Raw genomic sequence first — 85,797 nt, forward strand, 5'->3', positions numbered from 1 at the left:
GCAGCTGGTCGATGCGGTTGTCCTGGCTCTCCAGCTCGCGCTTGAGGCTGGAGACATCGCTGGACGACGAACTGCCACGCTTGGCGTCCTCCAGGCTGCGCTGGAGCTGATCGATCCGCCCCTTCTGGCTGTCCAGGTCGCGCTGGACGTTGGACAGGTCCGACGAGCCGGTGGTGCGCTTCACCTCCTCCAGCTGGCGGTTCAGGGTGCTGATGGTGCTGGCCTGGTCGCTGACCTGCCGGGTCAGCTTCTCCAGGCTTTCCTGGGTTCTCTTCAACTGCTCCTGCATCTTCTCAAGGGTGTCGATGCTGATACGGGATTCCTTCAGCGTTGTGCCACTGACCGGGTTGCGATCGACCGTAACCAGGTTGCTGTAGCTGCTGGACGAACTGCCGACCTCGATGCCCGCCTGAGCCGCCCCGGCAAGACCCGCCAGGACCAGGGCGGCCAGGGAAGCGGTGAAGGGGCGGACAGAACGCTTGGGCAAGCTGGACATGAACAGGTGCTCCTGAGTGGGTGCCGATATGGCACATCGCTATGACTGGAGCGCCGGGGTGCCGTTCCGTTTGTCGGGAAGGATCAGTTGTATCCAATCATGACGGCCGCTGACGACACGACGGCAGTGGAACGCCGAGCCGGTTTCCCGGTGTCGTGAAAACGTCACTTTATGGTGCTGGAAGCGCTCGAAAAAAGTGCAAAAACGCAAGAATCCAGTGGCAAGGGTATCTGCCGGAACAGAGCGTTCGGAGCGTAGGTTTATGGCGTGTGGCGGTGGGGATTTACAGCAAATGCACCAAAAAGTTTCATCAATGCGTCATTTTGCCCTGTTTATGTGCCGGATCGCTTGCTAGAGTCTCGCGCTACCGATTGTCCACAAAAGAAAAATACTGGTGAGCATCATGACTCCTTCCCTGGACCTGTTCCTGCAACGGCTCAAGCAACGCGACCCCCACCAGCCCGAATTCCACCAGGCGGTGGAAGAGGTCCTGCGCAGCCTCTGGCCCTTCCTCGAAGCCAACCCTCGTTACCTGCGCGACGGCCTGCTGGAGCGCCTGGTCGAGCCCGAGCGCGCCATCCTGTTCCGCGTACCCTGGGTCGACGACAAAGGCCAGGCCCAGGTCAACCGTGGCTTCCGCGTGCAGATGAGCAGCGCCATCGGCCCCTACAAGGGCGGCCTGCGCTTCCACCCGTCGGTCAACCTCGGCGTGTTGAAGTTCCTGGCCTTCGAGCAGGTGTTCAAGAACTCCCTCACCTCCCTGCCCATGGGCGGCGGCAAGGGCGGTTCGGACTTCAATCCCAAGGGCAAGAGCGACGCCGAAGTGATGCGCTTCTGCCAATCGTTCATGAGCGAGCTGTACCGCCACATCGGTGCGGACCTGGACGTGCCGGCCGGCGACATCGGCGTCGGCGCCCGCGAGATCGGCTACCTGTTCGGCCAGTACAAGCGCCTCTCCAACGAGTTCACCTCGGTGTTCACCGGCAAGGGCCTGGCCTACGGCGGCAGCCTGGTGCGCCCCGAAGCCACCGGCTACGGCTGCGTCTACTTCGCCCAGGAAATGCTCAAGGGCCAGGGCCGTGGCTTCGACGGTGCGCGTGTGGCCATCTCCGGCTCCGGCAATGTGGCGCAGTACGCCGCACAGAAGGTCATGGAACTGGGCGGCAAGGTGATTTCCCTGTCCGACTCCGGCGGCACCCTGTTCATCGAAGACGGCCTGACCCCCGAGCAGTGGGATGAGCTGATGGAGCTGAAGAACGAGCGCCGTGGGCGCCTGGAGTCCCTTCAGGGCGCCGGTTTGCGCTTCCTGCCCGGCGAGCGGCCGTGGAAGCTGGCCTGCGACATCGCGCTGCCCTGCGCCACCCAGAACGAACTGGACGCCGAAGACGCCCGCACCCTGCTCGCCAACGGCTGCATCTGCGTGGCCGAGGGTGCCAACATGCCCTCCACCCTCGAAGCGGTGGATGCCTTCCTTGAGGCCGGCATCCTCTTCGCCCCGGGCAAGGCCTCCAACGCCGGCGGCGTCGCCACCAGCGGCCTGGAGATGAGCCAGAACGCCATGCGCCTGCACTGGACCGCCGGCGAAGTGGATCAGCGCCTGCACGGCATCATGCAGAACATCCACCACGCCTGCGTCCACTACGGCGAGGAAAACGGCCGGATCAACTACGTGAAGGGCGCCAACATCGCCGGCTTCGTCAAAGTGGCCGACGCCATGCTGGCGCAGGGGCTGGTCTGACACGACCCACCCGCACCCAGACGAACAGGGGCAGCCAATCGGCTGCCCTTTTCATGTCGCCCTGACTGCAAGGGCTGTTTGCTGAAACGGACCGTCCAACCCGCACATGGGGCTCGCACTCAATCGCTGTGCCCACCCAGAGCGCGTGCGGCTGCGCGGTCCTTGTCCCGCTTCCACTCGTCGTCGCGGTCTCGCGTCACCTGCTCGCGGAACTCCCGCAACTCCTGGCTGCGCATCTGCTCCTTGCACTGCTCGAAACCGTCGCCCCAGCCCTCGGCGTAGGTGCGGTCGCGCAGGTAGCGGGGCACGTCCTTGCGGAACTCGCCGGTGATCGCCCCGGCGGCCTGGCGGCCGCTGCTGCAGCCGTCCTGGTAACCGTCGGCGAACGCCGGTGGATAACCCTGGGCAACCAGGTAGTCATGGGTGGTCTCGCAGCCGGCGAGAAGCAGGGCCGCGCAGAGCAGGACAGGCAGGGTGGCGCGCATGCACGCCATGGTGAGCTCCCATGCGCCGATAGGGCGGGCGCATTCGCCGGATGGTCGGGGCGCGGACCGGGTCCGCGCGCCCATTTTCGGCAGCGGGATGTCGTCTTTTCGTCAAGACGCCGTGAGCGTGACGTTGTGGAAGTCCTCCCGCTCGCTCTGGATCAGACAACGCACGGGCAGGAATTGTTGGATCACCTCGATGTTGCTGGTCAGGTGGTCGCTCAGCACGCAGGTGCTGAACTGCCCGCCGCCGGCCAGGGCCATCGGCAGCAGCAGCTGGTCGGCCAGGTACTCCGAGGTGGCCGCCCCGCTGGTGAGCCAGGCCTGCAGCGGCCGGATCGCCAGGTCCGCCACCCGTTCGGCCGACAGGCGCGTCTGGCCCAGGGCGCAGAACAGCTCGGTCACCGCCTCGCAGCCCACCTTCAGCAGCAAGGCATTACCCGGTCCCATGTCGGGTGCGAGGTAGGCGCGTTTCAGCGCCTCCTCCGGCCAGTCCAGGCGCATCGCCACCTGGCGCAGCTCGCGCTCACCGACGTGGTGCGGGATGTTGGCCAGCACGGCCGTGGCTTCCTGCTCGCGTACCTCGCCGCGTGCCGGCAGCGCCAGCGGGCGCAGCTCGCCCGGCTGCACCTGCAGCGTCACCTCGCCACCGCCGGCGGGCATGAAGCCGTGGCGCAACAGCTTCATCTCCACCTGGGCGCCCATGCGGCGCAGCAAGGGCAGCCAGGCATGCTCGATGAAGTCCGCCGGCGGGGCCAGCGGGTTGTGGGTGCCACCGCTTATCCACAGGCGAGCCGGGCTGTCGGCGAACAGCAGGGCCGGCAACAAGGTCTGCAGCACCAGGGTGCAGCTGCCCGCACTGCCGATGGCGAAGCGGTAGTCGCCCCCGCGAATCTTGCCGGGAATGAAGGTCAGCTCCATCGAGCCCAATTCGGCCCCCTGGGTGCGTGCGCCACAAATCTGTGCAGAGGCCTGGACCGCCGTCAGGTGCTGGCGCAACAGGCCCGGACGACCGCGCTGCTTGCGAATGTTGCGGATGCGCATCGGGCGGCCGGTGATCATCGACAGGCTCAGCGCGCTGCGCAGGATCTGGCCACCGCCGATGGCGCCGTCGAGTTCGAGAAAATCCGTGTTCATGGTTCGGTGTTCCAATCAGTTGTTCGTGCCCGGCGCTCTGGCCAGGCCAATGGTGCAATGGGTTGCGAGTTGTACGTCGTTTGCCTGCTCACAGCGCCCTTATCAGCGCCGAGAGCTCTTCCTCCGGCATCAGCTGCTGGCCACGCAGGCTCTCCAGCCGTGCCTTGAGGTGGGTCGTGCTGGTCCAGTTGACCAGTCTTTTCTGCCTGTGGCGCCACGCGCGGAGCGCCTGCAACCAGGGTTCGCGTGATGCTTGCGGCGCCTCGCAGAGCCCGTCCAGCAGTGCCTCCAGCTGGGCGTGGGTGGGGAGTATCCGGCTGAGGCGAAGGCTGCCCGCCATGTCGGTTGCGGCAAGGCGTGTCATCGCGGCCCGGAGTGCGGGTTCGAACGCTGGATGGCACAGGCGCTCCAGGCCCTGCAGCGCTTCGACGACCACACCCGGCGCGTTGTCAGCCAGCAAGGCGAGGCAGGCATCGCCGGCCTGCTCCGGAACCTGCTCCACCAGCACCTGCAAGCCCTTGCGGCGGACCGAGGGCAAGGGCGAGGCGAGCGCCTGGCGGGCCAGGGGCACGGCCTCCTCCAGGCGCAGCTCGGCGGCCTGGCCGAGCACGCCGTGCCAGCGCGCCCTGTCCACCGGGACCAGCACCAGCGCCCGGCGTACCACGGCCGCCGCATCGACACCGTGGCGCGGCGCGGCCCAGCGGGCCAGGTCGCGGACCGATGGCGAGACGTCCAGCAGGGCTGTTTCCAGCCAGCCGTGCAGTTCCGGTGCATTGGGCTCGGCCTTTATCAGCGCGTACAGCGCCCTGGCGCGCAGGCGGCCGTTGCGGTCCGAGAGGGCCAGCCGCCAGAGCGGTGCGGCGGACTCCGCCGGCAGGCGACCCAGCCTGTCCATGACCCGGGCACGCAGTGCCGGATCGGGGTGCTTCAGGGCCTTGTCGATCAGCTCGGTATCCGGCTGTTCTTCGTTTGCCAGGGCGTCGAAGACGAAGCGGGCTTCCTGGCCGCGCAGGCCTGGCAATGCCGCCCGCACGCTGCCTCGCAGGGCGGGCTCGCGCAGGCGCGCGCGGATGCGCTCCAGGGCCACGCTGTGGTCGGCGCGCTGCTTGCGCTGCAGGTCCAGCAGCAGGTCGAGGTTGTCCAGCAGGCTTTCGGCCGTGGCGTTGGGTTGCCGGTGCTCCAGTTCGGCCCTGGCCAGTTCGCGCAGGCTCGCCACTGGGTCGTTCAGGCAGACGAGGCAGTAGGCGAGGGCGGTTTCATCCTCGCGCTCCAGCTGGCGACGCAGCACGCCCTCGCGGATGAAGCCGTTGCGTTGCAGCGGCAATTCGCGGGCCGTGATGACGGTCCCATTGGCCAGTACGGTTTCGGCCTCGTCCAGCCGGTAGCGCAGCCAGTCGGTGTACTCGCCTGCGGCCTGTCTTACGCGTAGCTGGTCCCGCCAATGGGCGAGCCATTGCGTGGTGTTCATTGGATGCTCCTTGGACGGGGATGGTCCATCCGTCTCCCGCCGGCTTACTGCGTCGGTGCGGGCGTGGTCGATAGCTGTGCCAGCGGCACGGTCTCCGGGCGCAGGGTCGCTGCGCACGCGTGCAGGCGGGTGGTTTCCGCCTGGGCTTCGGCGTCGCTTTCCGCCACCTGTGCCAGGGCGTAGCGGGCCGCTGCCGGCGCGCCGGTATCGATGACCGCATAGGGTGCCAGGCAGCCTTCCTGCTGGTCCCGGGCGGCCATGGCGCTGGGGTGGCGCTCGGCGACCACGGCGCGCAGGGCCGGCGAGGGCGCTGCCATCGCCTCGGTGAAGGCCGTGCGGTCCGGGTGCCAGATCAGGCTGCGCGTCTCCAGGCGGTCCGCTGCGTTCAGCGCGGCGGCATGCTCGTGCACCAGCAGTACCGGGCTGTCGCCCGTGGGGGCCAGCACCCAGCTCTGGTTCGGCCCCGGGGCTTCGTCGTGGGACCAGGCCAGGTGCGGGCCCTGGGGCGTGGCGAGGTACAGGGCGTGATGGCGCTTGGGGTGCTCGAAGCCGCCCATCTGGCTGACCAGCAACGCGGGTGTGCCATCCGCCAGCCGCAGCAGGCGAGCGGCCGCGCTGACCTGCCCCTCTTCCTCGCCGGTTATCCACACCCTGGGCGCCGCGCCAGCCCCCAGGGGCGTGCCGGCGCCGTACAGGGGATCGGGCGCTGCCTGGCTGGCTGGAGCCGCTGTCGCTGCCCAGTGCAGAGCCACCGTGGTGCCGTGTGGGCGGCCGTCTTTCAACAGGCGCAGCTCGAACGGGCAGGGCGCGGTGGTGCAGGCGGGCAGTGACAGCTCGTAGGCCGTCGTGGCGTCCAGGGGGAGGGCGTCCAGCACCTGGCGCTCCTGGGCGGCGAGGCCGCTGGCCAGGCCCAGGAGCAGCAGGCCGGTGAGGGGTTTGAAGTCCATTTCAGCTGTTCTCCATTGATGCGATGGCCTCAGGTGGCGTGGGTGTGCACGCAGTGACGCATGAATTCATCCAGCAGGGCGTCGTCCCCCTGGCCGCGCGGCAGTTGCGGAGCTTCGCCGGCGCGGGCCAGTTGGGCCTCGATGAAGGCGTGCAGCACCTCGCGGCGCGGGCCGTGGGTGGCTTCGGTGGCGGCACGCTTGAGCTGCAGCAGCTCGTCGATCTCCGCCAGCAGCGCCGGGTCGTCCAGGGTCACCAGCAGGTCCTCGAAGGGCATCGGCGGGCGGCCACGGCCTTGGTCGAGCCAGCGTACCGCCAACAGCGGGCGCAGGACGTAGAGGTACTTCTTGAAACGCACCTCTTCGCCTTGCAGGTAGCCGCGGAAGTTCTTCTTGGCCATGGACAGGTAGTGATGGCGCACGGCCCGGGGCGACCAGAAGGCTTCGGCCAGTTCGCGCAGGCGCGCGGTGGCGGCGTCGTCCTGGCGGTAGACCAGGGGCGAGTCGAGCCACTCCAGCAGCGTGGGGTTGGAGTTGCGCAGCAGGCGCAGGGCCTTGCGCAGTTCCCAGCCGCTCACATCCAGCTCGTCGTCCAGCGGGCGCTCGATCACGTCGCGCGGCTCGCGTACCTGCAGGTACCAGTCGGGCTGCTCGACGTAGACGAAGCGCACATCGTAGTCGCTGTCGCTGGAGGCGAAGCCCCAGGCGCGGCTTCCGGATTCGCAGGCGTAGAGCACGGTGACGTTGCGCTCGCGCTCGACCCGTTGCAGTTCCTCCAGCACCCGCTCGCGCATGGCGGCGGGGAGGGGATGGCGGTGGTCGCTGGTCATTGCGTTTATTCCCTTACTGCTTCAGTCGGTGGTGCTGGCGGCCAGCGCGCTGAGTGTTCGTCGTCTTGGGTTGTACAGGGTGAGGCACCAGATGCCCCACCATTCCTTGCCGTCATCGAAGTAGCGGCTCCAGGTGCTGCGCTGGGGCTCGTGGTCGGCATTGCCGACCCAGTCCAGCACCTGCATCCCCTCATCGGCGTGCAGGCGCAGGGCCTCACGCCATTCGCGGAAGTCCGCCACCTGCAGCGTGCTGCCATGGGGCGGGTCGATCAGGGCCCGGTACAGCGGCCCGTCGTCACGGGCCAGTTCCTCTATACGAGCGATGTCCAGGGCTTGTGGGCGGGCCTGCGTCAGGTCGGGGCGTATGTCCAAAGGCTGGTAGGCGGCGTACTGCGGGTGCTGTTCCACCAGCTTGCAGTGCCATTCCTGAGCGCGTGCATGAATGTCTTCGAACAGCACCCGCAGCGCATCGCGGTGCTCAGCCTCGCCGGGGCGGGCGGTGGCATCCAGGCTCAGTACAACGAAATCGAAGACGCTGCCGGCTTCGTCGAGTCGGGCCCGCAATTCGGTGACCCGGCGGTTTTCCAGTTTCTGCAGCATCAGCCGCTCTCCCTCAGGGTCGAAAGGCGTTGGCGGGGCAACGCCGATCGTTTTTCATCCTTTTACGCACACGACCTGACGCAGGGTATGCACCACTTCCACCAGCTCGCGCTGGGCGTGCATCACGGCGTCGATATCCTTGTAGGCCATGGGGATCTCGTCGATCACGTCCTCGTCCTTGCGGCATTCCACATGGGCGGTGGCGCGAATCTGGTCGTCCACGGTGAACAGTTTCTTCGCCTTGGTACGGCTCATGGTGCGGCCGGCGCCGTGGCTGCAGGAGCAGAACGCCTCCTCGTTACCCAGGCCGCGCACGATGAAGCTGCGCGCGCCCATGGAGCCCGGGATGATGCCCAGCTGGCCCTTCTGCGCCGATACCGCGCCCTTGCGGGTCACCAGGACTTCCTGGCCGAAGTGCTGTTCCTTCTGCACGTAGTTGTGGTGGCAGTTCACCGCTTCCAGGTTGGCCTCGAAGGGTTTCTTGATCACCGTACGCGCCGCCGCGATCACGGCGTGCATCATCATCGCGCGGTTCTGCTTGGCGAAGTCCTGGGCCCAGCCCACGGCCTCCACGTAGTCGTCGAAGTGCTGGCTGCCTTCTTCGAAGTAGGCCAGGTCGCGGTCCGGCAGGTTGGCGATGTGCTGGCGCATATCGGCCTGGGCCAGTTCGATGAACAGGCTGCCGATGGCGTTACCCACACCGCGCGATCCGCTGTGGAGCATGAACCAGACGCGCTGGGCCTCGTCCAGGCAGACCTCGATGAAGTGGTTGCCGGTTCCCAGGGTTCCCAGGTGCTTGCGGTTGTTGGTCTTCTCCAGGCGCGGGTACTTGTCGGTGATCACCTTGAAGCGCCCGGCCAGGGCCGACCAGGCGTGGTCCGCCAGCTCCGGCACGTCTTCCCAGGCGCCCTTGTCTCGACCACCGCGGGACACGCTGCGCCCATGGGGCACGGCCTTCTCGATGGCGCTACGCAGGCCGGCCAGGTTGTCCGGCAGGTCGGAGGCGGTCAGCGAGGTGCGCGCGGCGATCATTCCGCAACCGATGTCCACACCCACGGCGGCCGGGATGATGGCGCCGACGGTGGGGATCACGCTGCCGATGGTCGACCCCTTGCCCAGGTGCACGTCCGGCATCACGGCCAGGTGCTTGAAGATGAAGGGCATCTTCGCGGTGTTGATCAGTTGCTTGCGCGCGTCGTCCTCCACCGGTACGCCCTGGGTCCAGAGCTTGATCGGCTTGCCGTTGGCGACTTCCAGCAGGTTGTAGTGCTTTTCCATGGTTCCTTCTTTCCTTTCAAAACGGCGACAAGTCGGGTGAAACGGCATCGCGCTCTATCCGATTGAGCTACGGCCCCGGAGAGCCGGCGGGAGTCGAACCCGCAACCACGACGTCCTGTAGTTCCACCGGCATTCGCCGGGCAAATTCGGTTGGCCGCCTGGACGGCCGGGGTGCAGCGACAAGGGATGTGGACATGAATTGCTCTACCCGCTGAGCTACCCGTTGCCGGGGCGGGGCTCGAACCCGCGACACATGTAATGCCCGTTGCATTCGCTGCCGACCCTTGCGGGCCGTGGTGAAACAGGTGCGACGACAAAAGGTGGTGAAACGTTTTCGTGTTCTACCGTTGAACTACGGCCCCGCAGTATTGGAGCCGACGGGATTCGAACCCGCATCTCGACCGTTGGAGGGTGTAGTTCCACCGGCATTCGTCGCAAAACTCAAGGTGGCACGACAAGGGAAGGTGACTGTTCCGCGTTGCCGCGGGCCGGAATCGAACCGGCTCAACCGATGTACAGCCACCTGTATTCGTGCCGCGCGCTACGGTGACAAGGGTGTGCAGGGACATCGGTGATGGAGTCCCGGCAGCATTCGCCGTCTCGCGCTTCAACGCATTGCGGGCCCCACCCCATTGCGGGGCCCTTGATTACTCCGTATCGCTACAGCTCGGTCGCCTCGATCAGCTCGACCCAGTGCCGCGCGCCGTATTCGCCACTGGCGAACTGGGCGATCACATCGAATACCGCATCGCCGAAACCGCCGACGTTGAGGATGTCCTGCTGCTCCTGCGCCTGGGTGGTGCCGTAGGGCTGGATGTCGATGCAGACCATCTTCGCCTTCGGGTTCAGCCGCTTCAGCTGCTGCCACTGGAGCATGGTTTCGGTGGCGCCGCGCCGCTTGGCGTCGATCCAGGATTCGTTGTCCGAAACCAGGATCAGCGTGTCCACCTTGGCCTTCTCCTTCACCAACTGCGCCAGCGGTGCCGAGCAGTTGGTGCCACCGCCGCCGATCGAGGCCAGCTTCTGCGCGTTGCTCATCACGCTGTCACGCGGGTTGAGGCGCACGTCCACCACCTGGTTCTCGAACGGCATCACCCGCGCCGCCGGCTGCTTGCGCAGCACCGCCGCCGCCATCAGGGCCGCCACGTCGATGCAGCGCACCGTGCTGGTGGCGCCCTGGCGGTAGCCGGTGGCCGGGCTCTGCATGGAGCCGGATACGTCCGGGCACACCACCACGTTGCCGCTCAGCGCCGGCACGTTGGCCAGCGACAGTTCCAGGGCGTCCTGCAGCGCCTCGCGCACCGGTCCCGGTACGTCGTTGCCGGCCATCGTGTAGGCGGTCAGCAACTGGTACGGGTAGACCCGTGACTTGGCCACCGCTTCCCGGTCCGCCAGCCGCGCGGCAACCGTATAGGCCGCGCCGGGCAACTGGAACACACCGTGGCGCGCCAGGGTGTTGAGGTTCATCCGCAGGGCCTGCCAGCCCATGCGCTGTGCCTGTTCCAGCCATTGCGCGGCGCTCAGCTGACGGTCACCCAGCAACTGGAAGGGCACGTCCGGCAGCTCGTCGCTGGCGCCGCTGCGGAAGGCCAGCAGGGCGCGGGTCAGCGGCGGCAGCGCGTCGGCATCCGCCGGCTTGCCGAGTACCCAGGCGAAGAAGGCTTCACGCCAGGCTTCGCTCGGTTTCGGGTGGACCATCTTCAGCACGTCCGCCAGGGACGGCTGGTTGCCGATCGCGGCCTGCAGCAGCTGGCGCTCGCTGGCGGTGTTCAGCCACGCCTGCACCAGGCGCTTGGGCTGCGTACCGAGCGATTTGCGACCGGTCACGCCGCTGCGCAGGATCTGCACCACGTTGCGCAGCATCTTGCCGTTGTCCACCACCTGGCCGAAAACCGCCGGCAGCAGGGAGGAACGTTGCGCCGCCAGGGCGGCTACCAGCAGGGCCGGCATGTCCTTCATGTGGCCGGCACGGCGGGCATACACGGCGGTCTTGGCCACGAAGGCCGCGTCCAGCTGGGCCACCAGGGCCAGCACCTCGGCCAGTTGCTCGGGGGCGTCGGCGTAGAAGGTCTGGTTCAGGCAACCGGTCATCGCCAGCTGGGCCAGCTTGTGCTTCGGTTGCAGGGCGTAGGCACCGGCCTTGCTGCGGTTGTACGTATCCACCTGCGGCAGGCTGGCTGCCTGGGTGTTGAAGAGGGCGGTGTTGGCCATCGTGGCGTCTCGCTCTGTTGTCCTTTCGTTGACAGGGATATAGCGAGGCGCGTGCCAACTTCGTTTTCGTGCCGAAAATATTTTTCAACTGATTGATATTTAAGGGTTTTATTTTTATTCGAGATTTTCGGGTGCAGAATCTCAAGTCGACTGCTGCATGGTTTTCCTATTCATGGATATACGGAATTATCTTTTTAGATAAACTGCCGCTCTTTCAATCGTCTTCGAGTCGCCAGCGGCAAGTGCCGTGGCGGAGGAATGAACATGAGCCGCAAGACCGTTGCCATCGGCTTCGTTGGCGCGACCCTGGACCGCATGGGCAAGGGCGCCGACCGCTGGAACAAATGGCGCCCCACTGTGGGCCTGTGCCAGCAGCCGGACCTGCTGGTGGACCGGCTGGAGCTGATCCACGGCAGCGATGCCCGCGACCTGGGCCTGTCCCAGCGCATCAAGGGCGACGTAGAGCAGGTGTCGCCGCAGACCGAGGTGCGCCTGCACGAGATGCCGCTGCGCAACCCCTGGGACTTCGAGGAGGTGTATGGCGCGCTGCATGACTTCGTCAGCGCCTACCGCTTCGACACCGAGCACGAGGACTACCTGGTGCACATCACCACCGGCACCCACGTGGCGCAGATCTGCTGGTTCCTGCTTACCGAGGCGCGCTACCTGCCAGCGCGGCTGGTGCAGACCTCGCCGGGCCGGCGCCGAGACGAGGATCGCCACAACATCGGCACCCATTCGCTGATCGACCTCGACCTGTCCCGTTATGACCGCATCGCCTCGCGCTTCCAGCGCGAACAGCTGGAAGGGCTGGAGCTGCTGAAGTCGGGCATCGCCACGCGCAACCCGGCGTTCAACCGCAGCATCGAGCAGATCGAGCGGGTGGCGGTGCGTTCGCGGGCGCCGATGCTGCTGATCGGTCCCACCGGTGCGGGCAAGTCCTTCCTGGCGCGGCGGGTGTACGAACTCAAGCGGGCCAGGCACCAGGTGGCGGGGCGCTTCGTCGAGGTGAACTGCGCCACCCTGCGCGGCGACGGTGCCATGTCGGCGCTGTTCGGCCACCTCAAGGGCGCCTTCACCGGCGCGCAGAGCGCCCGTGACGGCCTGCTGCGGGCGGCGGACGGCGGCATGCTGTTCCTCGACGAGATCGGTGAGCTGGGCCTGGACGAGCAGGCCATGCTGCTCAAGGCCATCGAGGAGAAGCGCTTCTTCCCCATGGGCGCCGACCGCGAGGTGGAGAGCGACTTCCTGCTGATCGCCGGCACCCACCGCGACCTGCGCACGCGGGTGGCCGAAGGGCTGTTCCGCGAGGACCTGTTCGCCCGCATCAACCTCTGGACCTTCGAGCTGCCGGGCCTGGCGGGGCGCCGCGAGGACATCGAGCCGAACATCGACTTCGAGCTGGAACGCCACGCCCGCGACCAGGGGCGCCTGGTGCGCTTCAACCTGGAGGCGCGGCGTCGCTACCTGGCGTTCGCCTGTTCCGCCGAAGCGCGCTGGAGCGGCAACTTCCGCGAGCTGTCGGCGTCCATCACGCGCATGGCGACCCTGGCCGACAGCGGCCGCATCGACGAGGCGCTGGTGCAGGAGGAGATCGACCGGCTGCGCCGCGCCTGGGGCCATGAGTCCGGTCCGGACGATGGCCTGGCGGCGCTGCTGGGGGAGCGCCTGGCCGAGCTGGACCGCTTCGACCGCTTGCAACTGGCAGCGGTGGTGGCGGTGTGCCGCGAGGCGAGCAGCCTGTCCGAGGCCGGGCGGCTGCTCTACGACGTTTCGCGCCAGGCCAAGGCGCAACCCAATGACGCGGACCGGTTGCGCAAGTACCTGGGCAGGTTCGGCCTGGAGTGGAAGGACCTGGCGCGGTAGGGCGTGAAGGCGCGGGCTCACGGTGAGCGTGCCGATCCGGGCACAGCCGGTACCGGCGTGCTCGGCTATCCTGTCGGCCTTTTTCACCCGCCATGCAAGGATCGCCCATGAGCCTTCCCCTGTCCGTCGAGCAGTTGCGCGAGCGCTGCGCCGCCGGAGACGCCTTCGATTACCTGTACTTCTGGGGCCACACCTCGGCACCGGGCGCGCCGCTGGGCAAGGCCTGCTTCAGCCAGTGGTTCAAGTCGCCCTTCGTGCTGGAGGGCGTCCGCTATGCCACGTCGGAGCACTGGATGATGGCCGGCAAGGCACGCCTGTTCGGCGATGAGCCTGCACTGAAGGCCGTGCTCGCGGCGCGTACGCCGGCCGATGCCAAGGCCGTCGGGCGGGAGGTGCGCGGGTTCGATGAGGCCCGTTGGCTGGCCGCCCGCTTCGACCTGGTGGTGGCAGGCAACCAGGCCAAGTTCGAGCAGAACGCCGAGCTGCGCCGGGTGCTGCTGGCCACGGCCGGTCGGGTGCTGGTGGAAGCCAGCCCGGTGGACCCGGTGTGGGGCATCGGCCTGGCCGAGGCGGATGCGGCGGCCCGTACCCCGGCCACCTGGCGCGGGCTCAACCTGCTGGGCTTTGCGTTGATGGCGGTGCGCGAGCGCCTGGCGGTGGCGCAGCCGATGCAGGAGGTGTGCGAATGAACGCCTTCAGCGCGGAAGACCTCCAGCGCCTGGCTCGGCATGGCCTGGTGCTGTTCGGCGGGCGGCTGATCCACCAGGCGCAGCCGCCCGTCACCGACGAGCAACTGGCCGAGGTGGAGCGCCGCGTCGGCCGCCCGCTGCCGCCGGCCCTGGTGCGGCTGTGGCGCGTCGCCTATGGCGGCGTGCTGGATTACGACCTGCGGGTGGATTACCAGGGCCACATCCATCCCTATTCGCTGCGGGAGCTGTTCTACCCCGGCAGCGATGGCTACAACGACCTCTGGGGCTGGCTGGAGCACGAGCAGGAGTGGGCCCGGCAGATCGCCGAGGAGGAGGGCCGCGAGTGGGACGGGCGGCTGGACTTCCTGCCTATCGGCGGCTTCGAGTACCTGGAGCGGCTGTATGTCTGCGTCGAGCCCGGGGACTACTTCGGCCGCGTCTACGCCTGGAGCCAGGGCCTGCCGCCGGCCTGGGCGATGCGCCTGCACGAGGATGCCTTCGCCCGGGTGGCCGATGACCTGGAGGGGCTGTTCGCCCAGTTGGCCTACGAGCGCGACCCGCTGGCGGAGGATGCCGACGGTTCCGGCCTGGAGCTGCTGGAGGCGCTGATCCCGCTGGAGGAAGGCGATGCCGCCGACCAGGCCCTGGCCGAACGGGTGAAGGCCTGCCTGGGCGACCTGGTGCTGGATTGGCAGGCGGCGCTGGACGCTGGCTCCATCGCTGCACGACCCGACCTGCAGCGCCTGGCCCTGGAGCATGCGGTGGAGGCCGACGACACGGCCCTGCTGGAGCGGCTGGAGGCGTCAGGTGTTGAGCTTGGCCAACTGATCCGCGGCGGGGTCAACGGGCCGGTGTTCGCCCGCCTGCTCAAGCAGGACGCGGCCCAGGCCTGGTTCGCCGCGCGCGGCATCGCGGAGCGCCAGCGCGAGGACGCTCAGTAGTGGTACCAGCGCAGTTGCAGCATCACCTGGTTGTCGTCCCCGGCGAGGTGGCTGAACGAGCGCTCCGCCGACAGTCGCAGGCCCAGTTGTTGGCTCAGTTCCCACTGCTGGGCCAGTGACAGCCGGCGGCGCACCTCGCCGTTGTGGAAGTAGTCCCCGGCGGCTTCCAGGCTGAGGGTGCCGAGGCGGTTGTGCCAGAGCAGGCCGGTGTCGAAGCCGCCCGCGCCGGCGACGAAGGCGGCGAAGTCCGGGTTGTGTTCCACGCGGGCCGTGGCCAGTGCGTAGTAGAGCGCGTCGTCCCCCAGTTGCCAGGTGGCCCCGGCGCCGCCGTTGAGGTGGCTCGCCAGGGTTTCGTCGCCGTCCTTCCCGGGCACCCGCTCCAGGCCGCCGGCGACCTGCCAGGACCAGGGCTGCAGCAGGGCGGTGCGGGGTGTCAGCGAGCGGATGGTGGCGAAGTCCAGCTGCTGCAGTTGCCAGTGGTTTTCCTCGTACTGGCGCAGCTTGAGCTGGAGGATTTCGATCTGGGCCCCGAGGGGGAAGCCCGCCAGGTTGTCCTGCAGGTCGTGGTAGGCCATGCGCAGGCCGTACTCGGCGTAGGCGCGGTCTTCGCGGCTGCCCAGGCCCAGTTGCCAGGTGCGCGAGTCGTGGCCGTCCTCGGGCAGGGCCGGGCGTTCCACGTCGAGGGCGGGCGGCGGGTTGCGGTTGATCGCCTGCAGCAGCTGGAAGCCACGCTGTGCGCGGTCCTTGTCGCGCTCTTCGCCGGCGCTGCGGTAGCGGTCCAGGCGGAAGGCGGCATCCTGCACCAGCGCCCGGCGCGGGGCCGGCAGGGCCTGGAACTCGGGGGCCTGCAGCAGCGAGGCGTCGTCGGCCAGGCGCAGGGCCCACTGCTGTTCCACGGGCTCCAGCGGTTCGGCACGGACGGCCAGCTCCCGCTCGCGGGAGGGGCGGAAGTCGATGCGGTCCACCAGCCCGGCGCTCTTCACCGCGCGCACGGTGTCGGTAGGGATGGCGGTGAGGGGGAACTGCTCGGTCAGCTCGGTGCCGGGGCGGGCGATCTCCAGCAGCTCCAGCAGGCGGTAGGAGCAGTTCTCGTCGAAGAAGAAGTAGTCGAAGCGCACCTGCTTCAGTTCCCACACGTGCTCGACCATGCGCCCGGTCTCCTCGGGGCTGAGGTTGAGCCGGTACTCCCACAGGTCGCGGTTCTCCAGGCGGCTGTATTCCTTGAGTTTGTCGCGGTAGGGGACCAGTGCGAAGAGCCCGGGGTAGCCGCCCATCAGGCCTTTCCAGGCGTAGAGGATGCTGTTGTCGGCGCCTTCGATGAAGGCACCGAAGTTGAGCGCGTAGCTGAGCAGGGCGGTGTTGTTCTCGTCCACATCGCTCTGGTCGATGCGCAGCAGGGTGTGGCCGAACATCGAGGAGGGGCTGTTGAGGTAGGCCGCCGGGAACACCAGCACGGTGCTGTGGGGGTTGATGTCCTGGAACCACTGGCGGTATTCGCTGCACGCCGGGGCGGGCAGGTCGCGCAGGTCCAGCTGTTCGCGCAGCCAGCGGGTGCGGGCGGGGTAGACGCACTGGGGGTGGCGGTCGCCGAGGGCCGGGTCCTGGTACAGCGCCTGGACGGTGGCGCCGAGTTCCGCTTCCGGGCTGTGTGCGCCCTCGGGTGAAAGGAAGAAGCGCCCGTCGTCGACGTAGCTGCGCCAGCCGCCGAGCTTGCCGCGCTCGTAGTGGCCGAGGGCGATCCAGTAGGGGTCGTTGGCCAGGCGCTGCAGTGTCTCCACGGGGATGGGCGTGGCGGCCAGCAGGGCATTGCAGGTGAGCAGCAGCGGGAGAAGGAGGATCCGTTTCAACGGGCGGCTCGCTTTGCCTGGGGAAGGGGGCGAGCTTTCGTGAAGGGCGGGGCGGGTGTCAAGCAAGGTCAGGCGAGGGATTTTCGCAAGCCGTGACGGGGCTCGCCGCCACACGCGGAACGCCTTGCCACGCGCTTCCGGCGAGCGCCAGAATGCGGCCATCTCCCGCGTCGCCCACAAGGATTCCCGATGCCCGCTCCATTCGCTGCTTCCCTTCGCCTGGCTCCTGAGGCGCTCACCCGCTGCTTCGACGCTGGCCAGTTCTCCTTCACCACCACCGACGACCTCGAGCCCTTCCGTGGCGTGCTCGGCCAGGAGCGCGCGGTGGAGGCCCTGCAATTCGGCGTGGCGATGCCCCGCGCCGGCTACAACGTCTACGTCATGGGCGAGCCGGGTACCGGCCGCTTCTCCTTCGTGCAGCGCTACCTCAAGGCCGAGGGCAAGCGCCTGGCGACCCCGGAGGACTGGGTCTACGTCAACCATTTCGACGAGCCCCGCGAGCCCCGCGCGCTGCGCCTGCCGCCGGGCGAGGCGAACGCCTTCATCGCCGACATCGGCCAGCTTGTGGATAACCTGCTGGCCACCTTCCCGGCGGTGTTCGAGACGCCCACCTTCCAGCAGAAGAAGAGCGCCATCGACCGCGGCTTCAACCAGCGCTATGACCGCGCGCTGGACGTGATCGAGCGCCTGGCCCTGGAGAAGGACGTGGCGCTGTACCGCGATGCATCGAACATCGCCTTCACCCCGATGAAGGACGGCAAGGCGCTGGACGAGGCGGACTTCGCCCAGTTGCCGGAAGCCGAGCGCGAGCGCTTCCACGATGACATCGCGCTGCTGGAGGAGCGCCTCAACGAGGAACTGGCCAGCCTGCCGCAATGGAAGCGCGAGTCGAGCAACCAGCTGCGCCAGCTCAACGAGGAGACCATCACCCAGGCGCTGCAGCCGCTCTTGGCACCGCTCTCGGAGAAGTACGCGGAGAACGCCGGTGTGGTGGCTTATCTGCAGGCGATGCAGGTGAACCTGCTGAAGACCGTGGTCGACCAGTTGCTGGACGACAAGCCGGACGTGCAGCGCCGCGAGATGCTGGAGGAGCAGTACTGCCCCAGCCTGGTGGTGGGGCACCCCGATGGCAGCGGGGCACCGGTGGTGTTCGAGCCGCACCCGACCTACGACAACCTGTTCGGGCGCATCGAGTACGGCACCGACCAGGGCGCGCTCTACACCAGCTATCGCCAGCTGCGCCCGGGTGCGCTGCACCGCGCCAACGGCGGGTTCCTGGTGCTGGAGGCGGAGAAGATGCTCAGCGAGCCCTTCGTCTGGGATGCGCTGAAGCGCGCGCTGCATTCGCGCCAGCTGAAGATGGAGTCGCCGCTGGCCGAGCTGGGCCGCCTGGCCACCGTGACCCTGACGCCCCAGGTGATCCCGCTGCAGGTGAAGGTGGTGATCATCGGGTCGCGCCAGCTGTATTACACGTTGCAGGACCTGGACCCGGACTTCCAGGAGATGTTCCGGGTGCTGGTGGACTTCGATGAAGAGATCGACTTCAACGAGGAGACCCTGGAACAGTTCGCCCAGTTGCTGAAGACCCGTACCACCGAGGAAGGCATGGCGCCGCTGAGCGCGGATGCCGTGGCGCGCCTGGCGACCTACAGCGTGCGCCTGGCGGAGAACCAGCGGCGGCTGTCGGCGAAGATCGGCGACCTGTTCCAGCTGCACAGCGAGGCGGACTTCCTGCGTCAGCTGGCCGGTGAGCCGGTGACCAACGCCGAACACGTGGAGCGGGCGCTGAAGGCCAAGGCCACGCGCACCGGCCGGGTGTCGGCGCGCATCCTCGACGACATGCTGGCCGGCACCATCCTGATCGACACCGAGGGAGCGGCCGTGGGCAAGTGCAACGGCCTCACCGTGCTGGAGGTAGGGGACTCGGCGTTCGGCGTGCCGGCGCGGATCTCCGCCACCGTCTACCCCGGCGGTTCGGGCATCGTCGACATCGAGCGCGAGGTCAACCTGGGCCAGCCGATCCACTCCAAGGGGGTGATGATCCTCACCGGCTACCTGGGCAGCCGCTACGCCCAGGAGTTTCCCCTGGAGATTTCCGCGAGCATCGCGCTGGAGCAGTCCTACGGCTATGTGGACGGCGACAGCGCCTCCCTGGGCGAGGCCTGCACGCTGATCTCGGCGCTGTCGCGCACGCCGCTGAAGCAGTGCTTCGCCATCACCGGTTCGATCAACCAGTTCGGCGAGGTGCAGGCCGTGGGCGGGGTGAACGAGAAGATCGAAGGCTTCTTCCGCCTGTGCGAAGCCCGGGGGCTGACGGGCGAGCAGGGGGTGATCATTCCCCACGCCAACGTCACCAACCTGATGCTCGACGAGCGGGTGGTGCAGGCCGTGCGCAAGGGCCAGTTCCATGTCTACGCCGTGCGCCAAGCCGATGAGGCCCTGAGCCTGCTGGTGGGCGAGCCGGCCGGTGCGCCGGACGAGAAGGGCCGCTTCCCGGCGGGCAGCATCAATGCACGCGTAGTGGCCCGCCTGCGGGAGATCGCCGAGATGGGCATGGAGGAAGAGGAGAAGGCCCCCGTCAAGGAGGCGGAGGCTGTTGCTGCTGCCGTCGCTGCCGAGAAGGCACCGGAGCCCGCCAAGCCGAAGCGCAAGGCGCCCACCCGGAAGGCACCTGCGGCCGACGGTGGCAAGGCCTCGGAATGATCTGACAGACGGTTTGACGCCGTGCCAGGGAGGGCGCGGCTGGTCAGGCTTCGAGCAAGGCCCCGCAGCACAGGCGGGGCGGCGCTTCGGCGGTTTTGCCGACATTCATTCCACAGGGTTATCCACAGAAGGCGTGGATAAGAATTCCTCGCTTTCCCAGGTTTTCGGGGTGTAGGCTGGGCGCCAGGTCCACGCGAGGAATGTCGTCATGTCCCGCACCCTCTGCCTTACCCGTCAATGCCTGGGGCTGGTCACCCGTATCGAATGCGTGATCCTGCCGCTGGCCGGTGACAACGGTCTGTGGACCCTCATCTGTGCGGCCGGCATTTCCGGCACCCAACCTTCTGCCATTCGCGCCCAGGGCCCGTTCCATGGGCCTTTCGTCGCCGAATCGGTGATGGCAAGCATCGCGGATTGCCTGGGCGAGCTGGGCTACTGCCCCTGCGAGGAACCCATGACCTGGCGCCTGCACCAGCAGGCGGAGCTGCGTCGCCTGAACCAGACGCGAGGGCGCACGCTGGGGAATTGCCTGTCACGCCCGGACAGTTGATGGCGGTTTTTCGCGCACCCGTTGCAAGGCCGCAGGCGCAGGCGGTGGCAGCGATCCTTGCAGTGCTCATGCACAGGGTTATCCACAGCTTTCGGGGATATTTCCGGGCGTTTCATTCTGTTTTTCTGTAGGAAAGTGCTCGCTATACTCGCCGCCATTTCCACCCCCTGCTGCGAGGCTCCATGGAACGCTTTTTGGAAAACTCGATGTACGCGGCGCGCTGGCTGCTGGCGCCCATCTACTTCGGCCTGTCGCTGGCGCTGCTGGCGCTGGCGCTGAAGTTCTTCCAGGAGATCTACCACGTCATTCCCCATGTCTTCGAGAAGACCGAGGGTGAGCTGATCCTGGTGCTGCTCTCGTTGATCGACATGTCCCTGGTGGGCGGCCTGCTGGTGATGGTGATGTTCTCCGGCTACGAGAACTTCGTGTCGCAGCTGGACATCGACGAGAACAAGGAGAAGCTCAGCTGGCTGGGCAAGATGGACTCCGGTTCGCTGAAGATGAAGGTGGCGGCGTCCATCGTGGCGATCTCGTCCATCCACCTGCTGCGGGTCTTCATGGATGCGCAGAACATCGATAACGACAAGATCCTCTGGTACGTGGTGGTGCACATGACCTTCGTGGTCTCGGCGTTCGCCATGGGCTACCTGGACAAGATGAGCAAAAGCAGCCACTGAACCTTGCTGCAACGGCCGCCCGCCCGCCTTCCAGGCCGGCAGGCGGTTTCGTTTCCGGGGTAGGGCGGTGCGGGGGGCTGTGCTAGTCTGGCCGACCTTTTTTCCCTGTGCGGAGCCCGGCCATGTCCGAACTCGATCTTTCCAGTGATGAATCCCGCGTCAGCTACGGCATTGGCCGCCAGTTGGGTGACCAGATCCGTGACAACCCCCCGCCCGGCGTGAGCATCGATGCCGTGGTCGCCGGCCTGCGCGACGCCTTTGCCGGCCAGGAAAGCCGTGTCGACGCGGCCGACCTGAACGCGGCGTTCCGGGTCATCCGCGAGCGCATGCAGGCCCAGGCCCAGGCCAAGGCTGAAGCGGCGGCTGGCGAAGGCCGCGCCTACCTGGCAGAGAACGCCAAGCGCGAAGGCGTGACCGTGCTGCCGTCCGGCCTGCAGTTCGAGGTGCTGGTGGCAGGCGAGGGCGCCAAGCCGTCGGCCGAAGACACCGTGCGCACCCACTACCACGGCACGCTGATCGACGGCACCGTGTTCGACAGCTCCTACAACCGTGGCGAGCCGGCCGAGTTCCCGGTGGGTGGCGTGATCCCGGGCTGGGTCGAGGCCCTGCAACTGATGAATGCCGGCAGCAAGTGGCGCCTGCACGTGCCCAGCGAGCTGGCCTATGGCGCGCAGGGTGTGGGCAGCATCCCGCCCCACAGCGTGCTGGTGTTCGACGTGGAGCTGCTGGCGATCCTCTGATCCCGCAAAGAGCGATGCCCGGGCTGGCCGTCCTGGCCCGCCCGGGCACCTGCGGGGCCTTGTCGGCCCCGTTTGCAGGCGGGCGCCCCGGGGCGCCCGCTTGCGGGTGGCGCGTCCTGCACCACCCGGATCTCCGTCATGCCAGGTGGGCGTCCTGTTGCGGCCTCAAGGCCCGCGCGTAGCAGAATAGGAAGAGGTTGCGCACCAGTTCCTTGAGCACCAGCGGCTCGCTGGAGTTCAGCCCGGCGAGGTCGAGGTCGCCCTGGTCACGCAGTTCGTCGAGGGCTTCTTCTTCCAGCACGGCGCAGATTTCCCCGGTTTCACGGTGGAGGATGCGCAGGTAGGGGTGGGGGCGATCCAGCCAGGCATCGATCAGGTAGGTCATGGCTCATCTCCTTGAAAAGCTGTGAGATGAGAATAATTCCTATTATCAAAATAGCAAGGGTCTATCGGTGCCTTTCGTCGCCAGCTGTTTCCTGCGGGCATGAAAAAGCCCGCCATGTGAGGCGGGCTTTCCGGTGGGCGCTCTGGCTCAGTGTGTGCGGGCGACGGCGAACTGCGTCAGCTCGATCATGGCGTCGCGGTGCTCGCTGGGCGGCAGGGCATCCAGGCAGGCGATGGCGCGCTCGGCATAGTCGCGGGCGAGGCGGGCGGTGTAGTCGAGGGCGCCGGCGGCTTCCACGGCTTCGCGGATGCCTTCCAGGTCCTGGCTGCCGCCTTGCTGGATGGCCTTGCGGACCAGTGCGGCCTGCTCGGGGCTACCGTCACGCATGGTGACGATCAGCGGCAGGGTCGGCTTGCCTTCGGCGAGGTCGTCACCGACGTTCTTGCCGAGGGTGGCGGCGTCGCCACGGTAGTCGAGCAGGTCGTCCACCAGTTGGAAGGCGATGCCCAGGTAGTCACCGAAGGTCCGCAGGGCTTCGGCCTGGGCTTCGCTGGCGCCGGCGAGTACGGCGGCACTGTGGGTGGAGGCCTCGAAGAGCATCGCGGTCTTGCCGCGGATGACTTCCATATAGGTCTCTTCAGTGGTACTGGCGTCGCGGATCTTCGACAGCTGCAGCACTTCACCTTCGGCGATGACGCGAGTGGCCTGGGAAATGATGCGCATCACCGGCATGGAGCCCAGCTCGACCATCATTTCGAAGGAGCGCGCGTAGAGGAAGTCGCCCACCAGTACGCTCGGCGCGTTGCCCCACAGGGCATTGGCGGTGGAGCGGCCGCGACGCAGGCCCGAGGCATCGACGACGTCGTCGTGCAGCAGGGTGGAGGTGTGCAGGAATTCGATGGTGGCGGCCAGCAGGCGCAGCTGGTCGCCGCCGAACCCGAGGGCATTGCCGCTGAGCAGGACCAGCAGCGGGCGCAGGCGCTTGCCGCCGGCGGAGACGATGTAGTCGCCGATTTTCTCGACCAGGGGTACGCGGGAGGTGAGTTGCCGACGGATGATGTCGTCGACTGCGGTAAAATCGTCCGCCACCACGCGGTAGAAGGCCTGGGGTTGCATCAGCGAGGGGTGCTCCTTTGAGAATGCGCGGCATGCTAGGGGGCGGGTAGGGGGCTGTCAAGGCAAGCCCCGCCGGTGCTTGCGCGGCTTTTGCAGCTTGCGTACAATCGCGGCCCCTGAACTTCCTTGGGCATTTCCCTGCCTTACGCAATTGCACGGGTTCCAGTTCCGGCCCCATGCAGCCATGCCGACCCATTCCTCTTTCTATAAAGCGTCGGGTGAGCAGGTTTAACGGAGAAAATCCATGTACGCAGTTATCGTTACCGGCGGCAAGCAGTACAAAGTCGCTGAAGGTGAATTCCTGAAGATCGAGAAGCTGGAAGTCGCCACTGGCGAATCCGTGACTTTCGATCGCGTTCTGCTGATCGGCAATGGCGACGACGTGAAAATCGGCGCTCCGGTTGTCGATGGCGCCAAAGTGGTTGCCGAAGTGGTCTCTCAAGGCCGTCACGACAAGGTTCGCATCATCAAGTTCCGTCGTCGTAAGCACCACATGAAGCGTCAGGGCCACCGCCAGTGGTTCACTGAAATCAAAATCACCGGCATCCAGGCCTAATTTCCTTTTTGGAGGATTTGACTCATGGCACACAAAAAAGCTGGCGGTTCTACCCGCAACGGTCGCGACTCAGAAAGTAAACGCCTTGGCGTGAAACTGTACGGCGGCCAGGTCATCAAGGCCGGCAACATCATCGTTCGTCAGCGTGGCACCAAGTTCCACGCCGGCGTTGGCGTTGGCCTGGGCAAGGACCACACCCTGTTCGCGAAAGTGGACGGCGTTGTGAAGTTCGAGGTCAAAGGCGCCTTCGGTCGCAAGTACGTGAGCGTCGTCGCGGCCTAATCGCGATCTCGCTGCAAAAGCCCTGTCTCGCGACGGGGCTTTTTTGTTTCTGACAGCGGAAACTGCGCGTAGCGCCGGCTCCCTGTATCCTTGTGTTCCTTTTTAATTGGCCCGCCACCGTGGCGGGAGGCTTCCTGATGAAATTCGTCGATGAAGTTTCGATCTTTGTAAAAGCAGGCGACGGCGGCAATGGCCTGATGAGTTTCCGTCGCGAAAAATTCATTGAGAAAGGCGGCCCCAACGGTGGTGATGGTGGCGACGGCGGTTCCGTGTACATGGAAGCCGATCCGAACCTCAACACCCTGGTGGATTACCGCTATACCCGTCGTTTCGATGCCCAGCGTGGCGAGAACGGCGGCAGCAAGGACTGCACCGGCCGCAAGGGCGAAGACCTTGTCCTGCCGGTGCCGGTCGGCACTACGGTGATTGATGCCGGTACCCAGGAAATCATTGGTGACCTGACCGTGCCCGGTCAGCGCCTGCTGGTGGCCCAGGGTGGTTGGCACGGGCTGGGGAATACCCGCTTCAAGTCCAGTACCAACCGCGCGCCGCGCCAGACCACCAAGGGCAAGCCGGGTGAGTCCCGCGACCTCAAGCTGGAGCTGAAGGTGCTGGCTGACGTCGGTCTGCTGGGCCTGCCGAATGCGGGCAAGAGCACATTCATCCGTGCGGTGTCGGCCGCCAAGCCGAAAGTGGCGGATTACCCCTTCACCACCCTGGTGCCGAACCTGGGTGTGGTAAGCGTAGGGCGCTTCAAGAGCTTCGTCGTGGCCGACATCCCTGGGTTGATCGAGGGCGCTGCCGAGGGTGCTGGCCTGGGGATTCGCTTCCTCAAGCACCTGGCGCGTACGCGCCTGCTGCTGCACATCGTCGACATGGCGCCGCTGGACGAGAGCGATCCGGCCGAGGCGGCTGCGACCATCGTCGAGGAGCTGGGGCGCTTCAGTCCGGCGCTGACCGAGCGTGATCGCTGGCTGGTGCTGAACAAGGCCGACCAGCTGCTGGATGAAGAGCGCGAAGCGCGCATGAAAGAGGTGATCCAGCGCCTCGGTTGGGAAGGGCCTGTATTCGTCATCTCCGCCCTGGAGCGCGAGGGGACCGAGGCGCTTTCCCAGGAGATCATGCGTTACCTCGACGAGCGGACCCTGCGCATGGAAGAGGACCCGGCCTACGCCGAGTCGCTCGCCGAGCTGGATCAGCGCATCGAGGACGAGGCGCGTGCTCGCCTGCAGGCCCTGGATGATCGCCGTGCGCTGCGCCGTGCCGGTCTGAAGAGTGCCGATGAGGCCGACGACGATGATGATTTCTTTGATGACGAGGACGACGGCGACGGGCCGGAGATCTTCTACGTTCCCTGATGACCGCGCCTTCGGGCGCACCGGATGATCGCCATAGGCTGTGCGCCATGGGCCGCACGGCTTTCTAGCTAAGGTTGGAAGATATGCGGGACAAGGTGACTGGCGCGCAGCGCTGGGTGGTGAAGATCGGCAGTGCTTTGCTGACCGCTGATGGACGTGGCCTCGATCGCGATGCCATGGCGGTGTGGGTGGAGCAGATGGTGGCGCTGCGCAATGCGGGCGTCGAACTGGTGCTGGTGTCGTCCGGCGCGGTAGCGGCGGGCATGAGCCGGTTGGGCTGGAACACCCGCCCGAAGGCCATGCACGAGCTGCAGGCTGCGGCTGCCGTCGGCCAGATGGGGCTGGTGCAGGCCTGGGAATCCAGTTTTGCCGAGCACGGCCGTGGCACCGCCCAGATCCTCCTGACTCACGACGACCTTTCCGACCGCAAGCGCTACCTCAATGCGCGCAGCACCCTGCGTGCGCTGGTCGACCTGGGCGTGATTCCCGTCATCAACGAGAACGACACGGTTGTCACCGATGAGATCCGCTTCGGTGACAATGACACCCTGGCGGCCCTGGTGGCCAACCTGGTGGAGGCGGACCTGCTGGTCATCCTCACCGACCGCGATGGCATGTTCGATGCCGATCCGCGTCACAACCCCGATGCCCAGCTGATTTTCGAAGCGCGTGCCGATGACCCGGCGCTGGACGCCGTGGCGGGTGGCACCGGTGGCGCGCTGGGGCGCGGTGGCATGCAGACCAAGCTGCGTGCAGCGCGCCTGGCGGCGCGCTCCGGGGCGCATACGATCATCGTCGGTGGCCGTATCGAGCGCGTGCTGGATCGCCTGAAGAGCGGCGAACGCCTGGGTACGCTCCTGGCGCCCGAGCGCGGCATGCTGGCCGCCCGCAAGCAGTGGCTGGCCGGCCACCTGCAGACCCGCGGCACCCTGGTGCTGGATGCGGGGGCGGTGAAGGCGCTGCGTGCCGATCACAAGAGTCTGCTACCGGTGGGTGTGAAGGCGGTGCAGGGCAGCTTCCGTCGGGGTGAGATGGTGGTCTGTGTCGACCCCGAAGGGGGCGAGGTGGCGCGTGGCCTGGTGAACTACAGCGCTCTGGAAGCGCAGAAGATCATTGGCCAGTCGTCCGAGATGGTGGAGAAGCTGCTGGGCTATGTCGGTGAGCCCGAACTGGTGCACCGGGACAACCTGGTCCTGGTCTGACGAGGAGGTGTCATGAGGCTTCTGAAGGGATTGCTGGCGGCCGTGGCCGCGATGCCGTTGCTGGTGGCGGCCGAGGAGATCGGCTCGGTCTCCACGGTGTTCAAGTGGCTGGGGCCCAATGACAAGATCGTCATCGAGGCGTTCGACGATCCCAAGGTGGAAGGGGTGACCTGCTACCTGTCGCGAGCCAAGACTGGTGGCGTGAAAGGTGGCCTGGGTCTGGCCGAGGATCGCGCGGAGGCTTCCATTGCCTGTCGGCAGGTGGGGCCGGTGCGTTTCACGGCTGAGCTGAAGGATGGCGAGGAGGTGTTCAAGGAGCGCACCTCGCTGGTGTTCAAGACCATGCAGGTGGTGCGCTTCTTCGATCGCAAGCGCAACACGCTCGTCTATCTGGTCTACAGCGACCGGATCATCGAGGGCAGTCCGCAGAATGCGGTGACGGCCATTCCGATCATGCCCTGGCCGAACAAGCCCTGAGTCAACGATGGAAAGCCCGGTTCGCCGGGCTTTTTATTGCCTGGCGGATGTGCAGTGCCAAATCGCGGGCAATAAAAAACCGGCCATCAGGCCGGTTTTTCGTACAAGAACGAGCTTAGGCAGCAGCCTGGCCCAGCGCCTTGATGTGCGCGTTCAGGCGGCTCTTGTGACGAGCGGCCTTGTTCTTGTGGATGATGCCTTTGTCGGCCATGCGGTCGATGACCGGTACAGCAGCGGTGTAGGCTGCTTGAGCCTTGGGCAGGTCCTTGGCGTCGAGCGCCTTGACTACGTTTTTGATGTAGGTACGGACCATGGAGCGCAGGCTGGCGTTATGGCTACGACGCTTCTCAGCCTGTTTCGCGCGTTTTTTGGCAGAAGGTGTATTGGCCACCGTCAAGCTCCTCGGAAACTGGGGGGATACGAACAAATAAGGCCGCGAATCATGCCGATGCACTGTGGCGATGTCAAGGGCGGTTGAGTGCCCTTGCCGTGGCGGGCGACGAGCGTGCAGCGTGATTTCTTCGCTGCGCAGCTCTACACTCGCGCGCTCCGGGGCTGCCCGGGCGTCGGCTTCTGCGGTCGCGCATTCTTTCCTTCGGCCTCCTGGGATGCAAGCTTTTACGTCATGAATCTGCTCAAGTCGCTGGCCGCCGTCAGCTCCATCACCATGCTGTCGCGGGTACTGGGCTTCGTTCGCGACACCATCGTGGCACGTGCCTTCGGTGCCGGCATGGCCACGGATGCCTTCTTCGTCGCCTTCAAGCTGCCCAACCTGCTGCGGCGGATCTTCGCCGAGGGGGCCTTCTCCCAGGCCTTCGTCCCGATCCTGGCGGAGTACAAGAGCCAGCAGGGCGAGGAGGCGACCCGGACCTTCATCGCCTACGTGGCGGGGCTGCTGACCCTGGCGCTGGCGCTGGTCACGGCGCTGGGCATTCTTGCGGCGCCCTGGGTGATCTATGCCACCGCTCCCGGCTTCACCGACACCCAGGAGAAGTTCGAGCTGACCACCGACCTGTTGCGGGTCACCTTTCCCTATATCTTCCTGATCTCGTTGTCGTCACTGGCGGGTGCGGTGCTGAACACCTGGAACCGCTTTGCGGTGCCGGCCTTCGTGCCGACGCTGCTGAACGTGGCGATGATCGTCTTTGCGGTGTTCCTCACGCCTTATTTCCATCCGCCGGTGATGGCGCTGGCCTGGGCGACCCTGGCGGGCGGGCTGGCCCAGTTGCTGTTCCAGCTGCCGGCGCTCAAGCGCATCGGCATGCTCGTGCTGCCGCGCCTGAACCTGCGCGATACCGGCGTCTGGCGGGTGCTGAAGCAGATGGGGCCGGCCATCTTCGGGGTCTCGGTGAGCCAGATCTCGCTGATCATCAACACCATCTTCGCGTCCTTCCTGGTAGCCGGCTCGGTGTCCTGGATGTACTACGCCGACCGCCTGATGGAGCTGCCCTCCGGTGTGCTTGGCGTGGCGCTCGGCACCATCCTGCTGCCGTCGCTGGCCAAGACCTACGCCAATGACGACCGCACGGCCTATTCCGAGCTGCTGGATTGGGGGCTGCGCCTGTGCTTCCTGCTGGTGCTGCCCTGCGCCCTGGCGTTGGCGCTGCTCGCCGAGCCGCTGACGGTTTCGCTGTTCCAGTACGGCAAGTTCACCGCCCATGACGCGCTGATGACCCAGCGCGCGCTGATCGCCTACGCCGTCGGTCTGCTCGGGATCATCCTGGTGAAGGTCCTGGCGCCTGGCTTCTATGCCCGGCAGAACATCCGCACCCCGGTGCGTATCGCCCTGCTGACCCTGGTGGTGACCCAGTTGCTCAACCTGGTGCTGATCGGGCCCTTGCAGCATGCCGGCCTGGCCCTGGCCATCGGGCTGGCGGCCTGCCTCAACGCGGCGTTGCTGTTCTGGCAACTGCGCCGGCAGCGTCTTTTCCTGCCACAGCCGGGCTGGGGCGTGTTCCTGCTCAAGCTGCTGGTAGCGGTTGCGGTGATGGGGGCGGTCCTGGTGCTGGGCGCTGCCTGGCTGCCGGCCTGGGACAGCGGTGGCATGCCCGAGCGTCTGGCGCGGCTGATGCTGCTGGTGGTCGCCGGGGCGGGCAGTTATTTCGCCACCCTGGCGGTGCTGGGTTTCCGCCTCCGCCACTTCGCCCGACGGGCTGTCCGATAGCGGGGTTGTGCCCTCCGGAGAGCGGCTTTGCGACACGTCAGACGTGCCTGTTGTGATGGCGCGGCTGTGCGTATAATCGGCCACTTTGTGAACAAGACGTGTGCTATGCAGCTGGTCCGAGGTCTTCATAACCTGCGGCCCCGATCCGGGGGCTGCGTTGCCACAATCGGCAATTTCGACGGCGTCCACCGGGGTCACCAGGCCATTCTCAAGCGCCTGCGCGAACGCGCGGCCGAGCTGGGCGTACCCAGCTGCGTGGTGATCTTCGAGCCCCAGCCCCGTGAGTTCTTCGGCCCCGATACCGCCCCCGTCCGCCTGACGCGCCTGCGCGACAAGCTTGAGCTGCTGGCTGGCGAGGGCGTGGATTTCGTCCTGTGCCTGGCGTTCAACCGGCGCTTGCGCGAGCTGTCCGCTGCCGAGTTCGTCCATGCGGTGCTGGTGGAAGGGCTGGGCGTGCATCACCTGGAGATCGGTGACGACTTCCGCTTCGGCTGTGATCGCGCCGGAGACTTCGCCTTCCTCCAGGCCGCCGGGGAGGCCGAGGGCTTCACCGTCGAAGCCGCCGCCACCGTTGAACTGGATGGCATGCGGGTCAGCAGCACCCGTGTCCGCGAGGCCCTGGCCGCCGCCGACTTCCCGCTGGCCGAGCACCTGCTCGGGCGGCCCTTCAGCATCACCGGCCGTGTCCTGCATGGCCAGAAGCTGGCCCGGCAGCTCGGCACGCCGACTGCCAACGTGCAACTCAAGCGACGCCGCGTACCGCTCTCCGGGGTTTTCCTGGTCAGCGTGGAGCTGGATGGCCAGCGCCGGCCCGGTGTCGCCAACATCGGCGTGCGCCCCACCGTGAAAGGGGATGGCAACGCCCACCTGGAAGTGCACCTGCTGGATTTCGCCGCGAACCTCTACGACCGGCGTATCAGCGTCACCTTCCACCGCAAGCTGCGCGAAGAGCAGCGATTCGCCTCCCTGGAGGCCCTCAAGTCGGCGATCGACGCGGACGTCGCCGCAGCCCGTGCCTATTGGCAGGGCGCCCACCTTCAATGATGAGCCTGGACTGACATGACCGATTACAAAGCGACCCTCAACCTGCCGGAAACGGCATTTCCGATGAAGGCCGGTCTTCCCCAGCGTGAGCCGGAGACCCTGCAGCGCTGGGACTCCATTGGGCTCTATCAGAAGCTGCGCCAGATCGGTGAGGGCCGCCCCACGTTCATCCTCCACGATGGCCCGCCCTACGCGAACGGCGAGATCCACATCGGCCACGCGCTGAACAAGATCCTCAAGGACATCATCGTCCGCTCCAAGACCCTGGCCGGCTACGACGCGCCCTACGTGCCGGGCTGGGACTGCCATGGCCTGCCCATCGAGCACAAGGTGGAGACCACCCACGGCAAGAACCTGCCGGCGGACAAGGTCCGCGAGCTGTGCCGCACCTACGCCGCCGAGCAGATCGAGCTGCAGAAGGCCGACTTCATCCGCCTGGGTGTGCTGGGTGACTGGAGCAACCCCTACAAGACCATGAACTTCGCCAACGAAGCCGGCGAGATCCGTGCCCTGGCCGAGATGGTCAAGGGCGGCTTCGTGTTCAAGGGGCTGAAGCCGGTCAACTGGTGCTTCGACTGCGGTTCGGCCCTGGCCGAGGCCGAGGTGGAGTACAAGGACAAGCAGTCCGACGCCATCGACGTTGCCTTCCCGGTGGAAGACGCCGACAAGCTGGCTGCCGCCTTCGGCCTGGCCAGCCTGCCCAAGCCGGCCGCCATCGTGATCTGGACCACCACCCCCTGGACCATCCCGGCCAACCAGGCGCTGAACGTCCACCCCGAATTCGAGTACGCCCTGGTGGACACCGGCGCTCGCCTGCTGGTGCTGGCGACCGAACTGGTGGAGTCCTGCCTGGCTCGCTACGGCCTCGAAGGCCAGGTAATCGCCACCGCCAAGGGCGAGGCGCTGGAGCACATTCGCTTCCGCCATCCGTTCTACGAGCGCTTCTCCCCGGTCTACCTGGCCGAGTACGTCGAGCTGGGCGCCGGCACGGGCGTGGTGCACTCGGCGCCGGCCTATGGCGAGGATGACTTCCGCTCCTGCAAGAACTACGGCATGAGCAATGACGACATCCTCAGCCCGGTGCAGAGCAATGGCGTGTATGTGGCCGACCTGCCGTTCTTCGGTGGCCAGTTCATCTGGAAGGCCAACCCGGCCATTGTCGCCAAGCTGGAAGAAGTGGGCGCGCTGCTCAAGCACGAGGCGATCAAGCACAGCTACATGCACTGCTGGCGCCACAAGACCCCGCTGATCTATCGCGCTACCGCCCAGTGGTTCGTCGGTATGGACAAGCAGCCCAACCAGGGCGGCACCCTCCGCGAGCGTGCCCTGGCGGCCATCGAGCAGACCCAGTTCACCCCGGCCTGGGGCCAGGCGCGCCTGCACAGCATGATCGCCGGCCGTCCTGACTGGTGCATCTCGCGCCAGCGCAACTGGGGCGTGCCGATCCCGTTCTTCCTGCACAAGGCCACCGGCGAGCTGCACCCGCGCACCGTCGAGCTGATGGAGGAAGTGGCCAAGCGCGTCGAGCAGCAGGGCATCGAGGCCTGGTTCAAGCTGGAGCCGGCCGAGCTGCTGGGCGACGAGGCCGGTGACTACGAGAAGATCCTCGACACCCTGGACGTCTGGTTCGATTCCGGCACCACCCACTGGCACGTGCTGCGTGGTTCGCACCCGCAAGGCCACGCCAGCGGTCCGCGTGCGGACCTCTACCTGGAAGGCTCCGACCAGCACCGCGGCTGGTTCCATTCCTCGTTGCTGACCGGCAGCGCCATCGACGGCCATGCGCCCTACAAGGGCCTGCTGACCCACGGCTTCACCGTGGACGAGCGCGGCCACAAGATGTCCAAGTCCCTGGGCAACACCGTGGCGCCGCAGAAGATCAACAACACCCTGGGCGCCGACATCCTGCGCCTGTGGGTTGCGGCCACCGACTACTCGGGCGAGATGGCCGTTTCCGACCAGATCCTGCAGCGCAGCGCCGACGCCTACCGGCGTATCCGCAACACCGCGCGCTTCATGCTGGCCAACCTCAACGGCTTCGATCCGGCCCGCGACCTGCTGCCGCCGGAGCAGATGCTCGACCTCGACCGCTGGGCGCTGGACGCCGCTGCGCGCCTGCAGGACGAGATCCTCGAGGCCTATGGCGAGTACCGCTTCTGGAACGTCTACTCGAAGCTGCACAACTTCTGCGTGCAGGAGCTGGGCGGTTTCTACCTCGACATCATCAAGGACCGTCAGTACACCACCCGTGCCGACAGCGTGGCCCGTCGTTCCTGCCAGACCGCGCTGTTCCACATCACCGAGGCGCTGGTGCGCTGGATCGCGCCGATCCTGGCCTTCACCGCCGAGGAGATCTGGCAGTACCTGCCGGGCGAGCGCAACGAGTCGGTCATGCTGAACACCTGGTACGAGGGCCTGGCCCGCCTGCCGGAAGGTTTCGCCCTGGATGCGGCCTACTGGACCCGCGTCATGGCGGTTAAGGGGGCGGTCAACAAGGAGCTGGAGGCCCTGCGTTCGGCCAAGGCCATCGGTGGCAACCTGCAGGCCGAAGTCACCCTGTTCGGCGACGACGCCCTGCAGGCCGACCTGGCCCGGTTGGGCAACGAGCTGCGCTTCGTGCTCATCACCTCCACCGCTGAAGTCCGCCCGGCGGGCGAGGCGCCGGAGCAGGCCGTGGCCACCGAGGTGCCAGGCCTGAAGCTGCGCATCCTCAAGTCCGAACACGCCAAGTGCGGCCGTTGCTGGCACCACCGTGCGGACGTCGGCACCCACGCGGCACACCCGGAGCTGTGCGGTCGTTGCGTGGAGAACATCGAAGGCGCCGGTGAGGTTCGCCACCATGCCTGAGGCCCGTTTCGGTCGGCTGGGCTGGCTGCTGCTGAGCGTCCTGGTGTTCCTGCTGGACCAGGGCACCAAGTGGGCAGTGCTGGACCTGATCCCCAAGCACACCCGCATCACGGTGATCCCCGGCTGGTTCGACTGGACCCACGTCTACAACACCGGCGCTGCCTTCAGCTTCCTGGCGGACAGCTCGGGCTGGCAGCGCTGGCTGTTCGCGCTCATCGCCATCGTGGTGAGCGGCGTGCTGGTGGTCTGGCTCAAGCGCCTGAAGGCCGACGAAACCTGGCTGGCCATCGCCCTGGCCGCCGTGCTCGGTGGCGCGTTGGGCAACCTGTACGACCGCGTGGTGCTGGGCCACGTGGTCGACTTCCTCCTGGTGCACTGGCAGGACCGCTGGTATTTCCCGGCGTTCAACCTCGCCGACACCGCGATCACCCTCGGCGCCATCATGCTGGCGCTGGATATGTTCAAGACGAAGAAGTCCGGAGAAGCCGCCCATGACTGAGTCCCTCGCCACCGAGCTGCGCATCGGCCCGGACCGTGAAGTGACGCTGAACTTCGCCATCAAGCTGGAGAACGGCGACGTGGTCGACAGCACCTTCGGCAAGCAGCCGGCCACCTTCAAGGTCGGCGACGGCAACCTGCTGCCGGGCTTCGAGAACGCGCTGTTCGGCCTCAAGGCCGGTGACCGCCGCGAACTGCCCATCACCCCCGAGCAGGGTTTCGGCCAGCCGAACGAGCAGAACGTCCAGGTCATGCCCCGTGGCCAGTTCCAGGACATGGAGCTGTCCGAAGGCCTGCTGATCATCTTCAACGACGCCGCCAACGCCGAGTTGCCCGGTGTCGTGAAGGCCTTCGACGCTGACCGCGTGACCATCGACTTCAACCACCCGCTGGCCGGCAAGACGCTGTGCTTCGAGGTGGAAATCCTGGCGGTTCGCCCGCTCTGATCCGTTTCCCGACAGGGGAGGGCGGCCGGCAGGCCTGGAGGTAACAAGCATGCAGATCAAACTCGCCAACCCCCGTGGGTTCTGTGCCGGCGTTGACCGTGCCATCGAGATCGTCAACCGTGCGCTGGAAGTGTTCGGCCCGCCGATCTACGTCCGCCACGAAGTGGTGCACAACAAGTTCGTCGTCGAAGACCTGCGCGCCCGTGGCGCCGTGTTCGTCGAAGAGCTGGATCAGGTGCCGGACAACGTCATCGTCATCTTCAGCGCCCACGGCGTGTCCCAGGCCGTGCGCCAGGAGGCCGAGCGCCGTGGCCTCAAGGTCTTCGACGCCACCTGTCCGCTGGTGACCAAGGTGCACATGGAGGTGGCCCGCTACAGCCGTGACGGCCGGGAGTGCGTGCTGATCGGCCACGCCGGTCACCCGGAAGTGGAAGGCACCATGGGCCAGTACGACACCGTCAATGGCGGCGCGATCTACCTGGTGGAGAACGAGGACGACGTGGAGCGCCTGGTGGTTCGCAACCCCGAGGCTTTGTCCTTCGTCACCCAGACGACTCTTTCCATGGACGACACCAGCCGCGTGATCGATGCCCTGCGGGCGCGCTTCCCTTCCATCGGCGGGCCGCGCAAGGACGACATCTGCTACGCCACCCAGAACCGCCAGGACGCGGTGAAGCAACTGGCTGACGAAAGTGATGTGGTGCTGGTGGTGGGCAGCCCCAACAGCTCCAACTCCAACCGCCTGCGCGAACTTGCCGAGCGCATCGGCACCCCGGCCTACCTGATCGACGGCGCCGAAGACCTGCAGCAGGGCTGGTTCGCCGGTGTGCAGCGGGTCGGCATCACCGCCGGCGCCTCTGCCCCCGAGGTGCTGGTGCAGGGCGTGATCCAGCAACTGCGCGAGTGGGGCGCCGAGGTAGCGCTTGAGCTGGACGGGCGGCCGGAGAACGTTACCTTCTCGATGCCCAAGGAGCTGCGGGTCAAGGCGATCTGAGCTACGGCAGTAAATAAAAACGGGGGCTTCGGCCCCCGTTTTCATTGCCCATGAAAAATGCCGCCCATCAGGGATGGGCGGCATGGAGGGTGCGATGGATCAGTCGAAGACGATCTCCTCCCCCTCGACCCGAGCGTGGATGGCGACGCCCGGGGCGAACTGGCCGGCGAGGATCTGCTGGGCCAGCGGGTTTTCGATCCAGCGCTGGATGGCGCGCTTGAGCGGGCGTGCGCCGTAGACCGGGTCGTAGCCAACGGCAATCAGCTTGTCGAGGGCTTCCGGGCTCAGCTCCAGGCTCAGGTCGCGTTCGGCCAGGCGTTTGCGCAGGCGTTGCAGCTGGATGCTGGCGATGCCGCCGATCTGGTCGCGACCCAGGGGCTCGAACACCACGACTTCGTCGATCCGGTTGATGAACTCCGGGCGGAAGTGGCTGCTGACGGCATCCATCACCGCCGCGCGCTGGGCCTCACGGTCGCCCACCAGCTCCTGGATCTGCGCGGAGCCGAGGTTGGAGGTCATCACCACCACGGTATTGCGGAAGTCGACGGTGCGGCCGTGGCTGTCGGTCAGGCGGCCGTCCTCCAGCACCTGCAGGAGGATGTTGAAGACGTCCGGGTGGGCCTTCTCCACTTCATCCATCAGCACGACGGAGTAGGGCTTGCGACGCACGGCTTCGGTCAGGTAGCCGCCTTCCTCGTAGCCGACGTAACCCGGAGGGGCACCGATGAGGCGGGCCACGGAGTGTTTCTCCATGAACTCGGACATATCGATGCGCACCAGCGCCTCTTCGGTGTCGAAGAGGAATTCGGCCAGGGCCTTGCACAGCTCGGTCTTGCCCACGCCCGTCGGGCCGAGGAACAGGAAGGAGCCGCTGGGGCGGTTCGGGTCGGCCAGGCCGGCGCGGGAGCGGCGCACGGCGTTGGCCACGGCGACCACGGCTTCATGCTGGCCGATGACGCGCTTGTGCAGCTCGTCTTCCATGCGCAGCAGCTTGTCGCGCTCGCCTTCGAGCATCTTGGCCACCGGGATGCCGGTCCACTTGGAGACGACTTCGGCGATCTCCTCGTCGGTCACCTTGTTGCGCAGCAGCTGGTTCTCCGGCTTGCCGTGCTGGTCGACCATCTGCAGGCTGCGTTCCAGGTCGGGGATGATGCCGTACTGCAGTTCAGCCATGCGGTTCAGGTCGCCCTTGCGGCGGGCGGCTTCCAGCTCGGTGCGGGCCTGTTCGATCTTCTGCTGGATCTGGGCGGACCCCTGGACTTCGGCTTTCTCCGATTTCCAGATTTCCTCCAGGTCGGCGTATTCGCGTTCCAGCTTGAGGATGTCGTCCTCCAGTTTGGCCAGGCGTTTGATGGCGGCCTCGTCCTCTTCCTTCTTCATGGCCTCGCGCTCGATCTTCAGCTGGATCAGGCGGCGGTCCAGGCGGTCGAGGGCTTCGGGCTTGGAGTCGATCTCCATGCGGATGCGGCTGGCGGCTTCGTCGATCAGGTCGATGGCCTTGTCCGGCAGCTGGCGGTCGGTGATGTAGCGGTGCGAGAGCTTGGCGGCGGCGATGATGGCGCCGTCGGTGATGGTCACGCCGTGGTGCACCTCGTAGCGCTCCTTCAGGCCACGGAGGATGGCGATGGTGTCTTCCTCACTGGGCTCGTCCACCAGGACTTTCTGGAAGCGGCGCTCCAGGGCGGCGTCCTTCTCGATGTACTGGCGGTACTCGTCCAGGGTGGTGGCGCCGACGCAGTGCAGTTCGCCACGGGCCAGGGCCGGCTTGAGCATGTTGCCGGCGTCCATGGCGCCTTCGGCCTTGCCGGCGCCGACCATGGTGTGCAGTTCGTCGATGAAGAGGATGACGCGGCCTTCCTGCTTGGACAGTTCATTGAGCACGGCCTTGAGGCGCTCTTCGAACTCGCCACGGAACTTGGCGCCGGCGATCAGGGCCCCCATGTCCAGGGCCAGCAGGCGCTTGTCCTTCAGGCCGTCGGGTACTTCGCCGTTGATGATGCGCTGGGCCAGGCCTTCGGCGATGGCGGTCTTGCCGACGCCGGGCTCGCCGATCAGCACGGGGTTGTTCTTGGTGCGGCGCTGCAGGACCTGGATGGTGCGGCGGATCTCGTCGTCACGGCCGATTACCGGGTCGAGCTTGCCGTCTTCGGCGCGCTTGGTGAGGTCGACGGTGTACTTGTCCAGGGCCTGGCGGGCTTCCTCGACGTTGGGGTCGTTCACGGCCTGGCCGCCGCGCAGGTTGGCAATGGCGTTCTCCAGGGCCTTGCGTGTGACGCCCTGGCCGAGCAGCAGCTTGCCCAGGCGGGTGTTTTCGTCCATCGCAGCCAGCACCACCAGTTCGCTGGAGATGAACTGGTCGCCTTTCTGCTGGGCCAGGCGGTCGGCCTGGTTGAGCAGGCGGGCGAGGTCCTGGGACAGGTTCACGTCACCGGTGGGGTTCTGGATCTTCGGCAGGCCATCGAGTTCCTTGGTCAGGCCCGCCCGCAGGGCGGCGATGTCGAAGCCCACCTGCATGAGCAGAGGTTTGATGGAGCCGCCCTGCTGGTCGAGCAGGGCGAGCATGAGGTGCAGCGGCTCGATGGCCGAGTGGTCGTGGCCGACGGCCTGGGATTGGGCGTCGGACAGCGCCAGTTGGAGTTTGCTGGTCAGTCGATCTATGCGCATGGGGCAGTCCTTCCTCTAAGGGGCGGGCTGGGGCGATGAGCGCCCCGAAGACGATGAGCTCGCCGGGATGCAGTGTAGATAAGGACGATTCTGGGCGATTCAAGGTGCCCGGCCTTGATGCAGGTCAGTGGCTCAATCGGCCAGCCAGACGAGGCTCGCGAAGCGCCCGGTGCGGGAGGCGCGGCGGTAGGAGTAGAAGCGCGGGTCGCTGACGGTGCAGAAACCGCCGCCATGGACCGCAGTGATGCCACGGGCGGCGAGGCGGATGCGGGCGAGGGCGTAGATATCCGCCAGGTAGCGGCCGGCATTTGCGCTGGGGCGGAAGGCGGTGTCTGCTTCGGCGTGCTGGGCGATGAAGGCGTCGCGAACCTCCGGGCCGACTTCGAAGGCTTCCGGGCCGATGGCCGGTCCGAGCCAGACCAGGATCTGGTCCGCCGGTGTGGCCAGTGCATCCAGCGTGGCTTCCAGTACGCCGTTTGCCAGGCCGCGCCAGCCTGCATGAGCGGCTGCGACACGGGTGCCGTCGCGGTTGCAGAAGAGCGCGGGCAGGCAGTCGGCGGTCATCACCAGGCTGGCGATGCCGGGGGTCTGGCTCCAGCTGGCGTCAGCCGTCTCTACGCGGGAGGGATCGGCTTCGACCACGCGGGTGCCGTGTACCTGGCTGAGCCAGGCGGGCTGGCAGCCGAGGGTGGTCGTGAGCTTGAGGCGGTTGCTGGCGACGGCGGCGGGGTCGTCGTCGACGTGGTCACCGAGGTTGAAGCTGTCGTAGGGCGGAAGGCTGACGCCGTCGGCGCGGGTGGTCACGCAGGCCCTGACCCGCGCGGGAGCGGGCCAGTCGGGCGTGAGCCAGCCCGTCATCAGACGAAGGACTCGTTGTCCTGCCGCAGCAGGGTCAGCAGCCAGACGAAGTCATCGGGCAGCGGGGATTCCCACTTCATGCGATCACCGGTTTCCGGGTGGTCGAGTTCCAGGAAGCGGGCGTGCAGCGCCTGGCGGGGAAATTCTTTCAGCGTCTGTACCAGGGTCGGGCTCGCTGCCGGCGGAATGCGGAAGCGGCCGCCGTACACCGGGTCACCTACCAGTGGGTGGTTGATGTAGGCCATGTGCACGCGGATCTGGTGGGTGCGGCCGGTCTCCAGCTTGACCCGGGTGTGGGTGTGGGAACGGAACCGTTCCAGCACGCGGTAGTGGCTGACGGCCTGCTTGCCACCAGCCACCACGCCCATGCGCTGGCGCTGCTGGGAGCTGCGGCCGATGGGCGCGTCGACCTTGCCACCTGCGGTGATCACGCCGACGACGATGGCTTCGTAGATGCGGCTGACGGTCCGGGCCTGCAACTGGGCGACCAGCTTGGTGTGGGCTTCGAGGGTCTTGGCCACCACCATCAGGCCGGTGGTGTCCTTGTCGAGGCGATGCACGATGCCGGCCCGGGGCACGTTGGCCAGGTCGGGGGCATGGTGCAGCAGGGCATTGAGCAGGGTGCCGTCCATGTGGCCGGCCGCCGGGTGCACCACCAGGCCGGCGGGCTTGTCCAGCACCAGCAGGTGGTCGTCCTCGTAGACGATGTTCAGCTCGATGTCCTGGGCCACCCACTCGCCCTGGGACTCCAGCTCGGCATCGAGCGCCAGCACGGAACCGCCATAGACGGTGTCGCGGGGGCGGAGCACCTGGCCGTCCACGGTGAGTCGCCCTTCCTTGATCCAGGCGGACAGGCGGGAGCGGGAGTGTTCGTCGAAGAGTTGTGCGGCAACCTGGTCCAGGCGTTGCCCGCCCAAATCGGACGGCACCTCGGCACTCAGTTGGATGGCCTGTTTGTTGGTCGGGGACATGCTCGAAAACGGCGGGGCGCAGCCTTTGGTTTCGGCCACGCGCTTGTGGTTAAATACGGCGTCTTTGTCCTGGGAAAGCCCAGGGCGCCCATCATAACAGGACGGCTCCGCCCAAGACAGCGGACCGTCACAGGGACGCAAGCCACCATGCAAGTGAAACACCTGCTGCTGATCGCCATTCTCGCCCTCACCGCCGCGTGTTCCTCCAAAGAAGTGGTCGACGAGAACCTGAGCGAGTCCGAGCTGTACCAGCAGGCTCAGTCCGACCTAGACAACAAGAGCTATTCCAGCGCCGTCGCCAAGCTCAAGGCCCTCGAGTCCCGCTACCCCTTCGGGCGCTACGCCGAGCAGGCCCAGCTCGAGCTGATCTACGCCTACTACAAGAACGTCGAGCCGGAGGCCGCCAAGTCGGCCGCCGAGCGTTTCATCCGCCTGCACCCGCAGCACGCCAACGTCGACTACGCCTACTACCTGAAGGGCCTGGCCTCCTTCGAACAGGATCGTGGCCTGCTGGCGCGCTTCCTGCCGCTGGACATGACCAAGCGTGACCCGGGTGCCGCCCGCGACTCCTACAACGAGTTCGCCCAGCTCACCAGCCGCTACCCCCACAGCCGCTACGCGCCGGACGCCAAGCAGCGCATGGTCTACCTGCGTAACCTGCTGGCCGCCTACGAAATCCACGTCGCCCACTACTACCTGACCCGCCAGGCCTATGTCGCCGCCGGCAACCGCGGTCGCTACGTGGTGGAGAACTTCCAAGGCACCCCCGCCGTGGGCGATGGCCTGGCCGTGATGGTGGAGTCCTACCAGCGCCTGGGTCTGGATGACCTGGCCGCGACCAGCCTGGAAACCCTGAAGTTGAACTACCCCGAGCACCCGAGCCTGGTCGATGGCCAGTTCGTGCCCCGCGAGGACGAAGCCGATAACCGCAGCTGGCTGGCCAAGGCCACCCTCGGCCTGATCGAGAGCGAAGCGCCGCTGCCCCCGGGCCAGACCCGCGCCAACCAGGACGTGATCAAGCAGTACGAAGACGCCAGGGAAGAAATCCCGGACGAGCTCCAGCCCGAGAACGCCTCGGCTGGTGGCGATACCGGCGGCAAGAAGCGCTCCTGGTTCAGCTACATGACCTTCGGCCTCTTCGACTGAGGCGGATGGACAGTAAAAAGAGGCCTGCGGGCCTCTTTTTTCATGCCTGCGAGGACACAGTGCACAGCACTGCCTTTAGCTGCTGGGCGTGGGGAAACGCCTTGGCTTAAACTGCTGGCCTTTCCCCGGACACTCGAGTTCGACGCATGTTGCGCCTGATCTTCTGGATTGCCGTCATTTTTGCTGCCGTATGGGTATGGCGCCGCATGAAGGCCCGCCCGCCCCGCCAGGAGGCTCCGCCCTCCGAGCCGGCCGCCAGCCCCATGGTTCGCTGCGCCCAGTGTGGCGTCCACGTTCCCCAGTCCGAAGCCCTGCTCAGTGCCCAGCGCTGGTACTGCAGCCAGGCCCACCTCGAACAAGGCAAGGCCAGTGGCGAGCACTGAGTCGCCCTCCCTGGCGAGTAACCAGATCCGACGGATCTTCCGCCTTTACAACCTGTATCGCCTGCTGATCGGCCTGGCACTGGTCGGGCTGATTTCCAGTGAGCTGGACAGCGAGCTGCTGAACCTGGCCCGTGTCCAGCTGTTCCGTAATGCCAGCTGGTTCTACCTGCTGCTGAACATCCTCATTGCGCTGATGGTGCGCCGCCCCCAGCACATGCTGCAGGTGTTCAGCCTGGCGCTGGTGGACGTCATCCTGCTGTCCTGCATCTTCTATGCAGCGGGCGGTTCGCCCAGCGGCATCGGCAACCTGATCATCGTTGCGGTAGCCATTGCCAACATCCTGCTGCGTGGGCGTATCGGGCTGCTGATCGCCGCCGTCGCCGCCATCGGGATGATCTACCTGACCTTCTACCTGAGCTTGTCGCGCCCGGAAGCGGCCAACCAGTACGTACAGGCCGGTGCGCTCGGGGCGCTGTGCTTTGCAGGCGCCCTGTTCGTGCAGGGCATCAGCCGGCGCCTGCAGTTGAGCGAGACCCTGGCCGAGCAGCGTGCTGCCGACGTGGCCAATCTGGAAGCGCTCAACGCGCTCATCCTGCAGCGCATGCGCACCGGCATCCTGGTGCTGGACAGCCGTCACCGGGTGTTGCTGGCCAACCAGGCTGCCCAGGCGATGCTGGGGCACGACGGGCTGGCGGGGCGCCCCCTCGGGCCGCACTGCCCGGAGCTGCTCAAGCGACTGGAGCAGTGGTGGGACAACCCGACCCTGCGCCCCCAGAGCCTGCAGCCGGTACCCGACGGCACGGTGCTGCAGCCCAGTTTCGTCCAGCTGCAGCGCGGTGAGCAGCTGGATACGCTGGTCTTCCTCGAAGACATTTCGCAGATCGCCCAGCAGGCGCAGCAGCTGAAGCTGGCTTCCCTGGGGCGGCTGACCGCCGGTATCGCCCATGAGATCCGCAATCCCCTAGGCGCCATCAGTCATGCCGCCCAGCTGTTGCAGGAGTCCGAAGAGCTGGAGGGGCCCGACCGCCGCCTGGCGCAGATCATCCAGGATCATTCCCGGCGGATGAACCTCGTCATCGAGAACGTCCTGCAACTGTCGCGGCGCCGCCAGTCGGAACCGCAGTTGCTGGATCTCAAGTACTGGCTGCACCGATTCGCCAGCGAGTTCCGCAGCGCCTCACCGGTGGGCCAGACCCTTCACCTGGAAACCAACCCGGGCAGCATCCAGACCCGCATGGACCCCCACCAGCTCACCCAGGTGCTGACCAACCTGGTGCAGAACGGCCTGCGCTACAGCGCGCAGAAGCATCGCCAGGGGCAGGTCTGGCTGAAACTCTTCCGTGACGCCGAGAGCGACCTGCCCATACTGGAAGTGATGGACGACGGCCCCGGCGTCGCCGAGGAGCAGCTCCATCACCTGTTCGAGCCCTTCCACACCACGGAGAACAAGGGCACCGGGCTCGGCCTGTACATCTCCCGCGAGCTGTGCGAGAGCAACCAGGCCCGCCTTGACTATCGACCCCGCGAAGGCGGCGGCAGCTGTTTCCGCATCACCTTCGCCCATCCGCGAAAACTGAGTTGACCATGACCCGACAGAGAGCCCTGATCGTCGACGACGAGCCCGATATCCGCGAACTGCTGGAGATCACCCTCGGCCGGATGAAGCTGGACACCCGCAGCGCCCGCAACGTCAAGGAGGCCCGCGATTGGCTGGCCCGCGAACCGTTCGACCTCTGCCTCACGGACATGCGCTTGCCCGATGGCACCGGGCAGGAGCTGGTGCAGTACATCCAGCAGCGGCACCCCCAGGTGCCGGTGGCCATGATCACGGCCTACGGCAGCCTGGACACCGCCATCAATGCCCTCAAGGCCGGTGCCTTCGACTTCCTGACCAAGCCGGTGGACCTTGGCCGTCTGCGCGAGCTGGTGGCGACTGCCCTGCGGCTGCGCAGCGGCGAATCGGACGAAGAGGCCAGCGTCGACAGCCGCCTGCTGGGCGAATCGCCCCCGATGCGGGCGCTGCGCAACCAGATACAGAAGCTTGCCCGCAGCCAGGCGCCCGTCTACATCAGCGGCGAGTCGGGCAGCGGCAAGGAGCTGGTCGCGCGGCTCATCCATGAGCAAGGCCCGCGCGCCAGTCACCCATTTGTGCCGGTGAACTGCGGTGCCATTCCGTCGGAGCTGATGGAGAGCGAGTTCTTCGGCCACAAGAAAGGCAGCTTCACCGGCGCCATCGAGGACAAGCAGGGCCTGTTCCAGGCTGCCCACGGTGGCACCCTGTTCCTCGACGAAGTGGCCGACCTGCCGCTGCCCATGCAGGTCAAGCTGCTGCGGGCCATCCAGGAGAAGGCGGTACGTGCCGTCGGCGGCCAGCAGGAGGTGGTTGTGGACGTGCGCATCCTCAGTGCCACTCACAAGGACCTGGCTGCCGAGGTGGCTGCCGGGCGATTCCGCCAGGACCTGTTCTACCGGCTCAACGTGATCGAACTGGGGGTGCCGCCGTTGCGTGAGCGCCGCGAAGACATTCCCCGCCTGGCGGACGTGATGCTCAAGCGCCTGGCCGAAGCCTGCTCGCTGCCGGCCGCGACCCTTACCCGTGATGCGCTGGAGAAGCTCAAGACCTACCGCTTCCCCGGCAACGTGCGCGAGCTGGAGAACATGCTCGAGCGGGCCTACACCCTGTGCGAGAACGACCAGATCCAGCCCCATGACCTGCGCTTCACCGAGGCTGCGGGCGCGGCAGAAGGCGGCGAGGCGGACCTCGCCAAGATCGACAACCTCGAGGACTACCTGGAGGAGATCGAGCGCAAGCTGATCATGCAGGCCCTGGAAGAGACCCGCTGGAACCGCACGGCAGCAGCCCAGCGTCTTGGGCTGACCTTTCGTTCCATGCGTTACAGGCTGAAGAAGCTGGGGATCGACTGATCCCCAGACAGGTCAAAGGCGAGCGCTGGGCGCGTAGGGGGTGGGGTCGACAATCGGCTCGCGCCCCAGCATGAGGTCCGCCAACAGTCGGCAGGAGGCCGGCGCCAGAACCAGCCCGTTGCGGTAGTGACCGCAGTTGAGCCAGAGTCCCTCGAACCCCGATACCGGCCCGATGAACGGGATGCCATCGGGCGAACCCGGCCGTAACCCCGCCCAGTGCCCGACGATGGGCTGTCTCGCCAGCGCAGGAATCAGCTCCTCCGCAGAAGCCTGGAGGCACTCCCGCGCCACGTCGGTAGGCGTCTTGTCGAAACCCTCATGCTCCAGGGTGCTGCCCACGAGGATGTGGCCATCCCGGCGCGGAATGGCATAGCGCCCCTTGGCCAGCACCATGCTGGGCAGGAAGCCCGGCTCGCACTTGTAGAGAATCATCTGCCCCTTCACCGGCTCGACCGGCAGCGAGAGGCCGAGCGTTGCGAGCAGCTCGCCGCTCCAGGCGCCTGCAGTAATCAAAATTTTATCTAGTTGTACGCTGCTCTCATCCGTTCTTAATACCCAGTGTTCACCTTTTGTGGCGATGTCTTTTATTGCACTATTCTCAAATAAAGAAACCCCTTTGCTTGATAAATATACTTTCAATGATTGAGATAGTTTTGGGTTTCTAACATTAGAGATCAAAGGTGAGAAAAGTGCGTTGGAATAATGGCTGGAAAGTGCTGGGAGGCGCGCTCTTAGCTCTCCGCTGTTAATCAAAGAGGCCTTAAGTGATTGTGTTTCCGCCCAATGTATGGCTGATTGGATGTCATCAAGTTCAAGCCAATAAATTCCACATTGATAGACTTCAGGGTCAATGGTTGTAGTGTCTCGCAGATGAGTGGAAAGAGAGTTGTAAAATTCTTTTGACCAGTTCGATAGGTTGGTAATTGCATCTGGGTACCTCCAAGGGAATAGAGGAGATACGATACCTCCCCCTGCCCAAGACGACTCTTGGCCTATATTTCCTTTTTCAAAAATACTTACCTTTACTCCTTCTTTGGCTAAAAAATAGGCGCTTAGTAGTCCGATAACTCCGCCGCCAACAATACCAATATGCATGTCTGCCTCGCTGGATTTCAGAGAATGCGATTGTGATTGAGGGAATTTTCGCACAGAGCAGCGCTGTTGTCCTTCGCTATATTGGATTTTTAAAAGCGGGGATTGGAGATGAAGAGTAAGGGCTTTTCTCTGGTGGAGTTGATGGTTGTGGTCGCTTTGGTGGCATCGCTGGCTCTTTGTGGGACATTCGTTTTTGCGCGTTATATTGAGATGCAAATAGATGCTGTAGCGAATGATTATCTAGGTGGGATTTGGTTTGCAAGGGAATTAGCGTTGGTGCATGGAGGGAGGTTCTGTTGGATTCAAAAGATAGGCACTGAGTGGCAGAAGTGGGAGGTGGTGGGAAAGAATGGAGTAGTTCTTATGACGAGTAGTAGGACAGGCAGCGTAGGTTACACTTTTAGGAGCACGCGCACCTTATCTGATGGTATTTGCTTTGATGCCTCCGGGGTGGCGTTGCTGCCCAATGGTGCTTTTCAGGCTGGCTCCATCTACCTATGCGACAGTAAAGGGAACGGTGTCAGGATCACGGTTAATCGCGGGGGGAGGATAAAGCGCTCCATGGGCGTGGTTGAGCAGTTGGGGTGCGCTAACCACTAGTTCCGCCGGCCATCGCCCCAAATCTGCCACATATCGGCGACGCGTGGATGGTGGTGCTGGTAGGTGAGAGCATGTAAGTACGTAATAAAGAGATATGCCCATGCAGCGCATAAAAAAAAATGGATTTACACTTGTTGAAATGCTCGTCGTAGTGACTTTGTTGGCAATTTTTGCCGCCTTGGCAATTCCTGGTTTTGGGGATTTCATGAGGAATAACCGACTGATGGCAGCCGCTGACGAATTCCGAGCTATGGCTGAGTTTGCGCGTATGGAGGCGGCAACACGAGGTGGGCAAGTGACTTTGGCAATTGCAGGTGGCGAAGTTAGCGTGTCTCGTAACGGTGTGGTAACTAAGAAGGCTGTTTTCCCAAGCAAGGTGACGGTTTCAAAAAATATTGGGTCTACTGTTTATTCGCTAAGTGGGGGTTCCAGTCAAGCAATGGCAGTAATCTTCTGTGAAGATAATGATCTGGCGAGTGCCTTCAAAGTTATGGTGGAGAAAAATGGAAGAGTTCGTATTGGAGCGAGAGGGAAGGATGAGACTGGTCAGCCAATTGCTTCGTGCTCGCTGTGATGCAGCTATGAAATCCGATGTTGGTTTCAGCCTCGTGGAGGTCCTGGTGGCATTAGTCGTCATCAGTGTTGGTGTTCTGGGGTTGGTTGCGCTTCAAGGTCGGACATTGCAGTACACCAACGAATCATCGCAGCGCTCTAACGCAGTTATGCTTGCTAATGATCTGATTGAATTGATGAGAAGCAATAGAGCTGCCTTGGTCGATTCTAACGGTTCTATTCGACCAGACTCTCCCTACTTTAAGTCAGGGGGGGCTGCATTTCCAAATAGTGTGGTCTCAGCTTGCGCCTCTTCTAGTGGATGCACTGCTACGGAAATGGCGCAGACACATTTAACCAATTGGGCTGCTCAGGTTAGGAATGCTCTGCCACTAGGAAATAATGCTGCAGATTTTCTAACTAACCAATTCATTATCTGTAGAACGCAGTCGCCTACTGCGGCGAATCCTTGTTCGAATTCGGGATCTAATGTGCTGATTCAAATTTCGTGGCAGGGTAAGGAATCTTGTCCCACCGGAATGGCTTGTACGGCAATCGATGCGGGGCGCCGTGAATTTTATAGGGTGAGCTTTCAGCCATGAGGAATTTGATGAAATTTCATTCCCAGAAGGGCCTTTCTTTAGTCGAGCTCATGGTGGTTTTGGTTATTAGTGGTTTTTTGATAGTGGGTGTAACGCAAATATATTTTGCAAATAAGGTTAACTATATAGCTCAGCAGTCAGTTGGTGAGGTTCAGGATAACAGTAGATTTGCTGCTCGTGTTCTGGAACAGCAGTTTATGAAGGCTGGGTATAAGACGTTGCCTCAGGATAGCCGCGAAATGGCTTTTCCTTCTAGGGCTGCCCAAGGAGGGTGTCCAGCGTTTGCGGCTGGACAAGTTGTAGGCTTGCTTACGTCTGGCAAGGGAGTGTGTCTGCGTTATCAGCGCCGTGTTGCTGGAGAGTTGGATTGTCTGGGAGCGCCTATCTCAACTAATGCCGCAATAGTTACGAAAATAGAACTGAACGGTGATGGTGATCTTCTTTGCAGCGCTCAAAGCGGTACGGCACAGGCTCTAGTTTCTGGAGTTTCAGATATTCAATTCACTTTTGGAGTGGATTTAAATTCAGATCGGGTTGCCGACTCCTTCGTTTCTTCTCCCTCTGCAGGAACAGTGGTTGCTGTTCGAGTAGCACTTCTCCAGAGAAGTGATAATTCGAGTGTTGCCTTGGAAAATCAGAAATATAATTTTCCCCTTTCCTCCGCTGTTGCTGTCACGGCACCTGATGGAAGAATTTATAAATCTACGCAAAACACCTTTACTGTCCGGAGCTACGCCCAATGAGTCATCGCCATTTTGGTAGCGCTCAGAGTGGTGCTGCACTATTTATAAGCTTGATACTCTTGCTTGTCATTACGCTTTTAGCTGTTGCCGGCATGAGAGGCGCCGCATTAGATGAGCGCTTGGTCGGTAATCTCCGAGAGTTGCAGATTACGAGTCAGGCTGCAGAGTCTGCTCTGCGGGAAGGTGAATACCGCCTTGCGGTTAGTCCGTCTCCTCCTATTGTTTCGGGGGGGTGTGAAGTCTCCGTGAGTTTGTGCGTTTTGGATGGTGTCACTTCCAACCTCTACGCTCAAGATTGGGACTGGTGGAATCAAGATTCTCACTCCAAATCCTATGTGGGATCGTCGGGTGTCAATAATAGTATATTTGGTGTTCAGAATCAGCCTCGATGGTTTTCTGCATTTATCGGTTTTGATCCCCAGAATTCTCAAGGCACAGTTGAAGTAACAGATGTTGATGAGCGTCGGCGAGGAGTGGGGCCCTATTATTACGAGGTGAATGCGGCTTCAAGAAGCGCATCTCAAAGAGTAATGTCTACACTCCAAAGTAAAATGGTTCAGCGCTTTTAAGGTGGTTTATGTCTACTGCGTTTATTTCTAAAGCGACGCTTTCTGGTGGCTGCTTGCTGGTGATCTTGCTTGCGGCTAACAATGTTCAAGCGGCAGCGCTAACTATTAGTCAGCAGCCTCTTTTCTTGAATGAATCGGTTGATCCAAATATTTTTGTTACGATCGACGACTCCGGTAGCATGGCATTTGCTTACGCGCCTGACGCAATATCGGCTAACAGGGATCGGGTTTATTTTAAATCCAGTGCATATAATCCCATGTACTACAACCCTTCTGTTGTATACAAAGTGCCTAAAAAGGTAACAGTGGTGAACGGTAATCTTCAGGTTTCCGACTACCCTGCTCCTTCTTTTACCGCAGCATGGCGTAATGGATTCACTCAGACTGGAAGCGTGAATTTGGCAAGCGCTTACAGGGTTACGGTTGACTATGGGCGGGGTCAGGATTTAGAAGTTGGGAACTACTCCGCTGCATATTATTACAACTATGTTCCTTCTAGTTGTGCTAATCCATCTTTGACTAAAGAGTCGTGTTACCAGTTAGTTACGGTGGGTGCGGCTGAGCAGAGTAATTTTGCAATATGGTATTCTTTTTATAGAACTCGTGCGCTGTCTACACAGTCTGCTGCTAGTTTGGCTTTTTATAGTCTGCCCGAAAGTGTTCGAGTCACTTGGCAGGTTCTCAATAATGGTAACTGTAATAATATTGGCTCAGGTTCATCTGCCGGTAATTGCTTTACAAATTACCTCCGACCTTTCTCGGGAAATCATAGGGCCAATTTCTATAGCTTTCTTGAGCGACTGACCGTCAATGGTGGAACCCCCTTGCGCTCTGCGTTACAACGAGCAGGGAGTTTTCTATCTAAGACAGGGGTCAACGGTCCTTATGCCGCTGTACCCGGCACCAGTTCTAGCCCGGAATACGCATGTCGGCCGACATATAATATCGTAATGACTGATGGTCTTTGGAACGGAGATACAATCAACATTGGCAACTATGATAATAACTCGAGGACGCTTCCTGATGGTACTAGTTATTCTGCTAGAGCACCCTACAAAGATGGAGCTAGCAATACGTTAGCTGATTTGGCTTTCCAGTATTGGGCTAATGATGCTAGGCCAGATCTTGCTAACCGTTTGGCGCCGTATGCTCCTTTCAAAAATAGTGATGCTACTACTCAATATTTTGATCCAAGAAATAACCCCGCCACTTGGCAGCACATGGTTACGTATACTCTCGGATTGGGATTGACTACAAGCCTCACAAATCCTCAGTGGGGTGGTTCTACCTTCACGGGTGACTACTCACAGTTATTGTCTGGTTTTAAAGCATGGCCTAATGCTGCCGATAACAGCTCCAACAACGTATATGATCTGTGGCATGCAGCAATAAACGGTCGAGGAGAGTTTTTCAGCGTCGATAGCCCCGATGCGATGGCAGACGCGTTTTCCACGATTCTCAGCCGCATTGCTGACAGGGATACTTCGGCCGCCGCTGTATCGCTGGAGTCGGCTGTGACAACAGCAGGCAACGAAGCTTACTACGCCCGCTTTTCCAGTCAAAACTGGAGCGGTCAATTGATCAAGTATGAGGTTGTCAGTAATTCGCTCACGGGGGGCGTCACTTTGTCGCCAGCCTGGGATGCGCGTGACACGTTGAATGCCCAGTCGCCAGCATCACGCAATATCAAGTTCGCATCTGGCGGCCAGCTCCGTGATTTTCTTTGGAGCAACCTCAGTACTGCTCAACGGGCTCTGCTGCAGAAAGATGAAGACGGAAACTCTGAATCGAATAGTGCCAATGCCCAGCTTCGTGTGAGTTATATCAGGGGTGACAGATCCAACGAAGGAACAGCATCGGGTCGCTTCCGTGAACGCACTTCTGTACTGGGAGATATCATCTACTCAAGTCCTGCAATCGTGGCCAAGCCTGATAGCCTCCCCGCACTTATGGATCGTGCACGTGGTGTTGCTAGTGGTGCTGCTGGTGTTGAGTCGTACGCTGATTTTGCGAAAACTCAGAGAGCCAAGCGAATTTATGTTGGGGCCAATGACGGCATGCTCCATGGCTTTGATGAGAATGGGTCTGAGCGCTTTGCTTTCATACCTACGGCGGTTTTGGACAAGCTCTATGTTCTTTCCGGGCAAAACTATAAGGGAACCAAGCACCGTTTCTTTGTTGATGGGACTCCCGTGGTTTCGGATGTTCTGATTGAAAATAAATGGCGCACCGTGCTTATAGGGACCTTGCGTGGCGGTGGTCGTTCAGTCTTTGCGCTTGATGTTACTGAGCCGGGCAATGAGAAATTGCTCTGGGAGTTTAGTGATTCAGTTGATGGTGACTTGGGGTATACCTTTACTCGTCCGATTGTAACCAAGCTTCATGATGGTAGCTGGGGGGTCGTGCTCTCTAATGGTTATAATAGTACTAATGATAAGGCGGCTCTGTTTATTCTTAATGTGGCTACAGGCGCTGTAATAAAGAAATTCGTACTGCCTACAGGCAACGTGGTGAATGGTCTTTCTTCGCCGCGCGTCGCTGATATAAACGGAGATTTGATTGCGGATTATGTCTATGCCGGTGATCTGCAAGGTAATCTCTGGCGTTTTGATCTTTTCTCGAGCGCGTTGTCCAGCCTCAATGTGATCGCAGCAGATGGGAGTATGACCAATGGCTCATCGAGCGACTGGCGAATTGCATTCAATTCGACTCCGCTATTTACGGCGACTGTAGTGAATACTGCCAATCAAACGGTTCGCCAGCCAATTACTGCTGCTCCGACACTAATACGCCATCCCAGTGGGAAAGGTTTTGTTGTTACTTTCGGAACCGGGAAGTATGTGGAGAGCAGTGATGCTCAAGCCGATACCAGTAAGAATATGAGTCTGTATGGAATATGGGATACACAAACGGCACCTATCGGGACTGCTGTCGTTACTACGCCCTCGCTTTCAAGAACCAATTTGGTAGAGCAAACTATCTCGACTCGTAGTTCGGCAGCGTTTAACGATCTGAACTCCGGTTCAGGTCGGAGTCTTGAGTATCGAATCTTCAGCAGTAATCCGGTTCAATGGTTTGTAAATGGCGATGCATCGCAGGGTATAAATAAATATGGATGGTTTATTGACCTAAAAGAGGCTGGTGTACGTAAGGGGGAGATGTTGACCACCGATCTTACTGCGCGCGCGAGTGTACTTATTGCTACTACCACCATCCCCAATACCGACCCTTGCGAGGCAGGTATTGATCGATGGGTAAACGCTATTGACGGTGTGACCGGTGGAGCAACCAGATATAACGTTTTTGATTTGACAGGGAATAACTATGTGACTGCCGAGGATAGTTTTGGAGGGCAAGTTGTTTCCAGTATCCGAACTCCCGGTTACGGCTCACCGAGTGTGGTTGGTCAAGATGCTTACATAAACGAGCCTGACGGAATTAGACGCGAAAGACTGTCTTTTGGTGAGTTGAGTCGTGGGCGGCAGTCGTGGCGAGTGGTGGAGGAATAGCTAATGAATGAAGTGCTTCGCTTTTTATTCGTCCTTGGTATTTTCATGGTTCCATGCAGCATTTTTGCAGCGGACTATGAGGATGGGGGCGTGGTTGAGTCTGTTGATTTGGCTCGTAATTCCGTTGTGATTGATGGCGTTGTTTATCATTTGGCGAATACGGTTAAGGAAAGTTCTATGCCTTCCGGTCCTCCAGCCATAATGATTTTAAAGAAAGGGATGTATGTTTTTTTCTATGGCAAAGATGCGTCAGCGAAGATGATCGACTCCATCTCGGTTCATTCGAATGGTGTGGAACCGTCTTTAGGTGATGGGCGAGGTGCTGATGAGCATTAAGGATAAGGGTTTTACTCTTGTAGAGCTGTTGATAGCGTTAGTGATTCTATCGATTCTGGCTGCTATTGCTATACCTAGCTACACCAGCTTCGTTCTACGAAGTAATCGTAGTGAGGGGCAGGCATACCTGAATGATGTTGTTGCTAGACAAGAGCGCTTCTTCACTCAAAATAGCGTTTATATAGTCAAAACTTCCGATATATCAAATTTAGGGATTTCGGCACAATCGAGAACAGGCCTTTATCAGCTTACGGTTTCGGAAGGGGGAAGCTCGGATGGTGGATACCTCTTAACCGCTACTGCGATCGGTAGTCAGGCAAGAGATGATGACTGTAAAACGCTCACGCTAAATGCTGTTGGTGACAGAGGTTTCACTGGCACAGGCACTTTGAGCACCTGCTGGAAATAGGCTTCGTTCGGCAGGGAAACGGGTGTATTGGCGATGTGGTGTCAGAGGGGGCAAAAGTGAGCTATATACACCCCAACACCACCTCCAACGCCCTGGCCTGATCCTCCGCCAGGTCGATGATGTGGAACCCCGCCCAGGCGTGCTGGCCGTCTGCGCCGGGGCGGCTCCAGAGGCAGTCGGCGCCGAGGCGGACCTCGGTGATGCCGTCCACGGGCTCGGCGGGGACCAGGCGGCACTCCCAGACGGAATCGGTGGCCAGCGGCGCTTCGCTGAACAGCATGAAGCCATCCAGGGAGAGGTCCACCACGCGGCCCAGGCGGTTGCCGGAATGCAGGTCGTAGACCTCCACCTGGATGCCCGCGTTGTGGCGACTATGATGACGGCGGTCTTCCATGGTGGCTCCTCAGTTGGCTCGCGGGCTGCGGCCGGTGAAGCGCTGCAGGACCCGGTAGATGGCGCCCAGCGCCCGGTCCATCAGCGGTACGTTGTGTTCGGGGGCGACGATGCGTGCGTTGCCGCGCTCCATGTCCTGTGCCAGCTGGGTGATCGGCTTGATCGCCACGCGCTGGCCGCTGTGGTCGACGAACATGTAGTTGCGGGTCGTCGGGCTGTACCAGGACAGCTTCAGCGTGCGGCTCTGGCCGTTCTCGACGAACTCGAACCAGGTGTTGAACTCCAGGCTTTCCAGCTCCTTGACCAGCGCCTGCGCGCGGGGTGAAAGGGTGGCGGGCCGACGTTCCGCGAGGCTGGCGTCTTCACCCAGCATTTCGCTGAGCGGGCTTTTCGGCAGTTCCGGGTTGAGCTGTGCCGCGACCTGCGGCTGCTTGCCTTGCACGGCGTGCTGGCAGGCCACCAGGTCCTGCAGCAGGCGGCGGATGCCGTCCTCGTGGTAGCCACCGAGCAGCTCCAGCCCCTTGCGCAGGTCTTCCAGCATCCCGACCCGCAGCCCCTGGAGGCGCTCACGCCCCCGGGCATCGAGCGGGGTGCCGCTCCAGGCCAGTTGGTCGGCCACCTCGCAGGCGCGTCGCCATTCCTCCCCGGCGTCGCCGTGGCGCAGCAGCACGAACACCAGCACGTCGCTCCAGGTCTGCTCCAGGAAGTGGCGGATGATCTTCGGCAGCTCGCGGCCTTCGAGGAGGCGCGCGATGGCGTCCACCGAGCGCTGACGGGCTTCCAGCAGGCGGTCGCGGCCTTTGGCTGCTTCCACCGCGCGGCGCTCACGCAGCTCGACCTTGTGGCGCAGCGTGGCGACGTACTCGTTGAACTCGTCCTGCAGGGAATCGAACAGCTGGAGATCGCCGGCAAAGCCGTGGATCACCCGCTCCACCACCCACTGCATCTTCGCCAGCAGACCTTTCTCCTCGCTTTCACCGCCGTACAGCGCACCGGCCTGGGCCATGGTGTTGAGCAGGCGACGGGCCGGGTGGTGATGCTGGGTGAACAGCGCCTTGTCCTGCAGCGCCACCTTCAGGTAGGGCGTGTGCAGGTGGGAGAGGGCGGTCTTGCAGGTGTCCGGCAGGCTGTCGTCGTCGAGGATGAAGTCGAACAGCATGCCGACCAGATCGATCACGTCCGCTTCCTGCTCGGCCACCTTCTGTTGGCCCGGCTGCGCGCTATGGCTCTCCAGCTGCTGGTGCAGGTCCGCCTTCAGGCCCTCGACCCGCTGGGGCTGCTGCAGGCGCGAGGCCAGGTCGTGGGCAGATTGTTGCTGCAAGCGATTGAGCGCCTCCAGCAGGTCGGCTGCGCTGTAGGTCCGCGTTGCGCCCTGCGGGGCATAGCTGACGATGCTGGGTGTGCCGGTGAAGGCGACCCCGGCTTCCTGATTGAGCCGGCGATGCTCCTCCAGCAATGCCGACAGGCCGCTGTACAGCGCACCAGGCTCCTGGGGCGGTGGCGCCGAAAGATCGGACGGCGGTGCGACCGGCGCGGAGGCGGCGGGCGCGGGGGCGGCGGGCGCGGGGGCATCCTGGCGCGGAGCCGGCTCACGGGGCTGCGGCTTGGCAGGGGCGGCCTGGCGTTGCGCGGTGTACTTGAGGTTGGGCAACACGCCGGCATCGATCAGGCGCTTGTTGAGCCCGTCGTACAGACCATCCAGCCCCTGCATCACCTGCTGGTCGAAGAGCATATAAAGGATGGTCTTGATGCGCAGGGGGAAGGGCATGTTCTGCAGCGCATCGCGGAACGACTGGGCGATGACCTGGGGGCCGAAGGGGTTGCTGTCCTCACCGAGCTTGCGACCGTTGTTGAGCAGCGCCAGGCGCTGGTCCAGCGCAAAGAGTGGCTGGGCGCAACGCGCCTTGACCCGGCTGACCATGTTGGTGACCAGCAGGCTCTCTTCGTAGACCTCGTTCTGGATCAGCTCCAGGTGGTCGGCGTCCAGCTGGGTGACCTTCGCCTCGGGCTCGCGGCCCTCCATGAAGTCACCGAACTGCTGGGCGATGCGCTGGTGATAGAGGCGTTCGATTTGCGGTCGCTGTCGACGGATCTCGCGCATGCTGTCGAAGAACAGCGTCTGCACCTGATTGTTCTCGGCTTTTTCCGCGCATTCGAAGAGGGTGTCGTCGACCTGGGCGAAGACGCCGGTCAGGTGCTCGGCAAGGTGGTTCATCACCAGCTTGCGACAGCCCAGCACGAGATCGCCGAAGCGCGGTTGGATACCACGGTTGGCCAGCGTGGCGACCGGGCGGGGAGGAGGCGGTGTATCTTGGCGGCTCATGGGCCCTGTCGCCTGGGCCTTGCGGCCGGCGCGTCCTGCGTTGTGTCGGATGAGGCACAGATATAGCAGCGGGCGCATCAACTGCAAAGCACTGAATAAAATCGCTTTTAAGGGGTTGACAGCCGATTCGCCATACGTAAAATGGCGCGCCTCTGCAGCAGCAATCTGAAAGACGAAGCCGCAGAGATTGGAAATGTGAAGTTCCGCGATAGCTCAGTCGGTAGAGCAAATGACTGTTAATCATTGGGTCCCTGGTTCGAGTCCAGGTCGCGGAGCCAACTTCCAAAACGGGGTATAGCGCAGTCCGGTAGCGCGCCTGCTTTGGGAGCAGGATGTCGGGAGTTCGAATCTCTCTACCCCGACCAATCCAAATTTAGGGTCGTTAGCTCAGTCGGTAGAGCAGTTGGCTTTTAACCAATTGGTCGTAGGTTCGAATCCTACACGACCCACCATATAGACGATCGCCCAGGCATCTCCTGGTCGACGACGAGAAGCCCACCTGAACAGGTGGGCTTTTTCGTTTCTGCTCGTTCGATCCGGCGCGCCGGGTCATCCACCAGACCTTCCGCGACTTCCTACCCGCTGCCTCCGGCGCCTGCCTGCGTCCGGTTGTCGCAGTTACCCATTCTTTTCAGGTCTGCTGGCCGACATCGTCTGTCTGGCGCGTTCCGTCGAACGCCGTTTCGCCTGCCCGTCTTCCGCTGCATCCGTTCAGGTCTGGAATCGGACCTGTCGGGTCTGATTCCCCCGCCTTATCCACCGCGAATGCCCTGTCATGCACATGGTCTTTCCTCGTCCCAGGGGCTGGGAAAGACTCCGCCCCACGTCAGAACGGCCCGGGACACCACCACCACCACCCGGCCGGGCGTGCCGGGCCCGCCCCCTGCAATCCGACCCCATCGGCCGCCCCGCGGCTGGCCGAAGGAGAAGGCTGGGCGGCCCGACGGGATAGGGATCCCCGTAGAGGTTGCGAATGTAGAGCAGTACGCAAGCGGGTATCCGGATGCCCTCTACATGACCACGTTTCACCAAGGGCACGCAGCCAGGAGAGGGAACATGAGCAACACAAGCGCCGGGGTGAAGGGCAAGGACGTCCAGATCGCCAAGGAAGTAGCTGTCCCGCAGGACTTCGAAACGCCAGAAACCATTTCCAGGCGGAGCTCGGTCAGGCTCGCCAACATCCGCAAGGCCGGAGAATCCAAGCGCACCGCCAACGACAGCCAGCTGGTCTGGTTCGACAGCGCCCAGCTGGCCAGCAAGCGCCCCGACGACGGCATCTTCGTCCGCGTCATCAACTCGCTCTACACCGGCATCGTCCTCTATATGGACAACCTCGCCGAACTGCTCCCCGCCGTGCCGGCGCGCATGCATGTGGTGCTGCGCCTGCGCAACGCCGCCGAGCTCAAGGCCTTCCGCGAGGGCGCGGACTTCGAAGCCTTCAAGAAGGGCGCCGCCGCCCGCAACCGCTCCGTCGCCCTGAACGACGCCGAAGCCCTGGCCGAACTGGGCCAGGACGGCCTGCTCACCTGCTTCACCAGCTACGTGGACGACCGCGACAGCCTGCTCGGCGCCATCGACCAGGGGTTGCGTTTCAACTACCTGTGGATCCTCTTCCGCGACCCCACCAACATCCCCCTGGAGCTGGTGATCGCCTCGCTGCAGCCAACCTCCACCGTGCTGATGAAGGAGATCAAGGCGCCCACCGACGTCGACGACGCCATCGTCTCCTACGGCGTGATGGAATACGGCGCCGAAGGGGTGATCTTCTCCCCCCGCGACCACGGCGTGATGAGCGAATTCCTCGCCCGCATGTCCCAGGCGCAGAGCTACGCCAACCTCAACATCCAGGTCGGCACCGTCATCGACAGCCGCCCCGTCGGCATGGGCTACCGTGCCTGCATCGACGCCGCCACCCTGTTCGAGCCCGACGAAGGCATGCTGGTCGGCAGCACCTCCCAAGGCGGCGTGCTCTGCTGCCCCGAGGTCTACTTCCTGCCCTACATGGAACTGCGGCCGTTCCGCGTCAACGCCGGCGCCGTGCACTCCTACGTGTTCAACACCGACAACCGCACCGACTACATGAGTGAGCTGAAGGCCGGCTCGCCGATCATGATCGTCAACTCCAAGGGCAGGGTCCGCCGCGCCGCCGTCGGCCGCATGAAGATCGAGCAGCGCCCGCTGCGCCTGATCGAAGTGGAGTTCCCCGGCAAGGAGCGGGTCAACGTCCTCATGCAGGACGACTGGCACGTGCGCATCTTCTCCGACGCCGCCAAGCCCCTGAACATTTCCGAGCTCAAGCCCGGCGACAAGGTCCTCGGCTACGTCACCGAGCCCGGGCGCCACGTCGGCATCAAGATCAACGAATCGATCATCGAGAAATAGAGGGCGCCATGAGCTACATCAGCAGAGTTCTCCGAGAACGGCGGCTGTTGTTCCCGGCCTCGCGCCGCGGCCTGATCGTCCCCATCGACCACGGCCTGACCCTCGGACCGATTGCCGGCATGACCCAGACCGCCGACTTCGAGAAGTGGATCGGCAGCGACCACATCAGCGCCATCATTGCCCACAAGGGCCTGATCGAGCGGCTCATCCTGCGGGACATGCTGCACCCGGCCACCGGCATCATCCTCCACCTCAACGGCATGGCCAGCATCGCCCCCGAGCCCGACACCAAGATCCCCGTCGCCAGCGTCGACGCCGCGTTGGAGCTGGGGGCGGACGCGGTGTCCCTGCAGGTCAACTTCACCGAGGACAACTTCCAGCACAACGTCGCCCAGCTCGGCGCCATGACCGACGCCGCCCACGCCGCCGGCCTGCCCATCCTCACCATGCTCTACGACAAGGTGCGCGGGCTCACCGCCCAGGAGCGCCAGCGGCGCCTCAGCCACCTGGTGCGGGTGGTCGCCGAACTCGGCTCCGACGCCGTCAAGCTGGCCTTGCCGGAAACCAGCGTCGAGTGCACCGAACTGGTGGAGACCCACTGCCGCGACATCCGCATCTTCTTCGCCGGCGGCGAGCGCACCGAAGACGAACGGCTGCTGGCGATGACCCGCGCCATGCTCGCCAGTGGCGCCGCCGGGCTCTGCGTCGGTCGCAACGTCTTCCAGCATCCCCGCCCCCTCGACCTGCTGCGCCGCCTGGCGGACTGCATCCGGGGCGAAACGGAATACCTCAGCCGCGCCGTGTGAATGGAACTCAACCGACGGCCGCCCCGCGGCCGTCCAGGAGAAGGTCAATGGAACACCTCGACATGCGCGCCGACGGCCGCAACGACTACGTGCTGTCCCCCCTCTGGACGGACCTCTTCCCCGAGGGCCTGCTCGGCCAGCTCAGGGCCAACCCCTTCCTCGTGGCCTGCCGCAACGGCGCGGTGAGCCTCGACCAACTGCGCCACTTCCTCATCCAGCACCACTACTACTCCCAGTACTTCACCCGCTACCTGTGTGCCCTCATGGGCAGCCTGGCCGACCAGGGCGAGTTCAAGGCCCTGTCCCACAACCTCACCGAAGAGCTCTCCGGCGGCGACAGCGTCGACATCTCCCACGCCGAGCTGTACCGCCGCTCCATGGACCTGATGGCCGCTGCCCCGCGCAGCCGCCCGCTGCTGGACGGCACCCGCCAGCTCATCGACGCCATGTTCCGCCACTGCCGCAGCAGCGACCCGCTGGACGGCCTGGCCGCACTCTGCCTCGGCGCCGAAGCCATCGTCCCGCTGATCTACGGCCCGGTGCTCGACGCCCTGCGCAGCCACAACGCCCCGGCCGAGGCCGAGCACTTCTTCGTCCTGCACATCGAAGAGGACGAGCAGCACGCCATCGTCATGCGCGACATCATCGACCGCATGCTCGGCGAGCGGCCCTACCTGCGCAGCCGGGTCATCGCCATCGGCGAAGAGATGGTCCACCTGCGCATGAACATGCTCGCCGAACTGGTCGGGCAGGGCAGCGGCACCGGCCAGGCCCAGGGCACCCTCACCAGCCCCGACGCCCTCCAGGCCCTGCGCGCCGACGCCAGCCTCGGCAGTGCCAACTTCCTCGACCGCTGCCTGGCCCTGAGCACCACTGCCGACCAGCCGTTCCTGTTCCTCGACCGGCCGCTGCACCTCCTGCAGGGCGCCCCGGTCAGCGCCCTCGGCCTCAACGACCTGCAGCGCCACCGCATGGCCCTGGCCGACTGGTACCTGCAACAGGGCGTCAAGCCCGGTGACGTAGTGGCCGTCAGCGTCGAGGACGGGCTCATGCCCATGCTCCACTACCTCGCCCTCACCAGCCTCGGCGCCGCCATCTCCCTGATGAACCCGGCCATGCCCGCCGAGTTCGGCCTCGCCTACATGGCCGAGAACGGCTTCGAGCGCCTGGTCACCGACAGCGCCACCCTGGCCACCAGCGCCTTCGTCCGCCAGTGGCGCAACCAGGCGCCCCAGGCCGTGCTCGACGTCAGCCTGTCGCGCCTCGACCCGGACCCGCAGCTGCCCGCCTGGTGGCCGCTGGAGCCCGAGGACTCGACCCTGGTCATGCTCAGCCACACCTCCGGCACCACCGGCCTGCCCAAGGCCGTGCGCTTCGAGCACCGGCAGTTCTTCATGGGCAAGCGCGCCCGCATCGGCCGCTTCGCCGAAGGTCCCGACGAGCGCCTGCTGACCGCCCTGCCGCAGTCCCACTCGGCGGCCATCAGCCACCTGGAGACGGCCATCCTCCATGGCATCCCCACCTACGTGCTGGGCACCCAGGACGGCCAGGCCCTGCGCGAAGCCATCCGCTACTTCCAGCCCACCACCGTGGTCGCCTTCCCGCGCAGCTACGTGCTGCTGGTGGACGGCGGCATCCACCCCGGCGAATTCCCCGGCGTGCGCCGCTGGTTCGCCATGGGCGACGCCTCCCACCAGAGCCACGTGCGCGCCATCCTCGACGGCGCCCCGCAGTCGCGCTTCATCGACGCCTTCGGCAGCTCCGAACTGGGCATGGCCCTGTTCCGCAGCGAATCCACCCGCGAATCCCTGGCCGACCAGCGCTCCATCGGCCGCCCGGTGGACATCGCCGTGGCCAAGGTCCTCGACCCCCGCAGCGGCGAAGAGGTGAAGCCCGGCGAAGTCGGCCTGCTGGCCGTGCGCTCGCCCACCGTCACCTCCGGCTACTGGAAGCAGCCGCAGAAGACCGTCGAAGCCTGGCGCGGCGGCTACTTCCTCACCGGCGATGTCGCCTACTGCCGCGACGGCGAGTTCTTCCAGATCGACCGCGCCGTGGACGTCATCGAAGCCACCGGCGGTGCCCTCTACACCCTGCAGCTGGAAGAGGCCGCGCAGCAGGTGGAAGGCGTCTGCGACGTCACCGTGGTCGGCGTCGACCCCGCACATGCCGAGGGCACCCGCGTGCTCGCCATCGTCCTGCCCGAACGGCAGGCGCTGGACCAGGCCGCCACCCTGGCCGCCCGCGTCCTGCCCGCCCTGCACCAGGCCGCCGCGCGCCGGGGCGTGACCCTGGCGAACGGCGAACTGGCCGTGGCCGTGGCCAGCGACCTCGCGTTCCTCCCCGTCGGCGCCACCGGCAAGGTCCTCAAGCGCCGCCTGCGCGGCCTGGCCGAGACCCTGCTGGCCGGCCAGCACGAACAGGCCCTGCTGCACCTGCAGCGCCAGGCCGGGGAATCCGAACGCCCGCTGGCCTCCACCGGAACCGAGCGCTGAGCGCGCCCACGAACAAGGACCGAACCATGACCCAGGCCACCTTCCAACCCGACGCCCTCGCCTCGGTGCGCCAGCGGCTCGCCGCCGCCCAGGCCGACCAGCAGGACGAATACGAATGCATGGGGCGCCGCTTCATCGTCCAGGACGGCGTATTCCCGCCCACCCACTTCCAGTCCACCGGCATCTTCACCCGCCACCTGCCCTATCCCCGGGGTGGGCGCTTCCTGGAGATCGGCTGCGGGGCCGGCGTCACCGCCGTCACCGCCGCCCTCGAAGGCTGCGCCGTGGTGGTGGCCAGCGACATCAGCGCCGATGCCGTCGCCAACACCCGCGCCAACGCCAACCGGCATGGCGTCGCCGCGCGCATGTCCATCCGCCAGGGCGACCTGTTCGACGTGCTGGAGGAGGGCGAGCGCTTCGACGTCATCTTCTGGAACTCCAACTTCGTCTTCGTCGAAGCCGACCACGTGTTCGACGCCGCCATCATGCTGGCCTTCTGCGACCCGGGGTACGCCGCGCACCGGCGCTTCCTCGACGAAGCCCCGCGCCACCTCGCCCTCGGCGGCATGCTGCTGATGGGCTTCAGCAGCCAGGGCGACGGCCAGGCCCTGGAGGCCCTGCTGCGCGAGCACGGCTACGCCTCGCGGGTGATCGCCTCGGTCAGCGGCCAGGGCGACGGCGCGCCGCGCTACGACATCCTCCAGCTCCTGCCGGGTGCCCACGCACCGGCCGGGGCCTGAGCCCACGGGAGCGATCGCCATGCACGACACCCTCAAGGCCCCGGTGGCCATCGTCGGTGGCGGCCCGGTGGGGATGATGCTCGCCCTGTTCCTGGACCGTCACGGCGTGCCGGTGGTGCTGTTCAACAGCGAGCGCACCACCCGCTGGCACCCCAAGGGCAACACCCACAACGCCCGCACCATGGAGCACTACCGGCGGCTCGGATTGTCCGACGGCATCCGCCGGCTCGGCCTGCCCGCCGACCACCCCCGGGACGTCGCCTACTTCACCCGGCTCAACGGCTGGGAGCTGGCGCGCCTGGACATGCCCGCCGAGCGCGAGCGCCTGCAGGCGGCCCGCCAGGCGCCGGACACCGACCAGGTGCCCGAGCCCCTGCTGCGGGCCAACCAGATGTATGTCGAGCGCTTCCTGCTGGACCACCTGCGCACCCGCCCCGGCATCCAGCTGCGTTTCGGCTGGCGGGTCGACGACTTCCAGCAGGACGCCGACGGCGTCAGCCTGCATGCCGTCGACAGCGCCGGGCAGGCTGCCGACGAGCACTGGCGCGCCGACTACCTGGTGGGCTGCGACGGCGGCCACAGCTTCGTCCGCCGTCGCCTGGGCATCGGCTACCTCGGCCCGGACGGCAGCACCGGCGGCTTCCTCAGCGGGCGCATGTTCTCCAGCCACGTGCGCATCCCCGACCTGCACCGGCGCCTGCTGCCGGACCGCAAGGCCTGGATGTACAACGTCGTCGCCCCGGAAGGGCGCATGCTGCTGATCAGCCTGGACGGCGCCGACGAGTTCCTGCTCATGACCCAGGCCCGCAGCCACGACGAGATGCCCCAGGACGACGCGGTGATCCGCTCCATACAGCGGGGCATCGGCGAGCCCGTCGAGGTCAGCGTGCTGGCCCATGCCGTCTGGCACGGCGGCCTGGCCCTGGTGGTCGAGCGCTTCGCCGATCGCCGGGTGCTGCTGGCCGGCGACGCCACCCACCTGTTCTCGCCCACCGGCGGTTTCGGCATGAACACCGGCATCGACGGCGCCGCCAACCTCGCCTGGAAGCTCGCCGCCGCCGTGCAGGGCTGGGCCGGCGACGGGCTCCTGGCCACCTACGAGCTGGAGCGCCGCCCGGTCACCCTGCGCAACACCCACGCCGCCCGCCGCCTTACCCAGCGCGTCGGCCAGGTGGACGTGCCCGCCGAGGTCGAGGACCCGGGGCCCGCCGGCCAGCAGGCGCGGGCGCGCCTGGGCGAGGCGCTGCAGCAGTTCCGCGGGCAGTTCGCCTCCCTCGGCGTCGAGCTGGGCGCCCGCTACGACGGCTCGCCGATCCTCTGGCCGGACGACGGCACGCCCCCCGAGGACGACCCGCTGCTCTACCGCCCCAGCACCTTGCCGGGCGGGCGCCTGCCGCACCTGTGGATCGCCGATGGCAGCACCGGCCGGTGCTCGGTGTTCGACCGGCTGGGCGTCGGCTTCACCCTCCTGCGCAACGGTCCGCAGGCCCCCGAGGCCACGCGCCTGGTGGAAGCGGCACGGGCCCGAGGCATTCCCCTGGAGGTGGTCGACCTGCCGGCCACCGCCTTCACCTTCTACGCAGTGCAGCTGCTGCTGGTCCGGCCCGACCAGCACATCGGCTGGCGCGGCGACGCCCTGCCGGAGGATGCCGGCGCGTTGCTGGACCGCCTCGTCGGGCAGGGCGTGGCGGGCATCCAGGCCCCCGGCCCGGTGCTGGGCTGCGTATTCAGTGCAGTGGGCTGATCGACAACCTGATGGCATCAAGGAGGCGACATGAGTGCATTGGCAAGTGAACGAATCCGGGAACCGGCCCTTGAGGCGAGCGGGCTGGAATCCGAGTACGCGGACGACGCCCAGGAGAACGCGGCGGCCTTCGCCCTGATCGAGGACGACCCCAACCCGCAGGTGGTCAACGGCGAGCCCGAAGGGGCCTCCATCCGCTTCGTGAAGACCGGCGAGACCACCCGTGGCCGCTACCTCATGGCCAAGGTGGAGATCCCCCCGGGCTCCGGCCCGCCGCTGCATGTGCACACCCGCACCGACGAGTGGTTCTACGCCCCCGACGGCGGCGTGGTGATGTTCATGGGCACCCGCACCTACACCGACCTGGACAACCCGCCGGACGTGTCCGGGCGCGACACCATCCGCATGATCCCGATGAAGAAGGGCGCCATGGTGTTCGGCCGGCGCAACCACATCCACGGCTTCGTCAACATCACCGACAAGACCGTGATGATGTGGCTGGTGTGGACCCCCGACACCCCCGAAGTGACCCTCAAGGACTACTTCGAATCCATCGCCCGGCCGATCCTTCCCGGCGTGCGCGGTGCCCGCAACAACCCCATCGTCCAGCTCAAGGCCGTCAGCGAAGCACGCGACTACGGAATGATGTTCAGCACCGACTTCTGGCAGTACGCCGAGACGGTGGAGGAGGGCGAGCCGCCCTTCGGCAAGAACCTGGACGGACTGATCCGGCTCTTCGAGTCCGGCAAACGGAACTGATCCCTCAACACGACATGGAAGAAAAGGTGAACGCATGAAAACTCTGGCGAACAAGACCGCGATCGTCACCGGTGCCAGCTCCGGCATCGGCTATGAAACCGCCAAGCTCTTCGCGGCCCAAGGCGCCAAGGTGGTGGCCGTGGCCCGCCGTGCCGACTGCCTGGACCGCCTGCTGGGCGAGATCCACGCCCTGGGCGGCAAGGCCCTGGCCCTGGTGGGCGACGTCAAGGAAGAAGCCTGCGCCCGCGAGGCCGTGGCCCTGGCCGTGGGCCAGTTCGGCGGTCTGGACATCGCCTTCAACAACGCCGGCAGCATGGGCGCCCTGGGCAGCGTGACCGACATCAGCCTGGAGGGCTGGCACGACACCCTCGACACCAACCTCACCAGCGCCTTCCTCAGCGCCCGCCACCAGATCCCCGAACTGCTCAAGCGTACCGGCAGCTCGCTGATCTTCACCTCCTCCTTCGTCGGCCACAGCGTCGGCTTCCCCGGCATGGCCGCCTACGCCGCCAGCAAGGCCGGCCTGGTGGGCCTGACCCGCACCCTGGCCGCCGAATACGGCGCCCAGGGGTTGCGGGTCAACGTGCTGCTGCCCGGCGGCACCGACACCGAGATGGGCCGCGCCGCCGCCTCCACGGCGGAGCAGAAGGCCTTCGTCGAGAGCATCCACGCCCTCAAGCGCATGGCCCGCCCGGAAGAGATCGCCCAATCGGCGCTGTACCTCGCCTCCGATGCCTCCAGCTTCGTCACCGGCACCACGCTGTTCGTGGAAGGCGGCGTGACCATCACCCGCACCTGAGGCCTCGGCCGACCCGGGCGCCGCCATCGCGGCGCCCGTCCCCACCGCGAATGGAATCCGCATCGACATGAAGACGCACAACGACATGCCCGGCGTTGCGGGCGAGGGCGAAGCGACGGCCGGTTTCGGCGCCTCCGGGCGGCGGGACTTCCTCACCCGCCTGCTGGCCCTGGGGGCCGGTGCCGCCGGCATGGGGCTGCTGCCTGCCGCCGCCCTGGCCGCCGCTGGACAAGGCCGCCCCAGCCACCGCCGGGACTACGACTACATCATCGTCGGCGCCGGGTCCGCCGGTTGCCTGCTGGCCGACCGGCTCTCCGCCACCGGCGCCTCGGTGCTGCTGCTGGAGGCCGGCAGCCACCGCATCGACCAACCCAAGGTGCGCGAAGTCGCGCTGTGGCTGCAGAACCTCGGCAGCGACACCGACTGGGCCCGCACCAGCACCCCGCAGCCGCAGCTGGACCAGCGTGCCCAGAGCCTGGCGGCCGGGCGCGTCGTCGGCGGTTCCGGCAGCATCAACGCGATGATCTGGTTGCGCGGCGACCCCCGCGACCTGCAGCGCTGGCAGCAGCTGGTCGGCGCCCCCTGGACGGTGGAGGCGCTGCACCGGGCCTACCTGGACATGGCGCAGCCCGTGGGCAGCCCCGCCGGCCAGGGCGCACCGCGCATCCGCCTCGGGCGCTTCGCCGGGGAGCACCCGCTGACCGCCGCCTACCTGGCGGCCAGCAGCACCACCGGGCTCGGCGTGCAGACCCTCAACGACGGGCTACCGCTGGAAGGCGCCGGCATCACCGAGGTCAACGCCACCGCCGACGGCTACCGGGTGGGGCCGGCCCAGGCCTTCCTGGTGCCGGCACTGGCCCGGCCCAACCTCAGCGTGCTGAGCGAGGCGCTGATCACCAACCTGATCCTCCGGGGCTCGCACTGCGAGGGCGTGCGGGTGCTGGTGGACAACCGCCTGGTGTCGATCCGCGCGCGCCGCGAAACGATCCTCTGCGCCGGCACCTGCGAGTCGCCCAAGCTGCTCATGCTCTCCGGCATCGGCCCGCAGCAGACCCTGCGCGAACAGGGCATCCCGGTGCGGCTGCACCTGCCGGCCGTGGGGCAGAACCTGCAGGACCACCTGCTGCTCAGCCTGCAGTACCGTTCGCGCCTGGCCATTCCCCCGCAGGTCTCCAACGGTGTGGCGACCATGAGCTACTACCACCACGGCAGTGGCCAGCAGGCGCCGGACATCCAGGTGGCCGGCATGCAGTACCCCTTCGGCCCGGTGCCTCTGCCCAGCGGCAGCTCCTACACCGTCATCCCCTTCCTGGCCAAGCCGCGCAGCCGGGGGCGGGTGCGCCTGGCCGGCACCGACCCGCGCCAGTCCCTGCTGATCGACCCTAACTACCTGGGCGAGGCCATCGACCGCGACATCATGCTCGCCGCCCTGGACCGTGGCCTGGCCATCGGCGCCGGGGTCACCGACTACTTCGGCGGGCTCTACCCCAGCGACCCGCTGGACACCCCGGCGCAGAAGCTCGCCTTCATCGCCCGCAACGGCGGGCCCGGCCTGCACTACACCGGCACCTGCAGCGCCGGGCGCGACCCGCGCAGCAGCGTGGTGGACGGGCGCTTCCGGGTCTGGGGCCTGTCCGGCCTGCGGGTGGTGGATGCCTCGGTGATCCCCGAAATGCCGGCGGTGAACATCCACGCCTCGGTGCTCACCGTGGCGCAACTGGCGGCGCGTGTGCTGGTGGCCGAGCAGCGCCTTGGCCAGCGCCTCGCTGAAACCGCCTGAACCCTCACCCCATCCAGCGGAGCGCCGCTCCCTGAACTGAACCCAGGAGATCCACCATGCAGCATTCCCTGCTTTCCAAGAACGCCCTGGTCACCGGGGCCTCCCGTGGCATCGGCAAGGCCACCGCCCTGGCCCTGGGGGCCGCCGGCGCCCATGTGCTGGTGCACTGCAACCGGGGCGTGGAGGAGGCCCGCGCCGTGGCCGCCGAGATCCGCGACCGGGGCGGCCGCGCCGACGTGCTGGTGGCGGACCTGGCCAGCGTCGACGGGCCGCGCATCCTCGCCGCCGAGGTGGGCGAGCGGGTACGCCGGCTCGACGTGCTGGTGGCCTGCGCCGGCATCGCCCAGACGGCCCGCCTGGAGGACACCCGCGTGGAGGACTTCGACCGGCTGTTCGCGGTCAACGTGCGGGCGCCGTTCTTCCTCGTGCAGCAACTGCTGCCGCTGATGGGGGAGGGCAGCAGCGTGGTGATGGTGTCGTCCCTCGGGGCGCGCTCGGCGGTGGGCGAGATCCCCGCCTACGCCGCCACCAAGGGCGCCCTGGACACGCTGGTGCTGCACTTCGCCCAGGCCCTCGGCGGGCGCGGCATTCGCGTCAACGGGCTGGCCCCGGGCGTGGTGGACACCGAGATGTCCAGCTTCGTGCGCAGCGACGAGGGGCGGGACTTCGTGCTCGGCATCCAGGCCCTGAAGCGCATCGCACAGCCCGAGGACATTGCCGATGTCGCGCTGTTCCTGGCCTCCGACGCCTCGCGCTGGATCACCGGCGACATCCTCAGCGTCGACGGTGGCACCAAGCTCTGACCGCCAGCCACCTCCGGGGGTAGACCCATGAACATGAAGACCGAAGTGCCCGCCGCCGGCCTTGCCGGCGAGGGTGGCCCGTCGAGGAACCTCGAACTCGACCGGCTGCGCGCCATCGCCGTGCTGCTGACCTTCTACGTCCACCTGTACCAGGTGTTCTACCCCTGGACCTTCACCATGCATTACCCCAGGCCCGAGTCGGTGGCGGACCTGTTCGGCAATGCCTGGGGCGGGGTCGACCTGTTCTTCGTCATCTCCGGCTACATCATCTCGCGCACCCTGCTGGAGCAACTGGACGGGCTGCGCAGCGGCGTGCAGCGGGCGGCCTGCATCAAGGCGTTCTACGTGCGCCGGGTGTTCCGCATCCTGCCGGTGGCCTGGGTGGTGGTGACGCTGGTGATGGCCTGCAGCCTGTTCCTCAACCAGGGCCAGTACTTCGCCCCGCCGGTGTACAACGCCCAGGCGGCGCTGGGCATCTTCACCTACACGTTCAACTTCTGGCTGCCGGACAACAAGATCGCCGGCGGGGTGCCGCTGGCGCCGTACTGGAGCCTGTCGGTGGAGGAGCAGTTCTACCTGTTCTACCCGCTGTTCCTGATCCTGCTGAAGAGCACCCGCGCGCGGGTGCTGGCGCTGGTGGGCACACTGCTGCTGGTGAGCCTGGTGCTGCGGCCCTTCAGCCTGTCCGATCCGATGAAGGTGTTCTTCTTCACCCAGACCCGTTGCGACGGGCTGATCTATGGCTGCCTGCTGTACCTGGCCAGCACCCAGCCCTGGTTCGCCGCCCTGCGCGTGCGGTCCGGCCGCCATCGCTACGCCGGCGCGCTGCTGGCCACGGTGCTGGCGCTGGTGCTGGCCAGCGTCACCGCCATCGGCTTCGGCAACGTGCTGGCGGTGCCGGTGGTCTGTGCACTGTCCCTGGCGCTGGTGTTCATGGCGGCGTGCGAGGGCGGCCTGCTGGTGTTCCCGCAGCCGCTGCAGGTGCTGCTGGACTACCTGGGCAAGCGCTCCTACACCCTGTATCTGGTGCACATCCCGATGTTCTTTCTGACCCTGGAGCTGATGCACCGCTACACCCGCAGCGAAGGCATCGCCATCACCGACGTGCTCTGGCCGCAGTACACGGCGCTGATGCTGGTGCTGGTGTTCGGCGCCACCGAGCTGATCCACCGCACCGTGGAGCGACCGATGATCGCCCTGGGCAAGCGCATCGCCGAACGCAGCCGCACCGCCGAAGCCGCCACGCCCCAGGCCCTGGCACCCACCCCGACGCCCTGAGCCCGCGCGTTTGTGGTTTGTGTAGGAGCGAGCTCTTCTCGCGAACCGCCGCCCAGGCTGCCTCCGTAGCCCGGACTTCAGTCCGGGTTCTGTGTCTGTGCCCCCCGGGCTGAAGCCCGGGCTACGAACGGTGGCCATTGGTGGGCTGAAGCCCACCCTAGGGGGGTACGCCACCCCCCCTGTAGGAGCGAGCGCTGCTCGCGAACGGCTGTTCAGGCGGGCTCCGTAGCCCGGACTTCAGTCCGGGTTCTGCGCCCGTGCTCCCCGGGCTGAAGCCCGGGCTACGAGCGGTGGCCATTGGTGGGCTGAAGCCCACCCTACGGGGGAGGCCCCGCCCGCCTGCGCATCCTTGTAGGAGCGAGCTCTGCTCGCGAACGGCTGTTCAGGCCGGCTCCGTAGCCCGGACTTCAGTCCGGGTTCTGTGCCTGTGCTCCCCGGGCTGAAGCCCGGGCTACGAACTGAAGCTCACCCTACGGGGGAGGCGACAGCTCGCCGGCTTTCCACGCCCGGTACCGCTCGGGCATGCACACGGCGCAGGGCCTGTAGCCGGCGCTCAAGGCGGTGGCTTCGTCGAGGAAGAACACCCGCTGCGCCACGTAACCGCCGCGCGCCAGGGCCTGCAGGGCGCTGCGGCAATCCAGGCGGCCGTAGAGGCGGTTGCGGCGGTGTCCGCCGAGGGTGCCGGGAACCGGGCTGAGACAGGGGCGGCCGTCGGCGCCGATCAGGCGCCAGGCCTTGGGTTCGCCCGTTTCAGCCGTCATGACGGCCCTGGAAGCTCACTTCCAGGCCGACCCGCACGCCGCTGCGCACCAGGCCGATGCCGTGGCGCAGCTGGGCGCCATAGAGCTGCCCCTGGTTGTTGCGCACGGGGCGGCGCTGGTTGCACAGCAGCACGCCGTCGCCACGGGCCAGGGGTACCACCCAGGGCCGCGACTGCATGCGCGGCCGCTGCTCGGTGAGCACCAGTTCGCCGCCGCTGAAGTCCTGCGGGTCGGAGAGCAGCACCAGCAGCCGCACCGGCAGCAGCGCCGGGTCGTCGTCGCCCGGGTGCAGGGTCATGAAGTCCTCAGGGCCGAGGCGGGTCAGGTGGGCGCAGTGCACCTGGCCGTGGGTGGCGTGCTGTTCGGGCTGGCCGAACGCCTGGCACCAGCGGTTGGCGATGGCGGCGAGCGGGGCGTGGAGGCTGTCCCAGTGGCCGTGGGGCAGGCCGGCGCGCACGCCTTCGCCCTGGCCCATGCCGAGGGTTTCCAGGCGCTCCCGTGGGCCCTGGGCCAGGCGCTCCCCCAGCCGCCGCGCGGCCTCGGGGTCGAGCAGGCCGGGCAGGGGCGCGTGGCCGTGTTCGTCCAGGGCCTGGGCGATGGCGGCCCAGTCTTCGGGCAGGTTCAGAGCGCAGGCTGTTTCAGGCATGGCGCTGTGCTCGTCGGGTGGCTGGGCTGGCTTTCACGTTGCAGCAGTTCGCGCTTGCGCTCGACGCCCCAGCGGTAGCCGGAGAGGTCGCCGTTGCGCCGCACCACGCGGTGGCAGGGGATGGCCACGGCAATGTGGTTGGCGCCACAGGCCTGGGCCACGGCCCGTACGGCCTTGGGCGCGCCGATGCGTTCGGCGATCTCGGTGTAGCTGGCGGTGGCCCCCGGCGGGATTTCCCGCAGGGCCTGCCAGACCCGTTGCTGGAAGGCGGTGCCGCGCACGTCCAGCGGCAGGTCGAGCCCCAGGGACGGGGCTTCGACGAAGCCCACCACCTGGGCCACCAGGCGTTCGAAGTCGGCATCGCCGCCCACCAGCTGGGCCTTGGGGAACTGGTCCTGCAGGTCGCGGACCAAGGCGTCCGGGTCGTCGCCCAGAAGGATGGCGCAGACGCCCCGCTGGCTCTGGGCAACCAGGATGGAGCCGAGGGAACACTGGCCGACGGCGAAGTGGATGGAGGCACCGGTGCCGCCGTCGCGGTAGTCGCTGGCGCGCATGCCCAGCAACTGGTCGGCGGTTTCGTAGAAGCGGCTGTTGGAGTTGAAGCCGGCACCGTAGATGGCGTCGGTCACCGTGGTGCCCTGTTCGCTCAGTTCCCGGCGCAGGCGCTGGGCGCGGTAGGCCGAGGCGTAGGCCTTGGGGGTGAGCCCGGTCTCGGTCTTGAACAGCCGGTGGAAGTGCGAGGGGCTCATGCCGGCGCATTCCGCCAACTGGTGCAGGTTGGGCGGCGAGTCGGCGGCCTCGATGGCGCGGCAGGCCTCGGCGATCACGGCGGTGCGGTGGGCGGCGGCTGCGGTACGGTCGCCGGCCTGGCGGCGGCTGGCGCGGTAGCCGGCGGCTTCGGCGGCCTCGGGGGTGTCGAAGAACTCGACGTTGCGGCGATTGGGCAGGCGCGCGGAGGAGCTGGGGCGGCAGTACACGCCTGTGGTTCGCACGGCGTAGACGAACTGGCCGTCGGCGGCCGGGTCGCGTGCCTGGACGGCGGCCCAGCGCTGGTCATCCGTGAGGTAGCGCGGGGCGGTGGGAAGGGTCCTGCTCATGGCATTCATCCAAAAGGGCCTGTTGACGGTTGCAGGTTAACGGGGTTGGTGACGGTGAGAACTCCGGTTCTTGCGATCGAATTCACGCTGTGGGCGGCATCCTCCACAGGTACCAGGCGGCGACGGTGCGCCAGGGGCTCCAGGCCTGGCCGAGCTGGCGCATGCGGGCGGCGCTGGGGGCCTCGTCCAGGCCCTTGAGGCGGCGGTAGCCCTCGCGCACGCCGAAGTCGTCGGCGGGGAGGATGTCGCGGCGCTCAAGGGTATAGATGAGGAACATCTCCACCGTCCAGCGCCCGACGCCATGCAGGGGCGTGAGGCGCGCCAGCAGGGCGTCGTCATCCAGGGTGAGGGCTTCGTCGCGGCTGGGCACCTGGCCGTCGACGGTGGCCTGGGCGATGCCCAGCAGGGTCTGCAGCTTGCGGGCGGAGAAGCCGCAGGCGCGCAGCCGCTCGGGTTCGGTGGCCAGCAGTTCACTCGGGGTGGGGAAGCGCCCGCCGGGGTACAGCGCCAGCAGCCGGGCGAGGATGGCGTCGCCCGCGCGGGCATGCAGCTGCTGGTAGGCCACGGCGCGAACCAGGGCCTCGTAGGGTTCGCGCTGGGGGTGGGGCTGGTGCCGGCAGGGGCCGATGGCGTCGATGTGCCGCGCCCAGTCGGCGTCCTGGGCGGCGAGGAAGCGGCTGGCATCGGTGAAGGCCGGCGGTGTCAGCGTCAGCGCCATGCTCAGAACCCCGGCAGGCTGGCGGTGCGCGGCGTGGCGGCAAGGGGCCGCAGGGCGCGCTCGTGCTCCAGTAGCCAGTGCTTGCGCTCCAGACCCCAGGCGTAGCCGCGCAGCTCGCCGTTGCTGGCCACCACGCGGTGGCAGGGGATCAGCACGGCGATGGGGTTGGCGGCGTTGGCGGCACCCACCTCGATGGCGGCGCGTGGGTCGTTCAGCCCCAGCTGGCGGGCGACTTCGCCGTAGCTGCGGGTGCTGCCGGGCGGGATCTGCCCCAGGGCGTCCCAGACCTTGCGCTGGAAGGGCGTGCCGTCGGGCTCCAGCACCAGGCGGTCGATGGCGCCCAGGTCGCCCTGGAAGTAGCCGCGCAGGGCGTCGGCAATCCCGCGCGGCAGCGGGATGTCCTGCAGGCGGTAGTCACCGAAGCGCTGGCGCAGGTTGCGCAGCAGCGCGAGGCGGTAGTCGCCGAAGCCGAGGGCGCGGATGCGCTGTTCGGTGTCGGTGACCACCAGCAGGCTGCCCAGCGGGGACTCGAGGGCGCTCAGCAACAGGTTCATGGGGTGGCTCTCCTTGTCATGGACGGTGTTCCTTGTGGCGGGGTTCAGCGCAGCCGGACCACGCCGTGGCGTTGCAAGAGGTAGACCTCGCCGCTGGCGAGGTGCAGTTCGGTCCGCCCCGTTTCGTGGGTGCGCCACCAGGCCTGGCGGGCATCCACCATGGCCTGGAAGGCATCCAGCACCTGGCGCTTGGCCTGTTCCGCCGCGTCGTGGGCCTCTGGCGGTTCGCCGAGGTGGGCGGCCGCTGCGGCGGGAATGTCGGTGAGGTCGGGCACGAAGGGGCTCTCGTGGCTGGCACGGCGGCGTCAGCCGGCGCGGCGGAAGGTGAAGTTCAGGCGCTGCTCGCCCAGGCTCGGGTGCGGCGGCCCTTTGAGCGGGGCCACGCCGTGAAAACGCAGGCGGTCCTGGCCACCCCACACGGCCACGTCGCCGTGGTGCAGGAGGAAGCGCCGGACCGGGTCGTTGCGGCGCTGCCCGCCGAACAGGAAGGTGGCGCTCATGCCGAGGGAGACGGACACCACGGGGGCGTCGAAGCCGCGTTCGTTGCGGTCCTGGTGCAGGCTCAGGCGGGCGCCGGGCTGGTAGCGGTTGAGCAGGCAGGCGTCGGCGTCGAAGCCCGGGAAGCCGGCGGCTTCGGCCGCCTGTCGGGCCAGTTGGCGGAAGCGTTCCGGCATGGCCGGCCAGGGGGCGCCGCTGTCCGGGTCGGTGGGGCTGTAGCGGTAGCCACGGCGGTCGGTGGTCCAGCCCAGGGCGCCGCAGTTGGTCAGTGCGACGGACATGCGGAAGCCGCCGGGGGTGAGCATGTGGCGGAACGGCGCCTGGGCCTGTAGCTGGAGGATCTGCCGCAGCAGTTCGTCGGCCTGGTCCAGGGCGAAGCCGCGCAGGATCACGGCCTGCTCGGCCATGGCTTCGCGCTGGCCGCTGGCGTGGGTGGCGAAGAGGTCGGGGGTCATGGGCGATCCTCAGGTGGCGTCATGGAAGATCAGCCCAAGGGTGTGGCGCTGGCCGCTGCGCACCAGGCTGACACCGTGGCGCATGGCGGCGCGGCGGAAGCCGCTGCGCTTGCCGGGTACGGGGCGCAGGTCCACCGGGAAGATCACCGCGTCGCCCTGGCGCAGGGGCACCACGTCGGCCCGCTGGGTGCCGGCCAGGTGCTCGGTGAGGACGAATTCGCCGCCGGTGAAGTCGCGCCCGGGCTCGGAGAGCAGGATGGCGATCTGCAGCGGGAAGTTGTGCTCGCCGTAGAGGTCCTGGTGCAGGCGGTTGTAGTCGCCCGCTCCGTAGCGCAGCAGCAGCGGGGTGGGGCGTGTCTGCCCGGCCCGGTGGCAGCGCATGAGGAAGGCGTCCAGGGCCTCGGGGTAGCGCGTCTCCAGGCCGAGGCGGGCCTGCCAGCGGTTGGCGATCCGCGCCAGCGGCGGGAACAGCCGGTGGCGCAGGGTCGTGAGCAGGGCGGGCAGGGGGTAGGCGAAGTACTTGTACTCGCCCTGGCCGAAGCTGTGCCGGGCCATGACGATGCGCGAGCGGAAGGTGCGTGCGTCCGGGTAGAGCGCGGCCAGGTGGGCGCAGGTGTCGGCGTCCAGCAGCTGCTCGATGCAGGCGTGGCCGTGGCGCTCCAGCTGCGCTTCCAGTTGGGGCCAGTCCAGGGCATCGAGCCGGTCGAGGAGGGCGGTGGGGGTGAGGTCCGGCGCCACCGGGCACGAGAGCACGGCACTCATGATACGGACAGGCTGCCGTGGGCCTGGGGCAGGCCCATGGGGCGCAGGCGGGTGAGCGGTGCCAGGGGCCGCAGGCTGTCGAACAGGCCTTGTGGGCTGGGCTCTTCGGTGCGTCGGCAGGTCTGCGCGACCCGTTCCAGGAAGCGCGAGAGGTGGGCGCTGGGTTCGCCTGCCGGGCGCAGCAGGTAGGTGGTGAGTTCGGAGTCGGGCAGCGACAGGGCGCGGGTGACGATCTCGCTGCCGGCCAGGTCGCTGCGCTCGGTGCCGCTCACCAGGGCGACGCCATAGCCGGCGGCGACCAGGGCCTGCATGGTCTCGCGGGAGATGTACTGCTCGGCGATATCGAGGCGGGCGGCTTCGTCCTCGCTGAGGTGGGCCCGGAGCAGCCGGCTGATCTGCTGGAACTGCCCTTCGTGGACTTCGCTGTGGCTGAGGATGAGCGGGTGGCGGACCAGCTCCTGCAGCGGGATGCGCCGGTGCGAGAGCAGCGGGTGGCGGGCCGGCAGGGCGGCGACCAGCGGGTCGCTCCAGACGGGCTGGGCCTGCAGGCCGCTGCCGGCGGCGTCGATGCGGGCGAAGCCGAGGTCGTAGTGGTGTTCCAGCAGGCCTTTCACCTGCTGGGCGTAGCTGACTTCGAACAGGCGGATGCCCAGTTCCGGCTCCTCCTGCCGGCAGCGGGCGAGCAGGTCGGCCAGGCGGTTCGGGGCGATGCCGTCGGACACGGCGATGCGCAGGGTGCCGCGAAAGCCGAGGGCGACGCCGCGCATGTCCATGCGGGCCTGTTCGAGGGCGGCGAAGATGCGCTTGGCGTTATCGAGGAACACGCTGCCGGCCCAGGTGAGCTGCACGCCCCGGGGGTTGCGCTCGAACAGCTGGATGCCGAGCTCGGACTCCAGTTCCTTGATGGCCCGGGACAGCGGGGATTGCTCGATGTGGAGGCGGGCGGCGGCGCGAGTGAAGTTCAGTTCCTCGGCCACGGCGAGAAAATAGCGAAGATGACGTAGCTCCATGTGTGTTTCGTCTCCTGTCTGTCATCGACTCTGCGTTCTTCAGGGCTGGGTGCGGGGGGTTCTCCCGGGGTACTGCGAATGAGGGGGCACGCCGGGCCAGGCCATGCCTGGGCCCCGGGTGGCCGTTGCGCGGGGCGCACGGGCCGACGCGCCCACTATCGGGGGACAGTGGGGCGTTGGCACTCCGTTTCTTGCGCTTGAATTTGCGGGCCGGATGGCCGGGCCTAGAGCGCCCGGCCGGCTTCTTTCTAGTGCAGCTTGAAGCGGGGGTCGGTGCTGCGGCCGATGCGGTCGCTGAGCATCAGCAGGAAGGTGCGGAAGGCGCCGTACAGGGCCATCTGGTGCATGCGGTAGAGGGAGATGTAGAACATCCGCGCCAGCCAGCCTTCCAGCTTCACGCTGCCCATGAGGTTGCCCATGAGGTTGCCGACGGCGCTGAAGCTGGAAAGGGAGATCAGCGAGCCGTAGTCCTGGTAGCGGTACTCGGGCAGGGTGTGCTGACCGGCGATCCGCGCCTTGAGCGATTTCACCAGCAGGGAGGCCTGCTGGTGCGCGGCCTGGGCGCGGGGCGGGACGTTGCGCTCGCTACCGTCGCCCAGGGGGCAGGCGGCGCAGTCGCCGAAGGCGAAGATGTCGGTATCCCGGGTGGTCTGCAGGGTGGGGGTCACCACCAGCTGGTTGATGCGGTTGCTTTCCAGGCCGTCGAGATCCTTGAGGAAGGCCGGGGCGCGGATGCCGGCGGCCCAGACCTTGAGGCTGGCGGGGATCTTCTCGCCCTGGGCGGTGAGCAGGCCGTCGGCGGTGACTTCCTTGACGGCAGCGCCGGTCATGACGCGCACGCCGAGCCCTTCCAGGGTGCGGTGCACCGGGGCGCTGATGCGCTCGGGCAGCGCGGGCAGTACCCGCGGGCCGGCTTCGATCAGGGTGATGCGCATGTTCTCCGGCTGGATGCTGTCCAGGCCGTAGGCCGCCAGTTCGTGGGCGGCGTGGTGCAGTTCGGCGGCCAGTTCGACGCCGGTGGCACCGGCGCCGACGATGGCGACGCTGATCTGGTCGTCGTCACCGTCGCGGGCGTGGGCGCGCAGGTAGTGGCTGAGCATCTGCCGGTGGAAGCGCTCGGCCTGCTCGCGGGTGTCGAGGAAGATGCAGTGGCGGGCGGCGCCCTCGGTGCCGAAGTCGTTGGTGGTGCTGCCGACGGCGATCACCAGGGTGTCGTAGGCCACTTCGCGGGCGGGCACCAGTTCGCGGCCTTCCTCGTCGAGGGTGGCAGCCAGCTGGATGGCCTTGCGGCTGCGGTCCAGCCCGCTCATGCGGCCGAGCTGGAACTCGAAGTGGTTCCATTTGGCCTGGGCGACGTAGTTCAGCTCGTTCTCGGTGGAGTTGAGCGAGCCCGCCGCGACTTCGTGCAGCAGCGGTTTCCAGATGTGGGTGAGGTTGGCGTCGGCCAGGATGATCTTCGCCTGGCCGCGTTTGCCGAGGGTTCTACCCAGGCGGGTGGCAAGCTCCAGGCCGCCGGCGCCGCCGCCGACGATCACGATGCGATGGGTCATGGGGATTTCTCACAAGGCTATAAGAATTCTTTTCGTGGGCGCCTTCGTGGCGCTTGGCGCGGCTCACAGGACGAGTCGCGCGAGGAGGCGGCTGAGCAGGCCCAGGCCGATGACGAGTGCCAGGAGGATGAGCAGGAGCCGCCAGGGCTTGAACGGCTGGCGTTCGACCTGGTGCTGGGGGAGGCTCAGGTACTGCTCGACCTTCTGCTGGTCGTCGGGTGTCAGGCGGCTGGGCATGGCGTGCCTCGACGGGGAAATATGACGTGCATTCTAGACGTGCCTTCCGGCGGCGCTCAATGCGCGCTTGCGTGAGCGGTCACAGGCCGATGCCAAGGTCGAAGAGCACGGTCCGCCCGAGGTTGGCACGGAGGAACTCCGGGGCACCCGGCTGGGCGAAAAGCACGCGGGCGTAGGTGGGGCCCACCACGGACAGCGAGCGCCAGCCCTGCAGGAGGAATTCGGTCGGCGGCGGGAACGGGCTGTTGAAGTCGGGGCGCACGCGCTTGAGGCTGACGAAGGCGAGCAGGTCGAGCTCGGCCGGGTCCAGGCCGCGTTCGCGGTAGTTGTGGGCCTTCTTGCGCAGCGTGGGGGCGAGCGTCGCCTGCAGCTCCTTCATGGCGATGCGCTTGGGGCGCGTCTCCCGGCGCAGCAATTGGCTGAGGGAGGATGCGCTGCGGCGGCGCTCCAGTTCGGCGCGCCACTCGTCGTTGAGGCGGCGGCCTTCGTCGAGCACGAAGAAGACCTCGAAGTTGGCCTCGCGGAACTCCACGTCGGGGGGCTCGGCGCCGGTGCTGAAGTCTTCCAGCCGATAGGGCTGGTTGAGCGCCTGCAGCAGGCGCTGGCAGACCCAGCGTTCGCGCTCCCACTTGCGCGCGTTGGAGAGGAATTCATTGGCCTGCTCGGCCTGGCGGGTGAGCAGGCGCAGGTAGTCGGATTCGTCCATGGCCGGAGAGTAGGGGGCGAGGGCGGTCGGCTGCAAGCCGCCGCCGGGTGTGGCATTGCGCTGCGATGTGGCGGCCGGCGCCTTGGTATAGACTCTGCTGCGTTTGCCGGATGCCCGCCATGCACCTTCGCCCTGTCACCCCTGATGACCACGCCCAACTGATCGCCCTCTGGCAGCGTACGCCGGGGCTGCGCCTGCGCGAGGACGATGCTCATGCGCCGTTCTGCGCCTACCTGGCGCGAAACCCGGGGCTCAGCCTGCTGGTGGAGCGCGAGGGCCAGGTGGTGGCCTCGCTGATGGCCGGGCATGACGGCCGTCGCGGCTACCTGCAGCACCTGGTGGTGGACGTGCCGCTGCGCGGGCAGGGCCTGGCGCGGCGGTTGCTGGATGCGGTGCTGCAGGGGCTGGCGGCCGAGGGCATCGGCAAGTCCCATGTATTCGTCCTGCGGGACGCGCCCGAGGCGCTGGCGTTCTGGTCCGCCCAGGCGGACTGGTCCCGGCGCGGGGATATCGCGGTTTTTTCCACGAACGGAGTGACACGATGAAACGGCTCTCTTTGGCGCTGCTGCTGGCTCTGCTGGCCGGTGGTGCGCAGGCGCTGGAACAGGGTGAGCGCTTGGCGCCCTGGACCCTGCTGGACCAGTACGAGAAACCCTACAGCCTGGACAACCAGTTGGGGTTGCTGCTGGTGGCGCGCGACATGGATGGGGCGAAGCTGGTGAAGGCGGCTCTGGACGGCAAGCCGAAGGACTTCCTCGAACAGCGCCATGCGGTGTTCGTGGCGGACATCAGCCGCATGCCGTCGGTGATTTCCAAGCTGTTCGCCGTGCCGGCGATGCAGGACTACAACTACCGCGTGCTGTTGGACCGCGAGTCCCGCGTGGCGCCGCGCTACGAGGCCCCCGAGGGCCAGGTGCTGGTGCTGACCCTGCGTGACGGCGTGCTGCAGGGGCAGAAGGCCTTTGCGTCGGCCGAGTCGCTGCGCGCGGCGCTGGACGCGGTGCCGCCGGCGCCGTGATCGCCGCCGAGCTGCTGTCCGACACCAGCCTGGGGCTGGGCTGGGCGATCTACGTCCCGGCCCTGGCCTGGTCGGTGATGCGCGCGCCGTGGCTGGAGTTGTTCAGCGACTTCCGGCGCCAGCACCTGCTGTTCGGCACGGTGCTGGCGCTGTTCCTGTTGTGGATGGTGCGGCGGGACTTCGACTCCGGGGTCTCCTACCACTTCATCGGCATGACGGCGGTGACGCTGCTGCTGGACTGGCCCCTGGCGGTGCTGGGCGGTCTCGTTGCACAGCTCGGCTTGCTGGCGCTGGGGCGCCAGGACGTCGCGGCGATGGGCATCAACGGGGCGCTGCTGGTGCTGCTGCCGGTGCTGGTGACGGAGCTGTGTGCGAAGTGGGTGGAGCACTTCCAGCCGCGCAACCTGTTCGTCTACATCTTCTGCTGCGGGTTCTTTCCCGCGGCGCTGGCGGCTCTGCTCTGCACCCTGGTGGGGCTGGGGCTGCTGTTCATCGATGGCATCTTCCCGATGCCGCCCTGGCTGGAGGACTTCGTCGGCTACCTGTGGCTGGTGATGTTCCCGGAGGCCTTCATCAACGGAACGGCGGTGACGGCGCTGGTGGTGTTCTGCCCCGAGTGGCTGGAGACCTTCAACCGCACGCGCTACCTGCAGGCGCCCTGGAAGGACGACGACAGGAGCTGAATGGCGCTGGATTCACTGCCCCGATGATCGGCACCGATTGACGCCGATCAAGGTCGGGCGACCTGGCGCGCGCGGATGATCCCCCGGTCACTTCGAACGAGGATGCAACCATGGGTGTTCACGATTGGGCGCGCGCCGCGCTGGCGCAGGTGCTGGAGCAGGGCGGTAGCGAGGGCTTCGACGAGGCACTGGCCTTGCGGGCGCTGCTGAGTGCGGTGGTGGAGCGCAGCAAGGGCGTGCGCTCACAGGAGGACCTGGCGGCGGAGCTGATGTTCCTGGCGGACAACCTGGATGACGGGCGGGACTACGCCTTCATGCGCCCCTGAGGGCGCATGGGATCAGTGACGGTCAGGGAGGTCACCGGAGAACAGTTCGTCCTCAAGGTTGTCACCGGGGATGGCGTGCTCTTCGGCGGCCCAGGCGCCCAGGTCGATCAGCTTGCAGCGGTGGGAGCAGAAGGGCCGGTTGGGGCTTTGCGGGCCCCATTCGACGGGCGCTCCGCAGGTGGGGCATTCAACGGTCATGGGTTGGCTCATGGCTGGCCTCCTCGCAGTGTCAGATAGAAGGCGTGCAGTCGTTCGACTTCGGTGTGCATCCAGGCCAGGTCCCGGTCATTCAGCAGCACGTCGTGGGCGGCAGCCAGTCGCTTGTCCCGGTCGGCCTGGGCCTTGAGGATGGCCTGGACCTGTTCCTCGGAGACGCCATCACGGGCCATGGTGCGCTGCACTTGCAGGGCTTCGGGGACGTCCACCACCAGCACGCGCTGGGTCATGCGGTGCTGCCCGGACTCGATGAGCAGCGGCGAAACCAGGATGGCGTAGGGGGACTTGGCCTCCGCCAGGTTGCTGGCGATCTCCTGGTTGATCAGCGGATGCAGCAGGTTTTCCAGCCAGCGGCGTTCCTCCGGGTGCTGGAAGATGTGCTGGCGCAGGGCGGCGCGGTCGAGCTGCCCGTCGGCCAGGAGGACGCCGTCGCCGAAATGCTCGGCGATGCGAGCCAGGGCGGGGCGGCCGGGCTCCACCACCCAGCGGGCGGCGTGATCGGCATCCACCATGTGGATGCCCAGGGTGTTGAAATGAGCAGCAGCGGCACTCTTGCCGCTGCCGATGCCGCCTGTGAGGCCAAGAATCCAGGGTGTGGTCATTTGAAACCGGCGAACTGCAGATAGGTCCCGGTTATTTGATCACCCCAGAGCAATGCGATCCAGCCGGCAATCGCCAGGTAGGGGCCGAAGGGAATGGGCGTGCCGCTGTCGGCATCGCGCAGCTTGAGGATGATGATCCCCAGTACCGCACCGACCAGGGACGACAGCAGGATGGTCAGCGGCAGCACCTGCCAGCCACCCCAGGCGCCGAGCATGGCCAGCAGCTTGAAGTCGCCATAGCCCATGCCCTCCTTGCCGGTCACCAGCTTGAACACCCAGTACACGCTCCACAGGCTCAGGTAGCCGCCCACCGCGCCCCAGAGGGCATCCTCCAGCCCGGTGAACAGGCCCTGGCTGTTGACGATCAGCCCAAGCCAGAGCAGCGGCAGCACCAGGGAATCAGGGAGCAGCTGGTGGTCGATGTCGATCATGCTCATCGCCAGCAAACCCCAGGTCAGCACCAGGAAGGCGCCCGCCTGCCAGGTGAAACCGAAGTGCCAGGCGACGTAGGCGGAAAGCAGCCCACAAGCCAGTTCCACCAGCGGGTAGCGCTTCTTGATGGGGGCCTTGCACGACGAACACTTGCCGCCCAGGGCCAGCCAACTCACCACCGGGATGTTCTCCCAGGCCTTGATCTCGTGCTGGCAATGGGGGCAGCGGGAGTTCGGCAGAACCAGGTTGAACGTCTCGCCCGGCGGCTCCGGCGGTAACTCCAGAGCCTCGCGGGCCTGGATCTTCCAGTCGCGGAACATCATCACCGGCAAACGGTAAATGACCACGTTGAGGAAACTGCCGACCAAGAGACCGAGGAGGAATACGCAGAAAACAAAGGCCGGCAAGTTGCCGGCCAGGAAGTCGAGAAAGGACATTCTTAGACGACTTGACCGAGTTGGAAGATGGGCAGATACATCGCAACGATAAGGCCGCCTACTACTACACCAAGAACGGCCATGATCATGGGTTCCATCAGTGCGGTCAGGTTGTCGACCATGTTGTCGACCTCGGTTTCATAGAAGCTCGCGACTTTATCCAGCATATCGTCGAGGGAACCAGACTCTTCACCAATAGCTGTCATTTGCAGTGCCATGCTGGGGAACACGCCTGTGGTACGCATGGAAAAATTGAGCTGCATACCGGTCGATACATCCTGCTTGATCTGGTTTACCGCTTTACGGAATACAACGTTGCCGGTAGCGCCAGCGACTGAATCCAGTGCTTCGACCAATGGCACCCCGGCAGCGAAAGTGGTGGACAGGGTACGTGCGTAACGTGCAACCGACGATTTGTAAATGATGTCACCGACGATTGGAATCTTGAGCAGCACCTGGTCGATCTTGTTGCGAAAGTTCTCGGAGCGCCGGTAAATCTCCCGAATGCCGAATGAGGCGCCGATTACTCCAATCAGGACGATAAGCCACCACTCTTGCAGAACCTGTGACAGGCCAATAACCATCTGGGTAAAAACTGGTAGCTCCGCCCCAAAGCTTTTGAAGACATCCTCGAACTGCGGTACGACCTTGATCAGTAGAATGGCGGAAACAATGATTGCCACAACCAGTACCGCAATCGGATAGGTCATGGCTTTCTTTATCTTGGCTTTCAGTGCCTCGGTTTTTTCCTTGTAGGTGGCCACGCGATCTAGCAGGGTTTCCAATGCGCCTGCCTGCTCACCGGCTTCCACCAGGTTGCAGTAGAGGTCGTCAAACTGGATTGGCTTTTTCCGCAGAGAGGAAGCGAAGCTGTTGCCCGCCGCTACCTCCTGCTTGAGCTCGTCCACCATCTTGCGCATGTTCGGGTTATCGAACCCTTCGCCAATAATGTCGAAAGAGCTGAGTAACGGCACGCCCGCCTTCATCATGGTCGCCATCTGCCGAGTGAACAGGGCGATGTCCGCAGGTTTGATGGCTTTTCCTGCACTGAACAACGAGACGGACTTCTTGCGTACCTTTATTGGGTTGATACCCTGCTTGCGCAGTTGGGCTTTAACCAGCGCTGGGCTCTGTCCGCCCATCTCACCTTTGACTTTGGCACCTTTCCTGTCTGTGCCTTCCCAGCTGAAGGTGCTGGTTTTAAGAGCTTTTTCCGCCATGGTGGATTAGTCCTTGGTCACGCGGTTGATTTCCTCGAGGCTGGTTACGCCCTGCATGGCCTTCAGCAGGCCTGACATGCGCAAATCATTAAAACCATCCCGGCGAGCCTGCTCGGCGATTTCAATGGAGTTACCTTCCTCCATGATAATGCGTTGTAGGGCAGGCGTGTTTTTAACCACTTCATAAATACCAACCCGGCCCTTGTAACCACCTTTGCAGTTCTCGCAGCCCACCGGGCCATAAATCTTGAAGGTACCAATCTTGTCTTCCGGGAAACCTTCTTTCAGCAGCACATCCCGTGGGACGTCCACTGGCTTCTTGCAGGCGCTGCAGAGCTTGCGAGCCAGGCGCTGGGCAATAATCAGGTTGACCGAAGTGGCGATGTTGAAGGCCGGCACGCCCATGTTGCGCAGGCGGGTCAGCGTTTCGGCCGCGCTGTTGGTGTGTAGCGTGGACATGACCATGTGGCCGGTTTGCGCGGCCTTAATAGCGATTTCGGCGGTTTCCAGGTCGCGGATCTCACCCACCATGATGATGTCAGGGTCTTGGCGCAGGAAGGCGCGCAGGGCTTGGGAGAAGTCCATGCCCTGTTTGGGATTGACATTGACCTGGTTGATACCTTCCAGGTTGATTTCAACCGGGTCTTCAGCGGTGGAGATGTTGACGTCCGCCGTGTTTAGGATGTTCAGGCCTGTATAAAGGGAAACCGTTTTGCCTGAGCCGGTGGGGCCCGTAACCAGAATCATGCCCTGGGGCTGTTTCAGGGCATTCATGTACAGTTCTTTCTGATCGTCTTCGTAACCAAGGGCATCGATGCCCATCTGTGCGCTGGTAGGGTCGAGAATCCGCATTACAATCTTCTCGCCCCAGAGAGTTGGAAGGGTATTGACGCGAAAATCGATAGCCTTGGTCTTGGAGATTTTCATCTTGATCCGTCCGTCCTGCGGTTTGCGCCGTTCGGAGATATCCAGACTGGCCATGACCTTCAGGCGTGCAGAGATGCGCGGGGCCAGTTGTATCGGTGGCCTGGCCACTTCGTGCAGGATGCCATCGGTACGAAAGCGCACACGGTAGGTGCGTTCGTACGGTTCAAAGTGCAGGTCAGACGAGCTGCTCTTGATGGCGTCCAGGAGCATCTTATTGACGAAACGCACCACCGGTGCATCGTCGGCGTCGTTGCTGGCCCCAGAGTCCTGTTTGTCTTCATCCGCGCTTACGATATCGACATTATCGAGGTCGACGTCGCCCAAATCCGACAGCCCGTTGTCGGTATTGTCGAAGAACTTCTCGATCGCATCACCGAGTTTGTCGTCTTCGACCAGCAGGGCCTCGGTGCTGAGGCCAGTGCTGAACTGCACATCGGTCACGGCCTGGTGATTGGAAGGGTCGGACGTTGCAATGAACAGTTTGTTGCCGCGCTTGAACAGGGGCAGCACGCGGTGCTGGCGTGCCAGTTTTTCGCTCACCGTATCGCGAGGTATCGCGTCCTTGTCGATGCAGCTCAGGTCGAGCATGGCAATACCGAACTGGTCGCTGATCAGTTCCACCAACACCCGGCCTTTCACCAGCTTGTTCTGAGTCAGGTAGGTGACAAGGGGGAGTTTGTTGCGTTGGGCCTGGAGCTGAGCCTGCTGAGCCGTGGTCTCGTCCAGGAGATTATTCAGGACCAGTTGCTTTGCCAGACCGGTCAGGGTGGAGAGCTCGTTCATGGGGCAAGAACCAGGCAGTTGATTGGGTTGGAGTGTTACAGCCGACACGCTAACCAGCAACCCGGTTGACCTGCAAGGAGAGCCGTGCAGTCGGGCGTCGAACGATTGCTTTGTTTCATGTCGGGCAATATGAAAAGAGACCGCCTAAGCGGTCTCTTTTATGCAGCAGTGATTAGTATTACGGGGTCTTCGTTGCTGCAGTGCGGCAGTTGGCCGGCAGGTACTTGGAGATGATTTTGCCAGTATTGCAGCTCCATTCGACGGTGCCGGCGGAGTTGTCGTTAGCCAGTGGTTTACCGCCGATTGTCGGAACGTATACCAAGGTGTTATTGGTAGACAGTTGCGGGATGCCGCCCATCGTCAGGGTGATGTTACCGGCGTCGCTGATCTCTACGTTAGTGATTTTCTGGGTCTTGATGTTAGAAATGTCCGCTTTGATTTCGGTTGCGTAAGCCTTGATACCAGCCAGGCCGCTGTCAGCGAAAGCCTCGGTTACGCCGATTTTCAGGGCGCTGGCTGCAACTGCGCCTTCGGCAACCTTGGCTCGGACGGTGTAGTCCTGATAGGCCGGCAGGGCGATAGCGGCCAGGATGCCGATGATGGCAATCACGATCATCAGTTCGATCAGGGTGAAGCCTTTCTGCATTGCTTTCATTGAGTATCTCCGAGTTTATGAGGCAACGAGGTGTTGCGCTGCGTTCGGTAATGCAGGGGGCATGCCAAGTTGCGATTAGCACTGTGCGAGCGCTGTCTGGCGCCATCCTGTGCGCTTCTGATTGCACTGCCTGGTAGGAAGAGGTCGATTACTGACAAAAAACGTCATCATTCAAACTGTGCGCTGGTTCTGCATGCTACTGGCAATCAGGAATTCAAGGGGCGGTTGTTGAGGTTGTAAAATGCCGCTGACTCTTGTTCTTCAGGTATTGCCTCCATGTTCGGGTCTTTCTTTCGCTCCACTCGCTTCAAGGCATTTGCGATTCATCTGTGCGGCTCCTTTGCATTTGGGCTGGTCATGTTGTGGCTGGTTTTCGGGGTCTGGTACCCCGCGCCTTTGCATGAGGCGGTTGGAGTTACGGGCATCTTTGTGATGTTGCTGGCAATTGATGTGGTGGTCGGGCCTTTGCTCACCTTGCTGGTTTACAAGAAAGGTAAGAAGACCTTGATCTTCGATATGGCCGTGATTCTGCTGCTGCAGCTTTCGGCACTGATCTATGGTGTTGTAGCGGTGGCCGAAGGGCGGCCGGCCTGGCTGGTGTTCAATGTTGATCGATTCGATGTGGTGCGGGCGCTGGATATCGATACTCGTCAGTTGGATGCGGCTTCACCTGAGTACCGCAGCGCTCCGTGGGCCGGGCCGCAGTGGGTGGGGGCGGATAACCCGGGGGATCCCAGGCAGCGTCAAGCTCTCATGGTGGAGTCTGCGATGGGACTGAGTGACATCCCGCAACGCCCTGAACTTTACCGTCCGCTTGAGAAGGTAGCGCCCGCGATACGGGCCAGGGCTCTGCCGCTGGAGAGGTTGTCTTTGTTCAATGATCCGGTTCGTGTGCAGCTTGAACTCAAACCCTGGAGTAAGGCTGATGCATGGGTACCCCTTATGGCGGGCGCGCAACCGATGGTCGTATTGATCAACAAGGAGTCTGCCAGTGTTGTGGCTATTGTGAATCTGCTTCCTTGGTAACGCAGCTAAATGGTGTGGTGCATTGAGTGGTTGTTGCAGGTTTTACTTTTTTCCTCGTCTGCTGCACCATTGCGCCCCGCCGCCGGAATAGCTCAGTAGGTAGAGCAGCGCACTCGTAACGCGAAGGTCGCAGGTTCGATTCCTGTTTCCGGCACCAGCTCAACAAAAAGCCCCGCAATTGCGGGGCTTTTTGCTTTCTGGTGTCCCGTCCTGAATAAGGTTTACACCTTCGCCCTTATTTCAGGAGA

General features: G+C 65.1%; 83 protein-coding genes and 4 tRNA genes (1 of these 87 only partly in view). 50 read left to right on the forward strand and 37 right to left on the reverse strand.

All coding sequences use genetic code 11. The features are described 5' to 3' along the window. Nucleotides 1–496 carry the 5' portion of a hypothetical protein gene (locus BM198_RS23875; RefSeq protein ID WP_074972964.1) on the reverse strand. Its footprint begins 140 nt before the window's first position, so the window shows 496 of its 636 coding nt (coding positions 1–496); it begins with the start codon at nucleotides 494–496; the stop codon falls past the left edge of the window. A 403-nt stretch (nucleotides 497–899) separates the two neighbouring features. On the opposite strand from BM198_RS23875, the gene gdhA reads away from it, so the two are divergent. Next, the gene (gene gdhA, locus BM198_RS23880; protein ID WP_044410853.1) at nucleotides 900–2,234 is read left to right on the forward strand and encodes an NADP-specific glutamate dehydrogenase; all 1,335 of its coding nucleotides are present in this window, start codon (nucleotides 900–902) and stop codon (nucleotides 2,232–2,234) included. Between the two features lie 119 nt (nucleotides 2,235–2,353). Here the strand turns inward: gdhA and BM198_RS23885 are convergent, their stop codons facing one another. The 8 genes from BM198_RS23885 to BM198_RS23920 form a co-directional block, all read right to left on the reverse strand. Beyond that, complete coding sequence (locus tag BM198_RS23885; RefSeq protein WP_044410453.1) at nucleotides 2,354–2,728, reverse strand: hypothetical protein; 375 nt, start codon at nucleotides 2,726–2,728, stop codon at nucleotides 2,354–2,356. A gap of 102 nt (nucleotides 2,729–2,830) precedes the next feature. Continuing rightward, nucleotides 2,831–3,856 (reverse strand): RNA 3'-terminal phosphate cyclase, encoded by a 1,026-nt coding sequence (rtcA, locus tag BM198_RS23890; RefSeq protein ID WP_074972965.1) that lies wholly within the window; start codon nucleotides 3,854–3,856, stop codon nucleotides 2,831–2,833. Between the two features lie 88 nt (nucleotides 3,857–3,944). After that, nucleotides 3,945–5,324, reverse strand: coding sequence for a hypothetical protein (locus BM198_RS23895; RefSeq protein ID WP_074972967.1), 1,380 nt, complete (start codon nucleotides 5,322–5,324; stop codon nucleotides 3,945–3,947). 44 nt (nucleotides 5,325–5,368) lie between these two features. Then, nucleotides 5,369–6,271, reverse strand: a complete 903-nt coding sequence (locus tag BM198_RS23900; protein WP_074972969.1) for a hypothetical protein — start codon at nucleotides 6,269–6,271, stop codon at nucleotides 5,369–5,371. A 29-nt stretch (nucleotides 6,272–6,300) separates the two neighbouring features. After that, nucleotides 6,301–7,098, reverse strand: a complete 798-nt coding sequence (locus BM198_RS23905) for a nucleotidyltransferase domain-containing protein (RefSeq protein WP_074972971.1) — start codon at nucleotides 7,096–7,098, stop codon at nucleotides 6,301–6,303. 21 nt (nucleotides 7,099–7,119) lie between these two features. Next, on the reverse strand, nucleotides 7,120–7,698 hold the full coding sequence (locus BM198_RS23910) for a hypothetical protein (protein ID WP_074972973.1): 579 nt from the start codon (nucleotides 7,696–7,698) through the stop codon (nucleotides 7,120–7,122). A gap of 54 nt (nucleotides 7,699–7,752) precedes the next feature. Then, nucleotides 7,753–8,976 carry an RtcB family protein gene (locus BM198_RS23915; RefSeq protein ID WP_074972975.1) on the reverse strand — a complete coding sequence of 408 codons (1,224 nt, stop codon included), beginning with the start codon at nucleotides 8,974–8,976 and terminating at the stop codon, nucleotides 7,753–7,755. A gap of 660 nt (nucleotides 8,977–9,636) precedes the next feature. Continuing rightward, nucleotides 9,637–11,187, reverse strand: coding sequence for a vWA domain-containing protein (locus BM198_RS23920; RefSeq protein WP_074972977.1), 1,551 nt, complete (start codon nucleotides 11,185–11,187; stop codon nucleotides 9,637–9,639). Nucleotides 11,188–11,451: 264 nt separating this feature from the next. Here BM198_RS23920 and rtcR point away from each other — a divergent pair, with 264 nt between their 5' ends. The 3 genes from rtcR (at nucleotide 11,452) to BM198_RS23935 (ending at nucleotide 14,683) form a co-directional block, all read left to right on the forward strand. Continuing rightward, nucleotides 11,452–13,053 (forward strand): RNA repair transcriptional activator RtcR, encoded by a 1,602-nt coding sequence (gene rtcR, locus BM198_RS23925; RefSeq protein WP_074972979.1) that lies wholly within the window; start codon nucleotides 11,452–11,454, stop codon nucleotides 13,051–13,053. 107 nt (nucleotides 13,054–13,160) lie between these two features. Next, nucleotides 13,161–13,742 carry an NADAR family protein gene (locus tag BM198_RS23930; protein ID WP_074972981.1) on the forward strand — a complete coding sequence of 194 codons (582 nt, stop codon included), beginning with the start codon at nucleotides 13,161–13,163 and terminating at the stop codon, nucleotides 13,740–13,742. Beyond that, nucleotides 13,739–14,683, forward strand: a complete 945-nt coding sequence (locus BM198_RS23935; protein ID WP_074972983.1) for an SMI1/KNR4 family protein — start codon at nucleotides 13,739–13,741, stop codon at nucleotides 14,681–14,683. Before BM198_RS23930 ends, BM198_RS23935 begins: the two co-directional genes overlap by 4 nt. Here the strand turns inward: BM198_RS23935 and BM198_RS23940 are convergent. Continuing rightward, nucleotides 14,677–16,530: an Lnb N-terminal periplasmic domain-containing protein gene (locus BM198_RS23940; protein ID WP_083422470.1), complete on the reverse strand. Its 1,854-nt coding sequence runs from the start codon at nucleotides 16,528–16,530 to the stop codon at nucleotides 14,677–14,679. The two genes, BM198_RS23935 and BM198_RS23940, sit on opposite strands and share 7 nt — an antisense overlap. 189 nt (nucleotides 16,531–16,719) lie before the next feature. Here BM198_RS23940 and BM198_RS23945 point away from each other — a divergent pair, with 189 nt between their 5' ends. The 4 genes from BM198_RS23945 to BM198_RS23960 all read left to right on the forward strand — a co-directional run bounded on the left by BM198_RS23945 (nucleotide 16,720) and on the right by BM198_RS23960 (nucleotide 21,200). Then, on the forward strand, nucleotides 16,720–19,233 hold the full coding sequence (locus tag BM198_RS23945) for a Lon protease family protein (protein WP_074972985.1): 2,514 nt from the start codon (nucleotides 16,720–16,722) through the stop codon (nucleotides 19,231–19,233). A 208-nt stretch (nucleotides 19,234–19,441) separates the two neighbouring features. After that, nucleotides 19,442–19,783, forward strand: a complete 342-nt coding sequence (locus tag BM198_RS23950; RefSeq protein ID WP_044410422.1) for a PA4575 family protein — start codon at nucleotides 19,442–19,444, stop codon at nucleotides 19,781–19,783. A gap of 182 nt (nucleotides 19,784–19,965) precedes the next feature. Continuing rightward, the gene (locus BM198_RS23955; protein WP_044410420.1) at nucleotides 19,966–20,460 is read left to right on the forward strand and encodes a TIGR00645 family protein; all 495 of its coding nucleotides are present in this window, start codon (nucleotides 19,966–19,968) and stop codon (nucleotides 20,458–20,460) included. A 122-nt stretch (nucleotides 20,461–20,582) separates the two neighbouring features. Next, the gene (locus tag BM198_RS23960) at nucleotides 20,583–21,200 is read left to right on the forward strand and encodes a BamJ family beta-barrel-assembly machinery protein (RefSeq protein WP_044410417.1); all 618 of its coding nucleotides are present in this window, start codon (nucleotides 20,583–20,585) and stop codon (nucleotides 21,198–21,200) included. A gap of 136 nt (nucleotides 21,201–21,336) precedes the next feature. Here the strand turns inward: BM198_RS23960 and BM198_RS23965 are convergent, their stop codons facing one another. Beyond that, nucleotides 21,337–21,585, reverse strand: coding sequence for a PA4570 family protein (locus BM198_RS23965; protein ID WP_044410414.1), 249 nt, complete (start codon nucleotides 21,583–21,585; stop codon nucleotides 21,337–21,339). A gap of 147 nt (nucleotides 21,586–21,732) precedes the next feature. Continuing rightward, a complete protein-coding gene (locus BM198_RS23970; protein ID WP_074972986.1) occupies nucleotides 21,733–22,701 on the reverse strand; it encodes a polyprenyl synthetase family protein in 969 nt (322 codons plus the stop codon). Between the two features lie 244 nt (nucleotides 22,702–22,945). Between BM198_RS23970 and rplU the strand changes: the two genes are divergently transcribed. The 5 genes from rplU to BM198_RS23995 all read left to right on the forward strand — a co-directional run bounded on the left by rplU (nucleotide 22,946) and on the right by BM198_RS23995 (nucleotide 26,576). Beyond that, complete coding sequence (gene rplU, locus BM198_RS23975; RefSeq protein WP_044410409.1) at nucleotides 22,946–23,257, forward strand: 50S ribosomal protein L21; 312 nt, start codon at nucleotides 22,946–22,948, stop codon at nucleotides 23,255–23,257. 24 nt (nucleotides 23,258–23,281) lie between these two features. Continuing rightward, nucleotides 23,282–23,539, forward strand: coding sequence for a 50S ribosomal protein L27 (gene rpmA, locus BM198_RS23980; RefSeq protein WP_044410405.1), 258 nt, complete (start codon nucleotides 23,282–23,284; stop codon nucleotides 23,537–23,539). Nucleotides 23,540–23,676: 137 nt separating this feature from the next. Beyond that, nucleotides 23,677–24,897 (forward strand): Obg family GTPase CgtA, encoded by a 1,221-nt coding sequence (gene cgtA / locus BM198_RS23985; protein WP_044410402.1) that lies wholly within the window; start codon nucleotides 23,677–23,679, stop codon nucleotides 24,895–24,897. An 83-nt stretch (nucleotides 24,898–24,980) separates the two neighbouring features. After that, nucleotides 24,981–26,099 (forward strand): glutamate 5-kinase, encoded by a 1,119-nt coding sequence (proB, locus tag BM198_RS23990; protein WP_044410399.1) that lies wholly within the window; start codon nucleotides 24,981–24,983, stop codon nucleotides 26,097–26,099. A 12-nt stretch (nucleotides 26,100–26,111) separates the two neighbouring features. After that, nucleotides 26,112–26,576: a CreA family protein gene (locus BM198_RS23995; RefSeq protein ID WP_044410397.1), complete on the forward strand. Its 465-nt coding sequence runs from the start codon at nucleotides 26,112–26,114 to the stop codon at nucleotides 26,574–26,576. A gap of 115 nt (nucleotides 26,577–26,691) precedes the next feature. On the opposite strand, the gene rpsT is transcribed toward BM198_RS23995, so the two are convergent. Then, complete coding sequence (rpsT, locus tag BM198_RS24000; protein ID WP_028629627.1) at nucleotides 26,692–26,967, reverse strand: 30S ribosomal protein S20; 276 nt, start codon at nucleotides 26,965–26,967, stop codon at nucleotides 26,692–26,694. Nucleotides 26,968–27,201: 234 nt separating this feature from the next. Between rpsT and murJ the strand changes: the two genes are divergently transcribed. The 6 genes from murJ to ispH all read left to right on the forward strand — a co-directional run bounded on the left by murJ (nucleotide 27,202) and on the right by ispH (nucleotide 34,569). Continuing rightward, nucleotides 27,202–28,740 carry a murein biosynthesis integral membrane protein MurJ gene (gene murJ, locus BM198_RS24005; RefSeq protein WP_074972988.1) on the forward strand — a complete coding sequence of 513 codons (1,539 nt, stop codon included), beginning with the start codon at nucleotides 27,202–27,204 and terminating at the stop codon, nucleotides 28,738–28,740. A 105-nt stretch (nucleotides 28,741–28,845) separates the two neighbouring features. Continuing rightward, nucleotides 28,846–29,784, forward strand: coding sequence for a bifunctional riboflavin kinase/FAD synthetase (gene ribF / locus BM198_RS24010; protein WP_044410386.1), 939 nt, complete (start codon nucleotides 28,846–28,848; stop codon nucleotides 29,782–29,784). Between the two features lie 15 nt (nucleotides 29,785–29,799). Beyond that, nucleotides 29,800–32,631: an isoleucine--tRNA ligase gene (gene ileS / locus BM198_RS24015; protein ID WP_074972989.1), complete on the forward strand. Its 2,832-nt coding sequence runs from the start codon at nucleotides 29,800–29,802 to the stop codon at nucleotides 32,629–32,631. Beyond that, the gene (gene lspA / locus BM198_RS24020) at nucleotides 32,624–33,130 is read left to right on the forward strand and encodes a signal peptidase II (RefSeq protein WP_074972991.1); all 507 of its coding nucleotides are present in this window, start codon (nucleotides 32,624–32,626) and stop codon (nucleotides 33,128–33,130) included. Before ileS ends, lspA begins: the two co-directional genes overlap by 8 nt. Next, on the forward strand, nucleotides 33,123–33,575 hold the full coding sequence (locus BM198_RS24025; protein ID WP_074972993.1) for an FKBP-type peptidyl-prolyl cis-trans isomerase: 453 nt from the start codon (nucleotides 33,123–33,125) through the stop codon (nucleotides 33,573–33,575). The genes lspA and BM198_RS24025 overlap by 8 nt, the downstream gene beginning before the upstream one ends. Before the next feature lie 49 nt (nucleotides 33,576–33,624). Then, entirely contained in the window at nucleotides 33,625–34,569 is a 945-nt protein-coding gene (gene ispH / locus BM198_RS24030; protein WP_044410372.1) for a 4-hydroxy-3-methylbut-2-enyl diphosphate reductase, read from the forward strand. 99 nt (nucleotides 34,570–34,668) lie between these two features. Here the strand turns inward: ispH and clpB are convergent, their stop codons facing one another. The 3 genes from clpB to rluD all read right to left on the reverse strand — a co-directional run bounded on the left by clpB (nucleotide 34,669) and on the right by rluD (nucleotide 39,062). Further along, a complete protein-coding gene (clpB, locus tag BM198_RS24035; RefSeq protein ID WP_074972995.1) occupies nucleotides 34,669–37,233 on the reverse strand; it encodes an ATP-dependent chaperone ClpB in 2,565 nt (854 codons plus the stop codon). A gap of 132 nt (nucleotides 37,234–37,365) precedes the next feature. Next, nucleotides 37,366–38,091 carry a peptidoglycan editing factor PgeF gene (gene pgeF / locus BM198_RS24040; protein ID WP_074972997.1) on the reverse strand — a complete coding sequence of 242 codons (726 nt, stop codon included), beginning with the start codon at nucleotides 38,089–38,091 and terminating at the stop codon, nucleotides 37,366–37,368. Continuing rightward, entirely contained in the window at nucleotides 38,091–39,062 is a 972-nt protein-coding gene (gene rluD / locus BM198_RS24045) for a 23S rRNA pseudouridine(1911/1915/1917) synthase RluD (RefSeq protein WP_044410847.1), read from the reverse strand. Before rluD ends, pgeF begins: the two co-directional genes overlap by 1 nt. A gap of 147 nt (nucleotides 39,063–39,209) precedes the next feature. Here rluD and BM198_RS24050 point away from each other — a divergent pair, with 147 nt between their 5' ends. The 4 genes from BM198_RS24050 to BM198_RS24065 all read left to right on the forward strand — a co-directional run bounded on the left by BM198_RS24050 (nucleotide 39,210) and on the right by BM198_RS24065 (nucleotide 43,516). Then, entirely contained in the window at nucleotides 39,210–40,208 is a 999-nt protein-coding gene (locus BM198_RS24050; RefSeq protein WP_044410365.1) for an outer membrane protein assembly factor BamD, read from the forward strand. 146 nt (nucleotides 40,209–40,354) lie between these two features. Next, nucleotides 40,355–40,591 (forward strand): PP0621 family protein, encoded by a 237-nt coding sequence (locus tag BM198_RS24055; RefSeq protein WP_074972999.1) that lies wholly within the window; start codon nucleotides 40,355–40,357, stop codon nucleotides 40,589–40,591. After that, nucleotides 40,578–42,173, forward strand: a complete 1,596-nt coding sequence (locus BM198_RS24060) for a sensor histidine kinase (RefSeq protein ID WP_074973001.1) — start codon at nucleotides 40,578–40,580, stop codon at nucleotides 42,171–42,173. Before BM198_RS24055 ends, BM198_RS24060 begins: the two co-directional genes overlap by 14 nt. A gap of 2 nt (nucleotides 42,174–42,175) precedes the next feature. Further along, nucleotides 42,176–43,516 carry a sigma-54-dependent transcriptional regulator gene (locus tag BM198_RS24065; protein ID WP_074973003.1) on the forward strand — a complete coding sequence of 447 codons (1,341 nt, stop codon included), beginning with the start codon at nucleotides 42,176–42,178 and terminating at the stop codon, nucleotides 43,514–43,516. A 12-nt stretch (nucleotides 43,517–43,528) separates the two neighbouring features. Here BM198_RS24065 and BM198_RS24070 read toward each other — a convergent pair whose 3' ends face one another. Further along, complete coding sequence (locus BM198_RS24070; RefSeq protein WP_074973005.1) at nucleotides 43,529–44,611, reverse strand: NAD(P)/FAD-dependent oxidoreductase; 1,083 nt, start codon at nucleotides 44,609–44,611, stop codon at nucleotides 43,529–43,531. Nucleotides 44,612–44,719: 108 nt separating this feature from the next. On the opposite strand from BM198_RS24070, the gene BM198_RS24075 reads away from it, so the two are divergent. The 8 genes from BM198_RS24075 (at nucleotide 44,720) to BM198_RS24105 (ending at nucleotide 51,931) form a co-directional block, all read left to right on the forward strand. Beyond that, entirely contained in the window at nucleotides 44,720–45,211 is a 492-nt protein-coding gene (locus BM198_RS24075; protein ID WP_074973007.1) for a prepilin-type N-terminal cleavage/methylation domain-containing protein, read from the forward strand. Nucleotides 45,212–45,311: 100 nt separating this feature from the next. After that, nucleotides 45,312–45,785 carry a pilus assembly FimT family protein gene (locus BM198_RS24080; RefSeq protein ID WP_167368489.1) on the forward strand — a complete coding sequence of 158 codons (474 nt, stop codon included), beginning with the start codon at nucleotides 45,312–45,314 and terminating at the stop codon, nucleotides 45,783–45,785. Continuing rightward, nucleotides 45,715–46,365, forward strand: a complete 651-nt coding sequence (gene pilV, locus BM198_RS24085; RefSeq protein WP_167368490.1) for a type IV pilus modification protein PilV — start codon at nucleotides 45,715–45,717, stop codon at nucleotides 46,363–46,365. Before BM198_RS24080 ends, pilV begins: the two co-directional genes overlap by 71 nt. 8 nt (nucleotides 46,366–46,373) lie before the next feature. After that, complete coding sequence (locus tag BM198_RS24090; protein WP_167368491.1) at nucleotides 46,374–47,108, forward strand: PilW family protein; 735 nt, start codon at nucleotides 46,374–46,376, stop codon at nucleotides 47,106–47,108. After that, nucleotides 47,105–47,677 (forward strand): pilus assembly PilX family protein, encoded by a 573-nt coding sequence (locus tag BM198_RS24095; protein WP_074973014.1) that lies wholly within the window; start codon nucleotides 47,105–47,107, stop codon nucleotides 47,675–47,677. Before BM198_RS24090 ends, BM198_RS24095 begins: the two co-directional genes overlap by 4 nt. A gap of 8 nt (nucleotides 47,678–47,685) precedes the next feature. Beyond that, the gene (locus tag BM198_RS24100) at nucleotides 47,686–51,186 is read left to right on the forward strand and encodes a pilus assembly protein (protein WP_074973086.1); all 3,501 of its coding nucleotides are present in this window, start codon (nucleotides 47,686–47,688) and stop codon (nucleotides 51,184–51,186) included. Between the two features lie 3 nt (nucleotides 51,187–51,189). Then, nucleotides 51,190–51,522, forward strand: a complete 333-nt coding sequence (locus tag BM198_RS29870) for a PilY2 family type 4a fimbrial biogenesis protein (protein ID WP_139233703.1) — start codon at nucleotides 51,190–51,192, stop codon at nucleotides 51,520–51,522. Next, nucleotides 51,512–51,931 carry a type IV pilin protein gene (locus tag BM198_RS24105; protein ID WP_074973093.1) on the forward strand — a complete coding sequence of 140 codons (420 nt, stop codon included), beginning with the start codon at nucleotides 51,512–51,514 and terminating at the stop codon, nucleotides 51,929–51,931. Before BM198_RS29870 ends, BM198_RS24105 begins: the two co-directional genes overlap by 11 nt. A gap of 61 nt (nucleotides 51,932–51,992) precedes the next feature. On the opposite strand, the gene BM198_RS24110 is transcribed toward BM198_RS24105, so the two are convergent. Then, the gene (locus BM198_RS24110; protein WP_074973016.1) at nucleotides 51,993–52,325 is read right to left on the reverse strand and encodes a PilZ domain-containing protein; all 333 of its coding nucleotides are present in this window, start codon (nucleotides 52,323–52,325) and stop codon (nucleotides 51,993–51,995) included. Between the two features lie 9 nt (nucleotides 52,326–52,334). Beyond that, nucleotides 52,335–54,647, reverse strand: a complete 2,313-nt coding sequence (locus BM198_RS24115; RefSeq protein WP_074973017.1) for a DUF1631 domain-containing protein — start codon at nucleotides 54,645–54,647, stop codon at nucleotides 52,335–52,337. A gap of 202 nt (nucleotides 54,648–54,849) precedes the next feature. Between BM198_RS24115 and BM198_RS24120 the strand changes: the two genes are divergently transcribed. From BM198_RS24120 to BM198_RS24180, 13 genes are all read left to right on the forward strand, one after another. Further along, nucleotides 54,850–54,925, forward strand: a tRNA-Asn gene (locus BM198_RS24120). Between the two features lie 10 nt (nucleotides 54,926–54,935). Beyond that, nucleotides 54,936–55,012 (forward strand) — tRNA-Pro (locus BM198_RS24125). Between the two features lie 11 nt (nucleotides 55,013–55,023). Continuing rightward, nucleotides 55,024–55,099, forward strand: a tRNA-Lys gene (locus BM198_RS24130). Nucleotides 55,100–55,703: 604 nt separating this feature from the next. Then, nucleotides 55,704–57,029, forward strand: coding sequence for a 3-dehydroquinate synthase II domain-containing protein (locus BM198_RS24135; RefSeq protein WP_083422472.1), 1,326 nt, complete (start codon nucleotides 55,704–55,706; stop codon nucleotides 57,027–57,029). An 8-nt stretch (nucleotides 57,030–57,037) separates the two neighbouring features. Beyond that, nucleotides 57,038–57,835 carry a class I fructose-bisphosphate aldolase gene (locus tag BM198_RS24140; protein ID WP_044403758.1) on the forward strand — a complete coding sequence of 266 codons (798 nt, stop codon included), beginning with the start codon at nucleotides 57,038–57,040 and terminating at the stop codon, nucleotides 57,833–57,835. Between the two features lie 47 nt (nucleotides 57,836–57,882). Beyond that, nucleotides 57,883–60,327, forward strand: a complete 2,445-nt coding sequence (locus tag BM198_RS24145) for an AMP-binding protein (protein WP_074973019.1) — start codon at nucleotides 57,883–57,885, stop codon at nucleotides 60,325–60,327. Nucleotides 60,328–60,353: 26 nt separating this feature from the next. Beyond that, nucleotides 60,354–61,067: a methyltransferase gene (locus BM198_RS24150; RefSeq protein ID WP_074973021.1), complete on the forward strand. Its 714-nt coding sequence runs from the start codon at nucleotides 60,354–60,356 to the stop codon at nucleotides 61,065–61,067. A gap of 19 nt (nucleotides 61,068–61,086) precedes the next feature. Next, entirely contained in the window at nucleotides 61,087–62,811 is a 1,725-nt protein-coding gene (locus tag BM198_RS24155; protein ID WP_074973023.1) for an FAD-dependent monooxygenase, read from the forward strand. A gap of 30 nt (nucleotides 62,812–62,841) precedes the next feature. Beyond that, a complete protein-coding gene (locus BM198_RS24160; RefSeq protein ID WP_074973025.1) occupies nucleotides 62,842–63,570 on the forward strand; it encodes a cupin domain-containing protein in 729 nt (242 codons plus the stop codon). Between the two features lie 34 nt (nucleotides 63,571–63,604). Beyond that, on the forward strand, nucleotides 63,605–64,369 hold the full coding sequence (locus BM198_RS24165) for an SDR family oxidoreductase (protein ID WP_074973027.1): 765 nt from the start codon (nucleotides 63,605–63,607) through the stop codon (nucleotides 64,367–64,369). Nucleotides 64,370–64,436: 67 nt separating this feature from the next. Beyond that, nucleotides 64,437–66,149: a GMC family oxidoreductase gene (locus BM198_RS24170; RefSeq protein WP_074973030.1), complete on the forward strand. Its 1,713-nt coding sequence runs from the start codon at nucleotides 64,437–64,439 to the stop codon at nucleotides 66,147–66,149. Between the two features lie 56 nt (nucleotides 66,150–66,205). Further along, complete coding sequence (locus BM198_RS24175; protein ID WP_074973032.1) at nucleotides 66,206–66,952, forward strand: SDR family NAD(P)-dependent oxidoreductase; 747 nt, start codon at nucleotides 66,206–66,208, stop codon at nucleotides 66,950–66,952. A 27-nt stretch (nucleotides 66,953–66,979) separates the two neighbouring features. Further along, the gene (locus tag BM198_RS24180) at nucleotides 66,980–68,230 is read left to right on the forward strand and encodes an acyltransferase family protein (RefSeq protein ID WP_074973034.1); all 1,251 of its coding nucleotides are present in this window, start codon (nucleotides 66,980–66,982) and stop codon (nucleotides 68,228–68,230) included. A 470-nt stretch (nucleotides 68,231–68,700) separates the two neighbouring features. Here BM198_RS24180 and BM198_RS24185 read toward each other — a convergent pair whose 3' ends face one another. The 12 genes from BM198_RS24185 to BM198_RS24240 form a co-directional block, all read right to left on the reverse strand. Then, on the reverse strand, nucleotides 68,701–68,991 hold the full coding sequence (locus tag BM198_RS24185) for an Ada metal-binding domain-containing protein (protein ID WP_074973036.1): 291 nt from the start codon (nucleotides 68,989–68,991) through the stop codon (nucleotides 68,701–68,703). Further along, entirely contained in the window at nucleotides 68,981–69,637 is a 657-nt protein-coding gene (locus BM198_RS24190) for a 2OG-Fe(II) oxygenase (protein ID WP_074973038.1), read from the reverse strand. The genes BM198_RS24185 and BM198_RS24190 overlap by 11 nt, the downstream gene beginning before the upstream one ends. Continuing rightward, nucleotides 69,613–70,734: a bifunctional DNA-binding transcriptional regulator/O6-methylguanine-DNA methyltransferase Ada gene (ada, locus tag BM198_RS24195; protein WP_044406829.1), complete on the reverse strand. Its 1,122-nt coding sequence runs from the start codon at nucleotides 70,732–70,734 to the stop codon at nucleotides 69,613–69,615. Before ada ends, BM198_RS24190 begins: the two co-directional genes overlap by 25 nt. A gap of 82 nt (nucleotides 70,735–70,816) precedes the next feature. Then, complete coding sequence (locus tag BM198_RS24200; RefSeq protein WP_074973040.1) at nucleotides 70,817–71,452, reverse strand: DNA-3-methyladenine glycosylase family protein; 636 nt, start codon at nucleotides 71,450–71,452, stop codon at nucleotides 70,817–70,819. 2 nt (nucleotides 71,453–71,454) lie between these two features. Continuing rightward, nucleotides 71,455–72,006 (reverse strand): methylated-DNA--[protein]-cysteine S-methyltransferase, encoded by a 552-nt coding sequence (locus tag BM198_RS24205; protein WP_074973042.1) that lies wholly within the window; start codon nucleotides 72,004–72,006, stop codon nucleotides 71,455–71,457. Between the two features lie 44 nt (nucleotides 72,007–72,050). Further along, nucleotides 72,051–72,281, reverse strand: coding sequence for a hypothetical protein (locus tag BM198_RS24210; RefSeq protein ID WP_074973044.1), 231 nt, complete (start codon nucleotides 72,279–72,281; stop codon nucleotides 72,051–72,053). Nucleotides 72,282–72,311: 30 nt separating this feature from the next. Then, a complete protein-coding gene (gene alkB, locus BM198_RS24215) occupies nucleotides 72,312–72,959 on the reverse strand; it encodes a DNA oxidative demethylase AlkB (RefSeq protein WP_074973045.1) in 648 nt (215 codons plus the stop codon). 9 nt (nucleotides 72,960–72,968) lie between these two features. Then, nucleotides 72,969–73,721 (reverse strand): 2OG-Fe(II) oxygenase, encoded by a 753-nt coding sequence (locus tag BM198_RS24220; RefSeq protein ID WP_074973047.1) that lies wholly within the window; start codon nucleotides 73,719–73,721, stop codon nucleotides 72,969–72,971. Further along, nucleotides 73,718–74,731, reverse strand: coding sequence for a LysR family transcriptional regulator (locus BM198_RS24225; protein WP_082078230.1), 1,014 nt, complete (start codon nucleotides 74,729–74,731; stop codon nucleotides 73,718–73,720). The genes BM198_RS24220 and BM198_RS24225 overlap by 4 nt, the downstream gene beginning before the upstream one ends. A 248-nt stretch (nucleotides 74,732–74,979) precedes the next feature. Next, entirely contained in the window at nucleotides 74,980–76,281 is a 1,302-nt protein-coding gene (locus tag BM198_RS24230; RefSeq protein WP_074973051.1) for an NAD(P)/FAD-dependent oxidoreductase, read from the reverse strand. 63 nt (nucleotides 76,282–76,344) lie between these two features. Further along, nucleotides 76,345–76,518: a DUF3094 family protein gene (locus tag BM198_RS24235; RefSeq protein WP_044406847.1), complete on the reverse strand. Its 174-nt coding sequence runs from the start codon at nucleotides 76,516–76,518 to the stop codon at nucleotides 76,345–76,347. Between the two features lie 79 nt (nucleotides 76,519–76,597). Then, nucleotides 76,598–77,224, reverse strand: coding sequence for a DUF1780 domain-containing protein (locus BM198_RS24240; protein ID WP_044406964.1), 627 nt, complete (start codon nucleotides 77,222–77,224; stop codon nucleotides 76,598–76,600). 119 nt (nucleotides 77,225–77,343) lie between these two features. Between BM198_RS24240 and BM198_RS24245 the strand changes: the two genes are divergently transcribed. The 4 genes from BM198_RS24245 (at nucleotide 77,344) to BM198_RS24260 (ending at nucleotide 79,251) form a co-directional block, all read left to right on the forward strand. Beyond that, a complete protein-coding gene (locus tag BM198_RS24245) occupies nucleotides 77,344–77,769 on the forward strand; it encodes a GNAT family N-acetyltransferase (protein ID WP_074973053.1) in 426 nt (141 codons plus the stop codon). Beyond that, a complete protein-coding gene (locus tag BM198_RS24250) occupies nucleotides 77,766–78,242 on the forward strand; it encodes a hypothetical protein (RefSeq protein WP_052807598.1) in 477 nt (158 codons plus the stop codon). Before BM198_RS24245 ends, BM198_RS24250 begins: the two co-directional genes overlap by 4 nt. After that, complete coding sequence (locus tag BM198_RS24255; RefSeq protein WP_074973055.1) at nucleotides 78,239–78,925, forward strand: energy-coupling factor ABC transporter permease; 687 nt, start codon at nucleotides 78,239–78,241, stop codon at nucleotides 78,923–78,925. The genes BM198_RS24250 and BM198_RS24255 overlap by 4 nt, the downstream gene beginning before the upstream one ends. A gap of 110 nt (nucleotides 78,926–79,035) precedes the next feature. Beyond that, nucleotides 79,036–79,251, forward strand: a complete 216-nt coding sequence (locus BM198_RS24260) for a hypothetical protein (RefSeq protein ID WP_074973057.1) — start codon at nucleotides 79,036–79,038, stop codon at nucleotides 79,249–79,251. Nucleotides 79,252–79,263: 12 nt separating this feature from the next. Here BM198_RS24260 and yacG read toward each other — a convergent pair whose 3' ends face one another. The 6 genes from yacG to BM198_RS24290 form a co-directional block, all read right to left on the reverse strand. After that, a complete protein-coding gene (gene yacG, locus BM198_RS24265; RefSeq protein WP_044406857.1) occupies nucleotides 79,264–79,461 on the reverse strand; it encodes a DNA gyrase inhibitor YacG in 198 nt (65 codons plus the stop codon). Continuing rightward, entirely contained in the window at nucleotides 79,458–80,069 is a 612-nt protein-coding gene (gene coaE / locus BM198_RS24270; protein ID WP_074973059.1) for a dephospho-CoA kinase, read from the reverse strand. Before coaE ends, yacG begins: the two co-directional genes overlap by 4 nt. Continuing rightward, nucleotides 80,066–80,938 carry a prepilin peptidase gene (locus BM198_RS24275; RefSeq protein WP_074973060.1) on the reverse strand — a complete coding sequence of 291 codons (873 nt, stop codon included), beginning with the start codon at nucleotides 80,936–80,938 and terminating at the stop codon, nucleotides 80,066–80,068. Before BM198_RS24275 ends, coaE begins: the two co-directional genes overlap by 4 nt. A 2-nt stretch (nucleotides 80,939–80,940) precedes the next feature. Further along, nucleotides 80,941–82,158 carry a type II secretion system F family protein gene (locus BM198_RS24280; RefSeq protein WP_074973062.1) on the reverse strand — a complete coding sequence of 406 codons (1,218 nt, stop codon included), beginning with the start codon at nucleotides 82,156–82,158 and terminating at the stop codon, nucleotides 80,941–80,943. A gap of 6 nt (nucleotides 82,159–82,164) precedes the next feature. After that, a complete protein-coding gene (gene pilB, locus BM198_RS24285; RefSeq protein ID WP_074973065.1) occupies nucleotides 82,165–83,868 on the reverse strand; it encodes a type IV-A pilus assembly ATPase PilB in 1,704 nt (567 codons plus the stop codon). Between the two features lie 178 nt (nucleotides 83,869–84,046). Further along, entirely contained in the window at nucleotides 84,047–84,523 is a 477-nt protein-coding gene (locus BM198_RS24290; RefSeq protein ID WP_074973068.1) for a pilin, read from the reverse strand. A gap of 276 nt (nucleotides 84,524–84,799) precedes the next feature. On the opposite strand from BM198_RS24290, the gene tfpZ reads away from it, so the two are divergent. Both tfpZ and BM198_RS24300 read left to right on the forward strand, forming a co-directional pair. Further along, nucleotides 84,800–85,549, forward strand: coding sequence for a TfpX/TfpZ family type IV pilin accessory protein (tfpZ, locus tag BM198_RS24295; RefSeq protein WP_074973070.1), 750 nt, complete (start codon nucleotides 84,800–84,802; stop codon nucleotides 85,547–85,549). A gap of 81 nt (nucleotides 85,550–85,630) precedes the next feature. Beyond that, nucleotides 85,631–85,706 (forward strand) — tRNA-Thr (locus BM198_RS24300). Nucleotides 85,707–85,797: the final 91 nt, after the last annotated feature.

The sequence above is a fragment of the Metapseudomonas otitidis genome, assembly GCF_900111835.1.
In the GTDB taxonomy this organism is placed as follows: domain Bacteria; phylum Pseudomonadota; class Gammaproteobacteria; order Pseudomonadales; family Pseudomonadaceae; genus Metapseudomonas; species Metapseudomonas otitidis.

Excerpts from the sequence above, each read along its gene's own strand:
- gdhA (WP_044410853.1), top strand. The coding sequence starts at position 900 with ATGACTCCTTCCCTGGACCTGTTCCTGCAACGGCTCAAGCAACGCGAC.
- BM198_RS23885 (WP_044410453.1), bottom strand. The coding sequence starts at position 2,728 with ATGGCGTGCATGCGCGCCACCCTGCCTGTCCTGCTCTGCGCGGCCCTG.
- rtcA (WP_074972965.1), bottom strand. The coding sequence starts at position 3,856 with ATGAACACGGATTTTCTCGAACTCGACGGCGCCATCGGCGGTGGCCAG.
- BM198_RS23895 (WP_074972967.1), bottom strand. The coding sequence starts at position 5,324 with ATGAACACCACGCAATGGCTCGCCCATTGGCGGGACCAGCTACGCGTA.
- BM198_RS23900 (WP_074972969.1), bottom strand. The coding sequence starts at position 6,271 with ATGGACTTCAAACCCCTCACCGGCCTGCTGCTCCTGGGCCTGGCCAGC.
- BM198_RS23905 (WP_074972971.1), bottom strand. The coding sequence starts at position 7,098 with ATGACCAGCGACCACCGCCATCCCCTCCCCGCCGCCATGCGCGAGCGG.
- BM198_RS23910 (WP_074972973.1), bottom strand. The coding sequence starts at position 7,698 with ATGCTGCAGAAACTGGAAAACCGCCGGGTCACCGAATTGCGGGCCCGA.
- BM198_RS23915 (WP_074972975.1), bottom strand. The coding sequence starts at position 8,976 with ATGGAAAAGCACTACAACCTGCTGGAAGTCGCCAACGGCAAGCCGATC.
- BM198_RS23920 (WP_074972977.1), bottom strand. The coding sequence starts at position 11,187 with ATGGCCAACACCGCCCTCTTCAACACCCAGGCAGCCAGCCTGCCGCAG.
- rtcR (WP_074972979.1), top strand. The coding sequence starts at position 11,452 with ATGAGCCGCAAGACCGTTGCCATCGGCTTCGTTGGCGCGACCCTGGAC.
- BM198_RS23930 (WP_074972981.1), top strand. The coding sequence starts at position 13,161 with ATGAGCCTTCCCCTGTCCGTCGAGCAGTTGCGCGAGCGCTGCGCCGCC.
- BM198_RS23935 (WP_074972983.1), top strand. The coding sequence starts at position 13,739 with ATGAACGCCTTCAGCGCGGAAGACCTCCAGCGCCTGGCTCGGCATGGC.
- BM198_RS23945 (WP_074972985.1), top strand. The coding sequence starts at position 16,720 with ATGCCCGCTCCATTCGCTGCTTCCCTTCGCCTGGCTCCTGAGGCGCTC.
- BM198_RS23950 (WP_044410422.1), top strand. The coding sequence starts at position 19,442 with ATGTCCCGCACCCTCTGCCTTACCCGTCAATGCCTGGGGCTGGTCACC.
- BM198_RS23955 (WP_044410420.1), top strand. The coding sequence starts at position 19,966 with ATGGAACGCTTTTTGGAAAACTCGATGTACGCGGCGCGCTGGCTGCTG.
- BM198_RS23960 (WP_044410417.1), top strand. The coding sequence starts at position 20,583 with ATGTCCGAACTCGATCTTTCCAGTGATGAATCCCGCGTCAGCTACGGC.
- BM198_RS23965 (WP_044410414.1), bottom strand. The coding sequence starts at position 21,585 with ATGACCTACCTGATCGATGCCTGGCTGGATCGCCCCCACCCCTACCTG.
- BM198_RS23970 (WP_074972986.1), bottom strand. The coding sequence starts at position 22,701 with ATGCAACCCCAGGCCTTCTACCGCGTGGTGGCGGACGATTTTACCGCA.
- rplU (WP_044410409.1), top strand. The coding sequence starts at position 22,946 with ATGTACGCAGTTATCGTTACCGGCGGCAAGCAGTACAAAGTCGCTGAA.
- rpmA (WP_044410405.1), top strand. The coding sequence starts at position 23,282 with ATGGCACACAAAAAAGCTGGCGGTTCTACCCGCAACGGTCGCGACTCA.
- cgtA (WP_044410402.1), top strand. The coding sequence starts at position 23,677 with ATGAAATTCGTCGATGAAGTTTCGATCTTTGTAAAAGCAGGCGACGGC.
- proB (WP_044410399.1), top strand. The coding sequence starts at position 24,981 with ATGCGGGACAAGGTGACTGGCGCGCAGCGCTGGGTGGTGAAGATCGGC.
- BM198_RS23995 (WP_044410397.1), top strand. The coding sequence starts at position 26,112 with ATGAGGCTTCTGAAGGGATTGCTGGCGGCCGTGGCCGCGATGCCGTTG.
- murJ (WP_074972988.1), top strand. The coding sequence starts at position 27,202 with ATGAATCTGCTCAAGTCGCTGGCCGCCGTCAGCTCCATCACCATGCTG.
- ribF (WP_044410386.1), top strand. The coding sequence starts at position 28,846 with ATGCAGCTGGTCCGAGGTCTTCATAACCTGCGGCCCCGATCCGGGGGC.
- ileS (WP_074972989.1), top strand. The coding sequence starts at position 29,800 with ATGACCGATTACAAAGCGACCCTCAACCTGCCGGAAACGGCATTTCCG.
- lspA (WP_074972991.1), top strand. The coding sequence starts at position 32,624 with ATGCCTGAGGCCCGTTTCGGTCGGCTGGGCTGGCTGCTGCTGAGCGTC.
- BM198_RS24025 (WP_074972993.1), top strand. The coding sequence starts at position 33,123 with ATGACTGAGTCCCTCGCCACCGAGCTGCGCATCGGCCCGGACCGTGAA.
- ispH (WP_044410372.1), top strand. The coding sequence starts at position 33,625 with ATGCAGATCAAACTCGCCAACCCCCGTGGGTTCTGTGCCGGCGTTGAC.
- clpB (WP_074972995.1), bottom strand. The coding sequence starts at position 37,233 with ATGCGCATAGATCGACTGACCAGCAAACTCCAACTGGCGCTGTCCGAC.
- pgeF (WP_074972997.1), bottom strand. The coding sequence starts at position 38,091 with ATGACGGGCTGGCTCACGCCCGACTGGCCCGCTCCCGCGCGGGTCAGG.
- rluD (WP_044410847.1), bottom strand. The coding sequence starts at position 39,062 with ATGTCCCCGACCAACAAACAGGCCATCCAACTGAGTGCCGAGGTGCCG.
- BM198_RS24050 (WP_044410365.1), top strand. The coding sequence starts at position 39,210 with ATGCAAGTGAAACACCTGCTGCTGATCGCCATTCTCGCCCTCACCGCC.
- BM198_RS24055 (WP_074972999.1), top strand. The coding sequence starts at position 40,355 with ATGTTGCGCCTGATCTTCTGGATTGCCGTCATTTTTGCTGCCGTATGG.
- BM198_RS24065 (WP_074973003.1), top strand. The coding sequence starts at position 42,176 with ATGACCCGACAGAGAGCCCTGATCGTCGACGACGAGCCCGATATCCGC.
- BM198_RS24070 (WP_074973005.1), bottom strand. The coding sequence starts at position 44,611 with ATGCATATTGGTATTGTTGGCGGCGGAGTTATCGGACTACTAAGCGCC.
- BM198_RS24075 (WP_074973007.1), top strand. The coding sequence starts at position 44,720 with ATGAAGAGTAAGGGCTTTTCTCTGGTGGAGTTGATGGTTGTGGTCGCT.
- BM198_RS24080 (WP_167368489.1), top strand. The coding sequence starts at position 45,312 with ATGCAGCGCATAAAAAAAAATGGATTTACACTTGTTGAAATGCTCGTC.
- pilV (WP_167368490.1), top strand. The coding sequence starts at position 45,715 with ATGGAAGAGTTCGTATTGGAGCGAGAGGGAAGGATGAGACTGGTCAGC.
- BM198_RS24090 (WP_167368491.1), top strand. The coding sequence starts at position 46,374 with ATGAAATTTCATTCCCAGAAGGGCCTTTCTTTAGTCGAGCTCATGGTG.
- BM198_RS24095 (WP_074973014.1), top strand. The coding sequence starts at position 47,105 with ATGAGTCATCGCCATTTTGGTAGCGCTCAGAGTGGTGCTGCACTATTT.
- BM198_RS24100 (WP_074973086.1), top strand. The coding sequence starts at position 47,686 with ATGTCTACTGCGTTTATTTCTAAAGCGACGCTTTCTGGTGGCTGCTTG.
- BM198_RS29870 (WP_139233703.1), top strand. The coding sequence starts at position 51,190 with ATGAATGAAGTGCTTCGCTTTTTATTCGTCCTTGGTATTTTCATGGTT.
- BM198_RS24105 (WP_074973093.1), top strand. The coding sequence starts at position 51,512 with ATGAGCATTAAGGATAAGGGTTTTACTCTTGTAGAGCTGTTGATAGCG.
- BM198_RS24110 (WP_074973016.1), bottom strand. The coding sequence starts at position 52,325 with ATGGAAGACCGCCGTCATCATAGTCGCCACAACGCGGGCATCCAGGTG.
- BM198_RS24115 (WP_074973017.1), bottom strand. The coding sequence starts at position 54,647 with ATGAGCCGCCAAGATACACCGCCTCCTCCCCGCCCGGTCGCCACGCTG.
- BM198_RS24135 (WP_083422472.1), top strand. The coding sequence starts at position 55,704 with ATGAGCAACACAAGCGCCGGGGTGAAGGGCAAGGACGTCCAGATCGCC.
- BM198_RS24140 (WP_044403758.1), top strand. The coding sequence starts at position 57,038 with ATGAGCTACATCAGCAGAGTTCTCCGAGAACGGCGGCTGTTGTTCCCG.
- BM198_RS24145 (WP_074973019.1), top strand. The coding sequence starts at position 57,883 with ATGGAACACCTCGACATGCGCGCCGACGGCCGCAACGACTACGTGCTG.
- BM198_RS24150 (WP_074973021.1), top strand. The coding sequence starts at position 60,354 with ATGACCCAGGCCACCTTCCAACCCGACGCCCTCGCCTCGGTGCGCCAG.
- BM198_RS24155 (WP_074973023.1), top strand. The coding sequence starts at position 61,087 with ATGCACGACACCCTCAAGGCCCCGGTGGCCATCGTCGGTGGCGGCCCG.
- BM198_RS24160 (WP_074973025.1), top strand. The coding sequence starts at position 62,842 with ATGAGTGCATTGGCAAGTGAACGAATCCGGGAACCGGCCCTTGAGGCG.
- BM198_RS24165 (WP_074973027.1), top strand. The coding sequence starts at position 63,605 with ATGAAAACTCTGGCGAACAAGACCGCGATCGTCACCGGTGCCAGCTCC.
- BM198_RS24170 (WP_074973030.1), top strand. The coding sequence starts at position 64,437 with ATGAAGACGCACAACGACATGCCCGGCGTTGCGGGCGAGGGCGAAGCG.
- BM198_RS24175 (WP_074973032.1), top strand. The coding sequence starts at position 66,206 with ATGCAGCATTCCCTGCTTTCCAAGAACGCCCTGGTCACCGGGGCCTCC.
- BM198_RS24180 (WP_074973034.1), top strand. The coding sequence starts at position 66,980 with ATGAACATGAAGACCGAAGTGCCCGCCGCCGGCCTTGCCGGCGAGGGT.
- BM198_RS24185 (WP_074973036.1), bottom strand. The coding sequence starts at position 68,991 with ATGACGGCTGAAACGGGCGAACCCAAGGCCTGGCGCCTGATCGGCGCC.
- BM198_RS24190 (WP_074973038.1), bottom strand. The coding sequence starts at position 69,637 with ATGCCTGAAACAGCCTGCGCTCTGAACCTGCCCGAAGACTGGGCCGCC.
- ada (WP_044406829.1), bottom strand. The coding sequence starts at position 70,734 with ATGAGCAGGACCCTTCCCACCGCCCCGCGCTACCTCACGGATGACCAG.
- BM198_RS24200 (WP_074973040.1), bottom strand. The coding sequence starts at position 71,452 with ATGGCGCTGACGCTGACACCGCCGGCCTTCACCGATGCCAGCCGCTTC.
- BM198_RS24205 (WP_074973042.1), bottom strand. The coding sequence starts at position 72,006 with ATGAACCTGTTGCTGAGCGCCCTCGAGTCCCCGCTGGGCAGCCTGCTG.
- alkB (WP_074973045.1), bottom strand. The coding sequence starts at position 72,959 with ATGACCCCCGACCTCTTCGCCACCCACGCCAGCGGCCAGCGCGAAGCC.
- BM198_RS24220 (WP_074973047.1), bottom strand. The coding sequence starts at position 73,721 with ATGAGTGCCGTGCTCTCGTGCCCGGTGGCGCCGGACCTCACCCCCACC.
- BM198_RS24225 (WP_082078230.1), bottom strand. The coding sequence starts at position 74,731 with ATGGAGCTACGTCATCTTCGCTATTTTCTCGCCGTGGCCGAGGAACTG.
- BM198_RS24230 (WP_074973051.1), bottom strand. The coding sequence starts at position 76,281 with ATGACCCATCGCATCGTGATCGTCGGCGGCGGCGCCGGCGGCCTGGAG.
- BM198_RS24235 (WP_044406847.1), bottom strand. The coding sequence starts at position 76,518 with ATGCCCAGCCGCCTGACACCCGACGACCAGCAGAAGGTCGAGCAGTAC.
- BM198_RS24240 (WP_044406964.1), bottom strand. The coding sequence starts at position 77,224 with ATGGACGAATCCGACTACCTGCGCCTGCTCACCCGCCAGGCCGAGCAG.
- BM198_RS24245 (WP_074973053.1), top strand. The coding sequence starts at position 77,344 with ATGCACCTTCGCCCTGTCACCCCTGATGACCACGCCCAACTGATCGCC.
- BM198_RS24250 (WP_052807598.1), top strand. The coding sequence starts at position 77,766 with ATGAAACGGCTCTCTTTGGCGCTGCTGCTGGCTCTGCTGGCCGGTGGT.
- BM198_RS24260 (WP_074973057.1), top strand. The coding sequence starts at position 79,036 with ATGGGTGTTCACGATTGGGCGCGCGCCGCGCTGGCGCAGGTGCTGGAG.
- yacG (WP_044406857.1), bottom strand. The coding sequence starts at position 79,461 with ATGAGCCAACCCATGACCGTTGAATGCCCCACCTGCGGAGCGCCCGTC.
- coaE (WP_074973059.1), bottom strand. The coding sequence starts at position 80,069 with ATGACCACACCCTGGATTCTTGGCCTCACAGGCGGCATCGGCAGCGGC.
- BM198_RS24275 (WP_074973060.1), bottom strand. The coding sequence starts at position 80,938 with ATGTCCTTTCTCGACTTCCTGGCCGGCAACTTGCCGGCCTTTGTTTTC.
- BM198_RS24280 (WP_074973062.1), bottom strand. The coding sequence starts at position 82,158 with ATGGCGGAAAAAGCTCTTAAAACCAGCACCTTCAGCTGGGAAGGCACA.
- pilB (WP_074973065.1), bottom strand. The coding sequence starts at position 83,868 with ATGAACGAGCTCTCCACCCTGACCGGTCTGGCAAAGCAACTGGTCCTG.
- BM198_RS24290 (WP_074973068.1), bottom strand. The coding sequence starts at position 84,523 with ATGAAAGCAATGCAGAAAGGCTTCACCCTGATCGAACTGATGATCGTG.
- tfpZ (WP_074973070.1), top strand. The coding sequence starts at position 84,800 with ATGTTCGGGTCTTTCTTTCGCTCCACTCGCTTCAAGGCATTTGCGATT.